This is a genomic window from Mycobacterium liflandii (assembly GCF_022354805.1).
Taxonomy (GTDB): Bacteria; Actinomycetota; Actinomycetes; order Mycobacteriales; family Mycobacteriaceae; genus Mycobacterium; species Mycobacterium marinum.
Genome location: NZ_CP023138.1, coordinates 1,785,677 through 1,901,019, shown reverse-complemented (window position 1 = coordinate 1,901,019; position 115,343 = coordinate 1,785,677). Strand labels below are relative to the sequence as shown.

Annotated in this window: 95 protein-coding genes and 15 pseudogenes (2 of these 110 running past the window's edge); 49 read left to right on the top strand and 61 right to left on the bottom strand. The window is 66.6% G+C overall.

The window, feature by feature from the left end:
- A protein-coding gene (locus CKW46_RS08705) for a PE family protein (RefSeq protein WP_482053053.1) crosses the window boundary here: on the top strand, nt 1-1,395 show its 3' portion. 129 nt of this gene lie to the left of the window's left edge; only the last 1,395 of its 1,524 coding nucleotides appear in the window; its start codon lies off the left edge, out of view; it ends in the stop codon at nt 1,393-1,395.
- Between the two features lie 11 nt (nt 1,396-1,406).
- Here CKW46_RS08705 and CKW46_RS08700 read toward each other — a convergent pair whose 3' ends face one another.
- Nucleotides 1,407-2,051, bottom strand: a complete 645-nt coding sequence (locus CKW46_RS08700) for a nitroreductase family protein (protein ID WP_015354761.1) — start codon at nt 2,049-2,051, stop codon at nt 1,407-1,409.
- A gap of 32 nt (nt 2,052-2,083) precedes the next feature.
- Between CKW46_RS08700 and CKW46_RS08695 the strand changes: the two genes are divergently transcribed.
- Nucleotides 2,084-2,494: a TIGR03667 family PPOX class F420-dependent oxidoreductase gene (locus tag CKW46_RS08695; RefSeq protein ID WP_015354760.1), complete on the top strand. Its 411-nt coding sequence runs from the start codon at nt 2,084-2,086 to the stop codon at nt 2,492-2,494.
- Between the two features lie 75 nt (nt 2,495-2,569).
- On the opposite strand, the gene CKW46_RS08690 is transcribed toward CKW46_RS08695, so the two are convergent.
- Nucleotides 2,570-5,872, bottom strand: coding sequence for an error-prone DNA polymerase (locus CKW46_RS08690; protein ID WP_482053052.1), 3,303 nt, complete (start codon nt 5,870-5,872; stop codon nt 2,570-2,572).
- A 200-nt stretch (nt 5,873-6,072) separates the two neighbouring features.
- Between CKW46_RS08690 and CKW46_RS08685 the strand changes: the two are divergent.
- Together CKW46_RS08685 and otsB are read left to right on the top strand one after the other, a co-directional pair.
- Nucleotides 6,073-7,403, top strand: a pseudogene (locus CKW46_RS08685) (wax ester/triacylglycerol synthase domain-containing protein).
- Nucleotides 7,404-7,454: 51 nt separating this feature from the next.
- A complete protein-coding gene (gene otsB, locus CKW46_RS08680; RefSeq protein WP_015354757.1) occupies nt 7,455-8,627 on the top strand; it encodes a trehalose-phosphatase in 1,173 nt (390 codons plus the stop codon).
- Between the two features lie 13 nt (nt 8,628-8,640).
- Here otsB and CKW46_RS08675 read toward each other — a convergent pair whose 3' ends face one another.
- Nucleotides 8,641-9,513: a MaoC/PaaZ C-terminal domain-containing protein gene (locus tag CKW46_RS08675; RefSeq protein ID WP_012393038.1), complete on the bottom strand. Its 873-nt coding sequence runs from the start codon at nt 9,511-9,513 to the stop codon at nt 8,641-8,643.
- Between the two features lie 95 nt (nt 9,514-9,608).
- Between CKW46_RS08675 and CKW46_RS08670 the strand changes: the two genes are divergently transcribed.
- The 5 genes and pseudogenes from CKW46_RS08670 to CKW46_RS08650 form a co-directional block, all read left to right on the top strand.
- Nucleotides 9,609-10,322: a histidine phosphatase family protein gene (locus tag CKW46_RS08670; RefSeq protein WP_015354756.1), complete on the top strand. Its 714-nt coding sequence runs from the start codon at nt 9,609-9,611 to the stop codon at nt 10,320-10,322.
- Between the two features lie 39 nt (nt 10,323-10,361).
- Nucleotides 10,362-12,373 (top strand): annotated as a pseudogene (locus CKW46_RS08665) (SDR family oxidoreductase).
- Nucleotides 12,374-12,417: 44 nt separating this feature from the next.
- A pseudogene (locus tag CKW46_RS08660) lies at nt 12,418-13,083 on the top strand (nucleoside hydrolase); the annotation flags it as partial.
- Between the two features lie 143 nt (nt 13,084-13,226).
- A pseudogene (locus CKW46_RS08655) lies at nt 13,227-14,430 on the top strand (ISAs1-like element IS2404/ISMul1 family transposase).
- Between the two features lie 21 nt (nt 14,431-14,451).
- A pseudogene (locus tag CKW46_RS08650) lies at nt 14,452-14,745 on the top strand (nucleoside hydrolase); the annotation flags it as partial.
- Nucleotides 14,746-14,817: 72 nt separating this feature from the next.
- On the opposite strand, the gene CKW46_RS08645 reads toward CKW46_RS08650, so the two are convergent.
- Nucleotides 14,818-16,347 carry a DNA polymerase Y family protein gene (locus CKW46_RS08645; RefSeq protein WP_482053051.1) on the bottom strand — a complete coding sequence of 510 codons (1,530 nt, stop codon included), beginning with the start codon at nt 16,345-16,347 and terminating at the stop codon, nt 14,818-14,820.
- A gap of 47 nt (nt 16,348-16,394) precedes the next feature.
- Nucleotides 16,395-17,054, bottom strand: a complete 660-nt coding sequence (gene imuA' / locus CKW46_RS08640) for a DnaE2-dependent mutagenesis accessory factor ImuA' (protein ID WP_012393033.1) — start codon at nt 17,052-17,054, stop codon at nt 16,395-16,397.
- 169 nt (nt 17,055-17,223) lie between these two features.
- Here imuA' and CKW46_RS08635 point away from each other — a divergent pair, with 169 nt between their 5' ends.
- Complete coding sequence (locus tag CKW46_RS08635; RefSeq protein ID WP_015354753.1) at nt 17,224-17,850, top strand: hypothetical protein; 627 nt, start codon at nt 17,224-17,226, stop codon at nt 17,848-17,850.
- A 79-nt stretch (nt 17,851-17,929) separates the two neighbouring features.
- Here the strand turns inward: CKW46_RS08635 and guaA are convergent, their stop codons facing one another.
- Together guaA and CKW46_RS08625 are read right to left on the bottom strand one after the other, a co-directional pair.
- Nucleotides 17,930-19,507: a glutamine-hydrolyzing GMP synthase gene (guaA, locus tag CKW46_RS08630; protein WP_041298869.1), complete on the bottom strand. Its 1,578-nt coding sequence runs from the start codon at nt 19,505-19,507 to the stop codon at nt 17,930-17,932.
- Nucleotides 19,508-19,585: 78 nt separating this feature from the next.
- A complete protein-coding gene (locus tag CKW46_RS08625) occupies nt 19,586-20,269 on the bottom strand; it encodes a winged helix-turn-helix transcriptional regulator (RefSeq protein WP_020788490.1) in 684 nt (227 codons plus the stop codon).
- A 78-nt stretch (nt 20,270-20,347) separates the two neighbouring features.
- On the opposite strand from CKW46_RS08625, the gene CKW46_RS08620 reads away from it, so the two are divergent.
- A complete protein-coding gene (locus tag CKW46_RS08620; protein ID WP_482053050.1) occupies nt 20,348-21,904 on the top strand; it encodes a DHA2 family efflux MFS transporter permease subunit in 1,557 nt (518 codons plus the stop codon).
- A 151-nt stretch (nt 21,905-22,055) separates the two neighbouring features.
- Here the strand turns inward: CKW46_RS08620 and CKW46_RS08615 are convergent, their stop codons facing one another.
- Entirely contained in the window at nt 22,056-22,517 is a 462-nt protein-coding gene (locus CKW46_RS08615; RefSeq protein ID WP_252872308.1) for a TetR/AcrR family transcriptional regulator, read from the bottom strand.
- A gap of 51 nt (nt 22,518-22,568) precedes the next feature.
- Here CKW46_RS08615 and CKW46_RS08610 point away from each other — a divergent pair, with 51 nt between their 5' ends.
- From CKW46_RS08610 to CKW46_RS08600, 3 genes are all read left to right on the top strand, one after another.
- Complete coding sequence (locus CKW46_RS08610) at nt 22,569-22,964, top strand: nuclear transport factor 2 family protein (protein ID WP_015354748.1); 396 nt, start codon at nt 22,569-22,571, stop codon at nt 22,962-22,964.
- Nucleotides 22,965-23,111: 147 nt separating this feature from the next.
- On the top strand, nt 23,112-23,897 hold the full coding sequence (locus CKW46_RS08605) for a beta-phosphoglucomutase family hydrolase (RefSeq protein WP_482053049.1): 786 nt from the start codon (nt 23,112-23,114) through the stop codon (nt 23,895-23,897).
- The gene (locus CKW46_RS08600; protein WP_482053048.1) at nt 23,894-26,278 is read left to right on the top strand and encodes a glycoside hydrolase family 65 protein; all 2,385 of its coding nucleotides are present in this window, start codon (nt 23,894-23,896) and stop codon (nt 26,276-26,278) included. Before CKW46_RS08605 ends, CKW46_RS08600 begins: the two co-directional genes overlap by 4 nt.
- On the opposite strand, the gene CKW46_RS08595 is transcribed toward CKW46_RS08600, so the two are convergent.
- Entirely contained in the window at nt 26,264-26,839 is a 576-nt protein-coding gene (locus CKW46_RS08595; RefSeq protein WP_252872309.1) for a TetR/AcrR family transcriptional regulator, read from the bottom strand. The two genes, CKW46_RS08600 and CKW46_RS08595, sit on opposite strands and share 15 nt — an antisense overlap.
- A gap of 60 nt (nt 26,840-26,899) precedes the next feature.
- Here CKW46_RS08595 and CKW46_RS08590 point away from each other — a divergent pair, with 60 nt between their 5' ends.
- Entirely contained in the window at nt 26,900-27,796 is an 897-nt protein-coding gene (locus CKW46_RS08590; protein ID WP_011739156.1) for a TauD/TfdA dioxygenase family protein, read from the top strand.
- A gap of 25 nt (nt 27,797-27,821) precedes the next feature.
- On the opposite strand, the gene CKW46_RS08585 is transcribed toward CKW46_RS08590, so the two are convergent.
- The 4 genes from CKW46_RS08585 to guaB form a co-directional block, all read right to left on the bottom strand.
- Complete coding sequence (locus tag CKW46_RS08585; protein ID WP_482053047.1) at nt 27,822-29,567, bottom strand: GMC oxidoreductase; 1,746 nt, start codon at nt 29,565-29,567, stop codon at nt 27,822-27,824.
- An 88-nt stretch (nt 29,568-29,655) separates the two neighbouring features.
- On the bottom strand, nt 29,656-31,482 hold the full coding sequence (locus CKW46_RS08580) for a PPE family protein (protein ID WP_482053046.1): 1,827 nt from the start codon (nt 31,480-31,482) through the stop codon (nt 29,656-29,658).
- A 180-nt stretch (nt 31,483-31,662) separates the two neighbouring features.
- Nucleotides 31,663-32,790 (bottom strand): GuaB3 family IMP dehydrogenase-related protein, encoded by a 1,128-nt coding sequence (locus CKW46_RS08575; RefSeq protein ID WP_012393022.1) that lies wholly within the window; start codon nt 32,788-32,790, stop codon nt 31,663-31,665.
- A gap of 9 nt (nt 32,791-32,799) precedes the next feature.
- Nucleotides 32,800-34,398, bottom strand: a complete 1,599-nt coding sequence (gene guaB / locus CKW46_RS08570; protein WP_482053045.1) for an IMP dehydrogenase — start codon at nt 34,396-34,398, stop codon at nt 32,800-32,802.
- Nucleotides 34,399-34,561: 163 nt separating this feature from the next.
- On the opposite strand from guaB, the gene CKW46_RS08565 reads away from it, so the two are divergent.
- Nucleotides 34,562-34,975 (top strand): DUF5319 domain-containing protein, encoded by a 414-nt coding sequence (locus tag CKW46_RS08565; RefSeq protein WP_012393020.1) that lies wholly within the window; start codon nt 34,562-34,564, stop codon nt 34,973-34,975.
- Here the strand turns inward: CKW46_RS08565 and CKW46_RS08560 are convergent.
- The 3 genes from CKW46_RS08560 to CKW46_RS08550 all read right to left on the bottom strand — a co-directional run bounded on the left by CKW46_RS08560 (nt 34,912) and on the right by CKW46_RS08550 (nt 37,621).
- Nucleotides 34,912-36,099 (bottom strand): anti-sigma-D factor RsdA, encoded by a 1,188-nt coding sequence (locus CKW46_RS08560; protein WP_240275149.1) that lies wholly within the window; start codon nt 36,097-36,099, stop codon nt 34,912-34,914. The two genes, CKW46_RS08565 and CKW46_RS08560, sit on opposite strands and share 64 nt — an antisense overlap.
- Nucleotides 36,092-36,667, bottom strand: coding sequence for an ECF RNA polymerase sigma factor SigD (sigD, locus tag CKW46_RS08555; protein ID WP_015354741.1), 576 nt, complete (start codon nt 36,665-36,667; stop codon nt 36,092-36,094). The genes CKW46_RS08560 and sigD overlap by 8 nt, the downstream gene beginning before the upstream one ends.
- A gap of 93 nt (nt 36,668-36,760) precedes the next feature.
- The gene (locus CKW46_RS08550) at nt 36,761-37,621 is read right to left on the bottom strand and encodes a hypothetical protein (RefSeq protein WP_240275063.1); all 861 of its coding nucleotides are present in this window, start codon (nt 37,619-37,621) and stop codon (nt 36,761-36,763) included.
- A 550-nt stretch (nt 37,622-38,171) separates the two neighbouring features.
- Between CKW46_RS08550 and whiB3 the strand changes: the two genes are divergently transcribed.
- Nucleotides 38,172-38,480: a redox-responsive transcriptional regulator WhiB3 gene (gene whiB3 / locus CKW46_RS08545; RefSeq protein ID WP_012393017.1), complete on the top strand. Its 309-nt coding sequence runs from the start codon at nt 38,172-38,174 to the stop codon at nt 38,478-38,480.
- A gap of 45 nt (nt 38,481-38,525) precedes the next feature.
- Here the strand turns inward: whiB3 and CKW46_RS08540 are convergent, their stop codons facing one another.
- Together CKW46_RS08540 and CKW46_RS08535 are read right to left on the bottom strand one after the other, a co-directional pair.
- Nucleotides 38,526-39,305 carry an amidohydrolase gene (locus tag CKW46_RS08540; RefSeq protein WP_240275065.1) on the bottom strand — a complete coding sequence of 260 codons (780 nt, stop codon included), beginning with the start codon at nt 39,303-39,305 and terminating at the stop codon, nt 38,526-38,528.
- A gap of 121 nt (nt 39,306-39,426) precedes the next feature.
- Nucleotides 39,427-40,056 (bottom strand): annotated as a pseudogene (locus CKW46_RS08535) (amidohydrolase family protein); the annotation flags it as partial.
- Between CKW46_RS08535 and CKW46_RS08530 the strand changes: the two are divergent.
- The 8 genes and pseudogenes from CKW46_RS08530 to CKW46_RS08495 all read left to right on the top strand — a co-directional run bounded on the left by CKW46_RS08530 (nt 40,042) and on the right by CKW46_RS08495 (nt 47,927).
- The gene (locus tag CKW46_RS08530; RefSeq protein ID WP_499019369.1) at nt 40,042-40,419 is read left to right on the top strand and encodes a hypothetical protein; all 378 of its coding nucleotides are present in this window, start codon (nt 40,042-40,044) and stop codon (nt 40,417-40,419) included. The pseudogene CKW46_RS08535 and the gene CKW46_RS08530 overlap by 15 nt on opposite strands.
- A 95-nt stretch (nt 40,420-40,514) precedes the next feature.
- Nucleotides 40,515-41,910, top strand: a pseudogene (locus CKW46_RS08525) (PPE family protein); the annotation flags it as partial.
- Nucleotides 41,911-42,056: 146 nt separating this feature from the next.
- Nucleotides 42,057-43,260 (top strand): annotated as a pseudogene (locus tag CKW46_RS08520) (ISAs1-like element IS2404/ISMul1 family transposase).
- Between the two features lie 132 nt (nt 43,261-43,392).
- Nucleotides 43,393-43,584, top strand: a complete 192-nt coding sequence (locus CKW46_RS08515) for a hypothetical protein (RefSeq protein ID WP_231991659.1) — start codon at nt 43,393-43,395, stop codon at nt 43,582-43,584.
- 548 nt (nt 43,585-44,132) lie between these two features.
- Nucleotides 44,133-45,098: pseudogene (locus tag CKW46_RS08510) on the top strand (PPE family protein); the annotation flags it as partial.
- Nucleotides 45,099-45,242: 144 nt separating this feature from the next.
- Nucleotides 45,243-46,445, top strand: a pseudogene (locus CKW46_RS08505) (ISAs1-like element IS2404/ISMul1 family transposase).
- Between the two features lie 17 nt (nt 46,446-46,462).
- Nucleotides 46,463-47,224 (top strand): annotated as a pseudogene (locus CKW46_RS08500) (PPE family protein); the annotation flags it as partial.
- 265 nt (nt 47,225-47,489) lie between these two features.
- Complete coding sequence (locus tag CKW46_RS08495) at nt 47,490-47,927, top strand: hypothetical protein (protein WP_012393012.1); 438 nt, start codon at nt 47,490-47,492, stop codon at nt 47,925-47,927.
- 36 nt (nt 47,928-47,963) lie between these two features.
- Here CKW46_RS08495 and CKW46_RS08490 read toward each other — a convergent pair whose 3' ends face one another.
- The 14 genes from CKW46_RS08490 to glmS form a co-directional block, all read right to left on the bottom strand.
- The gene (locus tag CKW46_RS08490) at nt 47,964-49,184 is read right to left on the bottom strand and encodes an Rv1453 family transcriptional regulator (protein ID WP_117435261.1); all 1,221 of its coding nucleotides are present in this window, start codon (nt 49,182-49,184) and stop codon (nt 47,964-47,966) included.
- Nucleotides 49,185-49,433: 249 nt separating this feature from the next.
- The gene (gene groL / locus CKW46_RS08485) at nt 49,434-51,053 is read right to left on the bottom strand and encodes a chaperonin GroEL (RefSeq protein ID WP_012393010.1); all 1,620 of its coding nucleotides are present in this window, start codon (nt 51,051-51,053) and stop codon (nt 49,434-49,436) included.
- 92 nt (nt 51,054-51,145) lie between these two features.
- Nucleotides 51,146-51,448 carry a co-chaperone GroES gene (gene groES, locus CKW46_RS08480; protein ID WP_011739140.1) on the bottom strand — a complete coding sequence of 101 codons (303 nt, stop codon included), beginning with the start codon at nt 51,446-51,448 and terminating at the stop codon, nt 51,146-51,148.
- A 313-nt stretch (nt 51,449-51,761) separates the two neighbouring features.
- Nucleotides 51,762-52,793, bottom strand: coding sequence for a tRNA (adenosine(37)-N6)-threonylcarbamoyltransferase complex transferase subunit TsaD (tsaD, locus tag CKW46_RS08475; RefSeq protein ID WP_012393009.1), 1,032 nt, complete (start codon nt 52,791-52,793; stop codon nt 51,762-51,764).
- Nucleotides 52,794-53,270, bottom strand: a complete 477-nt coding sequence (rimI, locus tag CKW46_RS08470; protein WP_117435260.1) for a ribosomal protein S18-alanine N-acetyltransferase — start codon at nt 53,268-53,270, stop codon at nt 52,794-52,796. It lies immediately after the preceding gene.
- Nucleotides 53,267-53,893 carry a tRNA (adenosine(37)-N6)-threonylcarbamoyltransferase complex dimerization subunit type 1 TsaB gene (tsaB, locus tag CKW46_RS08465; protein ID WP_117435269.1) on the bottom strand — a complete coding sequence of 209 codons (627 nt, stop codon included), beginning with the start codon at nt 53,891-53,893 and terminating at the stop codon, nt 53,267-53,269. The genes rimI and tsaB overlap by 4 nt, the downstream gene beginning before the upstream one ends.
- Nucleotides 53,890-54,360, bottom strand: coding sequence for a tRNA (adenosine(37)-N6)-threonylcarbamoyltransferase complex ATPase subunit type 1 TsaE (gene tsaE, locus CKW46_RS08460; RefSeq protein ID WP_012393008.1), 471 nt, complete (start codon nt 54,358-54,360; stop codon nt 53,890-53,892). The genes tsaB and tsaE overlap by 4 nt, the downstream gene beginning before the upstream one ends.
- Nucleotides 54,353-55,474: an alpha/beta fold hydrolase gene (locus CKW46_RS08455; protein WP_117435259.1), complete on the bottom strand. Its 1,122-nt coding sequence runs from the start codon at nt 55,472-55,474 to the stop codon at nt 54,353-54,355. The genes tsaE and CKW46_RS08455 overlap by 8 nt, the downstream gene beginning before the upstream one ends.
- Nucleotides 55,464-56,630 carry an alanine racemase gene (alr, locus tag CKW46_RS08450; RefSeq protein WP_117435258.1) on the bottom strand — a complete coding sequence of 389 codons (1,167 nt, stop codon included), beginning with the start codon at nt 56,628-56,630 and terminating at the stop codon, nt 55,464-55,466. The genes CKW46_RS08455 and alr overlap by 11 nt, the downstream gene beginning before the upstream one ends.
- An 86-nt stretch (nt 56,631-56,716) precedes the next feature.
- Entirely contained in the window at nt 56,717-58,102 is a 1,386-nt protein-coding gene (gad, locus tag CKW46_RS08445) for a glutamate decarboxylase (RefSeq protein ID WP_117435268.1), read from the bottom strand.
- Nucleotides 58,103-58,138: 36 nt separating this feature from the next.
- On the bottom strand, nt 58,139-59,560 hold the full coding sequence (locus tag CKW46_RS08440) for an NAD(P)H-hydrate dehydratase (RefSeq protein ID WP_117435267.1): 1,422 nt from the start codon (nt 59,558-59,560) through the stop codon (nt 58,139-58,141).
- A gap of 30 nt (nt 59,561-59,590) precedes the next feature.
- Nucleotides 59,591-60,304: a rhomboid-like protein gene (locus CKW46_RS08435; protein ID WP_085981829.1), complete on the bottom strand. Its 714-nt coding sequence runs from the start codon at nt 60,302-60,304 to the stop codon at nt 59,591-59,593.
- Nucleotides 60,305-60,366: 62 nt separating this feature from the next.
- Nucleotides 60,367-61,209 (bottom strand): DUF4436 domain-containing protein, encoded by an 843-nt coding sequence (locus tag CKW46_RS08430; RefSeq protein ID WP_012393002.1) that lies wholly within the window; start codon nt 61,207-61,209, stop codon nt 60,367-60,369.
- 64 nt (nt 61,210-61,273) lie between these two features.
- Nucleotides 61,274-63,151: a glutamine--fructose-6-phosphate transaminase (isomerizing) gene (gene glmS / locus CKW46_RS08425; RefSeq protein WP_041298859.1), complete on the bottom strand. Its 1,878-nt coding sequence runs from the start codon at nt 63,149-63,151 to the stop codon at nt 61,274-61,276.
- Nucleotides 63,152-63,263: 112 nt separating this feature from the next.
- Between glmS and CKW46_RS08420 the strand changes: the two genes are divergently transcribed.
- The 3 genes from CKW46_RS08420 to CKW46_RS08410 are packed head-to-tail and all read left to right on the top strand — an operon-like array spanning nt 63,264 to nt 65,630.
- Nucleotides 63,264-63,722 carry a DUF2510 domain-containing protein gene (locus tag CKW46_RS08420; RefSeq protein WP_117435257.1) on the top strand — a complete coding sequence of 153 codons (459 nt, stop codon included), beginning with the start codon at nt 63,264-63,266 and terminating at the stop codon, nt 63,720-63,722.
- A gap of 9 nt (nt 63,723-63,731) precedes the next feature.
- Complete coding sequence (locus CKW46_RS08415) at nt 63,732-64,571, top strand: dienelactone hydrolase family protein (RefSeq protein ID WP_012392999.1); 840 nt, start codon at nt 63,732-63,734, stop codon at nt 64,569-64,571.
- A gap of 15 nt (nt 64,572-64,586) precedes the next feature.
- Nucleotides 64,587-65,630 carry an LLM class F420-dependent oxidoreductase gene (locus CKW46_RS08410; protein WP_041300058.1) on the top strand — a complete coding sequence of 348 codons (1,044 nt, stop codon included), beginning with the start codon at nt 64,587-64,589 and terminating at the stop codon, nt 65,628-65,630.
- A 26-nt stretch (nt 65,631-65,656) separates the two neighbouring features.
- Here the strand turns inward: CKW46_RS08410 and CKW46_RS08405 are convergent, their stop codons facing one another.
- The 9 genes and pseudogenes from CKW46_RS08405 to eccCa form a co-directional block, all read right to left on the bottom strand.
- Nucleotides 65,657-67,054 carry a hypothetical protein gene (locus CKW46_RS08405; RefSeq protein ID WP_117435256.1) on the bottom strand — a complete coding sequence of 466 codons (1,398 nt, stop codon included), beginning with the start codon at nt 67,052-67,054 and terminating at the stop codon, nt 65,657-65,659.
- 2 nt (nt 67,055-67,056) lie between these two features.
- Complete coding sequence (locus CKW46_RS08400) at nt 67,057-67,368, bottom strand: type VII secretion target (RefSeq protein ID WP_011739126.1); 312 nt, start codon at nt 67,366-67,368, stop codon at nt 67,057-67,059.
- A 104-nt stretch (nt 67,369-67,472) separates the two neighbouring features.
- On the bottom strand, nt 67,473-68,810 hold the full coding sequence (gene glmM, locus CKW46_RS08395) for a phosphoglucosamine mutase (protein WP_117435255.1): 1,338 nt from the start codon (nt 68,808-68,810) through the stop codon (nt 67,473-67,475).
- Nucleotides 68,811-68,960: 150 nt separating this feature from the next.
- The gene (gene rpsI, locus CKW46_RS08390) at nt 68,961-69,419 is read right to left on the bottom strand and encodes a 30S ribosomal protein S9 (protein WP_012392994.1); all 459 of its coding nucleotides are present in this window, start codon (nt 69,417-69,419) and stop codon (nt 68,961-68,963) included.
- A complete protein-coding gene (gene rplM / locus CKW46_RS08385; RefSeq protein ID WP_012392993.1) occupies nt 69,416-69,859 on the bottom strand; it encodes a 50S ribosomal protein L13 in 444 nt (147 codons plus the stop codon). The genes rpsI and rplM overlap by 4 nt, the downstream gene beginning before the upstream one ends.
- A 238-nt stretch (nt 69,860-70,097) precedes the next feature.
- Nucleotides 70,098-70,394, bottom strand: a complete 297-nt coding sequence (locus CKW46_RS08380; protein WP_012392992.1) for a WXG100 family type VII secretion target — start codon at nt 70,392-70,394, stop codon at nt 70,098-70,100.
- 15 nt (nt 70,395-70,409) lie between these two features.
- Nucleotides 70,410-70,763 carry a WXG100 family type VII secretion target gene (locus tag CKW46_RS08375; protein WP_012392991.1) on the bottom strand — a complete coding sequence of 118 codons (354 nt, stop codon included), beginning with the start codon at nt 70,761-70,763 and terminating at the stop codon, nt 70,410-70,412.
- Nucleotides 70,764-70,825: 62 nt separating this feature from the next.
- Nucleotides 70,826-72,070 carry a type VII secretion-associated protein gene (locus CKW46_RS08370; protein WP_117435254.1) on the bottom strand — a complete coding sequence of 415 codons (1,245 nt, stop codon included), beginning with the start codon at nt 72,068-72,070 and terminating at the stop codon, nt 70,826-70,828.
- Nucleotides 72,067-75,752 (bottom strand): annotated as a pseudogene (gene eccCa, locus CKW46_RS08365) (type VII secretion protein EccCa). Before eccCa ends, CKW46_RS08370 begins: the two are co-directional and overlap by 4 nt.
- A 114-nt stretch (nt 75,753-75,866) precedes the next feature.
- On the opposite strand from eccCa, the pseudogene eccD reads away from it, so the two are divergent.
- Nucleotides 75,867-76,886 (top strand): annotated as a pseudogene (gene eccD, locus CKW46_RS08360) (type VII secretion integral membrane protein EccD); the annotation flags it as partial.
- A gap of 357 nt (nt 76,887-77,243) precedes the next feature.
- Complete coding sequence (gene mycP4, locus CKW46_RS08355; protein WP_117435266.1) at nt 77,244-78,617, top strand: type VII secretion system ESX-4 serine protease mycosin MycP4; 1,374 nt, start codon at nt 77,244-77,246, stop codon at nt 78,615-78,617.
- On the opposite strand, the gene eccB is transcribed toward mycP4, so the two are convergent.
- Complete coding sequence (gene eccB, locus CKW46_RS08350; protein WP_117435253.1) at nt 78,507-80,015, bottom strand: type VII secretion protein EccB; 1,509 nt, start codon at nt 80,013-80,015, stop codon at nt 78,507-78,509. The genes mycP4 and eccB overlap by 111 nt on opposite strands.
- A 112-nt stretch (nt 80,016-80,127) precedes the next feature.
- On the opposite strand from eccB, the gene CKW46_RS08345 reads away from it, so the two are divergent.
- The 6 genes from CKW46_RS08345 to CKW46_RS08320 all read left to right on the top strand — a co-directional run bounded on the left by CKW46_RS08345 (nt 80,128) and on the right by CKW46_RS08320 (nt 87,854).
- Nucleotides 80,128-80,931 carry a cutinase family protein gene (locus CKW46_RS08345; RefSeq protein ID WP_117435252.1) on the top strand — a complete coding sequence of 268 codons (804 nt, stop codon included), beginning with the start codon at nt 80,128-80,130 and terminating at the stop codon, nt 80,929-80,931.
- A gap of 31 nt (nt 80,932-80,962) precedes the next feature.
- On the top strand, nt 80,963-81,658 hold the full coding sequence (locus CKW46_RS08340) for a cutinase family protein (RefSeq protein ID WP_011739114.1): 696 nt from the start codon (nt 80,963-80,965) through the stop codon (nt 81,656-81,658).
- 259 nt (nt 81,659-81,917) lie between these two features.
- A complete protein-coding gene (locus CKW46_RS08335; protein WP_117435251.1) occupies nt 81,918-83,576 on the top strand; it encodes a purine-cytosine permease family protein in 1,659 nt (552 codons plus the stop codon).
- A gap of 128 nt (nt 83,577-83,704) precedes the next feature.
- Nucleotides 83,705-84,901: a PPE family protein gene (locus CKW46_RS08330; RefSeq protein WP_482053044.1), complete on the top strand. Its 1,197-nt coding sequence runs from the start codon at nt 83,705-83,707 to the stop codon at nt 84,899-84,901.
- A gap of 65 nt (nt 84,902-84,966) precedes the next feature.
- Nucleotides 84,967-86,109, top strand: a complete 1,143-nt coding sequence (locus tag CKW46_RS08325) for a PPE family protein (protein WP_117435250.1) — start codon at nt 84,967-84,969, stop codon at nt 86,107-86,109.
- A gap of 269 nt (nt 86,110-86,378) precedes the next feature.
- Complete coding sequence (locus tag CKW46_RS08320) at nt 86,379-87,854, top strand: amino acid permease (protein ID WP_117435249.1); 1,476 nt, start codon at nt 86,379-86,381, stop codon at nt 87,852-87,854.
- Between the two features lie 15 nt (nt 87,855-87,869).
- On the opposite strand, the gene truA is transcribed toward CKW46_RS08320, so the two are convergent.
- The 8 genes from truA to infA form a co-directional block, all read right to left on the bottom strand.
- Nucleotides 87,870-88,787, bottom strand: a complete 918-nt coding sequence (gene truA / locus CKW46_RS08315; RefSeq protein ID WP_373121765.1) for a tRNA pseudouridine(38-40) synthase TruA — start codon at nt 88,785-88,787, stop codon at nt 87,870-87,872.
- The gene (gene rplQ / locus CKW46_RS08310) at nt 88,714-89,283 is read right to left on the bottom strand and encodes a 50S ribosomal protein L17 (RefSeq protein ID WP_117435248.1); all 570 of its coding nucleotides are present in this window, start codon (nt 89,281-89,283) and stop codon (nt 88,714-88,716) included. The genes truA and rplQ overlap by 74 nt, the downstream gene beginning before the upstream one ends.
- A 60-nt stretch (nt 89,284-89,343) precedes the next feature.
- The gene (locus tag CKW46_RS08305; RefSeq protein WP_015354712.1) at nt 89,344-90,387 is read right to left on the bottom strand and encodes a DNA-directed RNA polymerase subunit alpha; all 1,044 of its coding nucleotides are present in this window, start codon (nt 90,385-90,387) and stop codon (nt 89,344-89,346) included.
- Nucleotides 90,388-90,472: 85 nt separating this feature from the next.
- The gene (gene rpsD, locus CKW46_RS08300) at nt 90,473-91,078 is read right to left on the bottom strand and encodes a 30S ribosomal protein S4 (protein WP_012392977.1); all 606 of its coding nucleotides are present in this window, start codon (nt 91,076-91,078) and stop codon (nt 90,473-90,475) included.
- An 18-nt stretch (nt 91,079-91,096) separates the two neighbouring features.
- Nucleotides 91,097-91,513, bottom strand: coding sequence for a 30S ribosomal protein S11 (gene rpsK / locus CKW46_RS08295; protein ID WP_011739107.1), 417 nt, complete (start codon nt 91,511-91,513; stop codon nt 91,097-91,099).
- 3 nt (nt 91,514-91,516) lie between these two features.
- Nucleotides 91,517-91,891 (bottom strand): 30S ribosomal protein S13, encoded by a 375-nt coding sequence (gene rpsM, locus CKW46_RS08290; RefSeq protein WP_011739106.1) that lies wholly within the window; start codon nt 91,889-91,891, stop codon nt 91,517-91,519.
- A gap of 189 nt (nt 91,892-92,080) precedes the next feature.
- Complete coding sequence (gene rpmJ / locus CKW46_RS08285) at nt 92,081-92,194, bottom strand: 50S ribosomal protein L36 (protein ID WP_003879483.1); 114 nt, start codon at nt 92,192-92,194, stop codon at nt 92,081-92,083.
- 33 nt (nt 92,195-92,227) lie between these two features.
- Nucleotides 92,228-92,449, bottom strand: a complete 222-nt coding sequence (gene infA / locus CKW46_RS08280) for a translation initiation factor IF-1 (RefSeq protein ID WP_003418601.1) — start codon at nt 92,447-92,449, stop codon at nt 92,228-92,230.
- A 247-nt stretch (nt 92,450-92,696) separates the two neighbouring features.
- On the opposite strand from infA, the pseudogene CKW46_RS08275 reads away from it, so the two are divergent.
- From CKW46_RS08275 to mmsB, 8 genes and pseudogenes are all read left to right on the top strand, one after another.
- Nucleotides 92,697-93,616, top strand: a pseudogene (locus CKW46_RS08275) (LLM class F420-dependent oxidoreductase).
- A 26-nt stretch (nt 93,617-93,642) separates the two neighbouring features.
- Nucleotides 93,643-94,503 (top strand): LLM class F420-dependent oxidoreductase, encoded by an 861-nt coding sequence (locus tag CKW46_RS08270; RefSeq protein WP_015354709.1) that lies wholly within the window; start codon nt 93,643-93,645, stop codon nt 94,501-94,503.
- Between the two features lie 9 nt (nt 94,504-94,512).
- A complete protein-coding gene (gene rfbB, locus CKW46_RS08265; protein ID WP_117435247.1) occupies nt 94,513-95,508 on the top strand; it encodes a dTDP-glucose 4,6-dehydratase in 996 nt (331 codons plus the stop codon).
- Nucleotide 95,509: 1 nt separating this feature from the next.
- The gene (rfbC, locus tag CKW46_RS08260) at nt 95,510-96,115 is read left to right on the top strand and encodes a dTDP-4-dehydrorhamnose 3,5-epimerase (protein ID WP_117435246.1); all 606 of its coding nucleotides are present in this window, start codon (nt 95,510-95,512) and stop codon (nt 96,113-96,115) included.
- Between the two features lie 163 nt (nt 96,116-96,278).
- Nucleotides 96,279-97,838 (top strand): MFS transporter, encoded by a 1,560-nt coding sequence (locus CKW46_RS08255; RefSeq protein WP_117435245.1) that lies wholly within the window; start codon nt 96,279-96,281, stop codon nt 97,836-97,838.
- 179 nt (nt 97,839-98,017) lie between these two features.
- Nucleotides 98,018-99,538 carry a CoA-acylating methylmalonate-semialdehyde dehydrogenase gene (locus CKW46_RS08250; protein ID WP_117435264.1) on the top strand — a complete coding sequence of 507 codons (1,521 nt, stop codon included), beginning with the start codon at nt 98,018-98,020 and terminating at the stop codon, nt 99,536-99,538.
- Nucleotides 99,539-99,543: 5 nt separating this feature from the next.
- Nucleotides 99,544-100,716, top strand: a complete 1,173-nt coding sequence (locus CKW46_RS08245) for an acyl-CoA dehydrogenase family protein (RefSeq protein ID WP_117435244.1) — start codon at nt 99,544-99,546, stop codon at nt 100,714-100,716.
- Nucleotides 100,717-100,728: 12 nt separating this feature from the next.
- Nucleotides 100,729-101,613: a 3-hydroxyisobutyrate dehydrogenase gene (gene mmsB / locus CKW46_RS08240; RefSeq protein WP_012392970.1), complete on the top strand. Its 885-nt coding sequence runs from the start codon at nt 100,729-100,731 to the stop codon at nt 101,611-101,613.
- 12 nt (nt 101,614-101,625) lie between these two features.
- Here the strand turns inward: mmsB and CKW46_RS08235 are convergent, their stop codons facing one another.
- The 7 genes from CKW46_RS08235 to secY form a co-directional block, all read right to left on the bottom strand.
- Nucleotides 101,626-102,171 (bottom strand): TIGR03086 family metal-binding protein, encoded by a 546-nt coding sequence (locus tag CKW46_RS08235; protein ID WP_117435243.1) that lies wholly within the window; start codon nt 102,169-102,171, stop codon nt 101,626-101,628.
- A gap of 23 nt (nt 102,172-102,194) precedes the next feature.
- Nucleotides 102,195-102,695, bottom strand: coding sequence for a MarR family transcriptional regulator (locus tag CKW46_RS08230; RefSeq protein WP_011739096.1), 501 nt, complete (start codon nt 102,693-102,695; stop codon nt 102,195-102,197).
- Nucleotides 102,696-102,781: 86 nt separating this feature from the next.
- Nucleotides 102,782-103,528 (bottom strand): anti-sigma factor family protein, encoded by a 747-nt coding sequence (locus CKW46_RS08225; RefSeq protein WP_012392968.1) that lies wholly within the window; start codon nt 103,526-103,528, stop codon nt 102,782-102,784.
- 78 nt (nt 103,529-103,606) lie between these two features.
- Nucleotides 103,607-104,140, bottom strand: a complete 534-nt coding sequence (locus tag CKW46_RS08220; RefSeq protein ID WP_012392967.1) for a sigma-70 family RNA polymerase sigma factor — start codon at nt 104,138-104,140, stop codon at nt 103,607-103,609.
- A 52-nt stretch (nt 104,141-104,192) separates the two neighbouring features.
- Nucleotides 104,193-104,993 carry a type I methionyl aminopeptidase gene (gene map / locus CKW46_RS08215; protein WP_015354704.1) on the bottom strand — a complete coding sequence of 267 codons (801 nt, stop codon included), beginning with the start codon at nt 104,991-104,993 and terminating at the stop codon, nt 104,193-104,195.
- 2 nt (nt 104,994-104,995) lie between these two features.
- Nucleotides 104,996-105,541 (bottom strand): adenylate kinase, encoded by a 546-nt coding sequence (locus tag CKW46_RS08210; RefSeq protein ID WP_011739092.1) that lies wholly within the window; start codon nt 105,539-105,541, stop codon nt 104,996-104,998.
- Nucleotides 105,538-106,863 (bottom strand): preprotein translocase subunit SecY, encoded by a 1,326-nt coding sequence (gene secY / locus CKW46_RS08205; protein WP_011739091.1) that lies wholly within the window; start codon nt 106,861-106,863, stop codon nt 105,538-105,540. Before secY ends, CKW46_RS08210 begins: the two co-directional genes overlap by 4 nt.
- A 266-nt stretch (nt 106,864-107,129) precedes the next feature.
- Between secY and CKW46_RS08200 the strand changes: the two genes are divergently transcribed.
- Both CKW46_RS08200 and CKW46_RS08195 read left to right on the top strand, forming a co-directional pair.
- Nucleotides 107,130-108,080 (top strand): SAM-dependent methyltransferase, encoded by a 951-nt coding sequence (locus CKW46_RS08200; RefSeq protein WP_117435242.1) that lies wholly within the window; start codon nt 107,130-107,132, stop codon nt 108,078-108,080.
- 16 nt (nt 108,081-108,096) lie between these two features.
- The gene (locus CKW46_RS08195; RefSeq protein ID WP_015354702.1) at nt 108,097-109,005 is read left to right on the top strand and encodes a class I SAM-dependent methyltransferase; all 909 of its coding nucleotides are present in this window, start codon (nt 108,097-108,099) and stop codon (nt 109,003-109,005) included.
- Nucleotides 109,006-109,055: 50 nt separating this feature from the next.
- On the opposite strand, the gene CKW46_RS08190 is transcribed toward CKW46_RS08195, so the two are convergent.
- The gene (locus CKW46_RS08190) at nt 109,056-109,721 is read right to left on the bottom strand and encodes a GNAT family N-acetyltransferase (protein ID WP_096372588.1); all 666 of its coding nucleotides are present in this window, start codon (nt 109,719-109,721) and stop codon (nt 109,056-109,058) included.
- A 147-nt stretch (nt 109,722-109,868) separates the two neighbouring features.
- Nucleotides 109,869-111,227 carry a xylulokinase gene (locus CKW46_RS08185; RefSeq protein ID WP_117435263.1) on the bottom strand — a complete coding sequence of 453 codons (1,359 nt, stop codon included), beginning with the start codon at nt 111,225-111,227 and terminating at the stop codon, nt 109,869-109,871.
- A gap of 30 nt (nt 111,228-111,257) precedes the next feature.
- Here CKW46_RS08185 and CKW46_RS08180 point away from each other — a divergent pair, with 30 nt between their 5' ends.
- The gene (locus CKW46_RS08180) at nt 111,258-112,247 is read left to right on the top strand and encodes an NAD(P)-dependent oxidoreductase (protein ID WP_117429510.1); all 990 of its coding nucleotides are present in this window, start codon (nt 111,258-111,260) and stop codon (nt 112,245-112,247) included.
- The gene (locus CKW46_RS08175) at nt 112,244-112,900 is read left to right on the top strand and encodes an L-fuculose-phosphate aldolase (protein ID WP_117435241.1); all 657 of its coding nucleotides are present in this window, start codon (nt 112,244-112,246) and stop codon (nt 112,898-112,900) included. Before CKW46_RS08180 ends, CKW46_RS08175 begins: the two co-directional genes overlap by 4 nt.
- Nucleotides 112,901-112,923: 23 nt before the next feature.
- Here the strand turns inward: CKW46_RS08175 and CKW46_RS08170 are convergent, their stop codons facing one another.
- Nucleotides 112,924-113,784 carry a helix-turn-helix transcriptional regulator gene (locus tag CKW46_RS08170; protein ID WP_041298848.1) on the bottom strand — a complete coding sequence of 287 codons (861 nt, stop codon included), beginning with the start codon at nt 113,782-113,784 and terminating at the stop codon, nt 112,924-112,926.
- Nucleotides 113,785-113,857: 73 nt separating this feature from the next.
- Here CKW46_RS08170 and CKW46_RS08165 point away from each other — a divergent pair, with 73 nt between their 5' ends.
- A complete protein-coding gene (locus CKW46_RS08165; protein WP_041298846.1) occupies nt 113,858-114,538 on the top strand; it encodes a class I SAM-dependent methyltransferase in 681 nt (226 codons plus the stop codon).
- A gap of 8 nt (nt 114,539-114,546) precedes the next feature.
- On the opposite strand, the pseudogene CKW46_RS08160 reads toward CKW46_RS08165, so the two are convergent.
- Nucleotides 114,547-115,343 (bottom strand): annotated as a pseudogene (locus CKW46_RS08160) (zinc-dependent alcohol dehydrogenase) (it continues 437 nt past the right edge of the window).

The following is a 115,343-nucleotide window of genomic DNA, read 5'->3' as shown; positions in this document are numbered from 1 at the left end:
ACCGACGAGATATCGACGGCGGTGGCATCCCTGTTCTCCGGCCACGGCCAGGCCTATCAACGGCTCGCCAACCAGCTGATGGCCTTTCACGACCAATTCGCCCAAGCGCTCACCGCCGGCGCGAGCGCCTACACCGGCGCCGAGGCAACCAACGCCTCACCCCTGCAGACCGTGGAACAAAACGCCCTGGGCCTGATCAACGCGCCCACCCAAACCTTGCTCGGCCGCCCCCTGATCGGTGACGGCGCCGCCGGCACCGCCACCAACCCCAACGGCGGCGCCGGCGGCCTGCTCTACGGCAACGGCGGTGCCGGCGCGGCCGGGGGAACCGGCGGCAACGGCGGCTGGCTCTACGGAAGCGGCGGTGACGGCGGCACCGGAGGCAACGCCCTGGTCGCCGGCGGCACCGGAGGCAACGGCGGCGCCGGTGGACACGGCGGCAGCGGCCTAGCCGGCAACAGCGGCGTCAACCCCACCCCCACCCATGACACGGCCCTCAACGGCGCCGACGGCGACAGCAACATCTACGACGCCGCCACCAACACCGTCTCCGCGACCCCGGGCACCGACGGCACTCCCGGCGGAGCCGGTGTCACCGGTGGAAATGGCGGGGCCGGCGGCTCCGCCTCCCAACCCGTCACCAGCCTTACCGCGACCGCCAGTGACGGCGGCAACGGCGCGCAAGGCGGCCAGGGCGGTGCCGACGGTGGCACCAGTGGTGTCGCCGGCATCGCCGCCTCCTACAACGGTGTCGCCATCGGGGGCAACGGCGGCACCGGTACGGACGGCCTAGCCGGCAGCGGGGGCGGTTCTGGTGGCGCGGGAGGACGCGGCGGCTGGCTGATCGGCAACGGTGGTGCCGGTGGCGCCGGCGGTGCCGGTGATGCCGGCGGTAACGGTGCCATCGGTGGCGACGGCGGAGCCGCCGGCTTTACCGGCTCCAACAACGACAGCGCGGCCTCCACCTTGTACGGGGCCCACGGCGGCACCGGCGGTGATGGCGGCGCCGGCGGCACCGGTGGGCATGGCGGCACCGGCGGTGACGGTGGCGTCGCCGGCGCCCATGGCGGCAACGCCACGAGCGCGGTAGCGGCATTCGGTGGCGATGGCGGGGCGGGCGGCGATGCCGGTCATGGCGGCACGGGTGGCGACGGCGGCAACGGCGGCCAGGGAGCCAGCGGTGGCCGCGGCGGGCTACTGAGCGGCGCACAGGGCGTCACCGGAACCGTCGGTGACGGCGGTACCGGCGGTGACGGCGGTCTGCATGGCGCCTTCGGCGCGGGCGGCGATCCGGGCACCGGTGGCGGTCAAGGGTCTGATGGCAACCGCGGTGCCGACGGCCTCGGGGGCCCCGCCTTCGACGGCGCCCGCGGCGCCGACGGCAACCCGGGCTGACGCGGCGCCGACTACCAGCTGTTCCAGTGCGTCAGGCGGTCGGCGGGCAGCCGCTTGGCCGGGCGGAAGTCGGTGCCTTTGGTGTAGGCGATCGGGAACAGCCCGCCCTGGCTGTAGTCGTCGTAGGGGATGCCAAGGACGTCGGCTACCTGCCGCTCACCGTCGGCCAGCAGATGCAGTGTTGTCCAGCATGAGCCCAATCCGCGGGACCGTAGCGCCAGACAAAAGCTCCAGACCGCCGGAAACAGCGAGGCCCAGAAGGACACTCCGCCCAACGGCGATTTGTCTTCCCGGCCCTGGATGCACGGGATCATCAGGACCGGCGCCTCATGCATGTGCTCGGCGAGGTAGGTCGCGGAATCCCTGACCTTGCCCATCCGCTCACCCCGAGTGTCACCCTCGGCGTACTCGGGTGCCGGCATGCTCAGGTAGCTGCGGGCCCGGGCCAGGTAGACGTCGGCGATCGCCTTCTTCTTGTCCGCATTTTCGACAAACACCCACTGCCAACCCTGCGAGTTGGAACCGGTGGGCGCCTGCAGCGCCAGATCGAGGCATTCCATCAACACTTCGCGCGACACCGGCTTGTCGAAATCGAGTCGCTTGCGGACCGAGCGGGTCGTGGTCAGGACTTCGTCGACGGACAGGTTGAGGGTCATGTCGCGGAGATTACCCCCCTATATTCAGCTTCATGGGTATCGAACTGACTCAAGAGGTTTCTGGCAGGCTGGCCTCCGACCACTACGGGTGGCTGACCACCGTCGCCAAATCTGGACAGCCAGTGCCGCGACTGATCTGGTTCTACTTCGACGGAGCCGACCTCACGGTGTACTCGATGCCCAAGGCGGCCAAGGTCGCCCATATCCTGCAGCGCCCCCACGTCAGCCTGAATCTCTATTCCGACGGCAACGGCGGGGGCATCATCGTGGTCGGCGGGACGGCTGACGTGGCAGCCACCGATGTCGACTGCCGCGAAGACGAGCCGTACTGGGCCAAGTACCGCGACGATGCCGCGAAGTTCGGTCTGACCGAAGCGATGGCTTCCTACAGCACCCGACTCAAGATCACCCCGACCCGAGTGTGGACGACGCCGACGGGCTGAGGTTCGACTCGTCAAGGTGCGGGTCTGCACAACGACACGCCGCTTTGGCGGGCATTTTGCGCACGTTTGGGCGCACTAGCGGAAGTCACGGGAACGCGAGCCGACCGCCAGGCTGATGCGCCCCATCCGCTCCGCCACGACGGTGACTGCGCCACTGGCGTTTTGCACCTGACCACGGATGAGCAGTGCGGGCGCCGTATTCGCCAGTTTGCGATGCCGCATCCACACCCCCGGCGTACAGAGCACATTGACCATCCCGGTCTCGTCTTCCAGGTTGATGAACGTCACCCCCTGGGCCGTCGCGGGTCGCTGTCGATGGGTCACCGCGCCGGCGATCAGCACCCGCTCCCCGTCGGGCACCGAGAGCAGCGCAGCTGCGGCCAACACCCCCAAGGCGTCCAGGTCTGCTCGCAGAAACTGGGTCGGGTAGCTGTCCGGGGAGATGCCGGTGGCCCACACGTCGGAGGCGGCCAACTCCAGCTCACTCATTCCCGGCAGCGTCGGGATGTGCGATGACGAGCCCACCCCGGGCAACCGGTCCGGCCGTTGGGTGGCCGCGGCCCCGGCCGCCCACAGCGCCTCCCGCCGCGACATCCCGAAACAGCCCAGCGCTCCAGCCGTCGCCAGCGCTTCGGTCTGCGGCACGCTGAGCTGCACTCGCGATGTCAGATTCAGCAGGGAAGCGAACGGCCCGTTGTCGTTTCGTTCCGCGACCAGACTTTCGGCGAGGTCATCTCCGATATGGCGGACGGCTCCCAGACCGAGGCGGACCTGCATTCCGGCATTCTCCAGAGTGGCGTGTGCCAGGCTCGCATTGACATCGGGCCCGTGCACCAATACACCGTGCCGGCGGGCGTCGGCCACCAGCGACTGTGGTGAATAGAAGCCCATCGGCTGAGCCCGCAGTAACGCGGCGCAGAACGCCGCGGGGTGGTGCAACTTGAACCACGACGAATAGAACACCAGCGACGCGAAGGACAGTGCGTGGCTTTCGGGGAAACCGAAATTCGCGAACGCCTCCAGCTTTTCGTAGATCCGATCGATCACCTCGTCCGGGGCGCCATGCAGCGCGCGCATACCGTCGTAGAACCGGCCGCGCAGTCGGCGCATGCGCTCGGTCGAGCGCTTGGATCCGATGGCACGCCGCAGCTGGTCGGCCTCGGCGGCGGAGAAGCCCGCGCAATCGACGGCCAACTGCATCAGCTGTTCTTGGAAAAGCGGCACTCCCAGCGTCTTACGCAACGCCGATTCCATGGACGGGTGCTCGTAGACGACCGGGTCGATACCGTTGCGCCGCCGGATGTAGGGGTGTACCGACCCGCCCTGAATGGGCCCGGGCCGGATCAGCGCGACCTCTACCACCAGGTCATAGAACACTCGGGGCTTGAGTCTGGGCAACGTGGCCATCTGAGCCCGTGACTCCACCTGGAACACACCGACGGAATCGGCACGGGCCAGCATCTCGTACACCGCCGGTTCGGAAAGGTCCAGCCGGCCCAGATCCACTTCGATGCCTTTGTGCTCGGCCACCAGGTCTCTCGCGTAATGCAGAGCCGAGAGCATGCCCAGCCCGAGCAGGTCGAACTTCACCAACCCGATTGCCGCGCAGTCGTCTTTATCCCACTGCAAAACACTGCGATCGGTCATGCGCGCCCATTCCACCGGGCACACGTCGGCGATCGGGCGGTCGCAGATCACCATGCCACCGGAATGAATATCCATATGCCGTGGCAGATTCCGAATCTGGGCTGCCAGATCGATCACCTGCTCGGGAATGCCCTCGACATCGTCGGGCGTCGCGTTCCAGTGGCCGATCTGTTTACTCCAGGCATCCTGCTGGCCCTGCGAGAAGCCCAGCGCGCGAGCCATATCGCGCACCGCGCTGCGCCCCCGGTAGGTGATGACGTTGGCGACTTGAGCGGCATAGTCCCGGCCATATTTGTTGTAGACGTACTGAATGACCTTTTCCCGCTGATCCGACTCGATGTCGATATCGATGTCGGGCGGTCCGTCGCGCTCGGGTGACAAGAAGCGTTCGAACAGGAGCTCGTTGGCTATCGGATCCACAGCGGTGACACCGAGGGCATAACAGACCGCGGAGTTGGCCGCCGATCCCCTGCCCTGGCACAGAATGTCGTTACGTCGGCAAAACTGGGTGATGTCGTGTACTACCAGGAAATAGCCCGGGAAGTTCAGTTGTGCAATGACTTTCAGCTCATGCTCGATCTGGGCGTAAGCTTTCCTGGCCCGCGGCGACCGCTCGGTCGAACCGTAGCGCTCGCGGGCACCCGACATGACCAACGACCGCAACCAACTGTCCTCGGTGTGCCCGTCGGGCACATCGAACGGCGGCAGCCGCGGCGCGATGAGCGCCAGCCCGAACGCGCACTGCTCACCGAGTTCGGCGGCGGCGGTCACCACGTCGGGCCGCTGCGCGAACAGCCGGGCCATTTCCGCGCCGGAGCGCAGAAGCGACCCGCCCAGCGGCGCCAGCCACCCGGCCGCGGAGTCCAGGGACTGGCGGGCCCGGATGGCCCCCATCGCCATGGCCAGCCGGCTGCGCGCCGGATGGGCGAAATGCGCCCCGGTCGTGGCAACGACGCCAACACCAAAGCGGGGCGCCAGCCCGGCCAGCATCGCGTTGTTCTCGTCGTCGAGCGGGTGACCGTGGTGGGTTAGCTCGACGCTGACCCGGCCGGCCGTGAACCGGTCCACCAGATCGGCCAGCGCCCGCTCCGCCGCATCCGGCCCACCTTGACGAAGGGCTTGGCGCACATGACCTTTCCGGCATCCGGTCAGGATGTGCCAGTGCCCGCCCGCGGCCTCGGTCAGCGAGTCGAAGTCGTAGCGTGGCTTGCCCTTCTCACCGCCGGCCAGATGCGCCGCGGCCAGTTGCCGTGACAGCCGCCGATAGCCTTCCGGACCTCGGGCCAGCACCAGTAGATGCGGTCCGGGCGGATCCGGCTGCTCGGTGCGGGCCTCCGGCCCCAGCGACAGCTCGGCACCGAACACGGTGCGCACGCCGAGCCCGCTGGCCGCTTCGGCGAACCGCACCGCCCCGTACAGGCCGTTGTGATCGGTCAGCGCCAGGGCGCGCAGATCCAGGCGGGCAGCTTCCTCGACCAACTCTTCCGGCGTGCTGGCGCCATCGAGAAAGCTGTACGCAGAATGCGCATGCAACTCGGCGTATGCGATGGACGAGTCGACCCGGTTGGCGTCCGGCTTGGGCGCATACGTCTCGCGCTTGCGCGACAACGGACCGTCCCACCCGGCCTCGGCCGTGGGGCCGGCCGCATCCGGCACGCCGGCATGACGCGGCTTGCCATCCAGCACCCGCTCCATTTCCGCCCAACTCGGCGGGCCATTGCCCCAGCCCACACCCACAGCTTATCGAAAATATGTTCGAATGCCGAGGGGGGTCGGAGCGAGCGATCGCTCAGCATAAAAGTGAGACATATCACCGCTGTTAAACACATCTTTAACTGAAAAACACGTTCTTAACCTGGCAGGCCTATCGCGCCCAACGCATCGGGACAGATACTGGTACTGATTCACAAACTGACGGGTGAGGACTTGTGATAGCACAATTGACGACACTGGACGCTGGCCTGCGCAGGGCCCAAGAACCGGACTGGGACGCAAACCTGGCAATCGGCGCAGTCGCCGTGATCAACGGCGCCGTTCCCGACTTCGAACTTCTCAAAACGACTCTGGCACAGCGGCTTAGGTGAATCCCCCGGCACGCGCAGGTGCTGCGGACGCAGTGGATCGACCAACCCGAATTCGATTTTGACGCGCACATCCAACGGGCGGCGCTGCCCGGGCCGGGCGACGAAGCGGAACTGTTTCGGGCCATCGCACACGCCCTGGAACGCCCCCTCGACTTGGACCGTCCGCTCTGGGAATGCTGGGTAATCGAGGGCCTCGAGCACAATCGGTGGGCGATCCTGCTCAAGCTCCACCACAGCATGGCTGACGGTATTTCGGCGGTCCAGATCCTGACCAGACTCTGCGACGACGCCGACCACACCGGCGCAAATCATGTTGCCGTTAAACCGGTTCCGGATTCAGATGCGGGCGCGCGCAGCTGGCCGGACTCCCTGGCCACAAACATCGTCAAGGCGGCCGCGCGTGCCGTCAGCTGGCCCACGATGTGGTTGTCGTCGGCCGATTCGCCGATCACCATGCGCCACTACACCGCGGTTCGCTTTGCGCTCGCCGACGTGGACCGGGTGTGCCGCAAGTTCGGGGTAACCGCCAACGATGTTGCGCTGGCAGCCATCAGCGAGGGCTTTCGGACGATGCTGCTGCACCGCGGTGAACAGCCCCGCGCCGACTCACTGCGCACGCTGGAGAAACCCGCCAACCAGATCTCGGCCCTGCTGCCTTACCTGCCGGTCGACCAGAACGACCCGATCACCCGACTGCGCACCGTGCACAGCCAGCTGAACCCGGCCCCGGCCGCGGTCCGCACAAAATCCGCCAGTCTTGCCGATTACACGCCTCTTGCATTGTGCACCAAAGCTATTCAGACCTTGGTACGTCTCCCCAGCGAAGTGTCGTGACGCTGGCAACCGATGCACCAGCGCCGCGCCACCGGCTCCAGCTGATGGGACAACCGATGGAGCAGGTGCTGCCGATCCCGCCGACTGCTCTGCAGCTGAGCACCGGAGTTGCCGTGCTCTGCTACGACGACGAGCTGGTATTCGGTATCACCGCCGACTACCAGGCCGCGACCGACCTGCGACAGCTTGCCGCCGGTATCGAACGGGGGATGGCGCAGCTGGTGGCACTCAGCCAGGACTCCGTTCTGCTGTTCGGCAAAGATCGCCGCAAGCGCAGGCACCGTAGCCGGCCCGGCGGGGTGGCGGGGCGGACGTTGGTGTCGCCGGCCCGGGTGCGACGCTGACCCGAAGCGACCCGTAAGAGACGGCATTGCCCACCATGAGAAGGTGGGATTATGTCGGTCACCATCGACCCGCGCCGCCATGATGCCGTCTTGTTCGACACCGCATTGAACTCGACACAAGCACTGGTCCGGCAACTTCAGCAAGCCCGCGTCGGCACCGCCACCTTTGCCTCCGGCGGTGGCGGGCACGACGCCGCGATCCAGGCCCTGACCGAATCGGCCGACCGCGTCGGCGCGCGGCCCGGCCGCTGCGTGGTCATCACCGCAGACGCGGCGAGCGTAGCCGCCGCCCGCGACAGCGGATTCGCGCTGGTGATCGGGGTGGACCAGGCCGGGCACCGCGACGCGCTACCTGACCACGGCGCCGACACCGTCCTCGCCGATCTGGACGAGGTGCGGGTGCGCGCCGGCGACCGGCACATGTCCGAGCTTCCCGACGCATTGCAGGCACTCGGACGACCCGACGGCCTGACCGTGCCGCGGCCCGCGGTCTTCTTCGATTTCGATGGCACGTTGTCCGAGATCGTCGACGATCCGGATGCGGCCACGCCGACGGCCGGCGCCGTGGCGGCACTGCAACAGTTGGCCGCGCAGTGTCCGGTAGCGATACTCAGCGGCCGCGACCTCGCCGACGTATCCCAACGCGTGGGACTGCCCGGAATCTGGTATGCGGGCAGTCATGGGTTCGAGCTGACCGCGCCGGACGGAACGCATCACCAGAACGAGGCCGCCGCGGCGGCGATACCGGTGCTCGAACAGGCGGCCGCCCAGCTTCGCGACCGGCTCGGGTCCATCCCCGGGGTGATGGTGGAGCACAAGCGGTTCGGCGTGGCCACCCACTACCGCAATGCCGCCCGCGACCGGGTGGGCGAGATCGCTGCGGTGGTGCGTGCCGCGGGCCAGCGCGACGGGCTGCGGGTGACGACCGGCCGCGAGGTGATCGAACTGCACCCGGACATCGACTGGGACAAGGGCAAGACGCTGCGCTGGGTAATCGATCACCTGCCTGATCAGCGGGCCGCTCCCCTGGTGCCGATCTATCTCGGTGACGACATCACCGACGAGGACGCGTTCGACGCGGTAGGCCCCAATGGCGTTGCGATCATGGTGCGGCACAACGAAGATGGCGATCGCGCCACCGCCGCACTGTTCGCGCTCGAGAGTCCGGCTCGGGTTGCCGAGTTCACCGGACGGCTGGCGAGCCAGCTGTCGACGCTTGGGTGAAACGGCTGACGACTCAGCCCTGCACGTATTCCACCGCACCGTCATCGAGCACCACCCGGGCGTCGGACCCATCGGTGCCGGCCACCACGGTGCGATACACCGCCTTGCCCGGCTCGGTGCGCCAGATCAGCGTGGTCAGCGTTTCGCCGGGAAACACCGGCTTGGTGAACCGCGCGTCGATCGAGGTGATGTTGGCGGCCACCCCGCCGCCCAGCTCGGCCACCAGCGCCCGCCCCGCCACGCCGTAGGTGCACAGCCCGTGCAGAATCGGCTTGGGGAACCCAGCCAATTCCTTGGCGAACCAGGGGTCACTGTGCAGCGGATTACGATCGCCGGAGAGCCGGTAGATCAGTGCCTGGTCTTCCCGGGTCGGCAGGACAACCCGGGCATCAGGCTCGCGATCGGGAATTTCCGGTGCGGCCGGACGCTCACCTGGCACTCCCCCGAACCCGCCCGCCTGGCGAATGACCAGCGTGGTGAACGTCTCGGCGATCAGGGTTCCGGTTTCTGGATCGGTGCCACGGCCGCGCAGCATGATGACCGCGTTCTTGCCCTCGCCCTTGTCCTGGATGTCGGCAACCTCGGAGACCACCGACAGCTTTCCCGCAGCGGGCAGGGGCGCATGCAGGCGGATGCCCTGGGAGCCGTGCAAGAGCATGGCGTGGTTGAACGTGCCGATCTTGCCCGCCGCCCCGAATGCCGGGCAACAGATCACCGCGTAGGTTGGCAGCACCTGCTGCGCGATGTCGTGGCTGTTCTCAGTGGTGAACGACAAGTCGTCGATACCCGCGCCGACGCCCAGTGCGTAGAGCAGCGTCTCCCGGTCTTTCCACTCGAACGACATCGGCTCGGTCGTCGCGCCAACGGCACCCGGATCGATCGCCATGCGGGTCTCCTCTCGATTGGGAAATTCGAGCCTTTTCTGCAGTCAACCATCGCAAACCCTTCCCACCGGTGCGGTCGGCAGGGCAGGCTATCGCCATGGCCAAGCGCAGCATGATCTGGAACACCTCCAAAGTCCTAGCTCTACTCGCCACGGCAATGCTGCTCGGCGCCTGCGGCGGCGGAAGCCCCCAGGCCCGCAGCATCACGCTGACCTTCATTCGCAATGCACAATCGCAGGCCGACGCCGAGGGGATCATCGCTACCGAGTTGCCTGGAACCGGACTGAGCTCCGACGGTAAAGATCAAGCGCAGCAGCTGACCCATCAGTTTGGGCGCAGCGAATTCGACAGCATCTACACATCGCCGATGGAGGCCGCCCAGCAGACCGCCGCTCCCCTGGCCAGGGAGTTGAGCAAGCAAGCCGAGATCGTTCCGGGCCTGCAGTCCATCGATGCCGGCTGGTACAACGGCAAACCCGATTCGATGGCCGACCGCACCTACATGGTGGCGCCGGTCAGCTGGATCGACGGCAACGTCGAAGCCAGCATCCCCGGGTCAACCTCGGGCAGCGATTTCAACAGCCGATTCACCGGCGCCATCCGCAAGATCTACGACGGCGGCCACAACAAGCCGGTCGTGTTCTCCCAAGGCACGGCGATCATGGTGTGGACGCTGATGAACGTGAAAAACCCCAAGACCAACCTGCTCAACACCCATCCCCTACCGAACATCGGCCGCGTGGTGATCAGCGGCAATCCGGCAACCGGCTGGAAGCTGGTGGACTGGGACGGCATCCGTAACTTCGGCTGACCGGTTGACGGGTGCGGCCGCGGCCGCCACCATGGCTGCATGCGGTATGTCGTTACCGGCGGTACGGGGTTTATTGGGCGCCGCGTCGTGTCCCGTCTGCTACAGAGCGACGCCGACGCACGGGTGTGGGTCCTGGTACGGCGCCAATCGCTGAGTCGTTTCGAACGCCTCGCCACCGACTGGGGCGATCGGGTCAAACCCTTGGTCGGCGAGTTACCTGAGCTGCCGGTGACCGAGCAGATCAGCGCCGAACTGGGGCAGATCGACCATGTCGTGCACTGCGCGGCGGTCTATGACATCACCGCCGGGGAGGACCAACAGCGGGCCGCCAACGTCGATGGAACCCGCGCCGTGATCGAGCTGACCCGGCGACTGGACGCGACATTGCACCACGTGTCGTCGATCGCCGTGGCCGGCGACTTCGCCGGCGAGTACACCGAGGCCGACTTCGACGTCGGCCAGCAGCTGCCCAGTCCGTACCACCGGACCAAGTTCGAGGCCGAATTGCTGGTGCGCTCCAGCACCGGGCTGCGGTACCGCATCTACCGCCCGGCGGTCGTGGTCGGCGACTCACGCACCGGCGAGATGGACAAGATCGACGGCCCGTACTACTTCTTCGGCGTACTGGCCCGGCTGGCCGCGCTGCCGTCACTGACCCCGATCCTGTTGCCCGACACCGGACGCACCAACATCGTCCCGGTCGACTACGTGGTGGATGCGCTCGTCGCCCTGATCCACGAGGACAACATGGCATTCCTGAACGGGCGGACCTTCCATCTACCGCACCACAATCGGTGGGATTGCGCGGCATCTACCAAGCAGTGACCAAGGAGGCCGGACTGCCCCCGGCGCGGGGGGTACTCCCCGGCTCGGTGGTCACCCCGATGCTCAAGGCACGGGGCCGCGCGAAGGTGCTGCGCAACATGGCGGCCACCCAGCTGGGGATTCCCTCCGAAATCTTCGACGTCTTGGACCTCAAGCCCACCTTCATCAGCGACGAAACGCAGAAAGCGTTGCGCGGCAGCGGTGTGCGACTGCCCGACTTCGCCGGCTACGCCCCCAAGTTGTGGCGCTATTGGGCCCAACACCTTGACCCCGACCGTGCCCTCCGCGACGATCCAAGGGGCCCGCTGGTGGGCCGGCACGTCATCATCACCGGGGCATCCAGCGGCATCGGGCGAGCTTCGGCGCTCGCGGTCGCGCAACGGGGCGGATGCGTATTCGCGTTGGCCCGCAACGCCGACGCGCTCGACCAACTGGTCGCCGAGATCCGCGCGGGCGGCGGCCAGGCCTACGCTTTCACCTGCGACATCACCGACTCCACCTCCGTCGAACACACCGTCAAAGACATCCTGGGCCGCTTCGGACATGTCGACTACCTGGTCAACAACGCCGGCCGGTCGATTCGCCGCTCGGTGGTCAACTCCACCGACCGCTTGCACGACTACGAACGGGTGATGGCCGTCAACTATTTCGGCGCGGTCCGGATGGTGCTGGCGCTGTTGCCACACTGGCGCGAACGACGTTTCGGGCATGTCGTCAACGTTTCCAGCGCCGGGGTGCAGGCTCGCAACCCCAAGTACAGCTCGTATCTGCCCAGCAAGGCGGCGCTGGACGCGTTCGCCGACGTGGTCGCCTCCGAGACGCTGTCCGACCACGTCACCTTCACCAACATCCACATGCCTCTGGTAGCCACCCCGATGATCGTGCCGTCGCGACGGCTCAACCCGACGCCCGCGATCAGTGCCGAGCACGCGGCCGCCATGGTGGTGCGCGGACTCGTCGAGAAGCCGGCGCGAATCGATACCCCGCTGGGCACGCTCGCCGAAGTCGGCAACTACGTCGCACCGAAACTGTCCCGGCGGATTCTGCATCAGCTCTATCTGGGCTACCCGGATTCTGCTGCAGCACGAGGAATCTCGCCGCTCAATGACGCTCAGGAGCACCGGCCGGTGCGCCGCCCCAAGCGGCCGGCCCTAGCCGTGACGGGCATGCGGATCCCCAGACCCGTCAAACGGCTCGTTCGGTTGGCACCCGGCGTGCACTGGTAAGCGGACTCCCGATTCCGGCCCGGCCGCGGCGTATCGTTGCCGCGGTGAACCCCGTGTTCGTCGACGCCGACACCGGCATCGACGACGCGCTGGCGTTGATATATCTGTTGGCCAGCACCGACGCCGATCTGGTGGGCATCGCATCGACGGGTGGAAACACCTCGGTCGATCAAGTGTGCACGAACAACCTCGGTGTGCTCGAACTGTGCCGGGCCGGTGACATACCGGTGGCAAGAGGCGCCGACCAACCACTAACCGGGCAGTGGCCGCATCGGGCAAACACGCACGGCCCCAAAGGTTTAGGGTATGCCGAGCTACCCCCGACCAACCGGGAGCTGGCCACCTATGACGCCGCGGCGGCTTGGGTGCGAATGGCACACGCCTATCGCGGAAAACTGACCGGACTGGTCACCGGACCGCTGACCAACCTGGCGCGAGCGCTGCGCGCCGAACCCGCATTGCCGGCGATGCTGAGCCGGCTGGTGATCATGGGCGGGATGTTCGACGCGGACGGCAACGATGTCGGGGCCGACTGGAACATCAGGGTGGACCCGGAGGCCGCCAGCGAGGTGTTCGCGGCCTGGACAGGGCAACAACGACTTCCAATCGTGTGCAGCTTGAACCTGACCCGCAAGGTTGCGATGACACCGGACATCCTCGCCAGGCTGACCTGCGCCGCCGGCCCGTCCGCGTTGACCCGGGTGATCCAGCAGGGCTCCGGCGTTGTTGATTAGCAGGCTTGTGAGCTGGGTTGATGATCTTTGGTGCCGCGCTATTGGGGCCGGAGTGTAGGCACGGGCTATCTGGAGAACGATCGAGTTGGTTACTGTTCGTCGTTGGTCTGGAGTTGCCCGTGCCTACCGTTTCAGTATTGCCTGTGTCGTCGGTTCCAGAGGTGTTCGACCGCTGGAGTCCTGGTGAGCGCAGCGAGCTCATCGGATCGGAGTTTCTCGATGTGTTGGCCTCGGTGCCAGACCCGAGGGACCCACGCGGTCGGAGGTATTCGCTGATGGCTTTGTTGGCGATCGCGGTTCTGGCCACTGCCGCGGGGATGCGCGGCTATGCTGGTTTTGCCACATGGGCGGCCACCGCTCCCGATGATGTGTTGGCCCAATTAGGGGTCCGGTTCCGGCGGCCCAGTGAGAAGACCTTCCGCGCTGTTTTGTCTCGGCTAGACCCCGCCGACCTCAACGCCAGGATGGGCAGTTACTTCACTGCACACGTGGCCAGCAGCGACCCCAGTGGATTGGTGCCGATCGCGTTGGACGGCAAGATGCTGCGTGGTGCCTTTACGCGCCAAAGCGACAGCCACGCATCTCGTGTCGGTGTTCGCCCACCGTGCCCGATTGGTGCTCGGTCAACTCGCTGTCGCCGAGAAAAGCAATGAAATTCCCTGCGTACGTGCCCTGCTCACGCTGCTGCCGGGTAGCTTGCGGTGGCTGGTCACCGTGGATGCGATGCATACCCAGGTCGTCACCGCGAAGTTGATCTGCGCCACCTTGAAGTCGCACTACCTGATGATCGTCAAGTCCAACCAAGCCAAAATACTTGCGCGTATCACCGCGCTGCCCTGGGCCGAGGTGCCCACAGCCGCTACCGACGACTCCCGCGGCCACGGCCGTGTCGAGACCCGCACCCTGCAAATCATCACCGCTGCACGAGGAATCGGCTTCCCCTACGCAAAACAAATCATCCGGATCACTCGTGAACGCTTGATCACCGCCACCGACCAGCGCAGCGTGGAGGTGGTCTATACCATCTGCAGCCTGCCGTTCGAGCACGCCCACCCTACCGCGATCATGACCTGGATGCGTCAACACTGGGGAATCGAGAACAGCCTGCACTGGATACGCGACGTCACCTTCGACGAAGACCATCAAAGGGCACATACCGGAAACGGCGCACAGGTCCTAGCAACGCTACGCAACACCGCGATCAATCTGCACCGCCTCAACGGCGCCGACAACATCGCCGAAGCCTGCCGGATCACCGCTTTGACCGCCAACCGCCACCTAGACCTCCTCAATCCACAATTCCCCAGCTCACAAGCCTGCTAATCAACAACGCCGGAGCCCTGGGTGATCCAGGACGCGATGCGGTTCTACTTCGAGTCCCACCGGGACCGCGGATTTGGATATCTGGCGTATCTGCACGATCCGCTGGCGGCCGCGATTGCACTCGACCCGCAGCTGGTGACGACCCAGGTGGCGACGGTGGACGTGGTGTTGGCGGATATTCCGACGCGCGGCATGACGGTTGCCGACCGGTCGGGGAAGCACCCTCCCAACGCGCGGATCGGGGTCAGCGTCGACCCGGCCGTGTTCTTCGAGAGGTTCATCCAACGAGTCGCAGCGTTCGCGCGCCGAGCGTGAACTGGCTGCGAGACTACGGCCGGATTTTCACACCGGCGTCACGCTGGACGCGGTTAAGACTGGTCTGCGGTGTCACTCGTAACTCCCTTCGAGGTACCACCGCCGCTGCCGATAGCACAGCAGTAGCGCGCGCTCGTCCCCCAGCAGCACCTGGGCGCGGGCGGTGCGGCCTTTACCGAGATCGGGGTCCCACCACCGTTCGTCGACTGGCCAAGGTCCGGCCCACCAGTGCAGCCGGTCATCACGGCCGCCGACGACCAGTCTCGCGGGGGCAGTGGAGAACATCCCCCGGCTGGTTACCCGTACCGGATTTCCTTGGACATCAAGCAATTCCACCGGGTCGTCGAGCAATACCGCCGGCGAGGGCGCGGGTAACTGCCCTGGCCAGGGCTGCCCCGGATCGGCCTGCGGCACCGGCTCATCGCCCAGCGCGGTCAACGTGATGCGCTCGGTCGGCCCGCGACCGCCGGACAGCACCGGCACCTGAACCGCCTCCGGACCGAGCAGGCCTTGCACCCGTGCCAGCGCGCGACGGGCCCGAAGCCTGTCCTCTTCGCCCAAACCACCCCACAACGGCAACTGCAGCGCTTCAGCGGACACCACTTCGAGCGCCTGCAGACGCAACTGCGTCACTGGCGCGGTGGGCCGGTCCCTGGCGTTGCGATTGCTCAGCCATCCGTCCAGCTGCCAGCGCACCCGGTCCGCGGTGGCCTCCTCGGTCAACGGCTCGGCACACCGCCACACCCGGGTGCGCTCTTCACCGCTGTCGGTGACGGCGTGAATGGCCAGCCGGGTGCACCCCACTCCGGCGGCCAGCAACGCCTGGTGCAGCTCACTGGCCAGCGCCCGGCCGGCGAATGCCGCGGCGTCGACCCGATCGATCGGCGGATCGCAGCGCAGCACCGCCCCGAGTTCCGGCGGTGGTTCGCACCCGGAGGGAAGGCGTTCGGGCTCGCCGCGGGCGAACCGGTGTGCGGCCACCGCGTCAGCGCCGAACCGGGAAGCGACGTCGGTGCGGGAGAGCGCGGCAAATTGTCCGACGGTACGAATCCCCATCCGCCACAACAAATCCGTCAGTTCGTCACGCCCGGGTCCGGACAGGCTCGGCTCGGCGGCGAGCTGACGGACCGAAAGGGCCGACAGAAACCGTGCATCGTGTCCCGGTTCCACCACACGCCCGGCCCGCGCGGCGAAGACCGCGGTGGACAACCGATCGGCAATCCCGACCTGGCACTCGGCGCCGGCGGCGGCCACCGCGTCGATCAACCGCTCGGCCGCCTGCTGCTCAGAACCGAAGAATCGCGCCGCTCCTCGCACCGGCAGCACCAGGAGCCCGGGACGCAGCACCTCGGCGCGGGGCACCAGATCGTCTACCGCCGCGACCACCCCTTCGAAGAAGCGAGCATCACGGTCGGCGTCGGCGGTCGCGATGTGCAGTTGCGGGCAACGGGCCGCCGCCTCCCGGCGCCGCAGCTCGCGCCGCACTCCAACCGCACGTGCTGTCGACGAGCAGGCAATCACCCGGTTTGCCAAAGTAACCGCGACCGGCGCCGTCACGGGCTGATCCGCGGCGGCCGCGGCCGCGACGGCGGGCCAGTCCATGCACCAGATCGCCAACACTCGGGAAGGGGGCCCTGAATTCAACGAACTCACCCCGTTCGCACCCGGCCGATCGATCGTCCCGCACATATCCCGCTGACCTGTAACCGCACGGCGCTGATGCGCCCGAATCCCGGTGTCGGCGCGCCCCGGTTACCCACCGTGATCTCATAGCCGCAAACCCGGGCCTCCAACCGCGTCGGTGCCCCCTCCCAGTCACCGTCGGTGACTAGCAGGGTGCAACCTCTATGACGGGCCCGGGCCACCACCGCCCGCGCCCGTGTCCGTGACACCCGCTGGCCATCAAGGCCGAGCACCACCAGGTCCATGCCATCGACGAGCACCGCCGCCACCTCCACCGGATCCGTTCCGGGATCCGGGATGACCGCGAGCCGGCTCAGATCGGCCCCCATCTCCACGGCGGCGAGCAGTCCGATATCCGGCTGGCCGACAATGGCGGCGTTGCCACCGGCCGCCGTCACCGCGGCCACCATGTTCAGCAGCAGTGACCGGGCCCCGGACAGCACCGCTACCGTGCCCCGGGGCAGGGCCACCCCAGCCACCCCAGCCGGAATCGCCAGCGGGTCAGCGGAAGGCTCGACGGCTTTCCCAGCCGGCTTCCCGGACAACACGGCGATCTGCCGACGCAGCGATTCCAGCTGTTCAGCGCGGTTTTCGTGTCGCCGATCGGAGGCCAAAGCCGTGGTCATGACAGGCCTCCTACCGACTTTCCAACCGAGCATTTTCGAAAGTATGTTCGATAGAGTCGAGTAAACACCGGGGCCACGAACCCCGTCAAGACAGCCCTGAAACGCCCATGAGACGCTGCATTGTGCGGTCCCGAAGAACCCTCTCAGCGCTGGCGGCGCTCTTGGTGGCGTGCGGCGGCTCGTCTTCCTGGGTGGCGCCGGCCCCGCTAGAGGCGAGGAACCAGCATGCCGGCCGGCGGAGATATTCGCCACCAACAACACCGCCGTCAGCACCGATCCCGACTCCAGCCAATCGCACGACCAGTTGCAGCTGTTCGAGATGCAAGCTGCCGCCACGATCGCGCAAAACGGTGCGGCGATGACGGGATCGAGACTGGTCAATGGGGTGCTGTGGTCAGACGAGCTGCACCAGAACACCTACGAGCGCTCGCGCGAATTCCACGTGTGCGTTGTCGATGCACCCACGTTGCACAACGTCGCCGAGGCGCTGCGCAACCAATTCGACCAGGGATCTGTGCTGACCTTCGAATACCTACCGCAAGGTGCGCCCGCGGCGAATGCCTTCACCATTGACGTGCCGGACATCGATGCCCCGCGCTTGGGCCAGGCGCTGATGGCAGATGCGGTTGCCCGGGACCGACTGCTGGGCGGATCGATCAGCACTGACGACCACACCCTGATCCTGGTCGCCGGCAACGATGATGTGGATATCGCACGTCGGCTCGTCAACGAGGCCGGGGGCTGCTGGCGCGCCGCGACCATCACCTACGGCAGGCGCGAACTCGTCGAGACTTAAACCACCGCGACTCGCGCCGGCGCGTCTTCGCAACCGGTTAAGTGTCGCGGCTCTCTTATTCCCACTCTTATTCCCACTCTTATTCCCACTCGATGGTGCCCGGCGGCTTGCTGGTGACATCCAGCACCACGCGGTTGACCTCGGGCACCTCGTTGGTGATGCGGGTCGAGATGCGCTCGAGCACCTCGAAGGGCACCCGGGTCCAGTCAGCGGTCATGGCGTCCTCGCTGGACACCGGCCGCAGCACGATCGGATACCCGTAGGTGCGGTTGTCGCCCTGCACTCCGACCGAGCGGACATCGGCCAGCAGCACCACCGGACACTGCCAGATCTGGTTGTCCAGGCCCGCCGCGGTCAACTCCTCGCGCGCGATCGAGTCGGCGCGACGCAGCGTGTCCAGCCGCTGCCCGGTGACCTCCCCGACGATCCGGATGCCCAAGCCCGGCCCCGGAAAAGGTTGGCGCGCAACGATCTCCTCCGGCAGACCCAACTCCCGCCCGACCGCGCGCACCTCGTCCTTGAACAGCAGCCGCAACGGCTCGACCAGGGTGAACTTCAGATCGTCGGGCAGACCGCCGACATTGTGGTGGCTCTTGATGTTGGCGGTGCCGCTGCCTCCGCCGGATTCCACCACGTCCGGATACAGCGTGCCCTGCACCAGAAACTCGATGTCGCGGCCATCCAGCACATCGCGCACCGCGCCCTCGAACGCCCGGATGAACTGGCGACCGATGATCTTGCGCTTGCCCTCGGGGTCGGTCACACCCGACAGGGCCGCCAGGAAGGTGTCGGCCACGTCGACGGTGACCAGATTGGCCTTGGTCGCGGCCACGAAGTCGCGCTCCACCTGCGCACGCTCGCCGGCACGCAACAACCCGTGATCGACGAAGACACAGGTCAACCGGTCACCGATGGCGCGTTGCACCAGCGCCGCGGCCACCGCGGAATCCACCCCACCGGACAGTCCGCAGATGGCGTGGCCATCGCCGATCTGCGTGCGTACCTGCTCGATCAGCGCATTGGCGATATTGGCGGGGGTCCACCGGGCGCCGATCCCGGCGAAGTCATGCAGAAACCGGCCGAGGATCTGTTGCCCGTGCGGGGTGTGCATCACCTCCGGGTGATATTGCACCCCGGCCAGGCGTCGCTCCCGGTTCTCGAAGGCGGCCACCGCGGCACCGGCGCTGCTGGCCACGACCTCGAATCCGTCCGGGGCCGCGGTGACCGCGTCACCGTGGCTCATCCAGACCGGCTGGATGTCGGGCAAGTCTGAATGCAAGTCGCCGCCAAGGACTTTCAGCTCCGTCCGGCCGTACTCGCTGGTCCCGGTATGAGCGACCGTTCCGCCGAGCGCCTGTGCCATCACCTGGAAGCCATAGCAGATACCGAACACTGGCAGACCCAGGTCGAACAGCGCCGGATCAAGCTGCGGAGCGCCCGGCGCATACACGCTGGCCGGCCCCCCGGAAAGCACCAGCGCCAGCGGGTCACGGGCCTTGATCTCCTCGATCGAGGTGGTGTGCGGGATCACCTCCGAGAACACCCGCGCTTCCCGGACCCGGCGGGCGATCAATTGCGCATACTGCGCACCGAAATCCACCACCAACACCGGCCGGCCCACCGGTCCAGCCACATCGAGGTCAACGGGTTCTGCCACGGGCAATCAGTCTAGAGGCTGAGCACCAGCGGGTTCGCCGACCGGTGCTGCCTCACCCGCCGGCACCGATTCCCGACACTAGGACCGGCCGTCGGCGCCCCTGGCTCGCGGCGAATTCCCCGACAACGAAAACGCGGTGCACAGCGCGTCGATGGCGCCGGGGTCGCCATCGAAGTCGATCCGCCCCAGGGCCGCTTTTCGGGTGGCTTCGTCAGCCCCCAAACGGGCCGTGACAAGGTCTAGCGCAGCGGCGCTGATCGTCACCGTCGGGGCCCCGCGGGCGGGCCCGAGGCGACCGCGCTCCACCGCGAACTCGAAACGGCGCCCGTCGATCTCGGCACGGTAGGTCGCAGCCAACCCCGGGGCGCGGGCCGGGTCGAAGCCCAGCAGGATTCCGGCGAGGAAGCCGTTCAACGGCGAAACCACGCTCGAGTCGTCGATCGGATCAATGAGGTCCAGGCCGAACCACGCGAGGGTCTGCAAGACCGGCAACACCCGCCGCCAGCCGCCGTCGCTGAGGGTGTAGACGGTCCGCCCGATCGGCGGGGGCAATTCGGTTCGGTCGACGAGCCCGCGCTCTTGGAGCTCGGCGAGTCGCTGCGCCAGCAAGTTGGTGGCAATGCCGGCCAACTCGGCGCGCAGGTCGCCGTAGCGGCGGGGCCCGCCGACCAACTCGCGCAGGATCAGCAAGGTCCACCGCTCCCCGAAGATGTCGAGCCCGCGGGCGATGGGGCAGTTCTGGTTGTAGTTGCGGGCAGACACTGCGTCACCCTACCACCGTAGACACTTTATTCAAATTTCTACTTGATTTATTTGTCTATCAGCTTTAGCGTCTTGTCCATGCGTATTCAGCCCGTCTTCCGGGATCACCCGATCCTCGCGCTTGCCGTTATCTGCCTATCCGTCTTCGTGATCAGCGTGGACGCCACCATCGTCAACGTCGCCCTGCCCACGCTGTCGCGCGAACTGGGGGCAGATACCGCACAACTGCAGTGGATCGTCGACGCGTACACCCTGGTCATGTCGGGACTGCTGCTGTCGGCCGGCAGCCTTAGCGACCGCTACGGCAGGCGAGGCTGGCTCAGCGCCGGCCTCATCTTGTTCGCGCTCACTTCCGCCCTTGCTGCACAGGTGAATTCGGCGGATACGTTGGTTGCGGCGCGCGCCGCCATGGGCGTCGGAGCCGCGGTCATCTTTCCGACCACGCTGGGATTGATCACCAACATCTTCACCGACCCGGTTCCGCGCGCCAAGGCGATCGGGCTGTGGACGGCCATGGTGGGCGTCGGGGTCGCCGTCGGACCGATCACCGGCGGCTGGCTGCTCGAACACTTCTCCTGGGGCTCGATCTTTTTGGTGAACGTTCCGATTGCGGTCGCAGCCATGGCCGGCGCCATCCTGTTCGTACCGACCTCCCGCGACCCGGCGGCACCCCGCGTCGACGTTCCCGGCCTGATGCTGTCCGCGGTCGGCATCACGGCGCTGGTCTACACCATCATCGAAGCGCCCAACTGGGGATGGACCAGCACCCGCGCCAGCGGCGGCTTCATCGCGGCGGCAATCGTTCTGGTGGGATTCGCGCTGTGGGAGCGGCGCAGCAGCCATCCGATGTTGGACGTATCGGTGTTCGCCAACCGCCGGTTCTCCGGTGGCAGCCTGGCGGTGACCGCGGGCTTTTTGACGCTGTTCGGGTTCATCTTCGTCATCACCCAGTACTTCCAATTCATCAAGGACTACACGGCATTGCAGACCGGGGTGCGGTTGCTACCGGTCGCCCTCTCGATTGCACTGGCCGCCATCCTGGGACCCCGCCTGGTGGAACGGGTGGGCACCACCGCCGTGGTCGCCGCCGGCTTGGCGGTGTTCGCCGCCGCGCTGGCGTGGGCGTCCACGGTCGATGCGACAACCCCGTATACCCAGATCGCACTGCAGATGCTGCTGCTGGGCGGTGGCCTGGGCCTCACCACCGCGCCGGCCACCGAGGCGATCATGGGATCGTTGCCGGCCGACAGGGCCGGAGTCGGCTCGGCGGTCAACGACACCACCCGCGAACTCGGCGGCACCCTCGGCGTCGCCATCGCGGGCAGCGTCTTCGCATCCGTCTACTCCGGCCAGCTCGGCTCGGCGTCGGCCTTGGCCACCCTCCCGTCCGACGTGCGTTCGGCCATGAAAGGTTCGATGGCGGTGGCGCACAAGGTGATCGACCAGTTGCCGGCCGGACCGGCCGCCGGGGTACGCGACGCCGTCAATCATGCGTTCCTGGACGGCCTGCAGGTCGCAACCCTGGTTTGCGCCGGCATCGCACTGGCAGCGGCGATCGTTGTCGGCTGGCTACTGCCGGCCCGGGCCGGGCAACCGACACCAGCACAGACCGAGCCGGCACTCGCGCAGGTCTAACCGGCCGGGCCGGCCCGCAGGCACAACCACGCCGCGTCGGCAAGGATCGCCGCGTCAGCGGCATTCGGGGGGGCGGCGAGGTTGCCGAGCAACCAGGCCCGCACCAATTCCTGGGCCGGTCCCAGCCAGAGCGCCTGGCTGTGCGCCGGGCTCAGGGGGCGTAGCGCCCGTAGTGAGCGTGCGGGCGCCACCACGTCTGCACGGCGGTCGCGAAGCGCTCGTTGTGCGACCTCAGCTCGTCGGCGGCCGCGCGGTGCACGGCGGGCTCGGTCATCGTGATGAGAAATCGCGCCATCTCCGGGTGCTCGGTGCACCAGCTCAGGTGCATGCCGACAATCCCGCGCACCGCCGACTCCGCATCCGGGTAACGCGCCAGATCCTTGAGCAACGCCTGCTGGTAACGCGTTACGCAGTCGACGTAGACGGCCGCCGCCAGCACTTCCTTGCTCGGGAAATGGTGGAAAAAACTGCCATTGCTGACACCGGCATCGCGCTGGATCTGCCGCAGTGCGGTGGCGTCGATGCCTTGGCTGAGAAACCGATTCAGCGCGGCCTCGGTGATCGCCGCGCGCCGATCACCGCCGGCACGGGTGGTTGTCCGGGTGGCGGCCATGCTGCTAGCAGTAACACTCTAGAAAACTAGAGAATTACTCTAGGAGTGCCCATGCACCGAGAACAGGCCATCGAGCTGGCCGAGCGGCTCCTGCAAGCCTGGAACACCCAGGAAGTGGACCGCGTCGTCGGCTGCTACACCGCCGACGTTCGCTATCGCGACCCGAACACCCGCGGCTTCGTGGAGGGGCCTGAGGCCCTGCGCCACTACTTGACGAAGCTTTTCGACCGCTGGCGGATGCACTGGACCTTGCGAGAGGCCTATCCCCTGCGCCACGAGGACGGCGCCGCGGTGCTCTGGCGGGCCAGCTTTCGGTTCATCGGTCGTGATACCGAGGTCGAGATCGACGGCATGGATCTGGCTTTGACGCACGGCGATCGACTGAGCCGCAATGACGTCTACTTCGATCGCACGCCATTGCAGCGCCTGGCTACCCTCGCCGCCTGACCCCACCAGACAACGCATTTCCGGGCTTTTCCGGATCGTTGCACCAGTGACCTGCGCGAGCGCCCGAAGCCGACGCGACGCACCTGCACGTAGCGGCCGCGTTTGGTACACCGGTGGGCAGTAACCCTGCGCGGTACCCGAGCGGGCATGGTGAACTGGCAGCGCCCGAACAACCCGGAAGCGAGGTCCCCCGTGCTGGGTCTCCCAGAGAAGGTCCGTGCCTGTCTGTTTGACCTGGACGGTGTGCTCACCGACACCGCCAGCGTCCATACCAAGGCCTGGAAAGCCATGTTCGACGCATACCTCTCCGAGCGTGCCGAGCGCACGGGCGGGCAGTTCGTCCCCTTCGACCCAGCCGCCGACTACCGGCAGTATGTGGACGGCAAGAAGCGAGAAGACGGGGTGCGCTCCTTTCTGAGCAGCCGGGGTATCCAGCTTCCCGACGGCAGTCCCGATGATCCCGGCGACCTCGAAACGGTGTACGGCCTGGGCAACCGCAAAAATGACATGTTCCAAAAGGTGCTGAAGAAGGACGGCGTGGACGTGTTCGAGGGTTCCCGGCGCTATCTCGAGGCAGTCTCGGCCGCGGGCCTGAGCATCGCCGTGGTGTCGTCGAGCGCCAATACCCGCGACGTGCTCGAGATCACCGGCCTGGGCCGGTTCATCCAACAGCGGGTGGACGGCGTGAGGCTGCGCGAGGAACACATCGCGGGCAAGCCGGCTCCCGACTCCTACCTGCGGGGAGCGCAGCTGCTCGACACCGCCCCGGATGCGGCGGCGGTGTTTGAGGACGCAATTTCGGGCGTGCAGGCCGGTCGAGCCGGTAACTTCGGCTACGTGGTGGGTGTTGACCGAGTGGGCCAGGCCGAAGATTTGCGGCGCAACGGCGCCGACGTCGTAATAACCGATCTCGCCGAACTGCTGCAATCATGATCAGCGAAGAAGCCTTTCCCGTCGAACCATGGCAGGTTCGCGAGACGCGGCTGGACTTGAATCTGCTGGCCCAGTCCGAGTCGATCTTCGCCCTGTCCAACGGGCATATCGGCTTGCGCGGCAACCTCGACGAGGGTGAGCCCTACGGCCTGCCGGGCACCTACCTGAACTCGTTTTTCGAGATCCGCCCGCTGCCCTATGCCGAAGCCGGGTACGGCTACCCGGAGGCCGGCCAGACCGTCGTCGACGTCACCAACGGCAAGATCCTGCGACTGCTGGTCGACGACGAACCCTTCGACGTGCGCTATGGCGAATTGCTCTCCCATGAGCGCGTTCTCGATCTGCGTGCCGGGACACTGACCCGCAGCACCCACTGGCGCTCGCCGGCGGACAAGCAGGTCAAGGTCGTATCGACCCGGCTGGTATCGCTGTCGCATCGCAGCGTCGCGGCCATCGCGTACACCGTGGAGGCCGTCGACGATTTCGCCCGGATAACCGTGCAGTCCGAACTGGTCACCAACGAGGACCAGCCGGAAACCTCGGATGACCCGCGCGTGTCGGCAATCCTGGAGCACCCGCTGCAGGCCGTCGACCACGAGAACACCGAGTGCGGAGCGCTGCTGATGCACCGCACCCGCAGCAGTGCCTTGATGATGGCCGCCGCGATGGACCACGAGGTCGAGGTGCCCGGGCGGGTCGAGATCACCACCGACGCACGTCCCGACCTGGCCCGCACCACGGTGATCTGCGGACTACGGCCCGGACAGAAACTGCGCATCGTCAAGTACCTGGCGTATGGCTGGTCGAGTTTGCGTTCGCGCCCCGCGCTGCGCGACCAGGTCGCCGGGGCACTGCACGGTGCCCGCTACAGCGGTTGGCAGGGACTGATCGACACGCAGCGCTCCTACCTCGACGAATTCTGGGACAGCGCGGACGTCGAGGTGGAGGGCGACCCGGAGTGCCAGCAAGCGGTACGGTTCGGGCTTTTCCACCTGCTGCAGGCCAGCGCCCGCGCCGAGCGCCGGGCGATCCCGAGCAAGGGGCTCACCGGAACCGGCTACGACGGCCACGCTTTCTGGGACTCGGAAGGCTTCGTGCTGCCCGTGCTGACCTATACGGCACCACACGCGGTGGCCGACGCATTGCGGTGGCGGGCCTCGACGTTGGACCTCGCCAAGGAGCGCGCGGCCGAGCTCGGTCTGGACGGAGCGAGCTTTCCCTGGCGCACCATCCGCGGGGAGGAATGCTCTGCCTACTGGCCGGCCGGAACGGCCGCCTGGCACATCAACGCCGACATCGCCATCGCATTCGAGCGGTACCGCACCGTCACCGGCGATCACTCGCTGGAAAAGGATTGTGGCCTAGCGGTTTTGATCGAGACCGCCCGGCTGTGGATCTCGCTCGGGCACCACGACCGCCACGGTATCTGGCACCTGGACGGGGTCACCGGCCCCGATGAGTACACGGCGATCGTTCGAGACAACGTCTTCACGAATCTGATGGCGGCCCACAACCTGATCACCGCGGCCGACGCCTGTCTGCGCCACCCCGAGGCCGCCCAGGACATGGGTGTCACCACCGAAGAGATGGCGGCCTGGCGGGATGCGGCCGACGCGGTGAACATCCCCTACGACGAAGAGCTGGGCGTACACCAGCAGTGTGAGGGGTTCACCACCCTGGCCGAGTGGGACTTCGAAACCAATACGACCTACCCGCTGCTACTGCACGAGGCCTATGTGCGCCTCTACCCCACCCAGGTAATCAAGCAGGCCGACCTGGTGCTGGCAATGCAGTGGCAGAGCCACGCGTTTACCGCGGAACAGAAGGCCCGCAATGTCGACTACTACGAGCGTCGCATGGTGCGCGACTCGTCGCTGTCGGCGTGCACCCAGGCGGTGATGTGTGCCGACGTCGGTCACCTGGAGCTGGCCCACGACTACGCCTACGAGGCGGCCTTGATCGACCTGCGCGATCTGCACCGCAACACCCGTGACGGCCTGCACATGGCGTCGCTGGCCGGGGCCTGGACCGCGCTGGTCGGCGGCTTCGGCCGCCTGCGCGACGACGAGGGCATCCTGTCCATCGATCCGCAACTGCCCGAAGGCATTTCGCGATTGCGGTTCCGGCTGCGCTGGCGCGGCTACCGGCTGACCGTCGACGCCAACCACTCCACCGTCACCTTCACCCTGCGCGACGGGCCGGGTGCGGAACTGACCATCCGCCATGCCGGCAAGGATCTCGAGCTCAGCTCGACCAAGCCGACCACCATTTCGGTGCACAAGCACAAGCCGCTATTGCCGCCACCGCCACAGCCGCCGGGCCGTGAGCCGATGCACCGGCGCAACATGGCTGCCAAGGTGTGGGCGTCAACCGCGACCTGAGGGCTCGATGATGCGCGCGACCTCATCGGTCACCGCCTGCCGCAGATCGGCGTCGGCCAGTTCGTCCAGACCGGTCGCCGAGCGCAGCATGGGTTCGAACAGGCGCCAGCCCAGGCACAGCGCGATGGCATTGGCGACCGCCAGCCGCGCGGTGGTGTCGTCGCCGTGATGGACACGCACCTGGCCGAGTAGCTCGGCGACGTTGGGAAAGCGCGTCTGCAGCTGCTCGGCCGGATATCCGTCGAGCAGGGTGCGCGCCCACACTCTCATCTGCCGATCCAGCGCCCGCTCGAGGTCATCGGCGGGTGTCCCGGCACGCAACAGCTCCGTCAGGTGGGTGCCCAGGTAGTCAAGGACGGCCCCGACCAGTTGTTCTTTTGCGCCGAAGTGGCGAAACACCAACCCGTGGTTGACCTTTGACCGGGCCGCGATATCGCGGATGGACGTCGCCGCCGGGCCCCGCTCGGCGAACAGATCCGCGGCGGCTTCCAGCACCGCCGCGGCTACCTCTTCCCGTCCGGTGGGGGTCTTTCGAGAACGGATTGCCGAATCTGTAGTCACACGACTACACTAGCCGATGTAGTCAACTGACTACATCCTACGTTTGCTTAAGGAACAGCAATGACAGACCTGATAACAGTCAAGAAGCTCGGCAGCCGGATAGGCGCCCAAGTCGATGGGGTGAGCCTGGGAGCCGATCTCGACGCGGCCGCCGTCGACCAGATCCGCGCGGCACTGCTCGAGCACAAGGTGATCTTCTTCCGCAACCAACACCACCTCGATGACCAGCAACAACTCCAGTTCGCCGGGTTGTTGGGCACTCCGATCGGCCACCCGGCCGCGGCGGCCGCGCTGCCCGATGCGCCGATCATCACGCCGATCAACTCCGAGTGGGGCAAGGCCAACCGCTGGCACACCGACGTCACCTTCGCCGCGAACTATCCGGCGGCCTCGATCCTGCGCGCGGTCACTCTGCCCAACTACGGCGGGTCGACCCTGTGGGCAAACACCGCGACGGCCTACGCCGAACTACCCGAACCGCTCAAGTGCCTCGTGGAGAACCTGTGGGCACTGCACACCAACCGCTACGACTACGTGGCCAACGAGGCGGTCCAGGCATTGACCGACACCCAACAGGCGTTCCGGCAGGCATTCCAGAAACCCGATTTCCGCACCGAACATCCGGTGGTGCGGGTGCACCCCGAAACGGGCGAACGCACGCTGTTGGCCGGCGACTTCGTCCGCGGTTTCGTCGGTCTGGACAGCCAGGAATCGAGCGCGCTGTTCGAACTGCTGCAACGGCGAATCACCTCGCCAGAGAACACCATCCGCTGGAATTGGGAATCAGGTGACGTGGCCATCTGGGATAACCGGGCAACCCAGCATCGGGCCATCGACGACTACGACGACCAGCATCGGCTGTTGCACCGGGTGACGCTGATGGGCGACGTTCCGGTCGACGTGCACGGGCAGCGCAGCCGAGTGATCAGCGGAGCGCCGCTGGCGCTGGCCGGCTAGCCGCCGGCCTGCGCGCCGCCCGGCGTCAGCCCGCGCTGCTGACCCGGCTGACCGGATCGATGGGCAGCCAGCGCAGCGCGCCGGGCGCGTCGGCGGGCACCACCGGGTGTTCCGGCTGAACCGGGGACAGCCGACTGTAGCCGTCGCCCTGCAGCGGCCGCTCATCGTTTTGGCCCTTGTTGGGCCAGAGCGAGGCGGCACGCTCGGCTTGTGCGGTGATGGACAGCGAGGGGTTGACACCAAGGTTCGCCGAGATCGCGGCACCGTCGACCACGAACATGGTCGGGTAGCCGTAGACGCGGTGATACGGGTCGATGACCCCGCTGTCGGGGTTGTCGCCGATCACCGCACCACCCAGGAAGTGCGCGGTCAGCGGGATGTTGAACAACTCACCCCAGGTACCGCCGGCCACCCCGTCGATCTTCTCGGCAATGCGGCGGGTCACCTGGTTGCCGACCGGGATCCAGGTCGGGTTCGGTTCGCCGTGCCCCTGCTTGCTGGAATACCAGCGGATGCCCAACTTGCCGCGCTTGGTGAACGTGGTGATCGAGTTGTCCAGGTGCTGCATGACCAGCGCGATCACCGTGCGCTCGCTCCACTGCCGGGGGTTGATCAGCCGGAACATCCTGCGCGGACTCTCCCCGGCCTGGTCGAGCAGCTGGCGCCAACGCGCCACGTCGGTGCCGCTGGGACCGGAACCGTCGGTCATCAGCGTCTGCAACAACCCCATCGCGTTGGAGCCCTTGCCGTAGCGGACCGGCTCGACGTGGGTATCCGGCGTCGGGTGAATCGACGACGTGATCGCCACCCCGTGGGTCAGGTCCAGGTCCGGATTCACCTTCAACATCGCGGCGCCGACGATGGATTCGGAGTTGGTTCGGGTCAGCACGCCCAGCCGCTTGGAGAGCCTGGGCAACTTGCCCTTGTCGCGCATCTTGAACAGCAGATGCTGGGTCCCCCAGGTACCGGCGGCCAAGATCAGGTACGAGGCGGTGAAGGTACGCCGGTCCCGTCGTGCCCAACTGCCGGTGCGAACCGTCCGAACCTCCCACAACCCGTCCGGCCGCTGCTCGAAGCCCTTCACCGTGGTCATCGGAATCACCTCGGCACCAGCCGATTCCGCCAGACCAAGGTAGTTCTTTACCAGGGTGTTCTTGGCGCCATGGCGACAGCCGGTCATGCACTCGCCGCATTCGGTGCAGCCGGTTCGCGCGGGGCCGGCACCGCCGAAGTAGGGGTCGGGCACCGTCTTGCCCGGCGTCTTGGTGCCGTCGGGACCGAAGAACACCCCGACCGGGGTGGGCACCCAGGTGTCACCGAATCCCATCTCGTCGGCGACTTCCTTGACGATGCGGTCCGCGTCGGTGAACGTCGGGTTTTTCACCACGCCCAGCATCCGCTGCGCCTGCTGGTAGTGCGGCATCAGCTCGTCGCGCCAGTCGGTGATGTGTTTCCACTGCTGGTCGTTGAAGAATGGGTCCGGCGGAACGTAGAGCGTGTTGGCATAGTTCAGCGATCCGCCGCCCACCCCCGCGCCGGCCAGGATCATCACGTTTTTCAGCGGGTGGATGCGCTGGATGCCGTAGCAACCCAGCTTGGGCGCCCACAGGAATTTGCGCAGATCCCAGGATGTCTTGGCGAATTCGGCATCACTGAAGCGCCGGCCGGCCTCCAGCACGCCGACCCGGTAGCCTTTCTCCGTCAGGCGCAGCGCACTCACACTGCCCCCGAAACCCGAACCGATAATCAAGACGTCGTAATCCGGCTTCATGGCTGCAGTATGACCTTCTTTACATTCGATCCGCTACGGGGCACCCGATACTTCACTACACGCTATTCGCACGCCGGTGCGGCCGCGCCTAGTTGAAGAAACCCGACTGGTCATCGCCGGTGTTGAAACCGCCCGAGCTGTTGGTGCCCGAGTTCGAGATGCCCGAACTCAACGCACCCGAGTTGGCGATGCCGAAGGTGGCGTTGCCCGAGTTGGCGATTCCCGCGTTGCCAAAGCCCGTGTTGAACAGGCCCACCTGGTAGTCGCCCACGTTGTTGATTCCCGAGGTAAAACCGAAGGTTGTGGCGACGTTCATAAAGCCCGAGGTGGCGTCCCCCGAGTTATTGAAGCCCGAGACGCCCGCGCCGGTGTTACCGAAACCCGAGATCGAACCCGGTTGGGTATCGGGACTGCCGATGCCCGTGTTCACGCTGCCCGCGTTGAACAGACCCGTATTGGTGGAGCCGGAGTTGAAAAAGCCGGTGTCCACGTAGCCGGAATTGAAGCTGCCGGTGTTTCCGCCGTTGGGGCCATTGTCGCCGCCAGAGTTGAAGCTGCCGGTGTTCTCGGTGCCCGAGTTCCCGAAGCGCAGGTTGCCGCCACCGCCGTTGCCGACGCCGACGTTGGCGGCACCCCCATTACCAAACCCGAGGTTGAAGTTGCCCCCGTTACCGAAGCCGGTGTTGACCCGGCCGGCATTCCAAAAGCCCGTGTTGGTGTCACCCGCGTTCGCGAAACCGAAGTTCCGATCCCCGGAGTTGAAGAAACCCACGTTGTTGCTGCCTGAGTTGAAGAACCCCACGTTGTTGTCACCGGAGTTGCCCAAGCCGATGTTTCCGATGCCGCCGTTGAGTCCGGCGAAGTTGATGCCCACCTGGTTGTTTCCGGTCAGGCCGAAGCCGATGTTGTTGTCGCCGTTGTTCCCGAAGCCCAGATTGTTGCTGCCGAGGTTGCCAAAGCCCACGTTGGAAAAGCCGTTGTTACCGCTACCCAGGTTGGTGTCACCAAGATTTCCGTTGCCGAAGTTGGCGTTGCCAAGGTTGCCGCTGCCCAGGTTGGCATCGCCGACGCGGTTTCCGAAGCCGAAGTTTCCCTGGCCGAGAAAGTTTCCGAAGCCCACGTTTGCGTTGCCTAGATTTCCGCTGCCCCAGTTCAGATTCCCGCGGTTACCGTTGCCGAAGTTGGTGTTGCCGGTGTTACCGCTACCCAGGTTGAAGAAGCCGTTGTTCCCGCTACCCAGGTTGGCATTTCCGGTGTTTCCGCCGCCCAGATTGAGGTTGCCGGCGTTTCCACCGCCCAGGTTGAAGTCGCCGATGTTGCCGATGCTCAGGTTTCCCACGCCGGTGTTGCCAATGCTCAAACCCGGGATGACCGACGCGGCCGGGCCGGCCAGCCCCTGCAGCGCCTGCTGCCACGACGCCAATCCCGACGCCGCGGCGGATGCCCCGCCGTGATAGCCCAGCATCGCGGCGACGTCGGCGGCCCACATCTGCTCATAGCTGCCCTCGGCCGCCGCGATCGCCGGGGCGTTCTGCCCGAACAAGTTCGTCAGCACCAGCTGCACCAGCGCATTTCGATTCGCCGCAACCGCCAACGGATGGATCATGGCCGCCCGCGCGGCCTCAAACGCGCTGACCACCTCTTTGGCCTGAAGCGCTGCCTCACCAGCCCGCACCGCCGCAGCATTGAGCCAGCTCACATAGGGCGCGGCAGCGGCCGACATCGCCGCTGCCGCCGCCCCTTGCCACGACGAACCCACCAGCCCCGACGTCACCGAGCCAAACGATTCGGCGGCCGATCCCAACTCGACCGCCAGCCCATCCCAGGCCATGGCCGCGCTCAACATCGGCCCCGACCCGGCACCAGCAAACATCCGCGCCGAATTGATCTCGGGGGGCAACATCGGAAAGTTCATTTCAGCAGTCCCTTCCCGGAACCGAGCCGTCGGCGCACGAGCTTGTTTGCTGGCCGCAGCCCATTGCGCTAACTGCGGACCATACTCGGATACCAGCCCAATGTTGGTGGTTTGCGCGGACCATCGGTGACGAGACCGATCGGCGAGTGCGTCCGGGCGCTCCAGCCGATGCGGGTGGCGTCAGCCGCCGACTGCCAAACCGACCTTCTGGAACTCTTTGAGATCGCAGTAACCGGCCTTGGCCATCGATCGGCGCAACCCGCCGACCAGGTTGAGGGTGCCGAACGGGTCGTCGGAGGGCCCATTGAGGACCCGCTCCAGCGACGGCCGCTCGCCCATCGCGATCTGCAGCAATGCCCCGCGCGGCAATGACGGGTGCGCGGCGGCGGCCGGCCAGAACCAGCCCTCGCCGAGCGCCTCGGCGGACTCGGCCAGCGGCGTACCCAGCACCACCGCATCGGCGCCACAGGCGATTGCCTTGGCCAGCTCGCCGGAGGTGTGGATGTCGCCATCGGCGAGCACGTGCACGTAGCGGCCGCCGGTCTCATCGAGGTATTCGCGCCGTGCGGCGGCGGCGTCGGCGATCGCGGTGGCCATCGGCACACTGATGCCGAGCACCTCGTCGCTGCTGGTCATCCCCTCGGTGGACCCATAGCCGACGATGACCCCGGCGGCCCCGGTCCGCATCAGGTGCAGGGCCGTGCGGTGGTCCAGGACGCCACCGGCAACCACCGGGATGTCGAGCTCGGAAATGAAGGTCTTCAGGTTCAGCGGTTCGCCATCGCTGGAAACATGCTCGGCCGAGACGATGGTGCCCTGGATGACCAGCAGGTCGATGCCGGCCTGCACCAGCACCGGCGTGAGCGCCTGAGCATTCTGCGGGCTGACCCGCACCGCGGTGGTCACACCGGCTTCGCGAATCCGTGCCACCGCCGCACCCAGCAGTCCGGGGTCCAGCGGTGCCGCGTGCAGCTCCTGCAGCAGCCGGATCGCCGCCGTCGGCTCGGGTTCCTTGCTGGCGGCCTCGACGAGCTGGGTGATCTTGGCCGCAACGTCGGCATGCCGACCGATCAGACCTTCCCCGTTGAGCACCGCCAGCCCGCCCAGGCGGCCGAGCTCGATGGCGAACTCCGGGGACACCAGGGCGTCGGTCGGGTGCGCCACCACCGGAATTTCGAACCGGTATGCGTCAAGCTGCCAGGCCGTGGAGACGTCCTTGGACGAGCGCGTCCGGCGCGACGGGACGATGCTGATCTCGCTGAGTTCATAGGTGCGACGGGCGGTGCGGCCCATGCCGATTTCAACCATCATCTGCCGTCAGCGTGCGTAGTAGTTGGGCGCTTCGACGGTCATGGCGACGTCGTGCGGATGGCTCTCTTTGAGGCCAGCGGGCGTGATACGGACAAACTGCGCCTGTTGCAGCACCTCGATGGTGGGCGAGCCGGTGTAGCCCATCGCGGCGCGCAAACCGCCGGTCAACTGGTGGATCACCGAGGCCAGCGGGCCGCGGAACGGCACCCGGCCCTCGATGCCCTCGGGTACCAACTTGTCCTCGCTCAGGGCATCGTCGGCGAAGTAGCGGTCCTTGGAGTAGGACTTCGCCCCGCCCCGGCCCTGCATGGCACCGAGGGAACCCATACCGCGATAGCTCTTGTATTGCTTGCCGTTGACGAAGATCAGTTCACCGGGCGCCTCGGCGGTACCGGCCAGCAGTGACCCCAGCATGGCCGTCGATGCACCGGCGGCCAGCGCCTTGGCGATGTCACCGGAGTACTGAAGCCCCCCATCGGCGATCACCGGGATGCCCGCCCGCCGGCACACCGCGACCGCTTCCAGGATCGCGGTGATTTGCGGGGCGCCGACACCGGCCACCACCCGGGTGGTGCAGATCGACCCCGGGCCCACGCCAACCTTGACCGCGTCGGCGCCGGCGTCGACCAGGGCCGCGGCCGCCGACCTGGTGGCCACATTGCCGCCGACCACTTCGACCCGCTCACCGACTTCGAGTTTGAGTTTGCTGACCATGTCGAGCACCAGCCTGTTGTGGGCGTGCGCGGTGTCGACGATCAGCACGTCGACCCCGGCGTCCACCAGCATCATGGCGCGGACCCAGGCGTCGCCCCCGACACCGACGGCCGCGCCCACCAGCAGCCGGCCGTCGCTGTCCTTGGTGGCCAGCGGATGTTGCTCGGTCTTGACGAAGTCTTTGACCGTGATCAGCCCGGTCAACCGGCCGCTTCCGTCGACGATCGGCAGTTTCTCGATTTTGTGCCGGCGCAACAGGCCCAGGGCCGCCGACGCACTGACCCCCTCCTGCGCGGTGATCAGCGGGGCCTTGGTCATCACCTCGGCGACTTGCTTGGACTGGTCGACCTCGAAGCGCATGTCCCGGTTGGTGATGATGCCCACCAGCGCACCCGCGTCGTCGACCACCGGCAGGCCAGAAATGCGGAACCGGGCACACAACGCGTCGACCTGGGCCAGGGTGTTGTCCGGCCGGCAGGTCACCGGATCGGTGACCATCCCCGCCTCCGAGCGCTTGACCGTCTCGACCTGGCTGGCCTGCTCGGCCACCGGCAGGTTGCGGTGTAGCACCCCCATGCCGCCGGCCCGGGCCATCGCGATCGCCATCCGGGACTCGGTGACGGTGTCCATCGCAGAGCTGACCAGCGGCACCTTGAGCCGGATCTTCTTGGTGAGCTGACTGGACGTGTCAGCGGTGCTGGGCACCACGTCCGAGGCGGCCGGCAGTAGCAAGACGTCGTCGAAAGTCAGCCCGAGCATCGCCACCTTGTGCGGATCGTCGCCGCCGGTGGGCACCGAGTCGCCGGACAGGTCCCCAACACGGGCATCGCGCATGTAGGGGCTGTCGACCAGGTCGGAACTGTCTTTCAAGTGGGACATGCCACGGGACATCGGTGGGGCCTCCATACGCATGGCGGAGTGAAAGACCCATCCTATCGGCTCCCAGACTGTGACCGAGCCGCAGCTTGGGGTGTGGCGCGAGTCCAAAACAGACCGCAAGGCGCGCCCACGCAATTTCTGGCGCGATGGCTGCCTGCCTGCGTAGGCTAGGGGGGTGCGCGACCACCTCCCGCCGGGTTTGCCGCCCGATCCCTTTGCCGACGACCCCTGCGATCCGTCGGCAGCCCTGGAAGCCGTAGAACCCGGCCAGCCGCTGGATCAGCAAGAGCGGATGGCGGTGGAGGCCGATCTGGCCGATCTCGCGGTGTACGAGGCGTTGTTGGCCCACAAGGGAATCCGTGGACTCGTGGTGTGCTGCGACGAGTGTCAACAGGATCACTATCACGACTGGGACATGCTGCGCGCGAACCTGCTGCAGTTGTTGATCGACGGCACCGTCCGCCCACACGAGCCGGCCTACGACCCCGAGCCGGACGCTTACGTCACCTGGGATTACTGCCGCGGTTACGCCGATGCCTCGCTCAACGAAGCGACATCCGACGCGGACGGGTTCCACCACCGCCACTGAGCGAGTGTTGCAACGGCTGGACGCGAGCCGTATCCGCTACTGAGCGCCCCCGCCAGCCCGTCAGGAAACTGGGCCTGCTGGGAAACTGGGCCTGCTGGTGCGGGTTCCACCGGTTCTGGCTGTCCGGACGTTTGAACCACCGGACTTCCCGGGTTGGTCGCGTCGCCGGGTGCTGCCGACTTAGCCGGCCCCGGTGCCGCAACGCCGGCGGCCGCCGGCGAGCCAGGCGCCACCACAGACGTGTCGGCGGGCGTCTCGCCTGGGACAACCGCCGAAACGGGCGGCGTTGGGACCGACGTGGGCGCCGGACTGGTCGCGGTCGCGCCCGCGGGCGGTAGCGATGCCGACGGCTTGGCCCCCGTCGTGGTTGGCGACGCACTGGGCGCCGGTGCCGATTCCGGTGCGCCCGATTCGTTCGGCGGCACGGGCGACACCGTTTCCGGAGCCAGGGGTGTCAGCGAGTTGCCCGGAGGAACCTGCGGTGCGAGCACCCCGGTGGGCCCGGACTGTGGCGGCCCGCCAGCTGGCAGAGTCGCATTCGGATCGCGCTTTTCGACCTTGGTGTTGAGCTGATTCAGCTCGTTTAGCAGGTGCTGTCGGCGGCTGCCGTCGTTGACGGTCTGCAGGGTGCTGCTGACCTCGGCCAGCTGGCTCTCGGCTTGGTCCCATTGCCCCTGCGCGATCATCTGCTCGGCCTTGGCGAGATCGGCCTTGGCGGACAACATGATCTGGTCTTCACTGACCCGCGGCTCGTTGAACAGCATCGCGTGCAGGCCATAGAGCAGGTCGCCGGGACGGGCGTCGGCCACCACGGCGCCAAGCCCGCTCAATGCCAGCAATGTCGCCGCAACCGAGCCGATCGCTGCCCACGCGCGGCGCGACCGGCGGCGTTCGGAAAGCCCCAGGATCAGCGCATCAACGGCCTCATTCTGCGACACCAGCGCGCTGGCCGGCGGCCAGCGCAGGTCGTCGCGCCATTCGCCCATCAGGGCGGCCAGCGCGTCATCGTCGGGATCGTTGAGGCTGAACCGTTCGCGGCCGGCGAGCGCATCGAGAAGCAGATCGGTGCGAGCCACCTCGTCCAACCCCGGCTGGTCGCCGAGAGTAAATCCAGATTCAGGCATAGTCACCCGCCGCGACGATTTCGTCCTTGAGCCGTTGAAGTGCGCGGTGCTGGGCCACCCGGACCGCCCCGGTGGTGCTACCCACAGCGGCCGCGGTTTCCTCGGCGGACAGACCGACAACCACGCGCAAAATCAGAATTTCACGCTGTTTGGCCGGCAGTATCTCGAGCAATTCGTTCATCCGGGTGACCGAATCGGCCTCGATGGCGAGTTGCTCGGGACCGGCATCGGCGGATCGGCGCTCTGGAACCGATTCGGCCGGGTAGGCAAGATCGCGCCCGGCGGCGCGATGCGCGTCGGCAACCTTGTGTGCCGCGATGCCGTACAGAAAGGCCAAGAAGGGGCGCCCTCGGTCCCGATAGCGCGGCAACGCCGTAATGGTGGCCAAACAGACCTCCTGTGCCACATCATCTGCTGAGAGGCCACTGCGCTCGACCGTGCCGACGCGAGCTCGGCAATACCGCACAACGATCGGACGAATGGTCTCCAGCACCTCCCGAAGCGCGTTCCGGTCTCCTGCCACGGCCTCCGCAACCACAGCGTCGAGACGTTCCCCTTCAATTGTCATCGACGGCGATATCTCCAACGTTACGAACCGGACACATCCCGGGCTAACTAACGGGGCTAGCTAACGGATTGACAATAACGGTCGAACAGCAATTCAAGCGGGACGCCAGGTTCCACCGGCGCGCCACACCTGATCTGCGCAGATATCGCGAATCTCGCGCAACTGACTTACCGGAAGCGTGACGCTTTCGGTATCGATCAGCAAGCAAGCCAGCGCCCAGCGCAGCGGGATCAGCCCCAGCCGTCCGGCATCGTCGAGGGCCGCCTCGCCGATCACGCGCGCTTTATCGATGACGCCGGCGCTGCATAACGCCGCCGCCAGCACCACATCACTTTTGACCCGATGCCTGGCCGACGCACCGCCGCTGGTGCGGGCCAGCTCGACCCCCCGCTCGGCAAGACCCACCGCGGTACGGCCGTCGCCGGAGAACATGGCCAGCTCCGCCCCGACCCAGCAGCGGCGCACCGCCAGCCGGTCGGCCACCTGGGGCGGCAATTGCGCGGCGGCGACGACGGTGTCGGCACGACTCAGCAGCGCCGCCGACGCGGCGAAGCGGCCGACACCCAGCGCGTCGGCAGCAAGGCCCACCAGCGCATCGGTTGCGGCCTCGGGATCGGCACCGGCCAGCGCTAGGGCACGACCGTCCCAACGGCGCGCCCGCGTGTGCCACCCCAGCTGGCGCAGAAATGACGCGTGCGTGCTGTGTGCCAGCGAGGACCAGCGATCGGCCGGCACCCGGCGCCGCAGCAGCGCCAGATCGCTATACGCACTGCCGTAGCGGCCCTGGCCGCCGGCGGCGACGGCACGCAGCCACAGCTGACGCGGCGTGATCGCCGCAGGCAGCGGCCAGCGGTCTGGCCTACTTCCGAACGCGGCATCGTCGAGCGTTGACTCGATCGCCGACGCGACGACCGCGAAGTTTCGATCATCGCTCTCGGTGATGCCGGGCCCCACACATGCGCCCATTGATCCTTGAAGTTATCGGAGGTGTTGGCGCCCCGACAATGCCGGCACCCGGGGCGACCGGCGGCGTCCGCGACCTGCGCAACACGACTCACCTGGATGACAAGCGCTCGAGCGAATATGGTAAAGGCACGCGGTACGCCTCGAGTGCCGAACAAGACTGTGATATTCGACCATCCACTCGACGTCAATGGTAAAAAGTTTGTGCTTTCCATGTTACGGCAGTATTACTCACAGCTATCTTCAGAATAATTACAGGTAGCCCACAGTAGGCCAGTGACCTGGGGGAATCGGGATATCTAGGTCGTCTTCCTAGCACGCTTTGTCTTCCACAAATGCTAGGCAGATGAACGCGGAGTTAATTCTCATCCAACGCCCAGGTATTTCACGGGCAACGGTGGCTATTGACGGAAATTCGGCAACGCCCCTAGCGTTTACCTTTGTTCGGGTAGTCATCGTTGACGCCTCTGAAAAGTCAGTGCACAACTCGCGAGTCGCGAACCTAAAACCTCGGGTGTGCCGTGCAGAGAGGGAATCAGCAATGCCACAGCCAGAGCAGCTACCTGGGCCCAACGCCGACATCTGGAACTGGCAGTTGCAGGGCCTATGCCGCGGTGTCGACTCATCGATGTTCTTCCACCCCGACGGCGAGCGCGGCCGGGCCCGCATGCAACGCGAACAGCGCGCCAAAGAGATGTGCCGGCGCTGCCCGGTGATCGAAGAGTGCCGCTCCCACGCACTCGATGTGGGCGAGCCCTACGGCGTTTGGGGCGGTTTGTCCGAGTCCGAGCGTGACCTGCTGCTCAAGGGCGGCATCGGACGCACTCGGGGGATCCGCCGCACTGCCTGATCGTCCCGGCTCTCCCCCGGGTTGGCCCGCTATCGCGGCCTGGGCCTACGACGACTGCGTCGCGGGCTCGCGATAGATCGTGCGCCCCTCTTTGATGGTCTCGAGGACCGCGATGTCCTTTAACTTCATCGGATCCACGGTCAGTGGATTGTTGTCCACGATCACCAGATCGGCGAGCTTGCCCACCGTGATCGAACCCTTGGACTGCTCCTCGGAGTACTGATATGCGGCGTTGATGGTGATCGCCTTCAGCGCCTCGAGCGCTGTTACGCGCTGATCCGCCCCAATGACTTCCCCACTGCGCGAGACGCGATTGACCGCCGTCCACAACACGAACATCTGGTCCAGGGGCGTGACGTTGAAGTCGGTGTGGTTGGTCGGACGTAGCCCCATGTCGATGGCGGCCCGCATCGGGCTGAGGAAATGGGCCTGCTCCTTGCCGCGCAGCCGCACGTGGGTGTCGCCGAAGTAGAACGCGTGCTCGGTGAACAGTGAGGGAATCAGGTTGTACTCGACATACTTCGCGAGCTGATCCCGCCGCACGAACTGGGAATGAATCACCGTGGTGTGGCGGTCTTTGGTGGGGTCATCGGCGGCCGCGTACTCATGCGCGGCCAGCAGGACGTCAATCGCCCCATCTCCGTTGGCGTGGATGTTCAGCGGCAAACCGAGGTCGTAAACCCGTTTGAACCACCCGTTGACGGTCTCCTGTGAGAAGGGCAGCTCGCCGGACCAGTTCTTTTCGCCGCCGGGCCCATCGGCCAGGTAGGGGGTGGTGAAGAACGCGGTTCGGCCCTGCGGCGAGCCGTCGAGAGTGATTTTCACGCCGCCGAGCTTGAGCCGGTTGTGGTACGTCCCGAATGTGTCGGGCCGGATTTTCCGGCAGTACCTCGTCGAGTTCGAGGATGAACGGGTACGCGATGACGTCAATGAGGTCGGCGCCACCGGCGGCCGCCCGCCGCAGCAAGGCAATGTCGGCCGCGTGGGTCAATCCCTCGTGCGCGGTGGTGATACCGACCGCCGCGTACAGCAGTTGACCGGCAATGCTCCATTGCACCTCTTGCTCCGGCGTGGGCTTGGGCAGCGAAGCGAAAATCGGCAGGAACGCGGTTTCCATGATCAGGCCGTCGGGTTCGGTGGAACCTTCCTTGCGCACGATCACCCCGCCCGGCGGCGTTTCGGTGTCCGCCGAGATGCCAAACTTTTGCATCGCCGCGGAATTGAGCACGGCCCCGTGCAGGGATACGTGCCCGACCAGCACCGGGTTGTTCGGGAAGTCCGCGTCGAGGTCTTCGCGATGCAGTGTGCGTCCATCGGGCATGACCGTCTCGTCATATCCGTAGGCCATGATGATCTCGCCGTCGGCGATGTCGCGCGCGTCCCGGAACTTCTTGAGCTCCGCGACAATCGCCTCGACATCTGCCGCCGGGCCGGCTGGCGGTGCGAACACGTTGACCTGGTTGGCCACCGTCAGTGCATTGATGTAGTGGCTGTGCGGGTCGATGAATCCCGGTAGCAAGGTATTTCCGGCAAGATCGACGCGCCGTGTGTGCGGCCCCAGATGTTCGCGAACCACATCGTCGTGGGCCCCGACCGCAACGATGCGCCCATCCTTGACCGCGACCGCTTCGGCTATTGGCTGCTCATCGTCAACTGTGACGATGTCACCGTTGGTGTAGATGGCATCGGCGTCACCGGTCACGTAGACCCCCTCTTGATTGCCGTCATCCTACTGCGACCTCGAACAACACGCGCAACATCGGTTGCTTCATCTGCCCAGCGGTCAAGGCCGACCATGTTGTGGCACAAGGCATTACCCGGCAGACAACCTCGCCCCGAGACGCCACCAACACTCGGGGAAACCGTGCACCCACAACTCTCATTAGAGCTGGCCGTCAACCTGGGTCCGGCCCGGCGCAAAGACGAAAATCCGAGTTGACATCGCGGTGGCGGTCCTAGCATTCCTGGCGAATTGCGATTCCACGGCGGCCTGGTCGCCGCCAGAGCAGCAAACGATACGGGCAGGGGCCGACCATGACGAACTTTGCGATGTTGCCACCCGAGGTCAATTCGTTGCGGATGTTCACCGGTGCGGGATCGGCACCGATGCTCGACGCCGCGACGGCCTGGGACAGCATGGCCTCGGAGCTGGGTGTGGCGGCATCGTCGTTTTCGTCGGTGACCTCCGGATTGGCCGGAGATGCCTGGCAAGGCGCGGCCAGCGCGGCGATGACGGCCGCGGCCAGCTCCTATGCGAAATTGTTGGGCGCGGCCTCGACCCGAGCTGCCGCGGCGGCCACCCAGGCCAAGGCGGTGGCCGGTGTGTTCGAGGACGCGCGCGGCGATGGTCCATCCGTTGGCCGTGGCGGCCAACCGCAGCGCGTTCCTCAAGTTGGTTCAGTCAAATTGGCTGGGGCTCAACGCACCGGCCATCATGGCCACCGAGGGCCACTACGAGCAGATGTGGGCCCAGGACGTGGCCACGATGGCCGGCTACCACGCCGGGGTGTCGTCAGCGGCAGCCGCGTTGCCCGGCGGTCTGCAGCAGCTGCTGAAAACCCTGCCCAACCTGGGCATCGGAAACATCGGCAACGCAAACATCGGCAACGGAAACATCGGCACCGCAAACATCGGCACCGGAAACAGCGGTGTGGGAAACACCCCGATCACACCTGGAATCGCGGGCAACTACAACATCGGCGGCGGAAACAACGGCAACAACAACCTCGGCGCCGGAAACTACGGCAACTTCAACTTCGGCTTCGGCAACAAGGGCGACGGGAACATCGGCTTCGGCAACGGCGGCCCGGCCAACCTGTCGAGACTGAACCCGTTCGCCCTGCAACCGGCGCCGGGCAACAACAACGTCGGCATGGGCAACACCGGCAACAACAACTTCGGCCTGGGCAACCTCGGCGACGGCAACATTGGCGGCGGCAACTACGGCAATAACAACATCGGGCTCGGCCTGCTGGGCAGCAATTTGGTCGGCGTCGGCGGTGCCTACTACGACACGGCCGCCGGCCAGTTCCATTTCGACGGCCTGAACACGGGCAGCGGCAACATCGGCATCGGGAACTCGGGCAACAACAACATCGGCTTCTTCAACTCCGGCGACGGCAACATCGGCGCCTTCAGCTCGGGCACCAACAGCGTTCTGCCGGGTCACCTCAACAGCTTTGGCGTCGGGAACTCCGGCATCGGCAACTTCGGCGTCGGGAACGCGGGCGCGGGAAACTTCGGCGCCGGAAACTCCGGCCTGCTGAACACCGGGGTCGGGAACGCCGGCTCGATTGATACCGGCGCGTTTAATGGGAACAACCTCAACACGGGCTTTTTGAACTCGGGCAAGACAAACACCGGCTTTGGGAACTCCGGCCACGAGAACACCGGCTTTTGGAATTCGGGCGACGTGAACACCGGCGTCGGGGCCCAGGGCTCCGGCGTTGTTGATTAGCAGGCTTGTGAGCTGGGTTGATGATCTTTGGTGCCGCGCTATTGGGGCCGGAGTGTAGGCACGGGCTATCTGGAGAACGATCGAGTTGGTTACTGTTCGTCGTTGGTCTGGAGTTGCCCGTGCCTACCGTTTCAGTATTGCCTGTGTCGTCGGTTCCAGAGGTGTTCGACCGCTGGAGTCCTGGTGAGCGCAGCGAGCTCATCGGATCGGAGTTTCTCGATGTGTTGGCCTCGGTGCCAGACCCGAGGGACCCACGCGGTCGGAGGTATTCGCTGATGGCTTTGTTGGCGATCGCGGTTCTGGCCACTGCCGCGGGGATGCGCGGCTATGCTGGTTTTGCTACATGGGCGGCCACCGCTCCCGATGATGTGTTGGCCCAATTAGGGGTCCGGTTCCGGCGGCCCAGTGAGAAGACCTTCCGCGCTGTTTTGTCTCGGCTAGACCCCGCCGACCTCAACGCCAGGATGGGCAGTTACTTCACTGCACACGTGGCCAGCAGCGACCCCAGTGGATTGGTGCCGATCGCGTTGGACGGCAAGATGCTGCGTGGTGCCTTTACGCGCCAAAGCGACAGCCACGCATCTCGTGTCGGTGTTCACCCACCGTGCCCGATTGGTGCTCGGTCAACTCGCTGTCGCCGAGAAAAGCAATGAAATTCCCTGCGTACGTGCCCTGCTCACGCTGCTGCCGGGTAGCTTGCGGTGGCTGGTCACCGTGGATGCGATGCATACCCAGGTCGTCACCGCGAAGTTGATCTGCGCCACCTTGAAGTCGCACTACCTGATGATCGTCAAGTCCAACCAAGCCAAAATACTTGCGCGTATCACCGCGCTGCCCTGGGCCGAGGTGCCCACAGCCGCTACCGACGACTCCCGCGGCCACGGCCGTGTCGAGACCCGCACCCTGCAAATCATCACCGCTGCACGAGGAATCGGCTTCCCCTACGCAAAACAAATCATCCGGATCACTCGTGAACGCTTGATCACCGCCACCGACCAGCGCAGCGTGGAGGTGGTCTATGCCATCTGCAGCCTGCCGTTCGAGCACGCCCGCCCTACCGCGATCATGACCTGGATGCGTCAACACTGGGGAATCGAGAACAGCCTGCACTGGATACGCGACGTCACCTTCGACGAAGACCATCAAAGGGCACATACCGGAAACGGCGCACAGGTCCTAGCAACGCTACGCAACACCGCGATCAATCTGCACCGCCTCAACGGCGCCGACAACATCGCCGAAGCCTGCCGGATCACCGCTTTGACCGCCAACCGCCGCCTAGACCTCCTCAATCCACAATTCCCCAGCTCACAAGCCTGCTAATCAACAACGCCGGAGCCCTGCGTCGGGGCCACCACCGACAGCGGCCTGGCTACCGCGGGGTTCGGCAACACCGGCGAGGTCGGAATCTCGGGCTTCGGAAACACGGCCACGGGCGGTTTCCGCAGCGGCGACATGTCGGGCTTCTTCAACACCGCCGCGGGCGGCTCCAGCTATACCGGCGTCAGCTCGGGCTTTTTCAATACCGGTCTCACCGACCCCATCGGCCCCTTTGCCAGCGGTGTGCTCAGCGGCTTCAACTCGGGCATTTTCAATACCGGCATCGCCGTGTCGGGTTTATTCAGCCTCAGTCAGCTGGCGCGATGATCGGATTGGCCCGGGCGCCGGACTGCGCCCCCACGCATTGCACCGCGAGCAGATCTTCGAACTTGGCGGTGTCTAGCCGGCGGAACCCATCCGGAGGCGCATCTCCAGCGAGGACTTGGACGACAACCCCGGCCGGTATCGGGACGAACTTCGTCTCCCACCCTGCACAACCCGCCGGCGCGGCCGCGCACGCTCGCATTGTTGCGCACCCTTGCCCGGCGACCGGCTGGAGCACCCTCTCTCGACGAGTCATGTTGTGGCGCGAGGGGTTACCCGGAAATCCGCGGAAGCGCTCGAAGGCCGGGCCGACCCGGCCGGCGCCCCGCGAAGCCTCAGGTGGGCGTCGCATCAAGGGGTGCCATTTGCTCGCCTGTGGGCGCGCGCTCAGCATAATTGACGTGCCAGATCGACCGATCAACCTTGATCGGAATTCTGGCCAAAAGGCCAATATCGAAGAAGACAACGTCGTAGCATTCGTGGCGAATTGCTCGATTGCACGGCGACACAGTCGCTTCCAGAGCAGCAAACGCTACAGGTAGGGGTCTACCATGACGAACTTTGCAATGTTGCCGCCGGAGATCAATTCATCCTTGATGTTCTCCGGTGCCGGATCGGCCCCGATGCTTGATGCGGCCGCGGCCTAGGAGGGCCTGGCCTCCGAGCTCGGCACGGCGGCATCATCGTTCTCATCGGTGACCTCGGGTTTAGTCAGCGACGCGTGGCAGGGCGCGGCCTCGGCGGCGATGAACGCCGTGGCCACCCCGTACGCGCAGTTATTGAGCGCGGCGTCAACCCAAGCCGCAGGGGCGGCCTCCCAGGCCAAAGCGGTGGCCGGAGCGTTTGAGGTCGCGCGCGCCGCGATGATTCATCCGCTGGAGGTGTTGGCCAACCGCAACGTGTTCGTCCAGCTGATTCGAACCAACTTGTTCGGGCTCAATGCGCCCGCAATCATGGCCGCCGAGGGCCAGTACGAGCAGATGTGGGCCCAGGATGTCGCCGCGATGGTCGGCTACCACGGCGGGGCGTCATCCGCGGCGGCAAGCCTGCCGAACGGGTTGCAACAGATACTGCAGAGCCTGCCGAACCTGGGGCTGGGCAACAAGGGCAATGCGAACCTCGGTAGCGGCAACACCGGGATCGGCAACATCGGCGTCGGCAACAGCGGCGAGGGAAACAGCGCACTGGTGCCCCCGCAGTCGGGGAACTACAACATCGGCGGCGGAAACAACGGCAACAACAACCTCGGCTCCGGAAACATCGGCAACTTCAACTTTGGCTTCGGCAATAACGGGACCGGTAACTTCGGCTTCGGCAACGCCGGCCCCGCAGACCTCTCCAATCCCAACCTGTTCACCTTCCACGTGACGCCCGGCGAGAACAACATCGGTATCGGTAATACCGGCAACGGCAACTTCGGCCTCGGCAACACCGGAGACGGCAATATCGGCGGCGGCAATACCGGTATTGGCAACATCGGGTTCGGACTCAATGGCAACAATTTGGTCGGTGTCGGGGCAGGGCTCCGGCGTTGTTGATTAGCAGGCTTGTGAGCTGGGTTGATGATCTTTGGTGCCGCGCTATTGGGGCCGGAGTGTAGGCACGGGCTATCTGGAGAACGATCGAGTTGGTTACTGTTCGTCGTTGGTCTGGAGTTGCCCGTGCCTACCGTTTCAGTATTGCCTGTGTCGTCGGTTCCAGAGGTGTTCGACCGCTGGAGTCCTGGTGAGCGCAGCGAGCTCATCGGATCGGAGTTTCTCGATGTGTTGGCCTCGGTGCCAGACCCGAGGGACCCACGCGGTCGGAGGTATTCGCTGATGGCTTTGTTGGCGATCGCGGTTCTGGCCACTGCCGCGGGGATGCGCGGCTATGCTGGTTTTGCCACATGGGCGGCCACCGCTCCCGATGATGTGTTGGCCTAATTAGGGGTCCGGTTCCGCCGGCCCAGTGAGAAGACCTTTCGCGCTGTTTTGTCTCGGCTAGACCCCGCCGACCTCAACGCCAGGATGGGCAGTTACTTCACTGCACACGTGGCCAGCAGCGACCCCAGTGGATTGGTGCCGATCGCGTTGGACGGCAAGATGCTGCGTGGTGCTTTACGCGCCAAAGCGACAGCCACGCATCTCGTGTCGGTGTTCGCCCACCGTGCCCGATTGGTGCTCGGTCAACTCGCTGTCGCCGAGAAAAGCAATGAAATTCCCTGCGTACGTGCCCTGCTCACGCTGCTGCCGGGTAGCTTGCGGTGGCTGGTCACCGTGGATGCGATGCATACCCAGGTCGTCACCGCGAAGTTGATCTGCGCCACCTTGAAGTCGCACTACCTGATGATCGTCAAGTCCAACCAAGCCAAAATACTTGCGCGTATCACCGCGCTGCCCTGGGCCGAGGTGCCCACAGCCGCTACCGACGACTCCCGCGGCCACGGCCGTGTCGAGACCCGCACCCTGCAAATCATCACCGCTGCACGAGGAATCGGCTTCCCCTACGCAAAACAAATCATCCGGATCACTCGTGAACGCTTGATCACCGCCACCGACCAGCGCAGCGTGGAGGTGGTCTATGCCATCTGCAGCCTGCCGTTCGAGCACGCCCGCCCTACCGCGATCATGACCTGGATGCGTCAACACTGGGGAATCGAGAACAGCCTGCACTGGATACGCGACGTCACCTTCGACGAAGACCGTCAAAGGGCACATACCGGAAACGGCGCACAGGTCCTAGCAACGCTACGCAACACCGCGATCAATCTGCACCGCCTCAACGGCGCCGACAACATCGCCGAAGCCTGCCGGATCACCCCTTTGACCGCCAACCGCCGCCTAGACCTCCTCAATCCACAATTCCCCAGCTCACAAGCCTGCTAATCAACAACGCCGGAGCCCTGGGTGTCGGGGGCGCGTATTACGACACGGCGGTCGGCCAGTTCCACTTCGACGGCCTGAACACGGGTAGCGGCAACATCGGAATTGGTAACTCGGGCAGTAACAACATCGGCTTCTTCAACTCCGGCGACGGCAACATCGGCGCCTTCAGCTCGGGCACCAATTCGGTGTTCCCGGGCCAGCTCAACAGCTTTGGCGTCGGCAACTCCGGCACCGGCAACCTCGGGTTCGGGAACGCGGGCAGCGGAAACGCCGGCTTCGGCAACAGCGGCTTGCTCAACACCGGCTTCGGCAACGCGGGCTCGATCAATACCGGTGGATTCAACGGGAACAACCTCAACACGGGCTTCTTGAACTCGGGCGAGGTCAACACGGGCTTCTTGAACTCGGGCCACATCAACACCGGATTCCTGAACGCGGGCAATGTCAACACCGGCATCGGTAACGCCACCGTCGCCGGCGAGGTCGGCCTCACCGCAACGGATAGCTCGGGATTCTTCAACACAGGTTACGGCGTCTCAGGATTCGGAAACGCGGCAGACGAGAGCAGCTATGGTCACGGCGTGTCGGGCTTTGGAAACACCGCGGTCGGAACGGCATTCGAGGTTGGCGTCAGTTCGGGCTTCTTCAACACCGGCTACTCGGAGGCCATCGGCCCCTTCGCGGCGGGTCAGGTCAGTGGCTTCAACTCTGGCTTCTTCAACTGGGGCACCGCCAACTCGGGCCTGTTCAGCCTCAGCAAGCTGGCCATCAAGTCCTGATCCCGGTTCCGGGTAGCTAGAAGCCCGCACCCGCCTCGGTTCGACGAGATCGCGGCAGGCGGCCGTCAACGCACGCGCATAACCCGGCGGCAGCCGCCGACATCACCGTGCACCGCCGCGCACACTTCTGCACCACCCATACCCGCAATTTGGTCGTTTTTGCACCTTGGTAGGCGGCGCTGGGCCGTTGATCATGGAGAGCATCAAGCACTTCACCGGGCGACGGAACCCGGTCGGACCAGATAGCGACAGAAAGAGAACCCCGATGAGGAACTTTCAACGACGCGGCGCCGCGATCGCCGCATTCGCGTTCGCATTCGCTGCGGCGCCGGTGATCGGACTCGGCGCACCGGCGATCAGCCGGGCCGATGACCACAACTGCATGTCGGGGTGGACCTGGGACAACGTGGCGCAACAATGCGTGATCAGCCCGGTGCCCGCAACCACGGCGCCTGCCCAAAATGGGCCGCCGCCGCCAGGCACCCCGGGCGGCGTGTACGGACCCGGTGGATGGGGTGGCCCCGGGGGACCGGGTGGACCTCCCGCCCCCGGCGAACCGTATGGACCGTATGGGCCCCAAGTTGGCGCGCCCGGAACCCCGGGGTGGCCCGGCGGAATCGCAGGACCCACCGCCGCCGGCGGGCACGCCGGGATGGGCGGGATCGGCGGAATGGACGGAATGGGTGGGATGGGACGACACTAGTCGTCCCGGCTCCCCCTCCCCCGAAACCAGAATCGCCTAGGCGGGCGGATTGCCGCGCCACTGCAGCGCTTCGAGGGCGACGGCAACATGCACGCTGCTGTGGTCCAAAGGCCGTGGCAACAGTTGCTGAGCGCGGTCGAGTCGGCGCAGCAGGGTGTTGCGATGCGTGTAGAGCACCTTGGTGGTGCGCCCGATGCTGCACTGCTCATTGACGAAGGTCAGCACCGTCTTGTGCAGCTCAGCACCGGCCGACTCGAAATCCCCGAGCGTATTCTTGATGAAATCATTTGCGGCTTCGGGGTTTTGTGCAATCAAGGCGATCAACTGGATATCGGCAAACAACGCGACTCGCTGGCGAGAATTCAGCCCGGCCACCATCCGCTGGGTGGTTAGCGCCTCCAGATGGCTGCGCCGGAAGCCCTCGATTCCCGTCGCGGCGGCGCCGATGGCGATTCGCGCTCCGGGAACGTCTCGGACCGCCTGCTCAACCTGTTCGACGTCAAGGGTGGCGTTAGCCGCATTGGCCACCCACACCCAACGGGTGGCCGCGCCGGCGATCACGGTCAGCGGCCGCGCAAAATCGGCGGCGCGGCCGAAGGCGTCGACGACCCGGTCGAGCCGATTCAGGTCGCCATCGGGCTCGTCACTCCAGATGACGGCGGCGGTATGTGTGCGGTTGAGGGCGTATCCCAATCGAGCCTCGGCGCGCTGGCGGTTGATCGGCGCACCGTCGAGGATCAAAGCGGTGACTTCTCGTCGTTCGGCGTGTGTGCCGCGAGCCAGTTCGTCACGTTCGCGCTGCATCTGGGCGGCGATGCCGGCAGAGGTGGCCTCGACGAACTCGCTGATCGACCGGTAGGTCACCTCGAACAGCTCGCGCAGTTCGTCGGGATCGCTGGTTAACCCAAAGGCGACGCCCATCCACAACCGCCAGCCCACCGTTTGCGCGATCCGAAACGTGAACGGGTCCAGGCCGCGGCGCACCATGTCGCGGGCAATGCTTAGCGGCTCGGGGCCGAGATTGGGCGCGACCGGAGCACCGGGGTTGCTCACGTTGGCCGCGGCCCAGTGAATCAGGCTGGAGCGGATGCTGCGGCGGGTCGCCTCGGCCAGGACGGGATCATCGGCAATGGCGGGGTTGGCCGCCATGGTCACCCGGTCGTACTCGTCCAACCATTGCTGAGAACCGTCCAGTACGGCTTTCGCCCCCTGCCGGATCAGCTCACCCACCCGCGGGGACGGACCTTGCCACAGCACTCACTCACGGTAGCCCGCGGGCGCACACTCCTGCACCATCGAGCACCTAGATTTGACTGTTTTGTGCATGGCCGGTTAGCCGCGGTTCAGCCAGCCCGCGACACTTAAACCTCCGCGACAACACGCCGTAGATGCTCGCAAGGGATTAAGTCTCGCGTGCCCGAGGCAATCTCGCGTGAGCGCCCCTTCAGCCTCAGACACGAAAACACCCCGGCCGCGAAGGACCGGGGGTGTTTCGGATGCCTGCGGCTAGTGCGCGTGGCCGTGATGGCCGTGGCCATCGTCTTCTGGCTCGGCCGGCTTGTCGACAATCGCCGTCTCGGTGGTCAGCACCATACGTGCCACCGATGACGCGTTGAGCACTGCCGAGCGGGTCACCTTGACCGGGTCGACGATGCCGTCGGCAGCCAAGTCGCCGTAGGTCAGGGTGGCCGCGTTCAGACCGTGTCCGGCCGGAAGCTCGCTGACCTTGTTGACCACGACCGAACCGTCCAGACCGGCGTTGGTGGCAATCCAGTACAGCGGCGCGGCCAGTGCCTCGGAGAACACGTCCACGCCGACCGCCTCATCGCCCGACAACGACGCACGCAAGTCCTTGAGCGCGTTGCGAGCCTGGATCAGGGCGGACCCGCCCCCGGCCACGATGCCCTCCTCGACGGCAGCCTTGGCCGCCGCGACCGCGTCCTCGACGCTTTCCTTGCGCTTCTTGAGCTCGGTCTCGGTGGCGGCACCAACCTTGATGACGGCCACGCCGCCGGCCAGCTTGGCCAGCCGCTCGCCCAGCTTCTCGCGGTCCCACTCGGAGTCACTTCTGTCGATCTCGGAGCGCAGCAGATTCACCCGCGCCTCGACCGCTTCCGGGGCACCGCCGCCGTCGACGATGATGGTGTCGTCCTTGCTGACCACGACGCGCCGCGCCGAGCCCATCACCTCCAGGCCCACCTCCCGCAGCACCAGGCCGGCGTCGGGGTTGACCACCTCGGCGCCGGTCACCGCGGCCAGGTCTTGCAGGAAGGCCTTGCGCCGGTCGCCGAAGTAGGGCGACTTGACCGCGATCGCCTTCAGCGTCTTGCGAATGGAGTTCACGACCAGGGTCGCCAACGCCTCGCCCTCGATGTCCTCGGCGATGATCATCAACGGCTTGCCCGATTCGGCGACCTTCTCCAGCAACGGCAGCAGGTCGGGCAGCGAGCTGATCTTGTCCTGGTGCAGCAGGATCAGCGGGTCTTCGAGAACAGCCTGCTGAGCGTCGAAGTCGGTGACGAAGTAGGCCGAGAGGTATCCCTTGTCGAAACCGACACCCTCGGTGAACTCCAGCTCGGTGCCCAGCGTCGAGGATTCTTCGACACTGACCACACCGTCGTGGCCGACCTTGCTCATCGCCTCGCCGACCAGATCACCGATCAGCTGGTCGCGCGAGGAGACCGTGGCGACCTGCGCGATGGCGTCCTTGCCCGACACCGGCGTGGCCGAGGCAAGCAGGGCCTCCGACACCGCGTCGGCGGCCTTGCCGATTCCCGAACCCAGCGCGATCGGGTTGATTCCGGCGGCGACCAACCGCAGGCCGGTCTTGACCAGCGCCTGGGCCAGCACCGTCGCGGTGGTGGTGCCGTCGCCGGCGACATCGTTGGTCTTGGTGGCCACCGACTTCACCAGCTGGGCGCCCAGGTTCTCGAACGGGTCTTCCAGGTCGATGTCACGGGCCACGGTGACGCCGTCGTTGGTGACGGTGGGGCCACCGAACGACTTGGCCAGCACCACATGCCGACCACGCGGGCCCAGCGTCACCCGTACCGTGTCGGCGAGCTTGTCCACGCCCGCCTCCATGGCGCGGCGCGCAGTTTCGTCGTACTCAATCAGCTTGCTCATCAGGCTCCTTATGCCCAGCTAGTCCGCTAACGCATACCGCCCCGGAAATCACCCGCGCTTGAACACGGGGATCGCCGGGGCGGTACACGGGGTTACTTGGAAACGACAGCCAGCACGTCGCGCGCCGACAGGATCAGGTACTCCTCGCCGCCGTACTTGATCTCGGTGCCGCCGTACTTGCTGTAGATGACGGTGTCACCCTCTGCCACGTCCAGCGGGATCCGCTTCTCGCCGTCCTCGTCCCAGCGGCCGGGGCCGACTGCGACGACGGTGCCCTCCTGGGGCTTCTCCTTGGCGGTGTCAGGAATGACCAGACCGGACGCGGTCGTGGTCTCGGCCTCGTTGGCCTGCACGAGAATCTTATCCTCGAGTGGCTTGATGTTCACCTTCGCCACGATTGGAGCCCTCCACTAATTCGATCGGATCCGGTGCTGTCGCCCCGGATTATCTTGATTCGGATCCGGGACTATTCGCCCGGACCGGAGTTTTCGGCCGGTCCGGGGCGCGCCCCGAACCGTCCGAATTATCAGGTGATTCGGCATCCGTCCGTGCCCTCGCGTCGTCGTCGCGGGTGCCGGCGCAGGGGTCGTCCGACTGCCACCTAGCACTCTATACATGAGAGTGCTAGCACTCAAGGGCGCCCCGGTGCTTCTCGCGTGTCGGTTCGCCCACGGCGTATTCCGCACCGCCGCCACGGCCGCACCGGGATCAGCCGACCTGGCCCTTGACCACCGGCAAGCCGGGGTCGCTGGGCACATCCAGCGGCGAGGGAGCCGCCTTCGCGGCCACCAAATGCGCGGCGAACGCGGCGATCATGGCGCCGTTGTCGGTGCACAGCCGCGGCCTGGGGATACGCAGCGTCAAGCCGGCCTCGCTACAACGTTGGGTTGCCAACTCGCGCAATCGTGAATTGGCCGCCACACCCCCGGCGATCAGGAGGGTCGATACCCCCAGGCCGGTGGCCGCGCGCACCGCCTTACGAGTCAGCACGTCGGCCACGGCTTCCTGGAAACCGGCCGCGACATCGGCCGGCCGAAAATCTGGATGGGCCTCCACGTAGCGCGCCACCGCGGTCTTGAGACCGGAGAAGCTGAACGCGCATGGATCGTCGGACGGCCCGGTCATGCCGCGCGGAAACACGATGGCATCGGGGTCGCCGGAGCGCGCCAGGTCGTCGAGCACCTTGCCGCCCGGATAGCCCAGCCCCAGCAGCCGCGCCACCTTGTCGTAGGCCTCGCCCGCGGCGTCGTCGACGGTGGCCCCCAGCTCGACCATCGGTTCGCCCAACGAACGCACATGCAGCAAGTGGGTGTGCCCGCCGGAGACCAACAACGCCACACACTCGGGCAGCGGTCCGTGTTCGTACACGTCGGCGGCCAGGTGTCCGCCCAGATGGTTGACCGCGTAGAACGGCACTCCCCAGGCGGCCGCATACGCCTTGGCCGCGGCCACCCCCACCAGCAGCGCACCCGCCAGCCCCGGCCCGATGGTGGTGGCGACGACGTCGGGCCGCACGATGCCTGCCGTCGTGAGCGCACGGCGCATCGCCGGGCCCAGGGCTTCCAGATGCGCCCGCGAGGCGATCTCGGGGACCACGCCGCCGAACCGCACATGCTCATCGACGCTGGAGGCCACCTCGTCGGCCAACAGGGTCAAGGTGCCGTCGGCCTCCAGTCGCGTGATACCGACGCCGGTCTCATCGCAGGAGGTCTCGATGGCCAAGATGACTGTCCCCGGCATTTACCGCGCACCCCCTGGATCCCTGCGCATCGTGTATGCGTCGGCACCGCTGACCCGGTAGTAGCGCCGGCGCAGTCCGACCTGCTCGAAACCAACGCTGCGATACAGCGCTATCGCCGGCTCATTATCGGTGCGGACCTCGAGGAAAACCACGCCGCCGTCGGCGAAGGCCAACAGTTCGTCAAGCAGCCGGCGGCCGATGCCCCGCCCCTGATAGGCCGGGTCGACACCGATGGTGTGTATCTCGTATTCGAAAGGCGCAACACGGCCCAGCCGCGAGACACCGGCATAGCCGACCAGGTTATCCGCGCACCGGGCGCCCACGTAGTAATTGCGCCCGCTGGCCAGCTCGCGCTCGAAGGCCACCTCCGGCCACGGGTCGTCGCCATCGAAAAGTTGCGCCTCCAGCTCGGCGCAGCGCCGGGCATCGGCGCGGGTCAGCGCGCCGATGGTGACGGGCCCGAGATCGGCGGTCATGGGCGCGCCGCCAGCGGCTTGGCATCGGGCCGGCGCAGATACAACGGCACCAGGGGCGCCGGGTCCTGCGCCCAGTTCACCGCGGCGGCCAGGCCCGCCACGGTCGGGTAGCTGGGCTCGCACCGGGGCAGGTCGAACAACCCGGCGTGCTCGGGTGATCCCGCTACCGCGTGCGCGGTGCCGGGATCGACGTCGCCCGGGGCGTTGGCCGCCGGGCCGTGAATGCGCACGCCATCGCGGTAGCGCGCCCAGTAGACCTCGCGGCGACGGGCGTCGGTGACTACCAGCGTGTCACCGGTGGTGAGTCCACCGATGGCATCGAGGCTGCACACCCCATACACCGGGATGTCCAGCGCATGCCCGTAGGCGGCGCCGGTGGCCATTCCGGCCCGCAGCCCGGTGAACGGGCCGGGACCGCAGCCCACGACCACCGCATTCAGGTCGGCCATCGTCAGCGCCGCACCGGCCAGCGCCGCCAGCACGTTGGGGGTCAGCCGTTCGGCGTGCGCCCGGGCGTCGACGGTGACCCGCTCGGCCAACGCGACGCACTCGGACCCCGTCAGCTGCACCACCCCCGCGGTCACCGCGGGGGTAGAGGTATCCAAAGCGAGAATGATGGTCATCGGCCGGCCCACGCCCAGGTCGCGATCCGCACGTCGGAGTGACTGACCCGCTCCAGCCGAATGTCGAGATGGCGCTCGGAGAGTCGCTCGGCCAGGCCCTCCCCCCACTCCACCACCACGACCGAGTCCGTCAGATCGGTGTCCAGATCCAGCGAATCGAGCTCACCGAGCAGGTCGGCGCTCCCGTGATCCAACAGCCGATAGACATCAACGTGAATCATCGCCGGGCGGCCCGGCCCACGCGCCGGATGCACCCGCGCCAACACGTAGGTCGGCGAGGTGACCGGGCCATCGACGTCCATCGCCGCGGCAATGCCCTTGGCCAACACCGTTTTTCCAGCACCCAATGGGCCCGAGAGCACCACCACGTCACCGGCGCGCAGCTGCTCGCCCAGCCGGGTTCCCAGCGCCACGGTGTCCGCCACGCGTTCCAGCGTTGCCGTGCCCGAATCGTGCTGCTCAGCCATGGCGGCGCCACCGATCCCGCAACCGCTCGCCGACCCGCCGGTACCGCAGCGTCAACTTGCCCGGAAGGGCGCGGTCGACGAGCCGGACCAGCCCTTCGTTGATGGCGTCGGGCTTGTCCAACAGGGCCAGATGACTGGCCCCGCCCACGATGACCAGTTCGGATTGTGGCAACGAGGCCGCCATCTTTCGAGAGTATTCGTCGGGGGTCATCAGGTCGTGATCACCACAGGCAATCAAGGTCGGGATCCGCAGCAGCGTCCACAGCCCGGCGGTTTCGTCGTGCACTTCCAGCGCGTGCAGGAAACCCACCATGGTGGCGATGGGCGTGTCGTTCATCATCTGCTGCGAGAACGCATCCAGGCTGCGGCTCACCTCCAGGTCACTGTAGGACGCGGCCCGCAGGATCGGGCCGATCAGTGACCGGGACGCGGTGCGGCCGCGGTGCATCAGTTTCGGCGCGGACCGGGCGGTGAACCGGACCGCCTCGAGCGCCGGGTTTTTCAGGAACTCGCCCAACGGCGAGCGGGTCACCCCTTCGGCCGCCGAAGAGATGACGGCGGCACCCACAATCCGCCGGCCGTAACGCTGCGGGAACTGACGGGCGTGTGACAACACCGTCATGCCACCCATCGAATGCCCGACCAGCACTATCGGCCCGCGCGGAGCGGTCGCTTGCAGCACCGTTTCCAGGTCTTGTCCGAGTTGGGTCAGCGTGTAGGTCTGCGGATCGGCTTCGCCGGACTGGCCGTGCCCGCGCTGGTCATAGAAGATCATCCGCACCCGCGAGCCCCATTGTTCGCCGAGCCGCATGCGCTGAAAGTGGAAGGCACCCATGCGCAGGCAGAAGCCGTGGGCGAACACCATGGTCAGCGGGGCGTCCACCGGCCCCGCCTCGCGCACGGCCAGCGGCACGCCGTCCGGTGTGGTAACCACCCGGGCGCGATCGCTGTCCAGCCGCTCGAAATCCTCACCCGCGTACGGGTCGTCGCAGACCGAGCCGCATTCGGCCAACGAGCGCCGGGCCGAGGCGCCGACGATGGTGGCGACCGCCGTCAGCCCGGCGCCTCCGGCAAGCCAGGCTCGCTGGCGCCGGCGAGTTTCCTCAGCGCTCAACGGTTTCGGCCTCGCGGTAAACCCTGGTGATGCGCCCGCGCGGGCTGGTCACCACCTCGTAGTGGATGGTGCCGACCAGATCGGCCCAGTCCTGCGCGGTGGGTTCACCGCGGGTACCCGGCCCGAACAGAATCGCCTCGTCGCCTTCGGCCACATCGAGCGGTCCGGGGCCCAGATCGACGAGGAACTGGTCCATGCAGACCCGGCCGCCGCCCGGCCGGCGTTTGCCGTTGATCAAGACCTCCAGGCGCCCGCCCAGCGACCGGAAAACCCCGTCGGCGTAGCCGATCGGCAACAGCGCCACATTCGTGTCGTGAGGCGCAATCCAGGTGTGCCCGTACGACACGCCTTCGCCCGCGCTCACCGATTTCACCAGCGCGACTGCGCATTTCACGGTCATCGCCGGAACCAGTCCCATGTCGCCCAACCTGGGCACCGGACTCAGCCCGTACACCGCGATGCCGGGCCGCACCAGATCCAGCGTCAGATCGGGACGAGCCATGGTTGCCGAGGAGTTCGACAGGTGTGCCACCTCGAATCGCACTCCCTGGTCGCGGGCGTGGTCGAGCATCTGCTTGAACCGCTGGGACTGGATGTCGTTGATCGGCTTTTCCGGTGCGTCGGCGTGCACCATGTGCGTCATCAGCCCGCGTAGCCGAATCGCGTCTTCGGCGACGGCCTGGCGCAGCCTGGTCACCATCTCCGGGTAGAGCGCCGGCGCCACGCCGTTGCGGTTGAGGCCGGTGTCGATCTTGACCGTGACGGTCGCCGTCGTTCCGGTCCGGCGCGCGGCATCGAGCACTTCGTCGAGTTGGCGGATCGAAGAAATGGCGATCTGGACGTCGGCGGCCAGCGCGGGCCCGAAATCCATGCCGGGTGCGTGCAACCAGGCCAGCACCGGGGCGGTGATGCCGTCCGCGCGCAACGTCAGCGCCTCGTCCACCGACGCGACTCCGAGTTCGACCGCACCGGCTGCCAGCGCGGTGCGGGCGACCGCGGTGGCGCCGTGACCATAGCCGTCGGCCTTGACGACCGCCATGACTTGTGCGCTGCCGGCACGTTCGCGCAGCAGCCGCACGTTGTGGGCGATAGCGCCCAGGTCCACCACCGCCTCGGCGAAGACCCCGGGCGTCAGAGATATCGGGGTGGTAGTCATCGACTCGATTGTCCCAGAGCCGCGCGAAGGTGCTCGCCCAGTCCGCGTTGACCCCCGGCGGCCGGGCCGGCGACCAACCTCCCCGCTTAGTGCGCGAAGTGCTGTCCGTCGTAGTTGCCGCCCGGCTTGACCTTGTCCAGCGTGCGCAGTGAGGTGACGGCATCATCGTGCAGAGCGCGTGCCATGTCGGCGGACAGACCTTCGCGCACCACGATGCGCAGCACCGATACGTCGGTGGCGTTGTCCGGCATGGTGTAGGCGGGCACCTGCCACCCGAAGGTTCGCAGCTCGTGGGAGAGGTCGAACTCGGTGTAGCCGCGGTCGCCGGCCAGCCGGAAGGCGACCACCGGGATCGCCGAACCGTCCGCTATCAGCTCGCAGTGATCTACCTCACGCAGCTGCGCGGAGAGCCAGCGCGCGGTCTCCGACAGGGCCTGCATGACGTTGATGTAGCCCTCCCGGCCCAGCCGCAGGAAGTTGTAGTACTGGCCGACGACTTGGTTACCGGGCCGGGAGAAGTTGAGTGTGAATGTGGGCATATCCCCGCCCAGGTAGTTGACCCGGAAGACCAGATCCTCCGGCAGGTATTCGGGGCTGCGCCACACGACGAATCCGACGCCGGGATAGGTCAGCCCGTATTTGTGACCGCTGACATTGATCGAGACCACCCGCGGCAGCCGGAAGTCCCACTTGAGGTCTGGATGCAGGAACGGCACCACGAAGCCCCCGCTGGCGGCGTCCACGTGCACGGGCACATCAACGCCGCCGCCGGCCGCCAATCTGTCCAGCGCCGCGCAGATCTCGGCAACCGGTTCCAGCTCGCCGGTGTAGGTGGTGCCCAGGATCGCGACCACACCGATGGTGTCCTCGTCGACGGCGTCGACGACCTGTTCGGGGGTGATGACGTAGCGCCCCTTCTCCATCGGCAGGTAGCGCGGCTCGACGTCGAAGTAGCGACAGAACTTCTCCCACACCACCTGGACGTTGGAGCCCATCACCAGATTCGGTGTGCGGCCTTTCCAGTCCTTGCCGACCTTCTGCCGCCACCGCCACTTCATGGCCAGGCCGCCGAGCATCACCGCCTCGCTGGAGCCGATGGTGGACACCCCGGTGGCGCTGGACGGGTCGTCGTCGCGCAGTCCCTCGGCGTGAAAGAGGTCGGCGACCATCGACACGCAGCGGGTCTCGATCGCCGCGGTCGCCGGGTATTCGTCTTTGTCGATCATGTTCTTGTCGAACGTCTCGGCCATCAGCTTGCCGGCCTCGGGATCCATCCAGGTGGTGACGAAGGTGGCCAGGTTCAGCCGCGAGCTACCGTCGAGCATCAGCTCGTCGTGGATGAACCGGTAGGCGGCTTCGGGATCCATCGACTCCTCGGGCAGCCGCAACGCCGGTACCGGAGCGGTGAACAGCCGGCCGGTGTAGGCCGGAGCGATCGAATGTGCGGGTACCGACGCGTGGCTACGGGACACGGTGGATCCTTTCATTGCCGAGTCGAGCTACTGACTTCACAGAGCCGCCAGGGCGGCCCGGATGCGGTGGAGAATTCGCGACGCGGACGTCGGTGCGCCATCGGGCCCCGGATCGAGGGCCGATAGCTCGGCGGCACGGGCGTGGACGAACGCCGCGGCCGCGGCGGCCTCGGCCGGTGCCAGCCCCGCCGCCAGCAGGGCCCCGATCATTCCGGACAACACATCACCCGATCCAGCGGTGGCCGCCCAGGACTGCCCGGCCAGACTCAGGTACACCCGGCCGCCGGGATCGGCGATGACGGTGACATTGCCCTTGAGCAGCACGGTGGCGCCGAACGCATCGGCCAGCTTTCGGGTTGCGCCGACCCGGTCGTCCCCCGGCCCCGAGCCCGCCAACCGAGCGAATTCACCGGCGTGCGGCGTCAGCACCGTCGGGGCGCTGCGATTGACCACCAATTCGGGATGCGCCGCCAGCATCGTCAGCCCATCGGCATCCACGATCACCGGGAGATTGGTTTCCAGCGCGAACCATAGTGCGGCCGCCCCGGGTTCATCGGTGCCCAGGCCCGGCCCTACCACCCAGGCCTGTACCCGTCCGGTCGTGGAGGGGGTGGGCGAGGCGATGACCTCCGGCCAGCGCGCGAGCACCTCGCCCGCCGCGCTGCCGGCGTAGCGGACCATGCCCGAGGTGGCTGCCACCGCGGCGCCACTACACAACACCGCCGCACCCGGATACGTCGAAGAACCCGCCAGCACACCGGTCACGCCCTGGGTGTACTTGTCATCGCGAGGGCCGGGCACCGGCCAGTGCGCGGCCACGTCGGCGGCCTGCAACCCCAGCACCTCGGTGTCGGACAGGTCCAGTCCGATGTCGATCAGCACGACACGACCGCAATCGGCCAGCGCGTGGACGGGTTTGAGTCCGCCGAAGGTAACCGTCAGCGCGGCGCGCACCGCGGGGCCGGTAATCGCCCCGGTCGCCACGTCGATGCCGCTGGGGATGTCCACGGCCACCACCGGGATGCCGGCGGCGTCCACCGCGGCGAACACCTCGGCCGCCGCGGGCCGCAGCGGCCCGGAGCCGGAGATGCCCACCACCCCATCGATAACGAGATCGGTTGCCGCCGAGACGTTTTGTACAACGCGGCCACCAGCCTTGGTGAATGCCGCCAGCGCCTTGGGATGGGCGTGTTGCGGATTGAGCAGTACTGCGTCCGCCGCGGCGCCGCGGCGGCGCAGGAAGGTCGCCGCCCATAGCGCGTCACCACCGTTGTCGCCCGATCCGACCACCGCGCACACCCGGCGACCGAAAATTCCGCCGCTACGGCGGGTCAGTTCACGCCCGATTTCGGTGGCCAGGCCAAAGGCCGCCCGTCTCATCAGCACCCCGTCGGGCAAGCTGGCCAACAGCGGCGCTTCGGCGTCGCGGATCGCGTCTACAGAGTAGTAATGCCGCATCACTGCCAGCATTGCATGTTTGGGACGGGCTCAGGCCGGTGCCTCACGGGAACGGAGTTTTCGCAGAACTTCTCTGATTTTCGCGGGACCCCACGTCGGGCTCCCGCGTTCGCGGGCCATCGGATAGAAGGCCAAACCGATCAGTATCGCGGTGAAATGGCCGATGGCGGTGAAGTCGAGCTCGGTCTTGTCCATTGTGAGCAGCGGAAAGCCGAAGATGACGAGCAACACCGCCAGGTATCCCCATCGCCACGGTTTGACGATGTGATAGGTGAGCACCGCCATCACCCCGACCAAGAAGTAGCTGACCCCGATGTCACGCGAGTACACCAGCCGTTCGGCGGCCTCACGCGTCTGGATCGCGTAGTAGAGCAGGCCTTCGCTGATATAGGTGGCGCCGATGCGGGAAGTCAATCCCACCGTCAGCCAGCGCAAGTGGCCAAGCCAATGCTCGGCCGGCGCCAGGAACAGCGTGAACAGCACCAGATACGGTTCCAGATTCCGGCCGTCGATCCACAGCAGACTGGAAAACAGGACTTCCAGCGGATCGCGCCCCAGGTGGCTGATGTTGGTGGACCGATGCAGGATCACCGAGTGCAGCTGGCGTCCGGCCAGGCTGTTTTGAATGATCGTGGTGATCGCCAAGACGACCAGCCAGGTATAGGTCAGGGGCGCGCTGCTGACGAAATGCCACACCGCGAGCGCCATGCTTCGCACTCGTGCGGATACCGATGCGCTCGCCACGGCGTCAACTCTTACACGCCTCTTACACGCCCGCCGTTGCCCATGCGACATCGGCAGTGGTCTCAGGCCGGCTTGTCGGAGGCGGGTTTCAGGTGCCGCCACCAGCAGGAAATGTAGATCGCCATCGAAATGACCAACACGACTATCACCCAGACCACGACCCGGACATCGATCCAGGCCCCGAAGGGAGGCGCGTTGGGCAGCGCATTGCGCAGCGGCACCACCGCAAACAGCATCGCCGCGTACCACGTGGTCATGGGCGGCTGGAATGGTCGTCGATCACGTGCGGTCTGCACCGCAACAAAGAGAGCCAGCCCGGCGATCGTGACCAGGACACCGATGATGAGCAGGGCAAACGCGGCGGTGCTCGGTGATCGCTGCAACGCCAACCGGTAGGGCGTAACCCCGGTGCCGTCTCCTGCGGTCGGAATGTCGATCTGCCAGCCGGCGAGGCTGTCGACGAATCTCACCTTCGCCCGCTGGGGCACCTTCGCCGCACCGCTGAACAGCTCGACCGTGATCGGCCCGGAACGGTAGTGATCGAAGGGCCAGTCCGCCACGTTGCCGGTGATGGCCAGCGGAACGGGGAAGACACCGGGCAGCATGCCCTTGGACCAGGTGCGCTTGGTCGGCGTCACCGAGGAGGTGACCACGACGCTGAGGTCGTCGGACAGACCCTCGGTTCGCGGATCCAGCAGCCCCGGCCCCGGCGTGACGGCGAGATTGGCCGACAGCACGGTGTTGCTCGACTGAACCTCTTCCAGGCTGATGGTGACCGTGGTCCCATCGGCGGTCGGACGGCCTTGGGTCAGGTCGTGCGGCCCCTTGCCGGCGTTGCCGTACAGCAGTGTCGAGCCGACATAGGCCACGACGAAAAGCACCAGCCCGACAAATCCCAGCTTCATCGGCCAGGTCCTGACCTACCGCGCTCAACCGCCGACAAGGGTCCCCCTCATTGCCTGCTCCGGACTATTCGACCGTGACCGACTTGGCTAGATTTCGCGGCTTGTCGACGTCGTACCCGCGTGCCTGTGCGACGGCCGCGGCGAACACCTGCAGTGGGATCGTCGACAACAGCGGCTGCAACAGGGTCGACACCGCCGGAATCTCGATCAGGTGATCAGCGAAAGGACGCACGGTGTCGTCGCCCTCTTCGGCGATCACGATGGTGACCGCGCCGCGGGTCTGGATCTCACGAATGTTCGACAACAACTTGGCGTGCAGTGTGGCCGAGCCTTTGGGAGAGGGCATGATGACGATGACCGGCAGCTCGTCTTCGACCAGCGCGATCGGACCATGCTTGAGCTCACCGGCGGCGAAGCCCTCGGCGTGCATGTACGCCAGTTCTTTGAGCTTGAGCGCGCCCTCCAGGGCCACCGGGTAGCCGACGTGGCGCCCCAGGAACAACACGGTCGAGGACTGCGCGAACCGGTAAGCCAGGTGGGCCACCGGCTTGATCGCCGAAATGACCCGGGCCACCAGATCGGGTATCGCTTCCAGCTCGCGGTACTCCCGCTCGACCTCGTCGGGATATTTGGTGCCGCGCGCCTGGGCCAGCGCCAAGCCCAGCAGATAGTTGGCGGTCACCTGGGCCAGGAAGGTCTTGGTGGAGGCCACCCCGATCTCCGGGCCGGCGCGGGTGTAGAGCACCGCGTCGCATTCGCGCGGGATCTGCGAGCCGTTGGTGTTGCAGATCGCCAACACCTTGGCCTTCTGCTCCTTGGCGTGGCGGACGGCCTCGAGGGTGTCCGCGGTTTCACCGGACTGAGAGATGGCCACCACCAGGGTGCTGCGGTCCAGCACCGGGTCGCGGTAGCGGAACTCGCTGGCGAGCTCCACCTCCACAGGAAGGCGGGTCCAATGCTCGATCGCGTACTTGGCGAGCAGACCCGAGTGATAGGCGGTGCCGCAGGCGACCACGAAGACCTTGTCGATCTCCCGCAGCTCCTGGTCCGATAGCCGCTGTTCGTCGAGGACGATGCGGTTGCCCACGAAGTGGCCGAGCAGAGTCTCGGCGACCGCGGTCGGCTGCTCGGCGATCTCTTTGAGCATGAAGTACTCGTAGCCGCCCTTTTCGGCGGCCGCGAGGTCCCAATCGATGTGAAACTCCCGGTAGTCGGTACCGGCAAGCAGGTCGTCGTTGCCATCGAAGTCGCTGATCCGGTAGCCATCGGCGGTGATCACCACCGCCTGGTCCTGCCCCAGCTCAACGGCGTGCCGGGTGTGCGTGATGAACGCGGCGACGTCGGAGCCGACGAAAATCTCGCCGTCACCTATGCCGAGCACAAGTGGTGTGGAGCGGCGGGCCGCCACGATGGTGCCGGGGTCATCGGCGTTGGCGAAAACCAAGGTGAAGTGGCCCTCCAGCCGCCGCAGCACCGACAACACCGAGGCCGGGAAGTCGCCGGCCGTCTCGCCGTGGTGAAACGCCTGCGCTACCAGGTGCACCGCAACTTCGGTGTCGGTGTCGCTGGCGAACTCCACGCCGGCGGCCTCCAGCTCCTGGCGCAGGACGGCGAAGTTCTCGATGATGCCGTTGTGGACGACCGCGATTTTCCCGGCGGCATCACGATGGGGGTGGGCATTACGGTCGGTGGGGCGCCCGTGGGTGGCCCACCGGGTATGCCCCAGGCCGGTGGTACCGGTCAGCGACTCCGCCGGCATTTCGGCCACCGCCGTCTCGAGATTGGCGAGCCGGCCGGCGCGGCGACGCACCGTGAGCTTGCCGCTGCCGTCGACCAATGCGATCCCCGAGGAGTCGTAGCCTCGGTACTCCATCCGGCGCAGCGCATCCAGGACGACTTCGCAGGCAGGACGCTGGCCTACGTAGCCGACAATTCCGCACATAGCAGACCAGGGTAGTGCAGCCACCCCCATCCGGACGTCCGCATAACGCTGACCGCTAGCTGACCAGCGACTGACCGGGGCGGCTCGCGAGCCCCCGGATGAATCCGGCGGTATGGTCGAAATGGCCCTACGGCGCGAAAGGCCCGATTTGTCCCACCCTTACCAACCCCCTGTCCAGGCGGATCGGTACTACCTCAAGCTGATCAAGCACACCGGCGCCCTGATCTTCTGGCAGCAGCGCAGTTATTCGGTCTACGGGACGCTGCCGGAGTGTGAGGCGGCCTACCGTTCGGCCCAGACCTACAACCTGCTCGCCGGTTGGTGGAGCCTGCTGTCGCTGCTGCTGTTCAACTGGATCGCCTTGATTTCCAATGCCAACGCGATGCGCCAGCTGCGCAACGCGGTCAATTCGGGTGGCCAGGCACCGGCGGCGCCCGTGCCTGCCTCGCGGCCCGCATCGGCGCCGGTATCGATGCCGGCGGGCTGGTACCCCGATCCTCATGGGGCCGGACAGCGCTATTGGGACGGCACAACGTGGACGAACTGGACCCATCCCCCGCGCCACCGCTAACGTCGACGGGTGGCCCGCATCCGCAACCTCGTTGCCGCCCTCAGCCGCCGAGGCCCACACCGCGTTTTGCGCGGTGACCTGGCCTTTGCCGGACTGCCCGGGGTGGTGTACACCCCTGAAGCCGGTATGAACCTGCCGGCGGTCGCCTTCGGGCATGACTGGCTCACCGGGGTAGCCCGCTATTCGGGGCTGCTCGAGCACCTCGCGTCCTGGGGCATCGTTGCCGGTGCGCCCGACACCCAACGCGGCGTGGCGCCGTCGGTGCTCAACCTGGCCTTCGACATGGGCGTTGCCCTCGACATCGTGGCCGGAGTGCGCCTTGGGCCCGGCGATATCAGCGTGCACCCCGCCAAGCTCGGGCTGGTGGGCCACGGTTTCGGCGGCTCGGCCGCGGTCTTCGCGGCGGCCGGCATGCCGGCCAAGCCCGCCGGGGTGGTCGCGATCTTCCCGACCGTCACCGCGCCCCCGGCGCAGCAGCCGGCCGCGGGCCTGAAGGCGAAGGGTTTGATCCTGAGCGCACCCGAGGATCCCAAGACGCTCAATTCCAACGCACTCGAGCTGTCGCACGCCTGGGACGCCGCCACGCTGCGCGTTGTCAGCAAGGCCAATCCGGGCGGTCTGATCGAGGGTCGGCGATTGACCAAGGTGGTGGGGCTGGCCGGCTCCGACCGCAAAACCCAGCGTTCGGTCAGGGCGCTGGTGACCGGCTACCTGCTGCACACCCTCGGTGGCGACAAGACCTATCGCGACTTCGCCGATCCGGACGTGCACCTGCCCAAGACCGACCCGGTGGATCCGCACGCCCCGCCGGTTACGCCCGAAGAGAAGCTTGTCGCGCTACTGAAGTGACGAGCGCGGTCCATGATGCGAATCGGTATCGCCCTGGACTACTCGGGCGGCTTCCATGAGGGCCTCGACCGCGTCGTGGAACTCGAGAAATCCGGAATCGACGTCGCCGTGGTGGCAGAGGCATATGCCTTCGACGCCGTCAGCCAACTCGGCTATCTGGCGGCCAAAACAACCCGCGTTCAGCTGGCCTCCGGGGTGCTGCCCATCTATATCCGCACACCCTCGCTGTTGGCGATGACGGCTGCGGGCCTCGATTATGTGTCGGGCGGCCGGTTCAATCTCGGAATCGGTACGTCCGGACCGCAGGTGATCGAGGGATTCCACGGCGTCGAATTCGATGCGCCCATCGGCCGCACCCGCGAGGTGGTGGAAGTCTGCCGGCACGTCTGGCGGCGGGAGACGCTGCGTTATGCGGGCGCCCACTACCAGATCCCGTTGCCCGCGAATCGCGGCACGGGTTTTGGCAAGGCCCTCAAACTCATCAATCACCCACTACGGGAACGCATTCCGATATCCATTGCGGCGCTGGGCCCCCGCAACGTCGAGCTGACCGCCGAGATCGCCGAGGGCTGGCAGCCGGTCTTTTTTTATCCGGAGAAGGCCGCGTCGGCCTGGAGCGAGGCGCTGGCGTCGGGCACCGCGAAACGCGATCCCGCGCTGGGCCCGTTGGATGTCACGGTGCACGCCTCGTTGGCGATCGGGGACGACGTCGAGCAGCGGCTGGCCCGGGTGAAGCCTCAACTTGCCCTGTACCTGGGCGGCATGGGCGCCAAGGGCCGCAATTTTTACCACAACCTGGCCACTCGTTACGGGTACGGCGATGTCGCAGACCGAATCCAGGAGCTGTACCTGGCTGGGCGCAAGCACGAGGCCATAGCCGCGGTGCCGGACGAGCTGGCGCGGGGAATCTCGCTGATCGGCCCACGCGGGTTCGTCGCCGAACGGCTGGCCGCCTTTGCCGAAGCGGGTGTGACGACCATGCTGGTGAGCCCGTTGAGCACCGATCGCCGCGAATACGTGCGCCACGTCGAGCAGCTGCTGGGGCTGCGTCGCGCCTGAGTTGGTCTGCGAGCTGTCTCGAGTTGTTACGGCCCGGCCTTGGGCAGCTCGTCTGCGGCTATCTCGCAGGGACTCGATGCCTCGCCGGCCGGCGCCGAACCGTCGTGCGGCGGCGCCTCGGGAACTCGCGGCGGCTGGGCGACCGGCGTGGCGGCCCCCTCGGGCACCGGCGTCCTGGCTTGTTCGCCAATCGGCATCGCGGACCGCTCGGCGCCATCGCCCGCCGGCGCCCCCGGCGGTGAACCGTCGGCGGCTTCCGGTGCCTCGCCGTCATCGGACTTCTCGTCACTCGCGCCGGTTTCGGTTGCCGCGTCGGGCTTTCGCGGCTCGCTAGGGTTCTCATCGCCGACGTCGTCGACCGCGTCCGCACCGGACCGATCTCCCCCATCCGCCGGGTCCACCGACCCGAGCGGATCGGCGATCGGTACCGCCGCCGTACCGAGTAGTTCTGCCAGCGCGTCGACAATGCGCCCGGCAAGCCCCGCTAGCCCACCGAGCCCGCCGGTTCCGGCGGCACCCAAGCCGCCGGGGCCGCCGAAATCACCGAGCGCTCCGAAATCGCCGGCATCTGTGGGTAGTTCGAGGCCAGCTCCCGGCGCCGGCGCGATGCCAGCCGGCACCGCCGGCGACGCGGCGAAGGCCGGTTCCGGATCCGGCGCAGGCGCGGAGGTGGCGGCCGCAGGTGCGATCGCCGCCAGCGCCGATGGGACCGGCGGCGATTGGCGTCCGGATCCGAGGTCGTCTGGGTGGTCGAAAGACACCGGCACCGACGAGGTCAGTCGATCGGCCAACGTCGTGTAGGCCGCGCCGATGCCGGCCGTCGCTGCGCGCATCGCGCCCAGCCAGTCGTCACGAATATCGTTGTCCAGATAGGGATTTATCTGATGGCGAACCAGCTCGGCGGCCGCACTGCCGGGCGCTGCTCCGGCACCGACCTCAGCGCAGGCGGCCAACCACGCCGGCCGCCGCGCCAGTGTGCGATCGTCGATGGCGATCACGCTTTCCACCTTCATGTCGACCAGACGCCATAGGTCCTCGCGCAACGATTCGCAGCCCAAAGCCGCCGCCCGAACTTCGGCAACAATGCGCTGCCCCGCCTCAACATGGCGTTGCAGAAAGTTGACCGCGGCGTCGGCTCCAGGCCCCGTCCAGGCCATCGCCAGCGCGCCGACCTGGCCGCGCTGCATCCCAAGCGCCTCAGCGATCGTGGCGCCGGCGGCGCGCAGTCGCGCGCAGTCACCGTCGAGTAGGTAGAGATCGAGGCCGTCTTCGCTGTCGTAGCGGTCGCCGATCGGATCAAAGCCCTTGGCCAGAAAGGGATCTTGGTAGCCGAGCTGTTGGCAGGCGCGTAGGTACCGCCGCGTGTGGTCCACGGCGGGCCGCCCTTCGTCGAGGCGCTGTGCCACCGCTAGCCCGTTGGTCACGATCAGGCGATCCGTGCCGCGGCGCCACGATCGGCATCAACGTAGTGGTTCGCGGCGGCGCGCATGGCGACCGCTATATCGACTGTGGCGCTGGACCATTGGGATAGCTGCGCACCCAAGCGCTCCAATCCGGCGCGCAGTGCATCACCGTGCGAAGGGTAGTCCCGGCCTGCCGCGGCCCCATCAAAAGTGAGCCTTGCCCAATGGTCGGCGATGGCGTTATCGATCAGCTCCGCCGCGGCGCACAGTCGCTCGGCCACTACCTGCACCGCCGCAACATCGATGCGTGAGTTTCTCGCGAGTTCGGGTCTCATGGATAGTCCGACGCCGGCCGGGGCGTCGAGGTTCCCGCTGAGCCGGGATTGGTCACCTCGATGGCGGTGACGGCAGCGAGCAACGAAATTCAGACGCCTGGTGGCTAGCCCGCGGCACTGACCGCGTCGGCGACGCTGGTGGCCAACCGATGCGCGGCTTCCTCGTCGGCCGCCTCGACCATCACCCGGATCAGCGGCTCGGTTCCAGAGGGCCGAAGCAAGATGCGGCCGGTGTCACCCAGCTCGGTTTCGGCCCGGTCTACCGCCGCCTGAACCGAAGGTGCCGCAGCCGCGGCCGCCTTGTCGGTGACCTGGACGTTGATCAGCACCTGCGGCAACGTTTGCATCCGCGATGCCAGAGCGGCCAGCGAGGCGCCGGTCGCCACCATGCGCGTCATCAAACGCAATCCGGTGACGATGCCGTCACCGGTCGAACCGAGTCCCGGCATCACGATGTGGCCGGACTGCTCACCACCGAGGCTGTAGTCCCCGGCGCGCAATTCCTCGAGCACATAGCGGTCCCCGACGCCGGTGGTGCGCATGTTCACGCCGGCCTCGCGCATGGCCAGGTGCAGACCGAAGTTGCTCATCACCGTGGTCACCAACGTGTCGGAGGCCAATTCGCCCGCCTCCTGCATCGCCAAAGCAAGGACCACCATGATGGCGTCCCCGTCAACGAGGTCACCGTTGGCGTCGACGGCCAGGCAGCGGTCGGCATCTCCGTCGTGGGCCACACCCAGGTCGGCGCCGTGGGCAAGCACCGCCGCGCGAATCGCCTCCAGATGGGTCGATCCGCAGTCGTCGTTGATGTTCAACCCGTTGGGGTCGGCGTTGATCTCGATGACCCGGGCTCCGGCGGCCCGATAGGCGCGCGGCCCCACTTCCGAGGCGGCGCCGTGGGCGCAATCGACCACGACGGTCAACCCATCGAGTCGCGTGGTGCAGGCCTTGCTCACATGCCGCAGATAGCGGTCGGCGGCGTCCTCGGCGTCGATCACGCGGCCGATCTCCGAGCCAACCGGCCGCAACCCGGGTCCGGCCGCAACCAGACTTTCGATCCGGTCCTCGGTAGCGTCGTCGAGTTTGTGTCCGCCCGGACCGAAGATCTTGATGCCGTTGTCGGGCATCGGGTTGTGCGACGCCGAGATCATCACCCCGAAATCGGCGTCATAGGCACCGGTCAGGTAGGCCACGGCGGGAGTGGGAAGCACCCCGACGCGCAGGGCGTCGACACCTTGACTGGTCAAGCCCGCGATGACGGCGGCCTCGAGCATTTCGCCACTGGCTCGCGGATCGCGGCCAACCACGGCTACTCGCCTGCCCGGTCCGGTCGAACTGGCCAGGTGCTGCGCGGTAGCGGCGCCAAGGGCCAGGGCCAACTCGGCGGTCAATTCGCGATTCGCGACCCCGCGCACTCCGTCGGTGCCGAATAGTCGACCCATGCGGACAAACCTCTCACAGTTGACGTTCTCGCGCCTAACGTGCGCTTCCCTTTCTGCCCGCAACCGTGCGCGTTGACGCGACGACACGCCGAAGGCACACCGAAAACAACGCACAACGTTGCACGGTCGCGGCCAGAAAGTGATCGTTAATCAGCGCTTGCTGTACTGAGGCGCCTTGCGGGCCTTCTTCAGGCCGTACTTCTTGCGCTCGGTAGCACGCGGGTCACGGGTGAGGAAGCCAGCCTTCTTCAGCGCGGGCCGGTCCTCCGGGTTTGCCACGATCAATGCCCGGGCGATACCCAGCCGCAGCGCGCCGGCTTGACCCGAGGGGCCGCCGCCGTGCAGCAGCGCAAAGATGTCGTAGCTCTCCAGCCGGTCGACGGTGACCAGCGGAGCCTTGATGAGCTGCTGGTGGACCTTGTTCGGGAAGTAAGCCTCGAGGCTGCGCCCGTTGAGGTCGAACTTGCCGCTTCCGGGCACCAGGCGCACCCGCACCACGGCTTCCTTGCGACGCCCGACGGTCTGGATGGGCCGCTCGAACACGAACGATTCGCTGTAAGTCACTTCAGCCTCGACAGCGACTTCCACTTCTGGGGTGGTTTCGGTCATTGCGCCACCTGCTTGATCTCGAACGGAACCGGCTGCTGCGCGGTGTGTGGGTGCTCCGGACCGGCATAGACGCGAAGCTTGCTCTGAATCTGCCGACTGAGCTTGTTCTTGGGCAGCATGCCGACGATCGCCTTTTCCACGACGCGGTCGGGGTGCTTTTCCATCAGCTCGCCGATCGAACGTTTGCGCAGACCGCCGGGATACCCCGAGTGGCTGTAGGCCATCTTGTTACGCAGCTTCTCGTTGCTGATGGCGACTTTGTCGGCATTGATGACGATGACGAAGTCACCGCCGTCGACATTGGGCGCGAACGTCGGCTTGTGCTTGCCACGCAGCAGGTTGGCTGCTGCGACGGCAAGGCGGCCAAGCACCACGTCCGTGGCGTCGATGACGTACCACGACCTCGTGGTGTCACCCGCCTTGGGCGCGTATGTAGGCACAGCGCTTACCTTCTCTTCTCTCGGGTGGATCCCGGTGTGACCCGGGTGCCGGTCAGGCGTTCACGGAGGGGCTGTCTCGGCGACCGGCATTGACCCGAGGCCCCGGCGTACCCGCACGCCAACCGAGCAGCTTACCGACGCGCATCCCCGCAGGTCAAAATGACTGTGTGGTCCCCACGGCTCTCCTCCGTGGGGACCACACAGGGTCTGTCGGGTGCCGCGGGATCAGATGGCGTGGCTAGCGGGCCCATCCGCCGGCCGCGCGGCGGTCGGCGCCGGCGACCTCGTCGGCGCCGTCACGGACGGCGTTACCCAGCTCGACCAGGATCTGGTTGAGCGCAGCGGCCGCTTGATGCCATTTGAACTGCTCGGTTTGATACGCGGCCGCCGCCTCTCGGGACCACAGCTGCTGCAGCGGTGCGATCTGTGACCGCAGCTGCTCGAGTGCGGCGTTGAAACGCATCGAAGTGATGTGAATCTCTTGGCGAACCGTGTGCTCGATCGCGTCAAAGTTGTACGACAGGACAGGGTCCACGGTGAATCCCTCCGATCACAGGTCCGCGCCGGCGGCGCCGATGTGGTGTGCGTGGTTCTGGCCGGCCTCACGCAGCAGGGCCTCGTTGTGCCGAATGGTCTCAGCGATCGTGTGCAGGGCGTGGTAGAGCCGTGTCGACTCTGCACCCCATCGATCCATCGCGTGTTTGAATCGCACCGCCGCCACCCCACCCCACACTGAGGCGGGCACATCGTTCATGCGGCCGATGAACGCCTGCAGCAGCGCCCGGATTTCTTCGTTGCGGGCGTCGGTGGTGGCGGCGACCGTGCGCATCAGGTCGAAGTCGGCACTCAACGTGTTCGACGCAGTAGACGTAGTGAACGGATTGGCACCTGCCGGACTACTCATACCCCTTAAGACCGGCGGCAGGCCGATTTGGTTCCACCCGGATGCCGCCCACCGTGCCCGGATCAGTGGACCGCGTGCGCGGATCGCACGGCCCGTTCACACACCTCGCGAATGGCCTCGGCCGCGCCGGTTCGGCTTTGGCATCCAATGCTGATCCGTACCGCCGTGTCCAGCACCACCGTCCATCGCACGTCGTGCCCGGTACGCACCTCCCGGTAGGTCACCGCAGGCCGGCCGGCGCTGACACCGGAGGGATCGAAGTCGACGAACACACCGGCGGGTTCGGCGTCGATCGCCCGTTTCAGCCGCTCCGCGGTGCCCGCAAGCGTCTCCCCCGGCACCGGCGATTGGGTCACGTGCAGGGCTACCTCGGGATCTGCCGGCGAGGTGATCTGTACCCGCATTGACCCGGGTCCCCCAATCACACGCTGCGTCGGCCAGCCCGTGGGAATCGCGACCGCGACGTGGCCCTCCACCAAAACCGTCGTCGGCGTTGCCGCAACCGCGGACACCGCGCGCCGGTCCGGCCGGGCAAGACCCGCCACCATGAGGACGGCCACAACGGTCGCGCCGATGCCGGCCACCGCTGGGCCCGCCAATCTCGTGATGCTCCGGTGCGGCGGTGCTGGAGCGGACCCCAACACCGGCTCCGTGGTCGCCGACCTCGCCAATCCGATCAGTCGCGGATCGTTGACCTGCGCGATGCGCTGGCCACCGACCAGGGCGGCGCAGATCGATGCCCCAAGCTCGGATGCCCCGGCAACCGCGCCCGGCGCGTCGATGACCACCGCTGTCCGGATGCCCGGCGTCATCGCGTCAACGGCGGCGGCGACCTCTTCGGCGGTGCGTTCGGGCTCGGCGCGACGCCGCACCGCGGTTCGATGCTCGCCGACGACCGCAACCAACCGATCGGCGATCTCGACCACGACGGTGGCCTCGGTTGTGGCCCGCCGCAACAGCCAGGACCGCGGTCGCAGCCAGACCTGGGCTGCGCGGTCAACGTGTGTGTCATCGGCTTCGTCGCCCGCGGCCCGGGCGGCGCGGGTAACCACGGCGACGCGCGCCGCCGACCACCACGACGGATGCACAACGATCATGCCGGCGCGATGGCCTTCGGCCAGGCGACGCAGGGTGGTCGACAAAAGGGACCACACCTGGACCGGCCGGTCACCCACCAACGCCACCGGGTCGTCGATGGCAGCCAGCGCGGCCGCGCACACCTCGATGTCAGCGACAGTCTCGGTGCCACAACACAGTCGGCGGATTGCCTGCGGGCCCGCCTCGATCATGGCGCGGTGCGCGTTCATCCGGGCTCAGTCCAGGCCACTTGGACCAGCCGCTCGTCACCGGCCCGGGTGACCAGGACGGCGCGGCCGGGCGGCAAGGGCATCGGCCGACCGGAGCCGAACAATGGTCCCTCATCGCAACGTCCGCTCATCATCAGCGCCATGCAGCCGAAATCTCGCAGCGCGGCGAGCAGCGGCTCGAACAGGGCCCGTGTGGCTCCCCCGCTGCGCCTGGCCACGATCAGATGCAATCCGAGATCGGTTGCGTAAGGCAGGTATTCGAGCAGCGCCAGCAGTGGATTGCTGGACGATGTGCATACCAGGTCGTAGTCGTCGACCATCAGGTAGATCTCCGGCCCAGACCACCACGACCGGTCGCGCAACCGAGCCTGGCTCAGGTGCGGGGCCGGCATCCGGGCCCGCAGCAATTCGACCAGCCCCGGCAGGAATGCACCCAATCCCCCCGCAGCTATCGCATGGCCGCCCAGGTACTCGGACTCGCTGAGACCGAGCAGTTCCCGCCGGAAGTCCACCAGGAAAAGCCGTGCCTGCGCAGCGGTCTTAGTCCGGGTGATCTCGCGGCACAGGGTGCGCAACGCGCTGGATTTTCCGCACGCATTGTCACCGAGTATCAGCAGATGGGCGTGGTGTTCGAAATCGACCGCGACCGGTTGTAGCCGGCGCTGCTGCAGACCCAGGAGGATCCGCCCGGATAGGGCCGCACCCGCGGCCTCGACCACGTCGCGATGCTCAACCCGCTGCGGCAACAGCGGGACCGCAGGCGCCCCCGAGCCGGCATGTTGTTGACTCACAACGACTTCAGCGACATTGGGCAATGCGATCATCATGTGCATCCCGTCGTCGCACAGGCCGCGGCCCGGCCGGTCCCGGGGTACCTGGCGCGCGCCTCGGCGATCCACCTCGGAATCAGCGGGATCCCCCAGGCGCAGCTCGATCCGGGTGCCCAGCTGATCCTTCAGTGACCCCCTGAGGTGAGCCCAGCGCGTCGCGGAGACCACCACGTGCAGGCCGTAGGAAAGTCCTTGCCCCGCCAGCGCAGTGATCGGTTCCTGCAGCTCTTCGAACTCATGGCACAGCGTGGCCCAACCATCGATCACCACAAACAGGTCGACGAGCCGCTGGGCGCCTGAATCGGCCCGGAGCCGGCGATACGCGGCGATCGAGTCGATGCCCTGCTCACCAAAGAGCGACTCGCGGGTCCGCAGGCAAGACTCGAGTTCGGCGACGATGCCCCGGATCAGGTCCGGTTCACCCCGGCCGGCGACCGCACCGACGTGGGGCAGGTCGCGGACCGCGGCCAGGGCGCCGCCACCGAAGTCCAGACAGTAGAACTGCACCAGGTCCGGGTCGTGGGTGGCCGCCAATGCGGTTATCAGCGTGCTCAGCGTGGTGGACTTTCCCGACTGCGGCGCGCCCACGACCGCGACATTGCCCGCGGCCGCGGTGAGGTCGATGGTCAGGGGTGTGCGGGACTGATCGAACGGCCGGTCCACCACCCCGATCGGCACGGCCAGTTCAGCGTGCTCTGCCGCACCGTCGCTCAACAGCGACGCCAGCGCGGGCGCCCGGTCCAACGGTGGCAGCCAGACCTGATGCGCGCGCGGCCCGTGGCCAGCGATCCGGTCCAGCACGGTCTGCAGAACGGTTGGCCCGGTTGCGGTATCCGCGCCGTCAGCGCCGCCCGTCCTGACGTCTCCGGTGGCTTCGGAGGTGAACGGCCGCACCGCGGCAGGTAGCGCCAGAGAATCGGCATCGGGCGGGCCCGCCGGAACCGGTCCCGATACAAACGCCGTTTCGAACCGGGTCAGCTCTGCGGTGGGAGAAGACAACAGGCCGGAGCCGGGGGTGTTGGGCAGCTCAAAGGCGTCCAGCGTTCCCAGGGGGGTCCGTGACTCGATGGCGGACAGGGTCTTGAGGCACACGCGATAGGACAGGTGGGCTTCGAGTCCACGCAATCGCCCCTCCTCGAGCCGCTGGCTGGCCAGTAACAGGTGCATCCCCAGTGATCGGCCCAGCCGGCCGATGGCGACGAAGACCTCGGCGAAATCGGGATGCTGACTGAGCAGTTCGGCGAACTCGTCGACGATGATGAAAAGCGTCGGCAGCGCGGCCAGGCCGGCGCCACGGCGGCGGGCATCCTCGTAGGCCGCGACGCTGACGAAATTTCCGGCCGTCCGCAACAGGTGTTGGCGCCGGTTCATCTCGCCGGCCAGCGCCTCCCCCATCCTCGCGACCAGCGGCGCTTGGTCGGCGAGATTGGTGATGACCGCGGCCACGTGCGGCGCCTTTTCCAGGTCGAGAAATGTAGCGCCGCCCTTGAAGTCGATCAGCAGTAGATTCAGTACCTCTGGCGAGTTGCGCACCATCATGCCCAGCGCGACGGTGCGCAGCAGCTCGGACTTTCCCGATCCGGTGGCCCCGATGCAGAGCCCATGTGGCCCCATCCCCCGCGCCGCGGGCTCCTTGATGTCCAGCAGCACGGGTGATCCGTCCGCGGTCGCGCCGATCGGCACGCAAAGCCGTTCGCGTTGATTCCGCTTGTGCCAGTGGCTTACCGGGTGATAGGTGGCGATTTCGCCGATGCCCAGCATCCTCGCCCAGTCGCCGGGGTGACCGCCGGCGCGGTCACCGCAACGGTGCGGCGCCAATAGGCGGGCACATACCAATGCGCTGACCTGATCCAACTCGTCGGGCCGCGTCAACGTCGTCGTTTCTCCGGCCCGCTTGACCACCACCTGCGTGCCGTCGGGTCCGCGCCCCACCTCGAGGACGGTGACACCGGCCGGCAACTGCTTGCCGTGTTCGTCGGTGTCGACGATCACCATGACCGGCAGCGCCACGGCATCGAAGGCGGCGCTGGCTTGCGTGATGTTGGGGTACACCATTCTTTTCTTTCGGCCCCCACCTCGTCGTGGTGACTCGGATGCTGGTTGTGCGGCAACCATTTCAGCCACTCCCACCCCGGCCGGTTGCGGTCGCTGACCACCGCGGCGACCAGCAGCTGATCTGGACCGTGCAACACAGCCATTTGGCACACCATCGCCCGAAGCAGCGCCCGTACCCGCGCCGGGTCGCCGCCGATGGTCACCACACCGGCGCCGTGTAGCGCGATGGCGATCGGGACATCGGTAACCCGCGCGTGGGCCTCGAGGAAGCGGCGCAGCGCGCTGACGGTGACCGGATCCGATCGGTGCGGGGGTGGCAGCGGCGCGACCACCAGGCGAGTGGCCAGCGGCTGGGTTCCAAGGCCAATGCGGATTCGGCAGAAATCGGCATCCGCGGGCCGGCGCTCCCACATCCGGGAGCCGCCAATCAACGTCCACACGGTGTCGGGTTCGGGATGGGTTCGGTTCGACGATATTCGCTGGGCTGCCGCGATTTCGGTGACGCGTTGCCGAAGCTCGCTCAGATATTGCAGATACCCCACCCGGTCTTGGTCGAGCCCGGCACCCCGGCGCCGACCGCGTGCGCTGACCGCCATCACCATCAGCGACAGCGACATCGTCGCCGGGAGGATCAACATCGTTGGGTTGCGCGCGCTCGGGGCGCCCGAGACATAGGTCGCTGCCATGGCAATCAAGGTGGCGATCGACATGGCCAGGGGCACCAGGCGCAGCAGCGGACCGGTCGACGTTGTCTGGGCCAGCTCCGGTGGTGCGGCAACCACGAGGTCCTCGGTCACAGTGCGACGACGCTAGGCAGCGGCCCGAGCGCCGGCAAGTCGCCTGTGCACAACCGGATACTGCGGCGCCGGAGGCGAACTAGCGTGCCAGTGATCCACCTGTCAGGGGGCCCGATGTTGTCTGGATCCGAACCGGGATTGTGCCGTGTCGCCGTGCATTCCGGGACTGCTGTCGTCGATCTTTCGCTACCGGCGGCACTCCCCGTCGCCGAGTTGATCCCCGCCATCGTCGAGAGTCTGGGCGGCCGCGATATCGGCGCGGCGCCCACGCGCTATCAGTTGTGTCCGCTGGGCGCGGGGGCGCTCCCGCCGTCAAAGTCTTTGGCGCAAAGCGGCATTCGAGACGGCACCGTCTTGTCGTTGAGCCGTTGCAGCGCCGAGCCGGCACCCGGGCCGCATGATGACGACGCTGAGGCGGTACTGGCAACGCTTCGCGGTAGCACCCGGCCGCCGTCGCGGCGCGCCAAGGAACTCACCGGCGCGCTGACCGCGGGTGGGGTTGGCGGGGTCGGCGCCGTGCTGCTGGTTCGCGACGCGCTGGGCAACACCGACCGCCACGGCGCGGCAACCGCGGTCGTGGCGATCACGTCCGGCGTCCTGGCCTTGCTCGTCGCCGGCATGACGCGACGGACCGGCCGGGAGCCTACGGCGGTGTTCACGCTGAACGTCATCGCCACGACGTTCGTGGCGGTCGGCGCACTGCTGGCGGTTCCCGGTCGGCTGGGTGTGCCGAATCTGATGCTCGCCGCGATGGGAGCGTCGGTCGCCGCGGCGCTGGCGATCCGGCTGACCGGTTGTGGTGGGGTCACCTTCACCGCCGTCATGTGCTGCGCGATCGTCATCGCCGCGGCCGCGCTATGCGGTGTGATCACTGGCGCCGCGTTGTATGTCGTCGGTTCATTGACCACATTGGCCGCCCTGGTTGCGCTGGAAGTGTCGGCCCGCGTGTCGATGGTCGTGGCAGGTTTGTCCCCAAAGCTTCCCGCAGCGCCCGGGTCCGAAGAAGCACCCGAGTTGGCGGCCCCGGATCTGTTGGCGACCAGGGCCATCCGGGCCGATCGCTGGTTGAACGGCCTGCATGGCGGATTCTCATCGGCTGCGGCCCTGGGCGCCGTCGTCGCCGTGCTTGGCAGTCAGCGCGCCATCGGACTCACCGCGGTCACCGGCGCGGTTTTGTTGCTACGTGCGCGCGCAGGTCGACGGGAGGTCCCGGTTGATGTTTTTGATCGCCGGATATGTCGCGGGCACAGCCGCATTCGCTGTCGCGGCCCCCGGCCTCGCCCAGCACGGGCCGTGGATCGCCATCCTGACCGCGGCATTGACCGCCCTGGCGCTGCATCTGGGGTTCATCGCGCCCACCCGGCCGCCTTCGCCCATCGCTTGTCGACTCATCGATGCGCTGGAGTTCAGCGCATCGGCCAGCCTGCTGCCGCTGGCCTGCTGGACCTGCGGTGTCTTCAGCGCCGTTGGTGGCCTGGGACTGACGTGGACATGACCTCGCGATTCGGACACCTGCTGGCGGCGTGTGCGCTCGCCGCACCGTGCTGGTGCGCCATGCCGGCGGCGCACGCGGTGACACCACCCCCGGTGGACGAAAGATGGTTGCCGCAACCCGCGCCGCCGGGCCCGCCCAGCCGCACCCAGCAGCGCGAGGTGTGTGCGGCGGCTACCTGGGCACCCGAGCGACCCGAGGCCGCCGCCCAACTCGCCGGCCTCGACCTACCCGAAGCGTGGCGGCTCACTCGCGGATCCGGTCAGCGGGTGGCCGTGATCGACACCGGGGTGGCACACCACCGACGGCTGGCACACCTGGTGGCGGGAGGCGACTATGTCTTCACCGGAGACGGCACCCAGGATTGCGATGCGCACGGCACCATCGTCGCCGGCATCATCGCCGCCGCACCTGACTCCGCGACAGACCAATTCAGCGGTGTGGCTCCCGATGCCACGGTGATCGGCATCCGCCAGTCCAGCGCCAAGTTCTCCCCCGTCGGCAACCGCTCCAGCACCGGAGTCGGCGACGTCGACACCATGGCCCGAGCCGTTCGCACGGCTGCCGATCTGGGCGCATCGGTCATCAACATTTCGACGATTGCCTGTGTTGCGGCCGAGAGCCCACCCGATGACCGAGCCCTCGGCGCGGCTTTGGCGTACGCCGTCGATGTGAAGAATGCCGTCATCGTGGCCGCGGCCGGAAACACCGGCGGTGCCGCCCAGTGCCCATCCCAGCGCCCCGAGACATCCCCGGATACCGCGACCGTCGTCGTCAGCCCCGCCTGGTACGACAACTACGTGCTGACCGTCGGTTCGGTCAATGACAACGGGGAGCCCTCGGCGTTCACCCTGCCCTCACCCTGGGTCGACGTCGCCGCCGGCGGCGAGAACGTGACCTCGCTCAACCCCGTCGGCGACGGAACCGTGAACGGCCTTGACGACCACGGTGGCTTCCGACCGCTGTCGGGCACCAGCTACGCCGCTCCCGTGGTCAGCGGACTGGCCGCGCTGATTCGCGCTCGGTTTCCAGCGTTGACCGCGCACCAAGTCATGGCGCGGATCATCTCGACCGCCCATCATCCGCCCCATGGCTGGGATCCCTTCGTCGGCAACGGCACCGTCGATGTGCTGGCGGCGGTGAGCAGCGACCCCGCCGTGCAGCCGGCTCCGGCCCAGCCAGGTTCGCCGACCCCAGCCGCGCCGGTCACCACGCCGCCCACCCAACCGGATCGCCGGGCCCGGATTACCGCATTGAGTGGATCAGCGATCTGCTTGATGGGGTTGCTGGCGGCATTGGCCTCCCGGGCATTCGGTGGCCGGTCCGGGAGCCGGCACCGGCGGATCCACCGCGACGACGTCGTAGGCGACTGACGCGCTCGCCCTGCTCAGTTCCGGCCCCTCCGGCAATGTCGCCAACATCGGCCACGGCGCCGCCGTCGGAGTCAACAGCCCTAGGTGACGCGCCGTGTCCTCGTCGTGAATCAGATACCGCACTCCGGCATCGGTGACGAGGTAGCGCCGGCCCAGGGGGGCACCCGAACCGGAGAGCCCGCGCGATGTCACATAGGCGCTGCGGCCCGGCGGCAGGTAGACGGCGTCCAGCGCGGGGCCGCGCCCGTCGGCCTGGACCAGGGGCAGCGCCCTCGCCCCAGCGGGCACGGGCAGACCGTCGCCGGCCAGAAACGCGACGTCGGGGCGACTTGCGTGCCTGCTCACCCAACTCAGGCACAACGTGGTGACGCCGGCGTCCAGCGGTTCGGACACCGTGTCGGGATACCCGGTGACCGGCAACGTCTCAACGATGGGCGCGGCACGGATCACGTCGGGGGCCACCGCGATCGCGTTGGCCGCCCCCTGCGAGTCGCTGAAACGCAGCAAGTCAGCGGCGACCTGGCCGATCCGCTGCACGCCCTGCGCCAACACCACGTAGTACGCAGCGCCACCCCCCGCTGTGATACTCAGCACAGTGCCGACCGAGAAACCGAGTTTCCCGGCCAGCGCCGGTTCGCCCGCATGGCCGATCCGCAACACGCTGATCGGCGGAACTTCCGGCACCGCGCTCAGCAACGACCGCGAGACGCGGTAGGGGGTCCGGCCTTCCAGCCGCAGCGCCCGCCGAACCGCGGGATCGGCCAGATCGACCACGGCCCGATGCCCGTCGTAGAGCAGATACGCCGGCGAACCCGACTCGGTCGCCACCAGAATGGTCTGCTCGGCGACAAGGCGACGAACCGACTGCTGGGCCGGACGCCCCACCAACAGGGTGGTCGCCGCACCACGGTCGGTGTCGCAGATCGTCCACGCCGACTCCTGCACCGGCAGCGACTGGCCAACGAACTGAGGTGCCCCCGGGATGCCCAGCAGCGGGCCACGTTTGGCGCGGATCACCTCCGCCTCACGCACCGGTTTTGGGTTGGCGCCGGTCCCGGCGATCAAACGGGCCGAGGCCAGGTTGAGCACCGGATGCCAGGTATCGCCCACGCGCACATACAGCGCGCCGGATTCGCGGCCCACCACGATCTGGGCATCGCCCAGCCCGACCTGCGGCCGCAGCAAAGCGCTGATCACACAGCCCACGAGGACGACGACCGAAAGCACGCAGCCCGCCGCCAATGACACCGCGGACGCCCGCGGGCGCCCGTCGGCCGGGTCCAGACCCCCGCGCAGCAACGCGCACTCGAGGCGCCGGACCAGAAAGCGGTAGGCGCTGACCTGCAGCCACGTCGTCGGCCGGCCAGGCGGCCAGCCCCGAGAATCCCCCGCATCCACACCGCCACGCTAGGCAGGTGAACGCGACATTCTTTGCGTTCATCCACAGGCCCGGGCCGGGGCCCGATTCGTTCGAGGTTTTACGAAGTCCGATTGCGGGTAAAATTTCGGCGTGAACAAGCACCCATTGGCCGTGCTGGCCGGCGCTCTGGTCACCGCGACCGGCCTGTTGGCCGCCCCCAGCATCACTGGAACCGCCATCCCGTCGGCGTCCGCAGCGGACTGTCCCGACGCCGAAGTCGTGTTCGCACGCGGAACCAGCGAGCCACCCGGCATCGGCCGGGTGGGTGAGGCCTTCGTGGACTCGTTGCGCCAGCAGACCGGCAAGAACATCGGTGTGTACGCGGTGAACTACCCCGCCAGCCGTTTGCAGCTGCACGGCGGCGACGGAGCCAATGACGTGATTTCACACGTCAAATCGATGGCCTCCTCCTGCCCCAACACCAAGATCGTGCTGGGCGGCTATTCACAGGGCGCCGACGTGATCGACATCGTGGCCGGAGTCCCGTTGGCCGGCATCAGCTTTGGCAACGAGCTGCCCGCCCAGTACGCGGACAACATCGCGGCGGTCGCGGTGTTCGGCAACGTGGCCAACCGCTCCGGCGGATCATTGACCACCCAGAGTTCGTTGCTGGGTTCCAAGTCCATCGACCTGTGCAACCCCAGTGACCCGATCTGTCACTCCGGCCCCGGCAACGATTGGAACGGGCACACCGACGGTTACGTCCCCACCTACACCACCCAAGCGGCGAGTTTCGTTGCGGCCAAGCTGGCCGCATCGTCGATGGCACCGGTGGTCCAGTTGCCTGGGCCCGTGCCGCGGGCGCCCGGCCCCGCTCCGCAGGCCCCCGGACGCGCTACGGCATCGCCCGGAACCCCAGTCGGGGCGACAGGCACCCTCGTCGGCGCTCACTGACCCACTGTCAGCAAGCCCGTAAAATTGCGCCATGTGGCTATTTCCCCTGGACGCACAGAAGTGGGCGCGCTCGGGTCGCGGCCGAACACGACTCGCACGGCGCTGTGCCGGGTTGGTGGCCACCACGATTGCGGCGTGCGCGGTATTGCTCGCGTTTCCATTGGTGCCTAAGGCAGCCGCGGCCTGCCCCGATGTCCAGGTGGTTTTCGCCAGGGGCACCGGCGAACCACCCGGTCTCGGCCGGGTGGGCAACGCCATGGTGGCCTCGCTACGGCAGAAGACCGACCAGAGCATCGGCGCGTACGCGGTGAACTACCCCGCCAACAAGGACTTCCTGGCGGCCGCCGACGGCGCCAACGACGCCAGCGACCACGTCCAGCAGATGACGAATGAATGCCCCAACACCAAACTGGTGCTCGGTGGTTATTCCCAGGGTGCCGCGGTCATCAACATCGTTACCGCCGCACCCCTTCCCGGCCTTGGCTTCACCCAGCCGCTGCCAGCCCAAGCCGCCCAGCACGTGGCCGCGGTCACCCTGTTCGGGAACCCATCGGGCCGAGCGGGTGGATTGATGACGGCGCTGAGCCCGCACTTCGGCGGCAAGATCCTCAACCTGTGCAACACCGGCGACCCGATCTGCTCGGACGGCGACCAGTGGAAGGCCCACACCGGCTACGTTCCGGGCCTGACCAACAAAGCCGCCAGTTTCGTCGCAGGCCGGATCTGAATCAGCCCCACTCGCGAATCGGCCGAGCCGATTCAGCGCGCTTGTGAGGCGACTGGGCAAGCCCTTGGGCTTGCCTGTACCGGAACGCTTCCGGTGGCAGACCCCTGCGACCAGGGTTACGATCACGCTGAACCTCAACGAGGCGTACCGAACGCGCCAACGAAGGTTCTCTTTGCCGCTGTACACGAAGGCAAGTGCGCGATGCGCGCCGTGGCGATTCTGATGCGCCATTGTCCGGCGATTGCGCCCAGGAGGATCGATGCAGGATACCGACGTATCGCAGGTATCACCCTCAGCCCCTGCGGATCTTGCTGAAATCACGGCGGCCAAGGAAACCCTCGAGGACTACACGCTGCGGTTTGCGCCGCGCAGCTACCGCCGGTGGTCGCCGGCGGTCGTCGGGATCTCCGCCCTGGGCGGTATCGCCTACCTGGCCGACTTCGCGATCGGCGCCAATATCGGGATCACGTGGGGAACCACCAATGCCCTCTGGGGCATAGCCATCTTCGCCGCGGTGGTCTTCACCACCGGATTGCCCCTGGCCTACTACGCGGGCCGCTACAACATCGATTTGGATCTGATCACCCGTGGCAGCGGTTTCGGCTACTACGGGTCGGTGGTGACCAACGTCATCTTTGCCACGTTCACCTTCATCTTCTTTGCACTCGAAGGTTCGATCATGGCCCAGGGACTGAACCTGGGTCTGCACATTCCGTTGTGGCTGGGGTATGCCTTCTCGACGCTGCTGATCTTTCCGCTGGTGATATACGGCATGAAAGTTCTTTCACAGCTGCAACTTTGGACCACGCCGCTGTGGCTGATCCTGATGGTGGCCCCGTTCGGCTACCTCTTGATCAGCCATCCCGAGTCGGTCGCGCAGTTCTTCGCCTACGCAGGCAAGGACGGTCGCGCCACGGCCAGCATCGGCTCCGCACTGATGGCGGCGGGCGTATGCCTGGCGCTGATCGCTCAAATCGCGGAGCAGATCGACTATTTGCGGTTCATGCCGCCACGGACGCCCAAGAACTCACGTCGGTGGTGGGCCTGGATGCTGCTGGCCGGGCCCGGCTGGGTCATCTTCGGCGCGGCCAAACAGATCATCGGCCTGTTCCTGGCGGTCTATCTGCTCTCCAACGTCGCCGGTGCGGCCGATTTCGCCAATCAACCGGTCCACCAATTCATGCAGATCTACCGCAACTTCATGCCGGGTTGGCTGGCGCTGACATTGGCGGTGATCTTGGTGGTGCTCAGCCAGGTCAAGATCAACGTGACGAACGCGTATTCGGGTTCGCTGGCCTGGACGAATTCATTCACCCGCGTCACCAAGCACTACCCCGGGCGAGTGATGTTCCTCGGCGTGAATCTCACGATTGCCCTGATCCTGATGGAAGCCAACATGTTTGACTTCCTCAACACAATCCTCGGCTTCTACGCCAACTGCGGCATGGCCTGGGTGGTGACGGTGGCATCTGACATCGTCTTCAACAAGTTCCTGCTCGGCCTGTCGCCGAAGACACCGGAGTTCCGTCGCGGCATGTTGTATGCCATCAACCCGGTTGGCTTCGGGTCGATGCTGTTGGCAGCGGGCCTTTCGATCGTCGCGTTCTTCGGCGGCCTCGGTGAGACGCTGCGCCCGTACTCGCCGTTGGTGGCGATCAGCGTCGCCTTGGTGATGCCACCGATTCTGGCCATTGCCACCAAGGGCAAGTACTACCTGCGACGCACCCACGACGGCATCGAGCTGCCCATGTACGACGAGCACGGCAACCCGTCCGCCGAGCACCTGAATTGCCATGTCTGCCGGCAGAACTTCGAGCGACCCGATATGGCGGCCTGCCAGACCCACGATGCTCACGTTTGTTCGCTGTGCCTGTCCACCGACAAACAGGCCGAACACGTCTTGTCAGCCCATCCCTAACCCGACGATGTGGAGCCACAAGTAAATCGTGCCGAACTTTTGCCTTTGGCGATTGTTTCTATTGGTCATATAATCGGGGCCTTGTTGCTTGTGGGTGATCAATAGTTCCCGTTGATCCGACGACGGCGATGTCGCAGGAGGCTGCACTCACCGCTGTTGAGGAGGATCTCGTGGTCGTTGACACCTCGCCGGTCGACGCCGGCGGCTACGTGTCCGTCCCCGTGCTCCTCTCTGATTTCGGCTCGCTGTCGCCGGAGATCAACTCCGGGCGCATCTACGCCGGTCCGGGATCTGGACCAGTGCTGGCCGCGGCGGGAGCCTGGGATGCGCTGGCCACCGAGTTGGGCGCCACCGCATGCGGATACAGCTGCGTGATCACCCAATTGACGAGCTTGCCGTGGTCGGGGCCCGCCGCCGCGGCCATGCTTACCGCGGTCACGCCGTACGTCTCCTGGTTGACCACGATGGCCACGCGCGCCGAACAGACCGCCATGCAGGCCAGGGCCGCCGCGGCGGCCTATGAGGCGGCCTTCGCGATGACCGTGCCCCCGCCGGCGATTGCAGTCAACCGAGTCCGGTTGCTGGCGCTGATCGCAACCAATTTCTTCGGGCAGAACACGCCGTCGATCGCGGCTACCGAAGCCGAGTACGCCGAGTTCTGGGCGCATGACGCCACCGCGATGTACTGCTACGCCAGCACCTCGACGTCGTTTCTGGCACTACCCGCCTTCCCCGGGCCACCACGCACGACCGACCCGGCAGGATTGGCCGGACAGGCCGCCGCGACCAGCCAATCCGCGGCGTCGGCGACCTCCTCATCGGCAATCCAGGCGCTTACCCAAGTCTCGTCGTCGCTAGCCGCGGCCGGGCATTGGCTGCCCATCCTCTCGACCGCGGAGTGGAACACCTTGGTCAACACCTGGGGCCTGGCCTATTTCGGCGCGGGAATCTTCCAGTTGGGCACCCTGTTTGCCCAACAACTCTTGCCAGACGCTGCGGCGGCGCCGTCCGCGGCCGCGGCCGCGGCATCGATCGCCGTGGCCGCACAACTGGCAGCACCCGTTGCCGCCACGCCGGTTTCGGCCGTATTCGCGCGGGCGGACACCATCGGACCGATGTCGGTACCGCCAAGTTGGACCACCACCGCACCGGCACCCACCGCCGGGGGCGCCGCGATCTCTGGCATCGACGTCGCGCCCGGGCGCCCCCAAGCACCCAACGCCCTGCTTCCCAATCTGCGCGACAACAGCCGAGCAACGACCTTCGCTCGGCGCCGATACGGCATCCGCCTGACGGTGATGTTGCGCCCACCGGAAGCCGGATAGGCACCCAAGCTTCGAGGAGAAGAGCAGATGGCACAGGCAGCCACACAGGTAGGGAGTTGATAGCAATGGACTTTGGGATACTGCCGCCAGAGATCAACTCCGCTCGCATGTACTCCGGCCCCGGCTCGTCACCCTTGTTGACGGTGGCCTCGGCGTGGAGCGGCCTGGCCGCCGAGTTGAGCGCTACCGCCAACGACTACGAGACCGTGATCTCCGGGCTGCAAAGCCAGGGTTGGGTCGGGCCTTCGTCGGAAGCGATGGCCAACTCCATCTGGCCCTATGTCGCGTGGCTGCGCGCCACTGCCGCCGCGACCGAGCAGTCGGCAAGCAAGGCTCGCATAGCGGCCAGCGCGCACGAAGCCGCCTTCGCCGCAACGGTGCCGCCGCCACAGATCGCCGCCAATCGCGCCGAACTCACCGGGTTGATCTCAACCAACGTGGTGGGCCAAAACAGTGCCGCGATAGCCGCTGCGGAAGCCCAATACGGCGAGATGTGGTCCCAGGATGCCGCGACCATGTATGCCTATGCCGCCAGCTGCGCAACCGCCACATCCGTGACACCGTTTGTGTCGCCGCCGCAAACCACCAGCCCGACCGCGGCGGCGACACAAGCCGGCACCCTCGCCCGGGCCGCCGCCACCACCGCCGGTACCGCACAGAGCACCTTGTCACGGCTGATCTCGGAGGTACCGGGTGTGCTGCAAGCCCTTACGTCGCCGTTGGCCTCGGCCGCATCATCGACGGCCGGCCCCATCGAGCGGTTCTTGGAGTGGTACGCGCCGTTCGCAAATTTCTTCTACGACACCCTCGGCCTGCCGTTCTTTGGCGCCGGCATCACCAGTTTCTTCGCGGCAACGGCCAAGACGGCGGGGGCGATTGGCCCCGCGGCCGCCGCACCAGCGGCCACCGTCGCCGCCACGGGTGCGGCCGAAGCGGTGGGCGCTGGGCCGGTTTCGGCGAGTCTGGCTCAGGCCAGCACGGTCGGCAAGCTGTCGGTACCCCACACCTGGGAAGGGGCCACCCCGGCGACAAGCCCCACCACCGCATCGAAATTCATCAGCGACGTGATCGAACCGGAAAGCGTGGAGGCGGGCGGCAACGTCATCGGCGGAGTGCCGATGCCCGGTCCAGGCGAAGGTTCGGCGGGTGCGGGTCCCCGCTACGGGGTACGCCTCACCGTCATGCCTCACCCACCGTCGGCGGGCTGAGTTGAGCACACATCTCAGGCATGGGGCAGCCGCCACCCGAGCGCCGGGTCTGGGTGGTTGCCCCGGCCATTCCACATCACTGAGCACCCGCGGATTCCGGGCGCCGCCGCCGATCCGGCCCTCGCCCACCCATCCAGCACGCCTCGACGTCCCGCAGTCGGCTGATGCCGTGTCCACCATTCGGGGATAACGCCTCAGTGCAGCACCGCAACGGGGCTGGTGCCTATAAACTCGACCGCTCCGCCCCGATCTGATGAGGACGCTCATTGATGCCTGAAGATGTTGCTACCTGCCAACCCACCGAATCAACGCCGCATCTTCATCGGGGTCTTTCCAACCGACACATTCAGTTGATCGCCATTGGCGGGGCGATCGGCACCGGCCTGTTCATGGGGTCCGGCCGCACCATCTCGCTGGCCGGCCCGGCGGTGATAGTCGTCTACGCGGTCATCGGGTTTTTCGTCTTCTTCGTGCTGCGCGCGATGGGCGAGCTGCTGTTGTCGAACTTGAACTACAAGTCGTTCGTCGACTGTGCCGCCGACCTTCTGGGCCCGGCGGCCGGCTACTTCATGGGCTGGTCGTACTGGTTCGCCTGGATCGTCGCGGGCATCGCCGATCTCGTCGCCATCACCGGCTATAGCAAGTTCTGGTGGCCGGACGTACCCACCTGGGCACCGGCACTGGTCACTATCGCCGTCATGCTCTCGATTAACATGTTCGGTGTCAGCAAGTTCGGCGAGACGGAATTTTGGTTCGCCCTGATCAAGGTTGCGGCGATCCTCTGCCTCATCACCGTGGGCGCGATCTTGGTCATCACCGGCTTCACCTCGCCCGACGGCGACCGGGCGGCCCTGGCGAATCTCTGGAACGACGGCGGGTTCTTCCCAACCGGGTTCGTCGGTTTGGCGAGCGGGTTTCAGATCGCCTTTTTCGCCTATATCGGAGTGGAACTGGTGGGTGCGGCCGCGGCGGAAGCCGCCGATCCCAGCCACACTCTCCCCCGTGCGATCAACGCCGTCCCGCTGCGGGTGGCGATCTTTTATATCGGGGCCCTGCTGGCGATTCTCTCCGTCGTCCCGTGGCGACGGTTCGCCAGTGGCGAGTCGCCGTTCGTGACCATGTTCGCCTTGGCCGGACTCGCCGCGGCCGCATCCGTCGTCAACTTTGTCGTCATCACCTCGGCCGCGTCCTCGGCGAACTCCGGCGTGTTCTCCACCGGCCGCATGCTCTATGGCCTGGCCGACGAGGGCAGCGCGCCGGGAATCTTCGGTCGACTCAATAGCCGCGGAGTGCCGGCACCGGCCCTGATCCTCACCGCGGCGCTGTTGTTGTCCGCCATCCCGCTGCTCTACGCCGGCGGTTCGGTGATCGGTGCCTTCACCTTGATCACCACCATCTCGTCGCTGCTGTTCATGTTCGTCTGGACGATGATCGTGATCAGCTACCTCGTCTATCGGCGCCGACACGCACAACGCCACGCCGATTCGGCTTACAAGATGCCCGGTGGCGTGGTGATGTGCTGGGCCATACTCGGCTTCTTCGTATTCGTGATCTGGACGCTCACCACCGAAACCGAAACCGCGACCGCATTGGTGTGGTTCCCGCTGTGGTTCGTGATCCTCGGGATCGGCTGGGCGCTCGTCCGGCGCCGCCCCGGCCACCTCGAGCAATACCACCGGTTCCAGGCCGAAATGAACGGCACCGCCGAGGGGGTACTCCCGCCCGATGCCTCAGCCCGGACCTAGTCGATACGTAATAAGTCAGTCGGTACGCGAGCGCAGATCGCGGGTAATCAAGACCCGCGATGCGAGCTGGTCATCGGGCGGATAGTCCACCTTGGCCAGGACCAGACCGTGCGCCGGTGCGGCCGCGAAGTCACTGGAACGCGCGGTAGCGGTGAGCAACTCGCGACACCAATCTGGCGTACGCCGGTGTTCGCCCACGGCCAGCAGCGCGCCCACCAATGAACGCACCATCGACCAGCAGAACGCGTCGGCGCTGACCTGCGCGGTGACCAGGTGCCCGTTGCGCGACCAGTCCAGCCGTTGCAGGTCACGGATGGTGGTAGCCCCCTCGCGACGGCGGCAAAACGCGGCAAAATTGTGCAGTCCCAATAACTCTCGGGATGCCACCGTCATCGCATCGATGTCCAGCTCCCGCGGCCATACGGTCACATAGCGAGCCTGCTGCGGCTCGACACCGTAGGGGGCCGTCGACAAGCGGTAGACATAATGGCGGCGAAGTGCCGAAAATCGGGCATCGAAAGCCGTTGGCGCACGCGCGATATCGAGGACGCGCAGATCAGCCGGCAAGAAGCGGGCCAAACGTCGCACCAACGGCAGGAATTCCGGATCGCCCGCGCGCGCCGAACGCGAATAGGCGTTCGGCAACGCGTCGACTGGAACATCGGCGTGGGCCACCTGGCCGGTGGCGTGGACCCCCGCATCGGTACGCCCGGCGGCACGCAGGCGCACCGGTGTGCGCAGGACCGTCGTCAGCGCCTCATCAAGGACGCCAGCGACCGTACGCTGCCCCGTCTGCGTCGCCCAGCCTGCGAAATCCGTACCGTCGTAGGCAATGTCGAAGCGCAGACGAACTGCGTCACTAATTCTGCGGTGCCTCGTCAGCGTCGGTGTCAGCGGAGCCGGCCTCGGCGTCGGTGGCCTCGGCGTCGGCAGGCGCTGCCTCGACTTCGGTAGCGGCCACCGCCTCCTCGGCCGCCGGCTCCTCGGCTGCCTGCGGCTCCGAAGGCGCGTCCTGCGACGCGGCCTGGGAGGCTTTCACCCGTCGTGCACGGTCGGCCTCAGACGTCACCGTCTTCTCCCGCACCAACTCGATCACCGCCATCGGGGCGTTGTCGCCCTTGCGCGGTTCGACCTTGATGATGCGGGTGTAGCCGCCCTCACGATCGGCAAAGAACGGCCCGATCTCAGCGAACAGGGTGTGAACCACGTCCTTGTCGCGGATCTTCTTGAGCACCTCGCGCCGATTGTGCAGTGCACCCTTCTTCGCGTGGGTGATCAGCTTCTCCGCGTACGGCCGCAACGCCCGCGCCTTGGGCTTGGTGGTCTTGATTCGGCCGTGCTCGAACAGCGAGGTGGCCAGGTTGGCCAGTAGCGCCTTCTGGTGCGAGGACGACCCGCCGAGGCGAGGGCCTTTGGTGGGCTTGGGCATTGCGGCTATCTCCTATTCGGGGCCGGTCCCCGTATCAGGTAGGACCGGGACGGATCTTGGTTAGAGCTGTTCGGTTTCGGCGTAGTCCTGGTCGTCGTAGGCGCCCTCGGTCGACCAGGTACCGGTGGCCACGTCGTAGCCTGCGACCTCAGACGGGTCGAAGCTCGGCGGGCTGTCCTTGAGCGACAGGCCCAGCTGGTGCAGCTTGACCTTGACCTCATCGATCGACTTCTGACCGAAGTTGCGGATGTCGAGTAAGTCCGACTCGGTGCGCGACACCAGTTCGCCGACGGTGTGCACGCCCTCGCGCTTGAGGCAGTTGTACGAGCGCACGGTCAGATCCAGGTCGTCGATCGGCAGTGCGAACGAGGCGATGTGGTCGGCCTCGGCCGGTGACGGCCCAATCTCGATACCTTCGGCCTCGACGTTGAGTTCACGTGCCAGACCGAACAATTCGACGAGCGTCTTGCCCGCAGATGCCAGCGCGTCGCGCGGGGTGATCGAATTCTTGGTATCGACATCGAGGATCAGCTTGTCGAAGTCGGTGCGCTGCTCGACACGAGTCGCGTCCACCTTGTAGGTGACCTTGAGCACCGGCGAGTAGATGGAATCGACCGGGATGCGGCCGATTTCGGCGCCCGAAGCCCGGTTCTGCACTGCCGGGACGTAACCGCGGCCGCGCTCGACGACGAGCTCGACCTCCAGCTTGCCCTTGTCGTTGAGGGTGGCGATGCGCATGTTGGGGTTGTGCACCGTGACACCGGCCGGCGGCACGATGTCGCCCGCGGTGACCTCACCGGGCCCCTGCTTGCGCAGGTACATGGTGACCGGCTCGTCTTCCTCCGAAGAAACGACCAGGGCCTTGAGGTTCAGGATGATGTCGGTGACATCTTCTTTGACTCCGGGCACCGTGGTGAACTCGTGCAGCACGCCGTCGATGCGGATGCTGGTGACGGCTGCCCCGGGAATCGAGGACAGCAGCGTGCGACGCAGCGAGTTGCCAAGGGTGTAGCCGAATCCGGGTTCCAGCGGTTCGATGACGAACTGGGACCGGCTGTCGGTGAGGACTTCCTCGGACAGAGTCGGCCGCTGAGAGATCAGCATGGTGTTCTTGTTCTCCTTCTCGGCACCCGCTATTTGATGCCGTTAGGTGATCCGTCGCTGCGGCCGCAGCGACGGAAGACGGGGCTTACTTCGAGTAGTACTCGACGATCAGCTGCTCGGTGAGCGGGACCTCGATCTGTGCCCGCTCGGGCAGCTGGTGGATCAGGATGCGCTGACGCTCCCCCACGACCTGCAACCAGCTCGGGATCGGACGGTCACCCGCCGTTTCGCGCGCAATCTGGAACGGCACCGTGTTGAGCGAGTTGTCCCGCACATCGATGATGTCGTACTGCGAAACCCGGTAGCTGGGCACATTGACGTGCACGCCGTTGACGCTGAAGTGCCCGTGGCTGACCAGCTGACGAGCCATCCGGCGGGTACGTGCCAACCCGGCCCGGTATACGACGTTGTCGAGCCGGCTCTCCAGGATCTTCAGCAGCTCCTCACCGGTCTTGCCGGAGTGGCGAACGGCCTCTTCGTAGTAGCGGCGGAACTGCTTTTCCATCACGCCGTAGGTGAAGCGGGCCTTCTGCTTTTCCTGCAACTGCTGGCGGTATTCACTGTCCTTGATCCGGGCGCGGCCGTGCTGGCCGGGCGGGTAGGGACGCTTTTCGAATGACTGGTCGCCACCAACGAGGTCGGTGCCCAGCCGGCGCGACTTGCGGGTGACGGGTCCGGTGTAACGAGCCATTGGTATGTCCTCCTAGACCTAGACGCGCCGACGCTTGGGCGGGCGGACACCGTTGTGCGGCTGCGGGGTGACATCGGAGATCGCACCGACCTCCAGGCCAGCGGCCTGCAGCGACCGGATCGCGGTCTCGCGGCCCGAACCCGGCCCCTTCACGAACACGTCGACCTTGCGGACACCGTGCTCCTGGGCCTTGCGCGCGGCGTTCTCGGCGGCCAGCTGCGCTGCGAACGGTGTCGACTTGCGGGATCCCTTGAAGCCGACGTGACCCGACGACGCCCAGGCGATGACGTTGCCCTGCGGGTCGGTGATCGTCACGATCGTGTTGTTGAACGTGCTCTTGATGTGCGCGGCACCGTGCGGGACGTTCTTCTTTTCCCGGCGGCGAGTCTTCTGGCCCTTCTTGGGGCCCGTGCCGCTGGCTTTCTTCGGTGGCATCGGTTACCTGGCCTTCTTCTTGCCTGCGATGGTGCGCTTGGGGCCCTTACGGGTCCGCGCGTTGGTCTTGGTGCGCTGGCCACGTACCGGCAAACCACGGCGGTGCCGCAGGCCCTGGTAGCAGCCGATCTCGATCTTGCGACGAATGTCGGCCTGCACCTCGCGGCGCAGGTCACCCTCGATCTTCAAGTTCGCTTCGATGTAGTCACGCAGGTGCGTCAGCTGGTCGTCAGTGAGATCGCGAGTGCGCAGGTTACGGTCAATGCCCGTAGCTGCCAAGATCTCGTTCGACCGGGTACGGCCGACGCCGTAGATGTAGGTCAGGGCGATCTCCATCCGCTTGTCGCGCGGTAGATCGACGCCGACTAGTCGAGCCATAGGTGGCGTTTCCTCTTTTTCTCAGCGGAGGTCTTATCCCAGTCCGTTCCCGCAAGGTTTGCGGGGCCCAGCCTCCGTCCGGGCGCGGATGAGCTGGCCCATCACTATTGATGCCAGCCGCTCATTGGTGCTGGGAGGTCTGCATCAGTTGTCTGCGCTTCGCGCTAGCTAGCTGCTGCTAGCCCTGGTCTACCCCTGCCGCTGCTTGTGGCGCGGATCGGAGCAGATCACCATGACCCGCCCATGCCGACGGATCACCCTGCACTTGTCACAGATCGGCTTGACGCTCGGGTTCACCTTCACGGCAGTCTCGGTCCTGTTCTCTGGGTGGTTTGGCTATTTGTACCGGTACACGATGCGGCCCCTGGACAGGTCGTAGGGAGACAACTCCACCACCACGCGATCCTCGGGCAGGATACGGATGTAGTGCTGCCGCATCTTGCCGCTGATGTGGGCGAGCACCTTGTGGCCGTTCTCCAGCTCAATGCGAAACATGGCATTAGGCAGGGGCTCGACCACGCGACCCTCGACCTCTATGGCACCGTCCTTCTTGGCCATTACTTTCCGGCGATCCTCACTTCTTGTTCGTGCACCTGGTTTGGCGCAGCACCCGTCCTGACCGCAAAACGTGAGCCGGTGGTGGAAATTCCGCGAAACGATCCGAGAAATTTCGGGACTGGGCACGCCAGGAGTCGGCACGAGACGTCGCACCGTCGTCCCACGATACCCGCACTGCCGCGCTCGGCGCAAAACGCCACAAAGCCGGGCCGGAATAGCCGCCCCGACCCAGCCGGTTGGACCTAGCATGCCCGCCCCTGAGACCGACTCTGACGCCAGATCTTCCGCGAGTCCAGCTGCCGGTAAGCCCAACCTCGGCCGGTTCGGATCCTTCGGCCGCGGTGTCACCCCGGCTCAGGCCAGAGACATCGAAGCGCTGGGCTACGGCGCGGTCTGGGTCGGCGGGTCACCGCCGGCGGAACTGGCCTGGGTGGAACCGATCCTGGCGGCCACCACCACGCTGCAGGTAGCCACCGGCATCGTCAACATCTGGTCGGCGCCCGCCGAGCCGGTAGCCGAGTCGTTTCATCGCATCGAGGCCGCCTACCCCGGCCGTTTCCTGCTGGGAATCGGCGTGGGCCACCCGGAAGCGATCACCGAGTACCACAGCACCGGCAACGCGGTGGACGCCCTCACCGAGTACCTCAACAGGCTCGACGACTACGGGGTGCCGGCCAACCGACGGGTGGTGGCGGCGCTGGGCCCGCGGGTGCTGCGGCTCGCGGCGCGACGCAGCGCCGGCGCGCACCCCTACCTGACCACACCGGAGCACACCGGCGCGGCCCGCGAACTCATCGGCCCGTCGGCGTTTCTGGCTCCCGAACACAAACGTTTCTGGCTCCCGAACACAAAGTGGTGCTGACCACCGACGCGCAACGGGCGCGTGCCGTCGGGCGCAAGGCCCTCGACATCTATCTCAACCTGGCGAACTACCTGAACAGCTGGAAGCGGCTGGGCTTCAGCGAGCGCGACATCGCCCGCCCGGGCAGTGACCGCCTGGTTGACGCCGTGGTCGCCTACGGCACTCCCGCGGCCATCGCGGCGCGCCTCAACGAACACCTGCAAGCCGGCGCCGACCACGTCCCCGTACAAGTCCTGACCAAAAGTGAGAACCTGGTACCAGCGCTCGCCGAGTTGGCCGGGCCGCTCGGGCTGGCCGGCGCCTGAGCTTCAAGCAGGCACGGGGGAACCAGATGACCAACGCAGTTTCACTCAAACCCGAGCTGGGCCGGTTCGGCGTATGGCTGGGTAGCCGCTCCATCACCCCCGAACTCGCCGGGCAGATCGAATCACTCGGCTACGGCGCGGCCTGGATCGGCGCATCACCGGACGCCGATCTGGCTTGGGTCGAGCCCGCCTTGGAGCAGACCACATCACTGCAGCTGGCGACCGGAATCGTCAATATCTGGTCGGCGCCGGCCGATGAGGTGGCGGCGTCGTATCAGCGGATCGAGAGCGCCCACCCGGGCCGGTTTCTGCTGGGTGTCGGGGTAGGCCATCCCGAGCACACCCAGGAGTATCAGAAACCCTATGACGCGCTGGTGGCCTATCTCGACGACCTGGACAAGGCGATGGTGCCGGACAGCAGGCGGGTATTGGCGGCGCTGGGCCCCAGAATGTTGCGCCTGGCCGCGCAGCGTAGCGCCGGCGCCCATCCGTATCTGACCACGCCCGAGCACACCGGCACCGCCCGCCAGTTGGTCGGCAACACCGTGTTCCTGGCGCCCGAACACAAAGTCGTGCTCACCACCGATGCGGCGCAAGCCCGCGCGGTGGGCCGCAAGTTCATCGATTTCTACCTGGGACTGAGCAACTACGTGAACAACTGGCTGAAGCTGGGCTTCACCGAAGACGACGTGCGCAAGCCCGGTAGCGACAGATTGATCGACGCCCTGGTGGCCTACGGCACCCCTGATCAGATCGCCCGGCGGCTCGGCGAACACCACGAAGCCGGCGCCGACCATGTGGCGATTCAGGTGCTGCGCCCGTCCCGGGAGGACAAGCCGATGGCGGCGCTGACCGAACTGTCAGGGGCGCTCGGGCTCACCCGTTAGGGTTTGACCATGCGACTGCTAGTCACCGGTGGAGCGGGCTTCATCGGCGCGAACTTTGTGCACAGCAGCGTGCGCGAGTACCCCGACGACGCGGTGACCGTGCTCGACGCCCTGACCTATGCCGGCCGGCGCGAATCGTTGGCCGATCTCGAAGACGCCATCAGGCTGGTCGAGGGCGACATCACCGATGCCGAGCTGGTTTCCCAGCTGGTGGCCGAGTCCGACGCGGTGGTGCATTTCGCCGCCGAATCCCACGTCGACAATGCGCTGGACAACCCGGAACCATTCGTGCACACCAACGTGCTCGGGACCTTCACCATCCTGGAGGCGGTGCGGCGGCACGGCGTACGGCTGCACCACATCTCCACCGACGAGGTGTACGGGGACCTCGAACTGCACGACCCCGCGCGATTCACCGAGGCGACCCCGTACAACCCGTCGAGTCCGTATTCGGCAACCAAGGCCGGCGCGGACATGTTGGTCCGGGCCTGGGTTCGGTCCTATGGCGTGGCGGCCACCATCTCCAACTGCTCCAACAACTACGGCCCGTATCAGCACATCGAGAAGTTCATTCCTCGGCAGATCACCAACGTGCTGACCGGGCGGCGCCCCAAGCTGTATGGCACCGGCGCCAATGTCCGGGACTGGATCCACGTCGACGACCACAACAGCGCGGTGCGGCGGACCCTGGAGAAGGGGCAGATCGGCAAGACCTATCTGATCAGCTCCGAAGGCGAGCGCGACAACCTGAGCGTGCTGCGCGCGCTGCTGCGGATGATGGATCGCGACCCCGACGACTTCGATCACGTCGTCGACCGCGTCGGCCACGATCTGCGCTATGCCATCGACCCATCTTTGCTCTACAACGAGTTGGCGTGGGCGCCCAAGCACACCGATTTCGAGGAAGGCTTGCGCACCACCATCGACTGGTACCGGGCCAACGAATCATGGTGGCGTCCGTTGAAAGACGCCGCAGAAGCCCGTTACCAAGAACGCGGTCAGTGACATGCAGGCACGCGAACTCAAAGTTCCAGGCGCGTGGGAGATCACCCCGACCATCCACGGTGATTCCCGCGGCATGTTTTTCGAATGGCTCGCCGACAGCGGGTTCACCGCCTTCTGCGGTCATCGCTTCGACGTCCGCCAAGCCAACTGCTCGGTGTCGTCAGCCGGCGTGCTGCGGGGTCTGCACTTCGCCGAGCTGCCCCCCAGCCAGGCCAAGTACGTCACCTGCGTATCCGGCGCGGTGTTCGATGTCGTCGTTGACATCCGTTTGGGTTCACCGACATTCGGCCAGTGGGACTCGGTACTGCTCGACGATCGCCACCGATCGATTTACATCTCGGAAGGACTTGCGCACGGTTTCCTTGCGCTGCAAGACAAATCAACGGTGATGTACATGTGTTCGGCCGAGTACAACCCGCAGCGCGAGCACACGATCTGCGCGACCGACCCCGAACTGGCGATCGACTGGCCCCTGGTCGACGGCGCCCCTCCCAGCCTGTCTGAACGCGATGCGGCGGCCGGCAGCCTCGATGAAGTGCGCGCTTCGGGGGTCCTGCCCACTTGGGAAGAGACCCAGAGGTTCATCGACGGCCTGCGGGGTACCTAGCCAGCCTCCGCGTGCGAACCGCCCCGCCGGAGCCCAATTGTCGCCGTGGCCGGCGGTACCGACAGCATGGCCGCGCCGAATGCCCGGGTGGCTATCGCTAGCCTTCCAGGCATGCCAACCACACAGATCGCCTGGGACGGCGTCGATGACGGCGAGCCCGCAGGTGAATGAGACTGAGGGCAGGCCGGTAGTCGGGCGTCCCGGTGCGGTGCTGTTCACCGTGTGCGCCGCCCTGTTCTTGGTTGTGGTGGATGTCACCGTGCTGCACGTGGCCGCACCAAGAATCGCCGAGGAGCCGAGTCCCTCACCCACCGAATTCCTGTGGATCGTCGACATCTACCCGCTGATCATGGCCTCATTATTGATGCTGATGGCGGGAGCCGCTTCAGACCGGTTTGGCCGCAAGCGCCTGCTGATGACTGGTCTGGTGATCTTCGGGCTGGTCTCGATTCCGGCGGCCTTCGCGGCTACACCGTTGATGCTGATCCTGGCCCGTTCGGTGATGGCAGTGGGCGCGGCGATGATCCTTCCCGCCACGGTATCGCTGTTGCGGGTCGCGTTCCCGGACCGCGCCGAACGGATGCGCGCGGTGGGGATCTGGTCTGCGGTGTCGGCGGTGGGGGCGGCGATCGGCCCGTTGATGGGCGGGTTGCTGGTCGAGTACTTCTGGTGGGGCGCGATATTCCTGATCAACGTCCCCCTCGCGCTGCTGGTTCTGCTGCTGGTGTGGCGGCTTGTCCCGGAGTCACGCTCGCAGGCCCGGCTGGTGTTGGACGGTCTCAGCGTCAGCCTGTCGATCGTCGCAGTGCTCACGTCGGTGCTGGCGATCAAGCAGGCGACTCACCACGGGATCGATCCTGCGGCAGTTGGTTACGTCGTCATCGCCAGCGTCGGGTTGTGGTGGTTCATCAGCCGCCAGATCAGCAGGCAGCGCCGCGGGATCGAACCGCTGCTCAACGTGCACTTGTTCACCCGAGCGCCGTTTACCATTGCGGTCCTGGCCGTGCTACTGGCGGTGTTTTCCATCGTCGGCCTAGACCTGGTGTTCGCGCAGTATCTGCAGAATTTTCTCGGCTTCACGCCGATCAAGGCCGCGCTCCTGCTCACGCCGATGGCGGCCGCGACGGTCGTCGGTTCTCTGTCCGCGCATCTGATCGTGGGTCGCTGCGGCACCCGTGTCGCGATCGGCGCCGGCCTCGGCCTTACCGCAAGCGCATTGCTCCCGCTGCTGACCCTGGGCCACAATGGGCAGCTTCTGGTGTTCGTGGGTTCGCTGGTCGGGTTCGCCCTCTATGTGGTGCTGGTTTCGGCAAACGACGCGATCATCTCCGCGGTCTCCGAGGATTACGTCGGCCAAGCCGCCGGTGTCGAAGAAGTCGCCTACGACCTCGGGGGTGGGCTGGGCATTGCGGTGCTGGCCTCCGTCCTCACGGCCACCTATACCGCAGCTTTCGACCCAATTTCGGGGCTGACCGACTCGCAGTTGGCAACCGCTCAGGAGTCCATCCGAACCGCCAATGATCTCGCCGACGCGACCTCCGCGCCGGCGCTGGCGTCCCAGATCCGTATTGAGGCGCACACCGCTTTTCTGGCCGGCTTTCACACCACCATCGTGGTCGCGATAGCGATCCTCGCCGCAGCCGCCGTGGCCGCCGGCGCCCTGCTCTCGACCAAGACCTTGCCCGAACCGGCCGGTCAAGATGCCCCCGATCCGAGCGCATAGCGCCGGGCCGACCGGCCCGCTACCGCGTCGGTACCACACCTTCGGGACCAGCATCGGCACGCTTGCCACGATGATTGGGGCCATGTTCGTCAAGAGTCCGTTGCGTACCACCGACGAGATTTACTAGGATGTCCAAGTATCGGGTCTCCCCGCCGCACACGACCGTTATGGAACACGCTATGACCACACAAATTCCGCATTTCATCGATGGACGCCGCACTCCCGGGCAATCCACCCGCACCGCCGATGTCCTCGACCCCAATACCGGCCAGGTCCAGACGACGGTACCGATGGCCGCGCAGGCCGACATCGACGCCGCGGTCGCAGGCGCCGCCGAAGCGCAAATAGGTTGGGCCGCCTGGAATCCTCAGCGGCGGGCGCGGGTGTTGATGCGCTTCATCGAGTTGGTCAACCAGAACACCGACGAGTTGGCCGAGCTGCTATCACGCGAGCACGGCAAGACAGTGCCCGACGCCCGCGGTGACATCCAGCGGGGCATCGAGGTGATCGAGTTCTGTCTCGGCATCCCCCACCTGCTCAAGGGCGAGTACACCGAGGGCGCCGGCCCGGGCATTGACGTCTACTCGCTGCGGCAGCCGCTCGGCGTGGTCGCCGGCATCACCCCGTTCAACTTCCCCGCGATGATCCCGCTGTGGAAGGCCGGCCCCGCCCTGGCATGCGGAAACGCCTTTGTGCTCAAGCCCAGTGAGCGCGACCCGTCGGTTCCGTTGCGACTGGCCGAACTGTTCGTCGAGGCCGGCCTACCCCCCGGCGTCTTCCAGGTCGTCCACGGCGACAAGGAGGCCGTCGACGCCATCCTCAATCACCCCGAGATCAAGGCGGTCGGCTTCGTCGGCAGCTCCGACATTGCCCAGTACATCTACTCCGGGGCGGCGGCCACCGGCAAGCGTTCGCAGTGCTTCGGCGGCGCCAAGAACCACATGATCGTGATGCCTGACGCCGACCTCGACCAAGCCGTCGACGCGCTGATCGGCGCCGGATACGGCAGTGCGGGCGAACGCTGCATGGCGATCAGCGTCGCGGTGCCGGTGGGCGAACAAACCGCGGATCGGCTGCGCGCCAAGCTGGTTGAACGCATCAACAACCTGCGAGTCGGACACAGCCTGGACCCGAAAGCCGACTACGGCCCATTGGTCACCGAAGCCGCACTCACGCGGGTGCGCGACTACATCGGCCAGGGCGTCGCCTCCGGCGCCGAATTGGTCGTCGACGGCCGCGAGCGGGCCAGTGACGATCTGGCCTTCGGCGACGCGAACCTGGAAGGCGGCTACTTCATCGGGCCGACCCTGTTCGACCACGTCACCACCGACATGTCCATCTACACCGACGAGATCTTCGGACCGGTGCTGTGCATGGTCCGCGCCCACGACTACGAAGAAGCGCTGCGGTTGCCCTCCGAGCACGAGTACGGCAACGGCGTGGCGGTCTTCACCCGCGACGGCGACACCGCGCGCGACTTCGTGTCCCGGGTGCAGGTGGGCATGGTCGGGGTCAACGTCCCGATCCCGGTTCCGGTCGCCTACCACACCTTCGGCGGTTGGAAGCGTTCCGGATTCGGCGACCTCAACCAACACGGCCCGACGTCGATCCAGTTTTACACCAAGGTCAAGACCGTCACCTCCCGGTGGCCGTCGGGCATCAAAGATGGCGCCGAGTTCGTCATCCCCACGATGAAGTAGCCGCCATGTTTACCCTCAACGACGACGAGCGGGTGATCACCCAGACCGCCGCCGCCTTCGCCGATAAGCGGCTGGCCCCCTACGCGCTGGAATGGGATGCCACCAAGCACTTCCCGGTCGACGTGCTGCGCGAAGCCGCCGAACTGGGAATGGCGGCGATCTACTGCCGAGAAGACGTGGGCGGTAGCGGGCTGCGCCGGCTCGACGGCGTGCGCATCTTCGAACAGCTGGCCATCGCCGACCCGGTCACCGCCGCGTTTCTGTCCATCCACAACATGTGCGCCTGGATGATCGACAGCTTCGGCACCGACGAGCAACGCAAGGACTGGATTCCGCGGCTGGCCACGATGGACGCCATCGCCAGCTACTGCCTGACCGAGCCGGGTGCCGGCTCCGACGCCAGCGCGTTGAGCGCCCGGGCGGTGCGGCAGGGTTCGGCCCCGGGGTCGGACTATGTGCTCGACGGCGTCAAGCAGTTCATCTCCGGTGCGGGCGCCTCGCACGTCTACGTGGTGATGGCGCGCACCGGAGCCGAGGGGCCGCGCGGCATCTCGGCGTTCATTGTCGAAAAGGGCACGCCGGGGCTGAGTTTCGGGGCGCTCGAAGAGAAGATGGGCTGGCACGCACAGCCCACCGCACAGGTGGTGCTCGAAGGAGTTCGGGTGCCTGCCGACGCGATGCTGGGCGGCGTTGACGGAACGGGCGCCGGATTCGGCATCGCGATGAACGGCCTCAACGGTGGCCGGCTCAACATCGCGGCGTGTTCGCTCGGTGGCGCCCAGTCCGCCTTCGCCAAGGCGGGTGCCTACGTGCGCGAGCGCCAGGCGTTCGGCGCCAGCCTGCTCGACGAGCCCACCGTCCGGTTCACCCTGGCCGATATGGCTACCGGTCTGGAGGCGTCGCGAATGCTGTTGTGGCGGGCGGCAAACGCACTCGACGAGGACGACGCGGACAAGGTGGAGCTGTGCGCGATGGCCAAGCGTTTTGTCACCGACACCTGCTTCGACGTCGCCGACAAGGCTCTGCAACTGCACGGCGGCTACGGCTACTTGCGCGAGTACGGTCTGGAGAAGATCGTCCGTGATCTGCGCGTGCACCGGATCCTGGAGGGGACCAACGAGATCATGCGGGTGGTCGTCGGCCGGGCCGAGGCCGCACGGTTTCGCGCTAGCGCATAGGAAAGGGGCCTCATGACCAAGTCCTGCCAGATCGCGTTCTTGGGGCTCGGCCACATGGGTGCGCCGATGTCGGCGAATCTCATCGGCGCCGGCCACACCGTACGCGGGTTCGACCCGGTGCCCGCGGCCGCATCCGCCGCGGCCGCCAAGGGCGCGACGATGTTTGACAGCGCCGCCGAGGCGGTGGCCGGGGCCGACGTGGTCATCACCATGCTGCCCAATGGCGCGGTGGTCAAGCGCTGCTACGCCGAGGTGCTGCCCGCGGCCCGATCGGGTGCGCTGTTCATCGACAGCTCAACGATTTCGGTCAACGATGCGCGCGAGGTACACGCCCTGGCCGAATCGCACGGCATGGCTCAACTCGATGCACCGGTCTCCGGTGGGGTCAAAGGCGCGGTGGCCGGAACACTGGCGTTCATGGTCGGTGGCGACCAGAGCGCGCTGGCGCAGGCCCGGCCGGTGCTGGAGCCGATGGCGGGCAAGATCATTCACTGCGGCGCGGCCGGCGCGGGACAGGCCGCCAAGGTATGCAACAACATGGTGCTGGCAGTGCAGCAGATCGCCATCGGTGAGGCGTTCGTCCTGGCCGAGAACCTCGGGCTGGATGCGCAGTCGCTGTTCGACGTCATCACCGGCGCGACCGGAAATTGCTGGGCCGTGCACACCAACTGCCCGGTTCCCGGCCCGGTGCCGACATCGCCGGCCAACAACGACTTCAAGCCGGGATTTGCCACCGCGCTGATGAACAAGGACCTCGGTCTGGCCATGGACGCGGTGACCTCGACCGGTTCGGCGGCACCGCTGGGCAGCCACGCCGCCGAGATCTACGCCAAGTTCGCCGCCGACCACGCCGACCAGGACTTCAGCGCGGTGATCGAGATGCTGCGCGGCAGCTAGTTCACCGCGGCGTCACTGCACCTTTCGGCCCAGGAATGCCGCCAGCTGATCGGCCGGTGAAAGCTCCGCCGAGCAGGGCTGCTCCTGCCCAAAGGGCTTGCCCTGCCCACGGAACTGGGGTCCGACGAACGCGCGCACCGCGGCGAGCTGCTGGGTGGCCAAGTCGGGATCAAGATCGCTGGGCTGACCGGTTGCCATCGCCAGGTCCCAGGCATGGGTCAGCACATCGCTGGTGCGCATCCCGATGAAGACCTGTCCGGGGATCTCACCGAACGGCAGCTTGAACACCGTCGCCATCCCGTCCGGTGCGGCGAAGACCTGTTGGGCGGCGGCGGCGGCCCGGTGCGCCGCGACCATGTCGTCGGGCCGGGCGGCGGGCCTATCGGCGCCGCCCGACCATATCCCGACATGCTCGTTGCCGCCGATGACGTGCTCGATCAGATCGCTGACCGTCCATTCCGAGCACGGGGTCGCGGCCCCAAGCTGATCCGCGCTGACATTGGCAAGGACACTCCCGAACGCGTCCTGGGCACGCTGGTGAGCAGTTAGTGGATCCATCGTCCTGCCTCTCTGTGTTCTTCTCAGAAATCGCCGGCGCTGCGCCGCAACGTTTCGATCGATGACACCAGTGCCTCCGATTCCCCGGTGGACATCCCGATGTTGGCGAACACGTGCTCATTGAGCGTGACGGTCGCATCCTCGACGGTGGAGCGCCCCAGATCGGTGATCTGCACCAGGGTGGTCCGGCCGTCGGTGGGATGGGGAACCCGCCGCACCAGCCCGTCGGCTTCCAGCCGGCGGATCGCGTGGGTGACGCTGGTGACGTGGACCTGCAACCGGTCGGAGGCCTTGGTGATCGGCAATGCGCCGGTGCGGCTGAACGCCAATAGCCGGAGCAGTTCGTAGCGGGAGAAACTCAGGTCATAGGGGCGCAGCGCGGCCTCGACTCGGGCCAGCAGAATCTGATGCGCCCGCATGACCGATGTCACCGCAACCATGCCCTGCGCCACGTCACCCCAACCGCCGGCTTCCCAGTTGGCCCGCGCCGCGGCGATCGGGTCACGTTTGTTGTCCGGGGCCACACCCTTTCTTACCGCACAATCCCCCGGGTCCGGTTATTGCTTGCGATATTGGCGCGAGCACCGCCGTCGGGCGCGGGTCGCCGGCCTCAGAGCGAACGCTGCAGCAGAACCTCGCCGCTATCGGCGGAGACCACCTGCACGGCCGCGATCTGGTCGACCGGCATCGAGATGCTGCCGGCGGGGGTGGCGGTGTGCCCCGGCTCGGCGACCCAGGTCGCCAGCCGGGTTTGGCTGCCGTCACGTCCGACCACGACCATGGCCAGCGTGTCATGGTGGGCATCCGGTGGCGCCAGGCAGACGCATCGCAGATTGATGAACGTCCCCCAGTGCATGCCGTCGACCGAAACCGTCGACTCCAGCAGGTGCGTCCCGACCTGAGCCATCGGCTGGGCGGACGCGGTTTGCACCGGCGCAGAAGCAGAATGACCCACCACACCAACCAGCACACCGATCCCCAAAAACACCGCGGCCGCAGATGAGGCCACCCAGATCGCCAACCGGGTACGGCGGCGGCGCCACCGCACCGTCGCCAGCAACGTCGGCAGCAGCTGCGACGACATCTGCGGTGAGCCCGATGTGGTCCCCGCCGCCACACCGGGCTCACCGATAGCCGCCACCTCGTCGGCGCCCAGCTGCGACAGCAGCGCCGGCACACCACAGAGTTCGGCCACGGCCGCGCGGCACGACGCGCAGCCGGCCAGGTGCGCCTCGAATTCGCGGCGGTCGGCCGCCGATAGCGACCCCAGCACGTAGGCAGCGTCCCACATCAAGTAGGGGTGTTCCCCCTCGGTGGGTGCGCCCAGTCCTGTGACTGGCGTCCTGATGTCATCCATTTCCGGTCACCCTCAAGCATTCCAAGCCAACAGCTGTGCGCATGGATCCCCCGAAAAACCCCGCCATGATCACGGCCGTCATCGTGTAACTCCAAGTTCCTGCAGAGTGAGCCGCAATGCCCGCACGGCATAGTGTAGGCGCGACTTCACCGTTCCTTCGGCGATCTCCAGGTCCTTCGCGATCTGTGCGGTGGTCCAGCCGCGGTAGTAGGACCGCTCGATGACCGCGCGATGCTCGCCGGAGAGCTGTGCCAGCGCGTCGGCGATCAGCAGCCGGTCCAGCGCGGCACCCACTTCGTCGGGCGTGGATTGCTCCGGCGCACCGTCCGCGTCGGTGGAGCTGACAACGTAGCGGTACCGCGCGCTGCGCCGGTCATCGATGATCATGTTGCGGGCCACTGTGAACAGCCATGCGCGTGCAGACCTCCCGCGCTCGTCGATGACTTCCGGATGCTGCCAGGCGCGCAATAGCGTCTCCTGGACGATGTCGTCGGCATAGCTGGCATCGCTGGTCAGGCGCATTGCGTAGCGCCACAACACCGCCGCATGCTCGTCGTAGAGCGCCTGCATCAAGGCGGCTTCAGCCGCTCCACCGCCAGCAACGCGAGCCACTCGATCACCTCCCGCTTCTGACACGAGCCGAGTAGGTGTTTGGTTCAGCCGGCTAGCCGAGGGTCAGGATGCGTGGCCCGTTCTCGGTGACCGCCACCGTGTGTTCCCAGTGTGCAGCACGTGACCCGTCGGCGGTGATGACCGTCCATTGGTCATCGAGCACCACCGTCTTGCGGGTGCCCAGAGTCAACATGGGTTCGATGGCCAGCACCGAACCGGCGACCAACGTCGGCCCCCGCCCCGGGGCGCCCTCGTTGGGCAGAAACGGATCCATGTGCATCTCACGGCCGATGCCATGACCGCCGTATCCGTCGACGATTCCGAAGGAACGCTGGTAACGGGCCTCGGCGGCGCGGGTTTCCGTCTCGATGGCATGCGCGACGTCGGTCAACCGGTTACCGATCACCATCGCCGCAATTCCGGCCTCCAGCGACTCCCTGGTCGCCTCCGATAGCGCTTCGTCGACGGGAATGAGCGTGCCGATCCCAAAGGTTATCGCCGCGTCGCCGTGCCAACCGTCCAGCACCGCGCCGCAGTCGATCGATACCAGGTCACCTGGCCCGAGGATCTCGGTCGCCGACGGGATGCCGTGCACCACGCGATCGTTGACCGAAGCGCAGATCGAGGCCGGAAAGCCGTGATAGCCCAGGAATGAGGGCGTGGCGCCGGCCTCCCGGATAACCGATTCCGCAATCTCGTCCAGCTGCAGGGTGGATACACCGGCCACCGCGGCCGAGCGGACGGCCTGGTGCGCGGCAGCCACGACGGCGCCCGCCGCAGCCATTGCATCCAACTCACCGGCGGTGCGCTGTGGCACCACTCTGCGACCCCGCAGCCGGGCCAGGGCCCGCATGACTACTTCCCCAGTGCTTGCAGGGCGCGAGCGAAAACCTCATCCAGGGTGCCGATGGCGTCGACGGTTTTCACCTCGGTGTCGTAGAACTCCAGCAGCGGCGCGGTCTCGTCCCGGTAGACCTTCATCCGGTTGAGGATGACCTCGTCGGTGTCATCAGCGCGGCCACGGCCCTTCAGCCGCTGCAACAACTCGTCCTGCGATACCCGGAACTCGAGCACCGCGTCGATGTCGGTGTCGCGGCGCCGCAGCATTTCGTGCAGGGCCTTGGCCTGCTCGACCGAGCGGGGGTACCCGTCCAGGATGAAACCGGCAGCCGTGTCCGGCTGATCCAACCGATCGTCGACGAGCTGGTTGGTCAGGTCGGAGGGCACCAGGTCACCGGCGTCCAGATACCGTTTGGCCTCGACGCCGAGTTTGGTCCCGTCCTGGATGTTTTTCCGGAACAGCTCGCCGGTGGAGATTTGCGGAATCCCAAGCTTCTCGGCCAGCTTCTGAGCCTGCGTACCCTTGCCCGCCCCAGGCGGCCCCAGTAAAACGACTCTCACTTGAGGAACCCTTCGTAGTTGCGCTGCATGAGCTGACTCTCGATTTGTTTGACCGTATCCAAACCGACACCGATCATGATCAGGACCGCGGTACCCCCGAAGGGTAGGTTCTGGACTCCCCCGCTGTTACCGATCTGGAGGAATAAGTTGGGCAGTACCGCGATCACACCAAGGTAAATCGACCCCGGCAAGGTGATCCGGCTCAGCACATAGCGCAGATAGTCGGCGGTCGGGCGCCCCGGACGAATACCGGGGATGAAGCCGCCGAACTTCTTCATCTCGTCGGCACGCTCGTCGGGGTTGAAGGTGATCGACACGTAGAAGTACGTGAAAAAGATGATCAGCCCGAAGTAGATCGCAATGTAACCGAGGTTGCTCGGGTCCGACAGGTAGGTACCGACAAACTTGTCCCACCAACTGTGTCCGACACCGCCGCTGCCGCTGCGGACCAGCTGGGTGATCAGATGCGGGATGTAGATCAATGACGAGGCGAAGATCACCGGGATGACGCCGGCCTGGTTGACCTTGAGCGGCAGGTAGGTCGACGTTCCGCCGTACATCCGGCGGCCCACCATGCGCTTGGCGTATTGAACCGGGATCCGGCGCTGCCCCTGCTCGACGAAGACCACCCCGACGATGATGATCAGCGTGGCCGCGCAGACCGCCGCGAAGATGACCCCGCCACGGCTCTCCATGATCTGGTTTCCCTCGGCGGGGATGCGGGCCGCGATGCCGACGAAGATCAACAGCGACATGCCGTTGCCGATGCCACGTTCGGTGATCAGCTCACCCATCCACATCACCAGCGCGGCGCCGGCGGTCATCACCATCACGATGACCACGAGAGTGAAGATGCTCTGGTCGGCGATGATCTCGAGCGAGCAGCCCTGCAGCAAGCCTCCGTTGGCAGCCAGCGCCACGATGCTGGTCGCCTGCAAGACCGCCAGCGCGATCGCCAGATAACGCGTGTACTGCGTCATCTTCGCCTGGCCCGACTGGCCTTCTTTGCGCAGCTCTTCGAACCGGGGAATGACGACCGTCAGCAGCTGCACGATGATGCTGGCGGTGATGTAGGGCATCACCCCGACCGCGAACACGGTGAGCTTGAGCAGCGCGCCGCCGGAGAACAGGTTAATCAGCGAGTAGATCTGTCCGGCTTCGCCACTGCTGGCTTCCTTGATGCACTGCTGGACGTTGGGGAAATCAACGCCGGGCGACGGAAGCGCTGCACCGAGACGGTACAGAACGACGATGCCCAGCGTGAAAAGGATCTTCCGTCTCAAATCGACTGTACGCAGCGATGAGATGAAAGCCGAAAGCACTCTTCCTCCTGCGCGGCCGAACTCTTGGTCCCGTAATGCCAACCGGGCTTGGTCTGGCCGGCATTTGCTAAATCGTGCGTTTACGCGCCCACACCCGCAGGCCAGGAAGTACGGCGTCGCGCGTCAAACCGTGTACGAGACTAACAGCTGGTGCGGGCAGGTCTTTCCAGGGTGGCCGCGGCGGCGCAGAACCGCACAATGAAGCGTACAGTCTCGAATGGTAATTACATTGGCTAAGTATCAAGCGAGGGGCGGTGCAGACGAAGATGAGCAGCGCACGTTTCGACGGTGACACCTGGGATCTGGCCTCGAGCGTCGGGCTGACGGCCACCATGGTCGCGGCGGCACGGGCGGTGGCAGCCAGGGACCCCGAGGGGGCCGGTGCGGTAGCCACCGACCGCTTCGCCGAGCCGCTGGTGCGCGCGGTCGGTGTCGACTTCTTCACCCGGATGGCCACCGGCGAGTTGGATGCCGCCGAACTCGACGAGGAAACGGCAATCGGCATGCGCCACTTCGGCGCCGCGATGGCGATCCGTACCCGGTTCTTCGACGACTTCTTTCTCGACGCCACCGCGTCGGGCATTCGTCAGGCCGTCATCTTGGCTTCCGGCCTGGACTCGCGCGCGTACCGGCTGCCCTGGCCGGCGGGCACCACGTTGTTCGAAGTCGATCAGCCACAGGTGATCGACTTCAAGATCGCGACCCTGTCCGAGTTGGGGGCCCAGCCGACGGCAGATCGGCGCGCGGTGGCGGTCGACCTCCGTGAGGACTGGCCGGCGGCCCTGCGCCAGGCCGGGTTCGACCCCACCGAGCGCACCGCGTGGATCGCCGAGGGCCTGCTGGGTTACCTACCCGCCGAGGCGCGGGACCGACTGCTCGATCAGATCGCCGCCCAAAGCGCTGCGGGCAGCCGGTTTGCCACCGAGGGCCTCCCGGACGTCAACGACGTCAAACAGGAAGAACTGCGGCGACGGATGCAGCGCCAGAACGAGCGATGGAATCGGCATGGTTTCGATCTCGACATGGCGGCTCTGGTGTATTTCGACGACCGCACCGACGCGGGGACCTATCTGGCGGCCCAGGGCTGGCAGGTCACCAGCGCCAGTAACTCCGAGCTGTTCACTCAACACGGTTTGCAGCCGCTCAACGGCGATGACGCGCCGTTCGGCGAGGTGCTGTACCTCAGCGCGGTAAAAGACACCGCAGCGGCGGCATAAGGGAGGGACTACGCACATGACACGCACCGATCAAGACAGCTGGGATCTGGCATCCAGCGTCGGGGCCACCGCCACCATGGTCGCGGCCGCCCGCGCGCTGGCCAGCGCCGAGGCCAATCCCATCATCGACGACCCGTTCGCGGCACCGTTGGTGCGGGCAGTCGGCCTGGACTTCTTCACCCGCCTGGCCGAAGGCGAGATCGACCACGACGAACAGGCCCAGCCCGATCGCCAGCTGGTGGCCGATTCGATCGCCGTACGCACCCGGTTCTTCGACGACTTCTTCCTCGATGCGGCCCGCCGCGGGGTGCGCCAGTCGGTGATTCTGGCCGCCGGACTGGACGCGCGCGCCTACCGCTTGGCCTGGCCCAGCGGCAGCGTGGTCTATGAAGTCGATCAGCCCGACGTCATCGACTTCAAAGACACCACCATGTCGGCGTTGGGCGCGGTCCCCACCGCAACGCGGCGAACCGTCCGGGTCGACTTGCGCGACGACTGGCCGGCAGCCTTGCGCCACAACGGATTCGACACGACGCAACCCACCGCGTGGAGCGCCGAGGGATTGCTGATGTACCTGCCGCCCGACGCACAGGACCGGCTGTTCGATGCCATCTCCGGGCTGAGTGCCCCCGGGAGCCGGCTGGCCACCGAATACCATCCCGACCCTGGCTCAACCATGGCCGAGCGCGCCCAACAGTTCAACCAGCGCTGGGTCAGATTGGGGTGCGACATCGACCTGTCGGGACTGTTCTACGAGGGTGAGCGCAGCAACGTCGTCGACTACCTGACCGAACACGGCTGGCACGTGGCCGCGCGGCCCCGCCAGGACCTGTTTACCGACTACGGCCGCGTTTTCCCGGACGCCGACACGTCGCAACTGCGCAGCATCGTCGCCGTCACCGCCACGTTCGGGGAGGCCGGCTAGACCGCACTGCCGGCGCTCCCCCGCACCCCGCCGGGTGCCGTGGGCCCGGATCAGGCCGGGTTGGCAGCGGGTGCGCGCACGACCATCGGCACCGCCGGAAATGCCCATGCCATCTCGGACCGCGACTTGCGCAGCGCCGCGGTGCCGTAGCCCTTCTTACGGTGCTCGGGGTGGATCCAGATGCGGACGTCGACCTCACCGTGGACCAGCTCGCCGAACACCATGCCGACCTTCTCCCCGGCATCGATGGCGACAAACCAGGCAGCTTCTTCATCATCGACGCGAGCCAACGCCGCCTTGATCTCATCGTCGACAGTGCCGGCCGGCCCCCCGGATCCGTCGCCCGCCGCGCCCATTTCCTCGGTCCGCGCAGCAAAGATATCGCGGTCCTCGGCGGCGGAGAAGGGGCGCAGCTCCAAGCTCTCACCGGAACTGGCCGGACGTTCGGTCAACGTGAAGCTCAGTTGCTTGTTGAGGTCGTCGAGCTCGGCGATGATCTTCTTGCGCGCGTCCTGGGTGAGTTGCTCGAAGGACATGCTCATCACCGCTTCGGCGGCCAGGTGGGACGTAGCCAGCAGTGTCACAATCGCCTCAACCGCAGCGGCCTTGTTCTCGGCTTCCACGATGGCGTCGGCAACCTCATGCCGACGTTCGAGTGCGGCGAGCAGGGCATCTGCGATTTCGCGACGGGCTGCGGTGTGGTCGTGGTCTGTCATGGCATAAGCGTAGAACGACGCCGTGGGAATTGCGCTACCCGCATACCCATCCGGCCGGCCCACCCGCGGCGCGACTCGCCCCGACCCCGGGGCCACCCCCGCCCCGTCACCAACCACCTTGGCGGGCACTGGCTTTAGCGGGCCGACTCAGGCCAGTGGTGATCCACTGAGCTCGAGAAATCGGCGATAGCGGTCCTTGGTGGGGCCCACCCAGTCGGGGCGCGGTTCCACGATGCGATCGGTGCGGGCCCAGCGATCGGCGTCGGCGATTGACGATTCCAGACCGGCCGCCATCCGCGCGAGGAAGGCCGCCCCCAGCGCGGCCCCCTCGGCCACGGCCGAGACGTGTACCGGCCGCCCGGTGACATCGGCGATGGCCTGCATCCAGGGCCGCACACGCGTACCGCCACCGGATGCCACGATGCGCAACACCGGCGCGCCACTGAGCTCGACCAGATGCCGGACGACGAAGCCCGACGCCTCGTAGGCCGCCCGCCGCACTGCCGCGGCGCCTTGCGTGAGGTCGAGCCCCTCGAGACTCGCCCGCCGATCGGGATCGTGGAACGGTGTGCGCTCACCACGTATGTAGGGCAACCAGATCGGCACCCGCCGCGGATCGACCCGGTCCTGCTCGCCGTCGCGATCGGCGGAGCCGGTAACGCGGTCGACCCAACTCAAGAACAGGCCCCCGGCGTTGCTGGCGCCGCCGATCTGACTTTTCCCGGGGGCGGTGTGGGGAATGGTCCACAGGCCCGGCACCTGACGGGACCCGGAGATGGTCGTCCACACGATCAGGGTGGTGCCGCAGAGCACCAGTACATCGCCGTGGTGGTCGGCTCCGGCCACGATCTGCTCGCACACCGCATCGATGCCGCCGGCCCCCAGCACCGCATCGGTGCCGTGTACCTGGCCGACCGCGGTGCCGAACGTCTCGACCCGCGGCATCCGATCGGCGCTGGCACCACAGTCCGCACACGCCTGGGGATTCCAGCCCGTCCCGTCGAACAGGGGAAGGCTGGTAATCGCGGTGGCGAAGTCGATCACCGGTTCGCCCGACATCGCGTAGTTGGCCACCGCCGCCGCGGGCCAGTATCCCGCCGCCTCGGGTGCTTGTGCGGCGGTCCAACGCAGAAACTGCGCGGCTTCGCCCACCGACGGCAGCGGTTGGGCGCGCTGGTTGGCTGCCCCGGGTACCCAGCCCCTGCTGTCGCCGTAGAGCAGTCCGGGCGTGATGGGAACACCGCCGGAATCGACCGCGGTCATCGACGGCACCATCGCCGACACGGCCACCGCCCGTATGTTGGGCCCGGCCAGCCGCTCCAGCGCCGTCAGCGGGCCCCGCCGCCACGCCTGGTCGGCGTCGTGCTCGAGTTGGTCGGGCGCACCAACCCGCAACTGGTGTGGAATCCGCAGCCGAGCGGTCACGTTGCCATCGGCGTCGGCAACCACCGCTTTGACCGCGGTGGTGCCGATGTCGATGCCGATTGTGGCGTCTTCACGTGACACGGGCGCCACGGTACGCCAGCATGGACACCCGTGAGGTCTCGACCGCGCGCACTGGTGACGGCCCCGCTTCGCGGTTCCGGCTTGGACAAACTCCGGCAACTGGTGGACGTCGTCTATGACCCATGGATAGGCGGGCTCGAAGGGGGCCCGCTGCGCATCTACAGCGCCGAGCAACTGGCCGAGCGGATCACCAGCGAGTCTGTCGACATTGTTGTGGTGGAGGCTGATTCGGTCAGCGGAGCGGTGTTGCAGCTGGGTTTGCGCGCCATCTTCTCCACCCGCGGGGATCCCAACAACGTCGACATCGCCGGGGCCACCGCGGCCGGCATCCCGGTGCTCAACACGCCGGCCCGCAACGCCGATGCGGTCGCCGAGATGACGGTGGCACTGCTGCTGGCCAGCACCCGCCACCTGCTGACCGCGGACGCAGACGTCAGATCCGGCAATATCTTTCGTGACGGAACCATCCCCTATCAGCGATTCCGCGGCTGGGAAATCGCCGGGCGCACCGCCGGGCTGGTGGGCCTGGGGGCGGTAGGCCGTGCCACCGCGTGGCGGCTGACCGGCCTGGGCCTGCGGGTCATCGCGCACGATCCGTACTGCGCGGACGCGCGACACGGTCTGGCGGAGCTGCTGGCCGAGTCCGACATCGTCTCCCTGCATGCGCCGGTCACCGACGACACCGTCGGCATGATCGGCGCGCAACAATTCGCATCGATGCGCGACGGCGCCGTCTTCCTCAATACGGCGCGGGCCCAATTGCACGACACCGACGCACTGGTGCAGGCCCTGCGCGCCGGCAAGGTCGCCGCCGCCGGCCTGGACCATTTCGTCGGCGAATGGCTGCCGACCGATCACCCACTGGCCAGCATGCCCAATGTCGTGCTGACTCCCCATATCGGCGGGGCCACCTGGAACACCGAGGCGCGACAGGCGCAGATGGTCGCCGACGGTCTGCAAGCATTGCTGTCCGGAACCAGACCCACCCATATCCTCAACCCGGAGGTGCTGGCCCGGTGAAATTCGTTGACAACGCCCAGGTCGCGGTGCTGACGGCGGCCAAGGACATGCTGCGCCGCGGCCTGGTGGAAGGAACGGCCGGCAACATCTCCGCGCGGTGCGCGGACGGCAACCTGGTGATAACGCCCTCCGCGGTCGACTATGCGGACATGACGCTGGACGACCTGGTGCAGGTCGACGCCGACGGCACGGTGCTGCATGCCAAAGCCGGGCGCGCGCCCTCAACCGAGATGCACCTGCACCTGGCGTGTTACCAGGCGTTCGACGACATCGGCAGCGTCATCCACAGTCACCCGGTATGGGCGACCATGTTCGCCATCGCGCACCAACCGATTCCGGCCTGCATCGACGAATTCGCGGTCTACTGCGGCGGAGACGTTCGCTGCGCCGAATACGCCGCATCCGGAACACCCGAGGTCGGCCGCAACGCGGTTGCAGCGTTGCAGGGCCGCGCCGCCGCGTTGATCGCCAACCACGGACTGGTGGCCGTCGGGCCCCGCCCCGACAAGGTGCTGCACGTCACGGCACTGGTTGAGCGCACCGCCCAAATCGTCTGGGGCGCCCGAGCTCTCGGCGGTCCGGTACCCATTCCCGAAGACGTGAACCGTAACTTCGCCGGCGTGTACGCGTATCTACGCGCCAATCCGATGTAGCCCGCCGTGGGGCGCCGGCGGGATCAGTGCCGGGGCGGTAGCGCCCGCCACTGCCGCGGTGAGGTGCCATGCGCTCTGCTGAACAGTCTGCTGAAATAGCCGGGATCGGAGATCCCCACCCGTCTGGCAACCTCGCCAACCGCAAGGTCCGTGGCGACCAATAGCTCGCGCGCCTGGGCCATGCGGCGCTCGATAATCCATTCCTGCACGGTGCGTCCGGTGCGGCGACGCACGATCGTGGTCAGGTGTCCTGGCGTCATGCCGACCTCGGCCGCCACGTCGCGCAGCGACAACGGCTCGGCGTGGCGCCGGTCGATCACCTCGAACACCTCGGCCAGTAGCGGTTCGCCGCTGCGCCGCAAGTCCCCGACCACGTCGCGGGCGAGGCGGGCGAGTTCGATGAGCAGCAGCGTGAGGTGCGCCGTAACGGCCTGGCCGTAGCCCTGCTGACGCGTGGTCAACTCCGCTTCGATCGCCGCGATCGCACCATCCCACGTCGATCGTCGGGCCGCGGGCACCTCCAGCCTCAGGATCCCGCCCGAGTGTCCGTGCAGAAACGGGAACAACAACGGATGCGTCCGCCACGACGGCCAGGGCGACCCTCCGTCCCCGCCGAGGGCGGCAGGATCGAAAAACATCGCAACCCCAGCCTGGAGGGACCCGAATTGCGTGGGCTCGAGCACCTGACCGGCAGCGGCGATGTACACCAGCCCGGCTGCGGGTACGTACCACAGCGCAGGGAAGTCGTGGATGTGACGAGCGCGGTCGCCCAGATCCTCAGGTCCGGGCCGCAGCACCGACACCCGTGGAATATCCGGGTCGGTGCGATATCCATAGATGGGTACCCCACTGCGGTGCTGGATCAGCCGTGCGGCCTGGGCCATGCGCCAAAGATAGTCCAAGTTTCAACAAAGATTGCCAAATCTTGTTTCCTATCAAGCCTACACAATTGGATGTATGACCAATCATCATCCACGTTTCGGTCTCCAGCACAGCGGCGAATCCCGCGACTACTTGCCCGCGGCCGGCCATGATGCGCTGCTTCCCGCGTATGACCTGCTGTCCCGCCTGCTGGGCATGAACAAGATCCATCGGACGCTGATCACCCAGGCCGAACTCGCCGACTGTGGTCGCATCCTGGAAATCGGCTGCGGCACTGGGAACCTCGCCATCAAAGCCAAGCGCGCTCAACCCCGGGCTGAGGTGATCGGATCCGATCCCGACCCGCGCGCGCTGCAGCGCGCGCAACGCAAGACGGGCAATGTCGAGGGAGTTCGTTTCGACCAGGGCTACGCTCAGCGGCTGCCCTATGCCGACGGCGAGTTCGACCGGGTGCTGTCCTCGATGATGCTGCACCATCTGGATGAGGACGCTAAATCCGCTGCGGCGGCGGAAGCATTTCGGGTGCTGCGGCCCGGTGGCCGGCTGCATCTGGTCGATGTCGGCGGCGACATGTCCGCCCATGACGGCCTGGCGTCGCGCTTCATCAGGCACAACCTCCATGTAGCGGGCAACCTGGGCGATGGGATTCGACGCCTGCTGGATACCGCCGGGTTCGACGTCGCCGAGGTCGGCGCCCAACGCCACCCGCTGCTCAGCCGGCTCGTCTACTACCGCGCCACCCGCCCGTGCGCCTGAGGCCTCGGTCAACGTTGATCGAAGGCCACCTTCACCGCTCCGCTTTCGCCTTGGTTCGCAATCGCCAGGAAGGCGTCGCGCCATTGCGGTAGCGCGAAGGTATGGGTGAGCATGCTCCGCAAGTCCAGCCGGTCGTCGGCGACCAGGTCGAAATAGTGGGCGATGGCATGCTTGCGCACCCCCTCGACCTCCTCGACGCCGAACGCGTTGGAACCGACCCAGCCTGATCTCCTTGAAATACAGCGGACTCCACTCCCACCGCCCCGGCGCGTGAACGCCGGCCTTGACCAGGGTCCCGCGCGAGTTGAGGACCCGCACTCCTACCTCGAACGTCTCTGGCCTGCCCACCGTGTCGTACACGACGTCGACGGCCCCGGGGTGCGCCATCGGCAAGCCCAGCAGAGCCTGCCGTAGCCGGCCACCGCCCCAGGCGACCAACTCCTCGATGATCGCCAGCCGCGGTTCGTGAGCCACGACTTTGTCGGCGCCAAAGCGGCCGGCCAGCTCGCCCTGGGCGGCAAACCGTGCCACCACGGCCACCGCCACGTCCGGGTACAGCGCCCGCAGGATCGCGATCGCGCACAACCCGAGTGATCCCGCGCCGTAGACCAGCACCCGGCCGGATCGCGGCGGCGGATGGCGGATTATCGCATGCAGGGACACCGAGAACGGATCGGCGAACACCGCCGCCTCGTCGCTAATTGGCCCTGGAACCGGAAACAGCATGCTGTCGTGGGCGGGCATCAGTTCGGCGTATCCGCCGGTTACGTCCGCCGACACCCCGGTATGGATGCCCGGCTGGATG

Bases quoted from the DNA above. Each gene is read 5' to 3' on its own strand.
- CKW46_RS08700 (WP_015354761.1), bottom strand. From the start codon at position 2,051: ATGACCCTCAACCTGTCCGTCGACGAAGTCCTGACCACGACCCGCTCG.
- CKW46_RS08695 (WP_015354760.1), top strand. From the start codon at position 2,084: ATGGGTATCGAACTGACTCAAGAGGTTTCTGGCAGGCTGGCCTCCGAC.
- otsB (WP_015354757.1), top strand. From the start codon at position 7,455: ATGTCGGTCACCATCGACCCGCGCCGCCATGATGCCGTCTTGTTCGAC.
- CKW46_RS08675 (WP_012393038.1), bottom strand. From the start codon at position 9,513: ATGGCGATCGATCCGGGTGCCGTTGGCGCGACGACCGAGCCGATGTCG.
- CKW46_RS08670 (WP_015354756.1), top strand. From the start codon at position 9,609: ATGGCCAAGCGCAGCATGATCTGGAACACCTCCAAAGTCCTAGCTCTA.
- CKW46_RS08645 (WP_482053051.1), bottom strand. From the start codon at position 16,347: ATGGACTGGCCCGCCGTCGCGGCCGCGGCCGCCGCGGATCAGCCCGTG.
- imuA' (WP_012393033.1), bottom strand. From the start codon at position 17,054: ATGACCACGGCTTTGGCCTCCGATCGGCGACACGAAAACCGCGCTGAA.
- CKW46_RS08620 (WP_482053050.1), top strand. From the start codon at position 20,348: ATGCGTATTCAGCCCGTCTTCCGGGATCACCCGATCCTCGCGCTTGCC.
- CKW46_RS08615 (WP_252872308.1), bottom strand. From the start codon at position 22,517: ATGGCCGCCACCCGGACAACCACCCGTGCCGGCGGTGATCGGCGCGCG.
- CKW46_RS08610 (WP_015354748.1), top strand. From the start codon at position 22,569: ATGCACCGAGAACAGGCCATCGAGCTGGCCGAGCGGCTCCTGCAAGCC.
- CKW46_RS08605 (WP_482053049.1), top strand. From the start codon at position 23,112: ATGGTGAACTGGCAGCGCCCGAACAACCCGGAAGCGAGGTCCCCCGTG.
- CKW46_RS08600 (WP_482053048.1), top strand. From the start codon at position 23,894: ATGATCAGCGAAGAAGCCTTTCCCGTCGAACCATGGCAGGTTCGCGAG.
- CKW46_RS08590 (WP_011739156.1), top strand. From the start codon at position 26,900: ATGACAGACCTGATAACAGTCAAGAAGCTCGGCAGCCGGATAGGCGCC.
- CKW46_RS08585 (WP_482053047.1), bottom strand. From the start codon at position 29,567: ATGAAGCCGGATTACGACGTCTTGATTATCGGTTCGGGTTTCGGGGGC.
- CKW46_RS08580 (WP_482053046.1), bottom strand. From the start codon at position 31,482: ATGAACTTTCCGATGTTGCCCCCCGAGATCAATTCGGCGCGGATGTTT.
- CKW46_RS08575 (WP_012393022.1), bottom strand. From the start codon at position 32,790: ATGGTTGAAATCGGCATGGGCCGCACCGCCCGTCGCACCTATGAACTC.
- guaB (WP_482053045.1), bottom strand. From the start codon at position 34,398: ATGTCCCGTGGCATGTCCCACTTGAAAGACAGTTCCGACCTGGTCGAC.
- CKW46_RS08560 (WP_240275149.1), bottom strand. From the start codon at position 36,099: ATGCCTGAATCTGGATTTACTCTCGGCGACCAGCCGGGGTTGGACGAG.
- sigD (WP_015354741.1), bottom strand. From the start codon at position 36,667: ATGACAATTGAAGGGGAACGTCTCGACGCTGTGGTTGCGGAGGCCGTG.
- whiB3 (WP_012393017.1), top strand. From the start codon at position 38,172: ATGCCACAGCCAGAGCAGCTACCTGGGCCCAACGCCGACATCTGGAAC.
- CKW46_RS08530 (WP_499019369.1), top strand. From the start codon at position 40,042: ATGTTCGCGAACCACATCGTCGTGGGCCCCGACCGCAACGATGCGCCC.
- CKW46_RS08515 (WP_231991659.1), top strand. From the start codon at position 43,393: ATGTCGGGCTTCTTCAACACCGCCGCGGGCGGCTCCAGCTATACCGGC.
- CKW46_RS08495 (WP_012393012.1), top strand. From the start codon at position 47,490: ATGAGGAACTTTCAACGACGCGGCGCCGCGATCGCCGCATTCGCGTTC.
- groL (WP_012393010.1), bottom strand. From the start codon at position 51,053: ATGAGCAAGCTGATTGAGTACGACGAAACTGCGCGCCGCGCCATGGAG.
- tsaD (WP_012393009.1), bottom strand. From the start codon at position 52,793: ATGCCGGGGACAGTCATCTTGGCCATCGAGACCTCCTGCGATGAGACC.
- rimI (WP_117435260.1), bottom strand. From the start codon at position 53,270: ATGACCGCCGATCTCGGGCCCGTCACCATCGGCGCGCTGACCCGCGCC.
- tsaB (WP_117435269.1), bottom strand. From the start codon at position 53,893: ATGACCATCATTCTCGCTTTGGATACCTCTACCCCCGCGGTGACCGCG.
- tsaE (WP_012393008.1), bottom strand. From the start codon at position 54,360: ATGGCTGAGCAGCACGATTCGGGCACGGCAACGCTGGAACGCGTGGCG.
- alr (WP_117435258.1), bottom strand. From the start codon at position 56,630: ATGACTACCACCCCGATATCTCTGACGCCCGGGGTCTTCGCCGAGGCG.
- CKW46_RS08440 (WP_117435267.1), bottom strand. From the start codon at position 59,560: ATGCGGCATTACTACTCTGTAGACGCGATCCGCGACGCCGAAGCGCCG.
- CKW46_RS08430 (WP_012393002.1), bottom strand. From the start codon at position 61,209: ATGAAGCTGGGATTTGTCGGGCTGGTGCTTTTCGTCGTGGCCTATGTC.
- glmS (WP_041298859.1), bottom strand. From the start codon at position 63,151: ATGTGCGGAATTGTCGGCTACGTAGGCCAGCGTCCTGCCTGCGAAGTC.
- CKW46_RS08420 (WP_117435257.1), top strand. From the start codon at position 63,264: ATGGTCGAAATGGCCCTACGGCGCGAAAGGCCCGATTTGTCCCACCCT.
- CKW46_RS08410 (WP_041300058.1), top strand. From the start codon at position 64,587: ATGCGAATCGGTATCGCCCTGGACTACTCGGGCGGCTTCCATGAGGGC.
- CKW46_RS08400 (WP_011739126.1), bottom strand. From the start codon at position 67,368: ATGAGACCCGAACTCGCGAGAAACTCACGCATCGATGTTGCGGCGGTG.
- glmM (WP_117435255.1), bottom strand. From the start codon at position 68,810: ATGGGTCGACTATTCGGCACCGACGGAGTGCGCGGGGTCGCGAATCGC.
- rpsI (WP_012392994.1), bottom strand. From the start codon at position 69,419: ATGACCGAAACCACCCCAGAAGTGGAAGTCGCTGTCGAGGCTGAAGTG.
- CKW46_RS08375 (WP_012392991.1), bottom strand. From the start codon at position 70,763: ATGAGTAGTCCGGCAGGTGCCAATCCGTTCACTACGTCTACTGCGTCG.
- CKW46_RS08370 (WP_117435254.1), bottom strand. From the start codon at position 72,070: ATGAACGCGCACCGCGCCATGATCGAGGCGGGCCCGCAGGCAATCCGC.
- mycP4 (WP_117435266.1), top strand. From the start codon at position 77,244: ATGACCTCGCGATTCGGACACCTGCTGGCGGCGTGTGCGCTCGCCGCA.
- CKW46_RS08340 (WP_011739114.1), top strand. From the start codon at position 80,963: ATGTGGCTATTTCCCCTGGACGCACAGAAGTGGGCGCGCTCGGGTCGC.
- CKW46_RS08335 (WP_117435251.1), top strand. From the start codon at position 81,918: ATGCAGGATACCGACGTATCGCAGGTATCACCCTCAGCCCCTGCGGAT.
- CKW46_RS08330 (WP_482053044.1), top strand. From the start codon at position 83,705: ATGTCGCAGGAGGCTGCACTCACCGCTGTTGAGGAGGATCTCGTGGTC.
- CKW46_RS08325 (WP_117435250.1), top strand. From the start codon at position 84,967: ATGGACTTTGGGATACTGCCGCCAGAGATCAACTCCGCTCGCATGTAC.
- CKW46_RS08320 (WP_117435249.1), top strand. From the start codon at position 86,379: ATGCCTGAAGATGTTGCTACCTGCCAACCCACCGAATCAACGCCGCAT.
- rplQ (WP_117435248.1), bottom strand. From the start codon at position 89,283: ATGCCCAAGCCCACCAAAGGCCCTCGCCTCGGCGGGTCGTCCTCGCAC.
- CKW46_RS08305 (WP_015354712.1), bottom strand. From the start codon at position 90,387: ATGCTGATCTCTCAGCGGCCGACTCTGTCCGAGGAAGTCCTCACCGAC.
- rpsD (WP_012392977.1), bottom strand. From the start codon at position 91,078: ATGGCTCGTTACACCGGACCCGTCACCCGCAAGTCGCGCCGGCTGGGC.
- rpsK (WP_011739107.1), bottom strand. From the start codon at position 91,513: ATGCCACCGAAGAAAGCCAGCGGCACGGGCCCCAAGAAGGGCCAGAAG.
- rpsM (WP_011739106.1), bottom strand. From the start codon at position 91,891: ATGGCTCGACTAGTCGGCGTCGATCTACCGCGCGACAAGCGGATGGAG.
- infA (WP_003418601.1), bottom strand. From the start codon at position 92,449: ATGGCCAAGAAGGACGGTGCCATAGAGGTCGAGGGTCGCGTGGTCGAG.
- CKW46_RS08270 (WP_015354709.1), top strand. From the start codon at position 93,643: ATGACCAACGCAGTTTCACTCAAACCCGAGCTGGGCCGGTTCGGCGTA.
- rfbB (WP_117435247.1), top strand. From the start codon at position 94,513: ATGCGACTGCTAGTCACCGGTGGAGCGGGCTTCATCGGCGCGAACTTT.
- rfbC (WP_117435246.1), top strand. From the start codon at position 95,510: ATGCAGGCACGCGAACTCAAAGTTCCAGGCGCGTGGGAGATCACCCCG.
- CKW46_RS08250 (WP_117435264.1), top strand. From the start codon at position 98,018: ATGACCACACAAATTCCGCATTTCATCGATGGACGCCGCACTCCCGGG.
- CKW46_RS08245 (WP_117435244.1), top strand. From the start codon at position 99,544: ATGTTTACCCTCAACGACGACGAGCGGGTGATCACCCAGACCGCCGCC.
- mmsB (WP_012392970.1), top strand. From the start codon at position 100,729: ATGACCAAGTCCTGCCAGATCGCGTTCTTGGGGCTCGGCCACATGGGT.
- CKW46_RS08235 (WP_117435243.1), bottom strand. From the start codon at position 102,171: ATGGATCCACTAACTGCTCACCAGCGTGCCCAGGACGCGTTCGGGAGT.
- CKW46_RS08225 (WP_012392968.1), bottom strand. From the start codon at position 103,528: ATGGATGACATCAGGACGCCAGTCACAGGACTGGGCGCACCCACCGAG.
- map (WP_015354704.1), bottom strand. From the start codon at position 104,993: ATGCGGGCCCTGGCCCGGCTGCGGGGTCGCAGAGTGGTGCCACAGCGC.
- CKW46_RS08200 (WP_117435242.1), top strand. From the start codon at position 107,130: ATGAGCAGCGCACGTTTCGACGGTGACACCTGGGATCTGGCCTCGAGC.
- CKW46_RS08195 (WP_015354702.1), top strand. From the start codon at position 108,097: ATGACACGCACCGATCAAGACAGCTGGGATCTGGCATCCAGCGTCGGG.
- CKW46_RS08190 (WP_096372588.1), bottom strand. From the start codon at position 109,721: ATGACAGACCACGACCACACCGCAGCCCGTCGCGAAATCGCAGATGCC.
- CKW46_RS08170 (WP_041298848.1), bottom strand. From the start codon at position 113,784: ATGGCCCAGGCCGCACGGCTGATCCAGCACCGCAGTGGGGTACCCATC.
- CKW46_RS08165 (WP_041298846.1), top strand. From the start codon at position 113,858: ATGACCAATCATCATCCACGTTTCGGTCTCCAGCACAGCGGCGAATCC.